General features: G+C 69.7%; 118 protein-coding genes (2 of these 118 only partly in view). 92 read left to right on the top strand and 26 right to left on the bottom strand.

Going from position 1 to position 114,624, the window contains the following annotated elements:
• A protein-coding gene (gene rpoC, locus FFG40_RS01965) for a DNA-directed RNA polymerase subunit beta' (RefSeq protein ID WP_027466748.1) crosses the window boundary here: on the top strand, nt 1-516 show its 3' end. Its footprint begins 3,366 nt before the window's first position; the window shows 516 of its 3,882 coding nt (coding positions 3,367-3,882); the start codon falls outside the window, past its left edge; its stop codon occupies nt 514-516.
• 129 nt (nt 517-645) lie between these two features.
• Here the strand turns inward: rpoC and FFG40_RS01960 are convergent, their stop codons facing one another.
• Entirely contained in the window at nt 646-1,041 is a 396-nt protein-coding gene (locus FFG40_RS01960; RefSeq protein WP_071245506.1) for a VOC family protein, read from the bottom strand.
• Between the two features lie 401 nt (nt 1,042-1,442).
• Here FFG40_RS01960 and FFG40_RS01955 point away from each other — a divergent pair, with 401 nt between their 5' ends.
• The 43 genes from FFG40_RS01955 (at nt 1,443) to map (ending at nt 36,272) form a co-directional block, all read left to right on the top strand.
• Nucleotides 1,443-3,110: a GspE/PulE family protein gene (locus tag FFG40_RS01955; protein WP_111234628.1), complete on the top strand. Its 1,668-nt coding sequence runs from the start codon at nt 1,443-1,445 to the stop codon at nt 3,108-3,110.
• Between the two features lie 20 nt (nt 3,111-3,130).
• Entirely contained in the window at nt 3,131-4,729 is a 1,599-nt protein-coding gene (locus tag FFG40_RS01950) for a type IV pilus twitching motility protein PilT (RefSeq protein WP_313900815.1), read from the top strand.
• Entirely contained in the window at nt 4,729-5,961 is a 1,233-nt protein-coding gene (locus FFG40_RS01945) for a type II secretion system F family protein (protein WP_138802062.1), read from the top strand. Before FFG40_RS01950 ends, FFG40_RS01945 begins: the two co-directional genes overlap by 1 nt.
• A 184-nt stretch (nt 5,962-6,145) precedes the next feature.
• Nucleotides 6,146-6,613, top strand: a complete 468-nt coding sequence (locus tag FFG40_RS01940) for a type II secretion system protein (RefSeq protein WP_138802061.1) — start codon at nt 6,146-6,148, stop codon at nt 6,611-6,613.
• Between the two features lie 74 nt (nt 6,614-6,687).
• Nucleotides 6,688-8,025: a prepilin-type N-terminal cleavage/methylation domain-containing protein gene (locus FFG40_RS01935; protein ID WP_138802060.1), complete on the top strand. Its 1,338-nt coding sequence runs from the start codon at nt 6,688-6,690 to the stop codon at nt 8,023-8,025.
• The gene (locus FFG40_RS01930; RefSeq protein WP_138802059.1) at nt 8,025-8,687 is read left to right on the top strand and encodes a type II secretion system protein J; all 663 of its coding nucleotides are present in this window, start codon (nt 8,025-8,027) and stop codon (nt 8,685-8,687) included. Before FFG40_RS01935 ends, FFG40_RS01930 begins: the two co-directional genes overlap by 1 nt.
• Nucleotides 8,684-10,579, top strand: a complete 1,896-nt coding sequence (locus FFG40_RS01925) for a hypothetical protein (RefSeq protein ID WP_143882740.1) — start codon at nt 8,684-8,686, stop codon at nt 10,577-10,579. The genes FFG40_RS01930 and FFG40_RS01925 overlap by 4 nt, the downstream gene beginning before the upstream one ends.
• Before the next feature lie 20 nt (nt 10,580-10,599).
• Entirely contained in the window at nt 10,600-11,439 is an 840-nt protein-coding gene (locus tag FFG40_RS01920; protein ID WP_138802057.1) for an A24 family peptidase, read from the top strand.
• A 59-nt stretch (nt 11,440-11,498) separates the two neighbouring features.
• Complete coding sequence (pilM, locus tag FFG40_RS01915; RefSeq protein ID WP_111123209.1) at nt 11,499-12,551, top strand: type IV pilus assembly protein PilM; 1,053 nt, start codon at nt 11,499-11,501, stop codon at nt 12,549-12,551.
• Entirely contained in the window at nt 12,548-13,324 is a 777-nt protein-coding gene (locus FFG40_RS01910) for a hypothetical protein (protein ID WP_111123210.1), read from the top strand. Before pilM ends, FFG40_RS01910 begins: the two co-directional genes overlap by 4 nt.
• Nucleotide 13,325: 1 nt before the next feature.
• Entirely contained in the window at nt 13,326-14,018 is a 693-nt protein-coding gene (locus tag FFG40_RS01905; RefSeq protein ID WP_138802056.1) for a hypothetical protein, read from the top strand.
• A gap of 226 nt (nt 14,019-14,244) precedes the next feature.
• On the top strand, nt 14,245-14,775 hold the full coding sequence (locus FFG40_RS01900; protein WP_138802055.1) for a hypothetical protein: 531 nt from the start codon (nt 14,245-14,247) through the stop codon (nt 14,773-14,775).
• Between the two features lie 27 nt (nt 14,776-14,802).
• On the top strand, nt 14,803-15,315 hold the full coding sequence (locus FFG40_RS01895; RefSeq protein ID WP_138802054.1) for a DUF6121 family protein: 513 nt from the start codon (nt 14,803-14,805) through the stop codon (nt 15,313-15,315).
• A gap of 37 nt (nt 15,316-15,352) precedes the next feature.
• A complete protein-coding gene (locus FFG40_RS01890; protein ID WP_138802053.1) occupies nt 15,353-16,525 on the top strand; it encodes a hypothetical protein in 1,173 nt (390 codons plus the stop codon).
• A gap of 228 nt (nt 16,526-16,753) precedes the next feature.
• The gene (gene rpsL / locus FFG40_RS01885) at nt 16,754-17,122 is read left to right on the top strand and encodes a 30S ribosomal protein S12 (RefSeq protein WP_017885540.1); all 369 of its coding nucleotides are present in this window, start codon (nt 16,754-16,756) and stop codon (nt 17,120-17,122) included.
• Between the two features lie 5 nt (nt 17,123-17,127).
• Nucleotides 17,128-17,598 carry a 30S ribosomal protein S7 gene (gene rpsG / locus FFG40_RS01880; protein WP_017885539.1) on the top strand — a complete coding sequence of 157 codons (471 nt, stop codon included), beginning with the start codon at nt 17,128-17,130 and terminating at the stop codon, nt 17,596-17,598.
• 87 nt (nt 17,599-17,685) lie between these two features.
• A complete protein-coding gene (fusA, locus tag FFG40_RS01875) occupies nt 17,686-19,803 on the top strand; it encodes an elongation factor G (protein WP_027466735.1) in 2,118 nt (705 codons plus the stop codon).
• Nucleotides 19,804-19,950: 147 nt separating this feature from the next.
• Nucleotides 19,951-21,138: an elongation factor Tu gene (gene tuf, locus FFG40_RS01870; protein ID WP_027466734.1), complete on the top strand. Its 1,188-nt coding sequence runs from the start codon at nt 19,951-19,953 to the stop codon at nt 21,136-21,138.
• 172 nt (nt 21,139-21,310) lie between these two features.
• A complete protein-coding gene (locus FFG40_RS01865) occupies nt 21,311-22,288 on the top strand; it encodes a DNA topoisomerase IB (RefSeq protein ID WP_027466733.1) in 978 nt (325 codons plus the stop codon).
• Between the two features lie 80 nt (nt 22,289-22,368).
• Complete coding sequence (locus FFG40_RS01860; protein ID WP_138802052.1) at nt 22,369-23,196, top strand: DarT ssDNA thymidine ADP-ribosyltransferase family protein; 828 nt, start codon at nt 22,369-22,371, stop codon at nt 23,194-23,196.
• 521 nt (nt 23,197-23,717) lie between these two features.
• Nucleotides 23,718-24,026, top strand: coding sequence for a 30S ribosomal protein S10 (gene rpsJ / locus FFG40_RS01855; protein ID WP_017885534.1), 309 nt, complete (start codon nt 23,718-23,720; stop codon nt 24,024-24,026).
• A 12-nt stretch (nt 24,027-24,038) separates the two neighbouring features.
• Nucleotides 24,039-24,695: a 50S ribosomal protein L3 gene (gene rplC, locus FFG40_RS01850; protein WP_027466731.1), complete on the top strand. Its 657-nt coding sequence runs from the start codon at nt 24,039-24,041 to the stop codon at nt 24,693-24,695.
• 2 nt (nt 24,696-24,697) lie between these two features.
• Nucleotides 24,698-25,357, top strand: coding sequence for a 50S ribosomal protein L4 (gene rplD / locus FFG40_RS01845; protein ID WP_027466730.1), 660 nt, complete (start codon nt 24,698-24,700; stop codon nt 25,355-25,357).
• Nucleotides 25,354-25,653, top strand: a complete 300-nt coding sequence (gene rplW, locus FFG40_RS01840) for a 50S ribosomal protein L23 (RefSeq protein WP_027466729.1) — start codon at nt 25,354-25,356, stop codon at nt 25,651-25,653. The genes rplD and rplW overlap by 4 nt, the downstream gene beginning before the upstream one ends.
• Before the next feature lie 18 nt (nt 25,654-25,671).
• Nucleotides 25,672-26,511 (top strand): 50S ribosomal protein L2, encoded by an 840-nt coding sequence (rplB, locus tag FFG40_RS01835; RefSeq protein WP_027466728.1) that lies wholly within the window; start codon nt 25,672-25,674, stop codon nt 26,509-26,511.
• Nucleotides 26,512-26,522: 11 nt separating this feature from the next.
• Nucleotides 26,523-26,804, top strand: a complete 282-nt coding sequence (gene rpsS, locus FFG40_RS01830; RefSeq protein ID WP_017885529.1) for a 30S ribosomal protein S19 — start codon at nt 26,523-26,525, stop codon at nt 26,802-26,804.
• 25 nt (nt 26,805-26,829) lie between these two features.
• Nucleotides 26,830-27,222 (top strand): 50S ribosomal protein L22, encoded by a 393-nt coding sequence (rplV, locus tag FFG40_RS01825; RefSeq protein ID WP_035809257.1) that lies wholly within the window; start codon nt 26,830-26,832, stop codon nt 27,220-27,222.
• Nucleotides 27,222-28,034 (top strand): 30S ribosomal protein S3, encoded by an 813-nt coding sequence (gene rpsC / locus FFG40_RS01820; RefSeq protein ID WP_017885527.1) that lies wholly within the window; start codon nt 27,222-27,224, stop codon nt 28,032-28,034. The genes rplV and rpsC overlap by 1 nt, the downstream gene beginning before the upstream one ends.
• Before the next feature lie 2 nt (nt 28,035-28,036).
• Nucleotides 28,037-28,456: a 50S ribosomal protein L16 gene (gene rplP, locus FFG40_RS01815; RefSeq protein WP_017885526.1), complete on the top strand. Its 420-nt coding sequence runs from the start codon at nt 28,037-28,039 to the stop codon at nt 28,454-28,456.
• Nucleotides 28,456-28,776 (top strand): 50S ribosomal protein L29, encoded by a 321-nt coding sequence (gene rpmC / locus FFG40_RS01810; protein ID WP_017885525.1) that lies wholly within the window; start codon nt 28,456-28,458, stop codon nt 28,774-28,776. Before rplP ends, rpmC begins: the two co-directional genes overlap by 1 nt.
• The gene (gene rpsQ / locus FFG40_RS01805) at nt 28,776-29,060 is read left to right on the top strand and encodes a 30S ribosomal protein S17 (RefSeq protein ID WP_017885524.1); all 285 of its coding nucleotides are present in this window, start codon (nt 28,776-28,778) and stop codon (nt 29,058-29,060) included. Before rpmC ends, rpsQ begins: the two co-directional genes overlap by 1 nt.
• A gap of 31 nt (nt 29,061-29,091) precedes the next feature.
• The gene (gene rplN, locus FFG40_RS01800) at nt 29,092-29,460 is read left to right on the top strand and encodes a 50S ribosomal protein L14 (protein ID WP_017885523.1); all 369 of its coding nucleotides are present in this window, start codon (nt 29,092-29,094) and stop codon (nt 29,458-29,460) included.
• Nucleotides 29,461-29,463: 3 nt separating this feature from the next.
• A complete protein-coding gene (gene rplX / locus FFG40_RS01795) occupies nt 29,464-29,823 on the top strand; it encodes a 50S ribosomal protein L24 (protein ID WP_017885522.1) in 360 nt (119 codons plus the stop codon).
• Nucleotides 29,823-30,413, top strand: coding sequence for a 50S ribosomal protein L5 (gene rplE / locus FFG40_RS01790; RefSeq protein ID WP_110859500.1), 591 nt, complete (start codon nt 29,823-29,825; stop codon nt 30,411-30,413). The genes rplX and rplE overlap by 1 nt, the downstream gene beginning before the upstream one ends.
• A 153-nt stretch (nt 30,414-30,566) precedes the next feature.
• On the top strand, nt 30,567-30,965 hold the full coding sequence (rpsH, locus tag FFG40_RS01785; RefSeq protein ID WP_017885519.1) for a 30S ribosomal protein S8: 399 nt from the start codon (nt 30,567-30,569) through the stop codon (nt 30,963-30,965).
• A 6-nt stretch (nt 30,966-30,971) separates the two neighbouring features.
• Nucleotides 30,972-31,508 carry a 50S ribosomal protein L6 gene (gene rplF, locus FFG40_RS01780; protein ID WP_138802051.1) on the top strand — a complete coding sequence of 179 codons (537 nt, stop codon included), beginning with the start codon at nt 30,972-30,974 and terminating at the stop codon, nt 31,506-31,508.
• 2 nt (nt 31,509-31,510) lie between these two features.
• The gene (rplR, locus tag FFG40_RS01775) at nt 31,511-31,885 is read left to right on the top strand and encodes a 50S ribosomal protein L18 (protein ID WP_027466725.1); all 375 of its coding nucleotides are present in this window, start codon (nt 31,511-31,513) and stop codon (nt 31,883-31,885) included.
• Complete coding sequence (rpsE, locus tag FFG40_RS01770) at nt 31,882-32,730, top strand: 30S ribosomal protein S5 (RefSeq protein WP_138802050.1); 849 nt, start codon at nt 31,882-31,884, stop codon at nt 32,728-32,730. Before rplR ends, rpsE begins: the two co-directional genes overlap by 4 nt.
• Nucleotides 32,730-32,915, top strand: coding sequence for a 50S ribosomal protein L30 (rpmD, locus tag FFG40_RS01765; RefSeq protein ID WP_017885515.1), 186 nt, complete (start codon nt 32,730-32,732; stop codon nt 32,913-32,915). Before rpsE ends, rpmD begins: the two co-directional genes overlap by 1 nt.
• Nucleotides 32,912-33,376, top strand: coding sequence for a 50S ribosomal protein L15 (gene rplO / locus FFG40_RS01760; RefSeq protein ID WP_017885514.1), 465 nt, complete (start codon nt 32,912-32,914; stop codon nt 33,374-33,376). The genes rpmD and rplO overlap by 4 nt, the downstream gene beginning before the upstream one ends.
• A 147-nt stretch (nt 33,377-33,523) precedes the next feature.
• Nucleotides 33,524-34,846: a preprotein translocase subunit SecY gene (gene secY, locus FFG40_RS01755; RefSeq protein ID WP_027466722.1), complete on the top strand. Its 1,323-nt coding sequence runs from the start codon at nt 33,524-33,526 to the stop codon at nt 34,844-34,846.
• Nucleotides 34,843-35,433 (top strand): adenylate kinase, encoded by a 591-nt coding sequence (locus FFG40_RS01750; RefSeq protein ID WP_138802049.1) that lies wholly within the window; start codon nt 34,843-34,845, stop codon nt 35,431-35,433. Before secY ends, FFG40_RS01750 begins: the two co-directional genes overlap by 4 nt.
• A gap of 59 nt (nt 35,434-35,492) precedes the next feature.
• A complete protein-coding gene (gene map, locus FFG40_RS01745; RefSeq protein ID WP_395876586.1) occupies nt 35,493-36,272 on the top strand; it encodes a type I methionyl aminopeptidase in 780 nt (259 codons plus the stop codon).
• 160 nt (nt 36,273-36,432) lie between these two features.
• On the opposite strand, the gene FFG40_RS01740 is transcribed toward map, so the two are convergent.
• On the bottom strand, nt 36,433-37,725 hold the full coding sequence (locus tag FFG40_RS01740) for an LCP family protein (RefSeq protein WP_138802048.1): 1,293 nt from the start codon (nt 37,723-37,725) through the stop codon (nt 36,433-36,435).
• Nucleotides 37,726-38,019: 294 nt separating this feature from the next.
• On the opposite strand from FFG40_RS01740, the gene infA reads away from it, so the two are divergent.
• The 13 genes from infA to glmM all read left to right on the top strand — a co-directional run bounded on the left by infA (nt 38,020) and on the right by glmM (nt 50,135).
• Entirely contained in the window at nt 38,020-38,241 is a 222-nt protein-coding gene (gene infA, locus FFG40_RS01735; protein WP_017885509.1) for a translation initiation factor IF-1, read from the top strand.
• Between the two features lie 70 nt (nt 38,242-38,311).
• On the top strand, nt 38,312-38,428 hold the full coding sequence (gene rpmJ, locus FFG40_RS01730; protein ID WP_022903266.1) for a 50S ribosomal protein L36: 117 nt from the start codon (nt 38,312-38,314) through the stop codon (nt 38,426-38,428).
• A gap of 186 nt (nt 38,429-38,614) precedes the next feature.
• Nucleotides 38,615-38,989 (top strand): 30S ribosomal protein S13, encoded by a 375-nt coding sequence (gene rpsM, locus FFG40_RS01725; protein WP_017885508.1) that lies wholly within the window; start codon nt 38,615-38,617, stop codon nt 38,987-38,989.
• Between the two features lie 9 nt (nt 38,990-38,998).
• Entirely contained in the window at nt 38,999-39,397 is a 399-nt protein-coding gene (rpsK, locus tag FFG40_RS01720; protein WP_017885507.1) for a 30S ribosomal protein S11, read from the top strand.
• Nucleotides 39,398-39,602: 205 nt separating this feature from the next.
• A complete protein-coding gene (locus FFG40_RS01715) occupies nt 39,603-40,598 on the top strand; it encodes a DNA-directed RNA polymerase subunit alpha (RefSeq protein ID WP_017885506.1) in 996 nt (331 codons plus the stop codon).
• 63 nt (nt 40,599-40,661) lie between these two features.
• Complete coding sequence (gene rplQ / locus FFG40_RS01710) at nt 40,662-41,264, top strand: 50S ribosomal protein L17 (RefSeq protein ID WP_138802047.1); 603 nt, start codon at nt 40,662-40,664, stop codon at nt 41,262-41,264.
• Between the two features lie 140 nt (nt 41,265-41,404).
• Entirely contained in the window at nt 41,405-42,523 is a 1,119-nt protein-coding gene (locus FFG40_RS01705; RefSeq protein ID WP_138802046.1) for an FUSC family protein, read from the top strand.
• 76 nt (nt 42,524-42,599) lie between these two features.
• Nucleotides 42,600-43,508, top strand: coding sequence for a tRNA pseudouridine(38-40) synthase TruA (truA, locus tag FFG40_RS01700; RefSeq protein WP_260678764.1), 909 nt, complete (start codon nt 42,600-42,602; stop codon nt 43,506-43,508).
• Nucleotides 43,505-44,248, top strand: a complete 744-nt coding sequence (locus FFG40_RS01695) for an MBL fold metallo-hydrolase (RefSeq protein ID WP_138802045.1) — start codon at nt 43,505-43,507, stop codon at nt 44,246-44,248. Before truA ends, FFG40_RS01695 begins: the two co-directional genes overlap by 4 nt.
• A 125-nt stretch (nt 44,249-44,373) precedes the next feature.
• The gene (locus FFG40_RS01690) at nt 44,374-47,439 is read left to right on the top strand and encodes an ExeM/NucH family extracellular endonuclease (RefSeq protein WP_138802044.1); all 3,066 of its coding nucleotides are present in this window, start codon (nt 44,374-44,376) and stop codon (nt 47,437-47,439) included.
• A gap of 330 nt (nt 47,440-47,769) precedes the next feature.
• Entirely contained in the window at nt 47,770-48,216 is a 447-nt protein-coding gene (gene rplM / locus FFG40_RS01685) for a 50S ribosomal protein L13 (RefSeq protein WP_027466717.1), read from the top strand.
• 37 nt (nt 48,217-48,253) lie between these two features.
• Nucleotides 48,254-48,739, top strand: coding sequence for a 30S ribosomal protein S9 (gene rpsI / locus FFG40_RS01680; RefSeq protein WP_027466716.1), 486 nt, complete (start codon nt 48,254-48,256; stop codon nt 48,737-48,739).
• A gap of 22 nt (nt 48,740-48,761) precedes the next feature.
• Nucleotides 48,762-50,135: a phosphoglucosamine mutase gene (glmM, locus tag FFG40_RS01675; protein ID WP_138802043.1), complete on the top strand. Its 1,374-nt coding sequence runs from the start codon at nt 48,762-48,764 to the stop codon at nt 50,133-50,135.
• A 90-nt stretch (nt 50,136-50,225) separates the two neighbouring features.
• On the opposite strand, the gene coaA is transcribed toward glmM, so the two are convergent.
• Nucleotides 50,226-51,170, bottom strand: a complete 945-nt coding sequence (coaA, locus tag FFG40_RS01670) for a type I pantothenate kinase (RefSeq protein WP_027466714.1) — start codon at nt 51,168-51,170, stop codon at nt 50,226-50,228.
• A gap of 105 nt (nt 51,171-51,275) precedes the next feature.
• A complete protein-coding gene (locus FFG40_RS01665) occupies nt 51,276-51,761 on the bottom strand; it encodes a glutathione peroxidase (RefSeq protein ID WP_071245463.1) in 486 nt (161 codons plus the stop codon).
• A 70-nt stretch (nt 51,762-51,831) separates the two neighbouring features.
• On the opposite strand from FFG40_RS01665, the gene glmS reads away from it, so the two are divergent.
• The 10 genes from glmS (at nt 51,832) to FFG40_RS01615 (ending at nt 60,434) form a co-directional block, all read left to right on the top strand.
• Entirely contained in the window at nt 51,832-53,679 is a 1,848-nt protein-coding gene (gene glmS, locus FFG40_RS01660; RefSeq protein ID WP_071245461.1) for a glutamine--fructose-6-phosphate transaminase (isomerizing), read from the top strand.
• 8 nt (nt 53,680-53,687) lie between these two features.
• The gene (locus FFG40_RS01655) at nt 53,688-54,083 is read left to right on the top strand and encodes a holo-ACP synthase (protein ID WP_071245460.1); all 396 of its coding nucleotides are present in this window, start codon (nt 53,688-53,690) and stop codon (nt 54,081-54,083) included.
• Nucleotides 54,080-55,183 carry an alanine racemase gene (gene alr / locus FFG40_RS01650; protein WP_071406148.1) on the top strand — a complete coding sequence of 368 codons (1,104 nt, stop codon included), beginning with the start codon at nt 54,080-54,082 and terminating at the stop codon, nt 55,181-55,183. Before FFG40_RS01655 ends, alr (FFG40_RS01650) begins: the two co-directional genes overlap by 4 nt.
• A complete protein-coding gene (gene alr, locus FFG40_RS01645; protein WP_185974062.1) occupies nt 55,180-56,346 on the top strand; it encodes an alanine racemase in 1,167 nt (388 codons plus the stop codon). The genes alr (FFG40_RS01650) and alr (FFG40_RS01645) overlap by 4 nt, the downstream gene beginning before the upstream one ends.
• Nucleotides 56,343-56,852: a tRNA (adenosine(37)-N6)-threonylcarbamoyltransferase complex ATPase subunit type 1 TsaE gene (gene tsaE, locus FFG40_RS01640; protein WP_185974061.1), complete on the top strand. Its 510-nt coding sequence runs from the start codon at nt 56,343-56,345 to the stop codon at nt 56,850-56,852. The genes alr (FFG40_RS01645) and tsaE overlap by 4 nt, the downstream gene beginning before the upstream one ends.
• 92 nt (nt 56,853-56,944) lie before the next feature.
• Complete coding sequence (locus FFG40_RS01635) at nt 56,945-57,307, top strand: GNAT family N-acetyltransferase (RefSeq protein WP_313900810.1); 363 nt, start codon at nt 56,945-56,947, stop codon at nt 57,305-57,307.
• 20 nt (nt 57,308-57,327) lie between these two features.
• Nucleotides 57,328-57,963 carry a tRNA (adenosine(37)-N6)-threonylcarbamoyltransferase complex dimerization subunit type 1 TsaB gene (gene tsaB / locus FFG40_RS01630; protein WP_138802041.1) on the top strand — a complete coding sequence of 212 codons (636 nt, stop codon included), beginning with the start codon at nt 57,328-57,330 and terminating at the stop codon, nt 57,961-57,963.
• On the top strand, nt 57,960-58,505 hold the full coding sequence (gene rimI / locus FFG40_RS01625) for a ribosomal protein S18-alanine N-acetyltransferase (protein ID WP_185974060.1): 546 nt from the start codon (nt 57,960-57,962) through the stop codon (nt 58,503-58,505). Before tsaB ends, rimI begins: the two co-directional genes overlap by 4 nt.
• On the top strand, nt 58,492-59,547 hold the full coding sequence (gene tsaD, locus FFG40_RS01620) for a tRNA (adenosine(37)-N6)-threonylcarbamoyltransferase complex transferase subunit TsaD (protein WP_071245453.1): 1,056 nt from the start codon (nt 58,492-58,494) through the stop codon (nt 59,545-59,547). The genes rimI and tsaD overlap by 14 nt, the downstream gene beginning before the upstream one ends.
• A 125-nt stretch (nt 59,548-59,672) precedes the next feature.
• Nucleotides 59,673-60,434, top strand: coding sequence for a DUF4190 domain-containing protein (locus FFG40_RS01615; RefSeq protein ID WP_138802040.1), 762 nt, complete (start codon nt 59,673-59,675; stop codon nt 60,432-60,434).
• 42 nt (nt 60,435-60,476) lie between these two features.
• Here the strand turns inward: FFG40_RS01615 and FFG40_RS01610 are convergent, their stop codons facing one another.
• A complete protein-coding gene (locus tag FFG40_RS01610) occupies nt 60,477-61,679 on the bottom strand; it encodes a class I SAM-dependent methyltransferase (protein WP_138802039.1) in 1,203 nt (400 codons plus the stop codon).
• Nucleotides 61,680-61,839: 160 nt separating this feature from the next.
• Here FFG40_RS01610 and groES point away from each other — a divergent pair, with 160 nt between their 5' ends.
• Both groES and rarD read left to right on the top strand, forming a co-directional pair.
• Nucleotides 61,840-62,136: a co-chaperone GroES gene (gene groES / locus FFG40_RS01605; protein WP_017885484.1), complete on the top strand. Its 297-nt coding sequence runs from the start codon at nt 61,840-61,842 to the stop codon at nt 62,134-62,136.
• A 165-nt stretch (nt 62,137-62,301) separates the two neighbouring features.
• Nucleotides 62,302-63,264, top strand: coding sequence for an EamA family transporter RarD (rarD, locus tag FFG40_RS01600; protein ID WP_071406138.1), 963 nt, complete (start codon nt 62,302-62,304; stop codon nt 63,262-63,264).
• 102 nt (nt 63,265-63,366) lie between these two features.
• On the opposite strand, the gene FFG40_RS01595 is transcribed toward rarD, so the two are convergent.
• Nucleotides 63,367-64,695, bottom strand: a complete 1,329-nt coding sequence (locus tag FFG40_RS01595) for an ABC transporter substrate-binding protein (protein ID WP_071404636.1) — start codon at nt 64,693-64,695, stop codon at nt 63,367-63,369.
• Nucleotides 64,696-64,957: 262 nt separating this feature from the next.
• Between FFG40_RS01595 and FFG40_RS01590 the strand changes: the two genes are divergently transcribed.
• The gene (locus FFG40_RS01590) at nt 64,958-65,758 is read left to right on the top strand and encodes an SDR family oxidoreductase (RefSeq protein WP_138802038.1); all 801 of its coding nucleotides are present in this window, start codon (nt 64,958-64,960) and stop codon (nt 65,756-65,758) included.
• A gap of 77 nt (nt 65,759-65,835) precedes the next feature.
• Here FFG40_RS01590 and FFG40_RS01585 read toward each other — a convergent pair whose 3' ends face one another.
• The 3 genes from FFG40_RS01585 to guaB form a co-directional block, all read right to left on the bottom strand.
• Complete coding sequence (locus FFG40_RS01585; RefSeq protein ID WP_071245439.1) at nt 65,836-66,237, bottom strand: VOC family protein; 402 nt, start codon at nt 66,235-66,237, stop codon at nt 65,836-65,838.
• Nucleotides 66,238-66,404: 167 nt separating this feature from the next.
• Entirely contained in the window at nt 66,405-67,301 is an 897-nt protein-coding gene (locus FFG40_RS01580) for a hypothetical protein (protein ID WP_138802037.1), read from the bottom strand.
• Between the two features lie 206 nt (nt 67,302-67,507).
• A complete protein-coding gene (gene guaB, locus FFG40_RS01575; RefSeq protein ID WP_138802036.1) occupies nt 67,508-69,010 on the bottom strand; it encodes an IMP dehydrogenase in 1,503 nt (500 codons plus the stop codon).
• Between the two features lie 326 nt (nt 69,011-69,336).
• Between guaB and FFG40_RS01570 the strand changes: the two genes are divergently transcribed.
• The 7 genes from FFG40_RS01570 to FFG40_RS01540 all read left to right on the top strand — a co-directional run bounded on the left by FFG40_RS01570 (nt 69,337) and on the right by FFG40_RS01540 (nt 77,121).
• The gene (locus FFG40_RS01570; protein ID WP_138803386.1) at nt 69,337-70,647 is read left to right on the top strand and encodes a branched-chain amino acid ABC transporter permease; all 1,311 of its coding nucleotides are present in this window, start codon (nt 69,337-69,339) and stop codon (nt 70,645-70,647) included.
• A gap of 12 nt (nt 70,648-70,659) precedes the next feature.
• A complete protein-coding gene (locus FFG40_RS01565) occupies nt 70,660-71,646 on the top strand; it encodes a branched-chain amino acid ABC transporter permease (protein WP_027466698.1) in 987 nt (328 codons plus the stop codon).
• Entirely contained in the window at nt 71,639-72,529 is an 891-nt protein-coding gene (locus tag FFG40_RS01560; protein ID WP_138802035.1) for an ABC transporter ATP-binding protein, read from the top strand. The genes FFG40_RS01565 and FFG40_RS01560 overlap by 8 nt, the downstream gene beginning before the upstream one ends.
• Nucleotides 72,526-73,332 carry an ABC transporter ATP-binding protein gene (locus tag FFG40_RS01555; RefSeq protein ID WP_027466696.1) on the top strand — a complete coding sequence of 269 codons (807 nt, stop codon included), beginning with the start codon at nt 72,526-72,528 and terminating at the stop codon, nt 73,330-73,332. Before FFG40_RS01560 ends, FFG40_RS01555 begins: the two co-directional genes overlap by 4 nt.
• Nucleotides 73,333-73,655: 323 nt before the next feature.
• Entirely contained in the window at nt 73,656-73,847 is a 192-nt protein-coding gene (locus tag FFG40_RS01550) for a hypothetical protein (protein WP_027466695.1), read from the top strand.
• A gap of 206 nt (nt 73,848-74,053) precedes the next feature.
• A complete protein-coding gene (locus FFG40_RS01545; RefSeq protein WP_138802034.1) occupies nt 74,054-75,172 on the top strand; it encodes a GuaB3 family IMP dehydrogenase-related protein in 1,119 nt (372 codons plus the stop codon).
• 62 nt (nt 75,173-75,234) lie between these two features.
• Nucleotides 75,235-77,121 (top strand): glycerol-3-phosphate dehydrogenase/oxidase, encoded by a 1,887-nt coding sequence (locus tag FFG40_RS01540; protein ID WP_071245430.1) that lies wholly within the window; start codon nt 75,235-75,237, stop codon nt 77,119-77,121.
• Nucleotides 77,122-77,346: 225 nt separating this feature from the next.
• Here FFG40_RS01540 and FFG40_RS01535 read toward each other — a convergent pair whose 3' ends face one another.
• Nucleotides 77,347-77,850 (bottom strand): hypothetical protein, encoded by a 504-nt coding sequence (locus FFG40_RS01535; protein ID WP_138802033.1) that lies wholly within the window; start codon nt 77,848-77,850, stop codon nt 77,347-77,349.
• 75 nt (nt 77,851-77,925) lie between these two features.
• Here FFG40_RS01535 and FFG40_RS01530 point away from each other — a divergent pair, with 75 nt between their 5' ends.
• The 5 genes from FFG40_RS01530 to guaA are packed head-to-tail and all read left to right on the top strand — an operon-like array spanning nt 77,926 to nt 82,727.
• Nucleotides 77,926-78,456: a cation:proton antiporter regulatory subunit gene (locus FFG40_RS01530; protein WP_017885470.1), complete on the top strand. Its 531-nt coding sequence runs from the start codon at nt 77,926-77,928 to the stop codon at nt 78,454-78,456.
• Nucleotides 78,457-78,459: 3 nt separating this feature from the next.
• Complete coding sequence (locus FFG40_RS01525; protein WP_138802032.1) at nt 78,460-79,911, top strand: cation:proton antiporter; 1,452 nt, start codon at nt 78,460-78,462, stop codon at nt 79,909-79,911.
• Between the two features lie 5 nt (nt 79,912-79,916).
• A complete protein-coding gene (locus tag FFG40_RS01520) occupies nt 79,917-80,693 on the top strand; it encodes an SURF1 family cytochrome oxidase biogenesis protein (RefSeq protein WP_138802031.1) in 777 nt (258 codons plus the stop codon).
• Between the two features lie 10 nt (nt 80,694-80,703).
• Entirely contained in the window at nt 80,704-81,150 is a 447-nt protein-coding gene (locus tag FFG40_RS01515) for a DUF3817 domain-containing protein (RefSeq protein ID WP_027466691.1), read from the top strand.
• Nucleotides 81,147-82,727 carry a glutamine-hydrolyzing GMP synthase gene (guaA, locus tag FFG40_RS01510; RefSeq protein WP_138802030.1) on the top strand — a complete coding sequence of 527 codons (1,581 nt, stop codon included), beginning with the start codon at nt 81,147-81,149 and terminating at the stop codon, nt 82,725-82,727. The genes FFG40_RS01515 and guaA overlap by 4 nt, the downstream gene beginning before the upstream one ends.
• A gap of 343 nt (nt 82,728-83,070) precedes the next feature.
• Here guaA and FFG40_RS01505 read toward each other — a convergent pair whose 3' ends face one another.
• Together FFG40_RS01505 and FFG40_RS01500 are read right to left on the bottom strand one after the other, a co-directional pair.
• Nucleotides 83,071-83,943 carry a Bax inhibitor-1/YccA family protein gene (locus FFG40_RS01505; protein WP_138802029.1) on the bottom strand — a complete coding sequence of 291 codons (873 nt, stop codon included), beginning with the start codon at nt 83,941-83,943 and terminating at the stop codon, nt 83,071-83,073.
• A gap of 31 nt (nt 83,944-83,974) precedes the next feature.
• Nucleotides 83,975-84,988, bottom strand: coding sequence for a DUF817 domain-containing protein (locus tag FFG40_RS01500; RefSeq protein ID WP_138802028.1), 1,014 nt, complete (start codon nt 84,986-84,988; stop codon nt 83,975-83,977).
• Between the two features lie 106 nt (nt 84,989-85,094).
• Here FFG40_RS01500 and FFG40_RS01495 point away from each other — a divergent pair, with 106 nt between their 5' ends.
• From FFG40_RS01495 to FFG40_RS01470, 6 genes are all read left to right on the top strand, one after another.
• A complete protein-coding gene (locus tag FFG40_RS01495) occupies nt 85,095-86,105 on the top strand; it encodes a glycerophosphodiester phosphodiesterase family protein (protein WP_138802027.1) in 1,011 nt (336 codons plus the stop codon).
• A gap of 12 nt (nt 86,106-86,117) precedes the next feature.
• Nucleotides 86,118-88,562 carry an ATP-dependent helicase gene (locus tag FFG40_RS01490; RefSeq protein ID WP_138802026.1) on the top strand — a complete coding sequence of 815 codons (2,445 nt, stop codon included), beginning with the start codon at nt 86,118-86,120 and terminating at the stop codon, nt 88,560-88,562.
• A 99-nt stretch (nt 88,563-88,661) separates the two neighbouring features.
• Nucleotides 88,662-90,641, top strand: coding sequence for a LamG-like jellyroll fold domain-containing protein (locus tag FFG40_RS01485; RefSeq protein ID WP_138802025.1), 1,980 nt, complete (start codon nt 88,662-88,664; stop codon nt 90,639-90,641).
• A gap of 141 nt (nt 90,642-90,782) precedes the next feature.
• Nucleotides 90,783-92,207 carry an aminotransferase class V-fold PLP-dependent enzyme gene (locus FFG40_RS01480; protein ID WP_138802024.1) on the top strand — a complete coding sequence of 475 codons (1,425 nt, stop codon included), beginning with the start codon at nt 90,783-90,785 and terminating at the stop codon, nt 92,205-92,207.
• A complete protein-coding gene (locus tag FFG40_RS01475) occupies nt 92,204-93,622 on the top strand; it encodes a lysine N(6)-hydroxylase/L-ornithine N(5)-oxygenase family protein (RefSeq protein ID WP_138802023.1) in 1,419 nt (472 codons plus the stop codon). The genes FFG40_RS01480 and FFG40_RS01475 overlap by 4 nt, the downstream gene beginning before the upstream one ends.
• A complete protein-coding gene (locus FFG40_RS01470; RefSeq protein WP_260678762.1) occupies nt 93,619-96,096 on the top strand; it encodes a GNAT family N-acetyltransferase in 2,478 nt (825 codons plus the stop codon). Before FFG40_RS01475 ends, FFG40_RS01470 begins: the two co-directional genes overlap by 4 nt.
• Nucleotides 96,097-96,132: 36 nt before the next feature.
• Here FFG40_RS01470 and FFG40_RS01465 read toward each other — a convergent pair whose 3' ends face one another.
• From FFG40_RS01465 to FFG40_RS01415, 10 genes are all read right to left on the bottom strand, one after another.
• On the bottom strand, nt 96,133-96,771 hold the full coding sequence (locus FFG40_RS01465) for a pyridoxal 5'-phosphate synthase (RefSeq protein ID WP_138802022.1): 639 nt from the start codon (nt 96,769-96,771) through the stop codon (nt 96,133-96,135).
• 72 nt (nt 96,772-96,843) lie between these two features.
• Nucleotides 96,844-97,953: a hypothetical protein gene (locus FFG40_RS01460; protein WP_138802021.1), complete on the bottom strand. Its 1,110-nt coding sequence runs from the start codon at nt 97,951-97,953 to the stop codon at nt 96,844-96,846.
• Nucleotides 97,954-97,975: 22 nt separating this feature from the next.
• Nucleotides 97,976-102,346 carry an FtsK/SpoIIIE domain-containing protein gene (locus FFG40_RS01455; protein WP_138802020.1) on the bottom strand — a complete coding sequence of 1,457 codons (4,371 nt, stop codon included), beginning with the start codon at nt 102,344-102,346 and terminating at the stop codon, nt 97,976-97,978.
• Nucleotides 102,347-102,536: 190 nt separating this feature from the next.
• Complete coding sequence (locus FFG40_RS01450; protein ID WP_138802019.1) at nt 102,537-103,277, bottom strand: hypothetical protein; 741 nt, start codon at nt 103,275-103,277, stop codon at nt 102,537-102,539.
• Nucleotides 103,278-103,321: 44 nt separating this feature from the next.
• Nucleotides 103,322-103,864, bottom strand: coding sequence for a hypothetical protein (locus tag FFG40_RS01445; RefSeq protein WP_138802018.1), 543 nt, complete (start codon nt 103,862-103,864; stop codon nt 103,322-103,324).
• A gap of 54 nt (nt 103,865-103,918) precedes the next feature.
• Nucleotides 103,919-104,461: a hypothetical protein gene (locus FFG40_RS01440; protein ID WP_138802017.1), complete on the bottom strand. Its 543-nt coding sequence runs from the start codon at nt 104,459-104,461 to the stop codon at nt 103,919-103,921.
• A complete protein-coding gene (locus FFG40_RS01435) occupies nt 104,461-105,057 on the bottom strand; it encodes a hypothetical protein (protein ID WP_138802016.1) in 597 nt (198 codons plus the stop codon). Before FFG40_RS01435 ends, FFG40_RS01440 begins: the two co-directional genes overlap by 1 nt.
• 642 nt (nt 105,058-105,699) lie before the next feature.
• The gene (locus FFG40_RS01425; RefSeq protein WP_395876584.1) at nt 105,700-106,896 is read right to left on the bottom strand and encodes a putative T7SS-secreted protein; all 1,197 of its coding nucleotides are present in this window, start codon (nt 106,894-106,896) and stop codon (nt 105,700-105,702) included.
• A gap of 8 nt (nt 106,897-106,904) precedes the next feature.
• A complete protein-coding gene (locus FFG40_RS01420; RefSeq protein WP_138802014.1) occupies nt 106,905-107,231 on the bottom strand; it encodes a hypothetical protein in 327 nt (108 codons plus the stop codon).
• Nucleotides 107,232-107,287: 56 nt separating this feature from the next.
• The gene (locus tag FFG40_RS01415; protein ID WP_111089241.1) at nt 107,288-107,581 is read right to left on the bottom strand and encodes a WXG100 family type VII secretion target; all 294 of its coding nucleotides are present in this window, start codon (nt 107,579-107,581) and stop codon (nt 107,288-107,290) included.
• A 120-nt stretch (nt 107,582-107,701) separates the two neighbouring features.
• On the opposite strand from FFG40_RS01415, the gene FFG40_RS01410 reads away from it, so the two are divergent.
• Complete coding sequence (locus FFG40_RS01410; protein WP_138802013.1) at nt 107,702-108,211, top strand: FHA domain-containing protein; 510 nt, start codon at nt 107,702-107,704, stop codon at nt 108,209-108,211.
• On the opposite strand, the gene FFG40_RS01405 is transcribed toward FFG40_RS01410, so the two are convergent.
• From FFG40_RS01405 to FFG40_RS01390, 4 genes are all read right to left on the bottom strand, one after another.
• The gene (locus tag FFG40_RS01405; protein WP_138802012.1) at nt 108,184-109,083 is read right to left on the bottom strand and encodes an oxygenase MpaB family protein; all 900 of its coding nucleotides are present in this window, start codon (nt 109,081-109,083) and stop codon (nt 108,184-108,186) included. The two genes, FFG40_RS01410 and FFG40_RS01405, sit on opposite strands and share 28 nt — an antisense overlap.
• Nucleotides 109,080-109,445, bottom strand: coding sequence for a hypothetical protein (locus FFG40_RS01400; protein WP_138802011.1), 366 nt, complete (start codon nt 109,443-109,445; stop codon nt 109,080-109,082). The genes FFG40_RS01405 and FFG40_RS01400 overlap by 4 nt, the downstream gene beginning before the upstream one ends.
• A 40-nt stretch (nt 109,446-109,485) precedes the next feature.
• A complete protein-coding gene (locus tag FFG40_RS01395) occupies nt 109,486-109,785 on the bottom strand; it encodes a hypothetical protein (protein WP_035809242.1) in 300 nt (99 codons plus the stop codon).
• A gap of 233 nt (nt 109,786-110,018) precedes the next feature.
• Nucleotides 110,019-111,650: a RecQ family ATP-dependent DNA helicase gene (locus FFG40_RS01390; protein WP_138802010.1), complete on the bottom strand. Its 1,632-nt coding sequence runs from the start codon at nt 111,648-111,650 to the stop codon at nt 110,019-110,021.
• 241 nt (nt 111,651-111,891) lie between these two features.
• Here FFG40_RS01390 and sucC point away from each other — a divergent pair, with 241 nt between their 5' ends.
• The 3 genes from sucC to FFG40_RS16955 all read left to right on the top strand — a co-directional run.
• Nucleotides 111,892-113,061 (top strand): ADP-forming succinate--CoA ligase subunit beta, encoded by a 1,170-nt coding sequence (gene sucC, locus FFG40_RS01385; protein WP_110863167.1) that lies wholly within the window; start codon nt 111,892-111,894, stop codon nt 113,059-113,061.
• 11 nt (nt 113,062-113,072) lie between these two features.
• Complete coding sequence (gene sucD / locus FFG40_RS01380; RefSeq protein ID WP_071250213.1) at nt 113,073-113,960, top strand: succinate--CoA ligase subunit alpha; 888 nt, start codon at nt 113,073-113,075, stop codon at nt 113,958-113,960.
• Nucleotides 113,961-114,101: 141 nt separating this feature from the next.
• Nucleotides 114,102-114,624, top strand: the 5' portion of a protein-coding gene (locus tag FFG40_RS16955; RefSeq protein ID WP_185974059.1) for a DUF6350 family protein. The gene runs 1,526 nt beyond the window's last position; only the first 523 of its 2,049 coding nucleotides appear in the window; its start codon is at nt 114,102-114,104; the stop codon falls past the right edge of the window.

Genomic DNA, 114,624 nt, shown 5'->3' with positions numbered 1-114,624 from the left:
CCGATCCACGACAAGCACATCGAGGTCATCGTCCGCCAGATGCTCCGCAAGGTCACCGTCGTCGACCACGGCGACACCGACCTGCTGCCGGGTGAGCTCGTCGACCGGTCGCGCTACAACGCGCTGAACCGTGCGGCGCTGCAGGAGGGTCGCAAGACCGCCTCGGCTCGCCAGGAGGTCATGGGCATCACGAAGGCGTCCCTCGCGACCGAGTCGTGGCTGTCCGCCGCTTCCTTCCAGGAGACCACCCGCGTGCTCACGCAGGCGGCCATGGAGGGCAAGCAGGACCACCTCGTCGGCCTCAAGGAGAACGTCATCATCGGTAAGCTCATCCCCGCCGGGACGGGCCTCAGCCGGTACCGTGACGTGGACGTGAACGCGACCGAAGAGGCGAAGGCGGAGCGGTACCCCAACCGCATCTTCGCTGACGACTCGTCGTTCTCGGACGCCGACCTGAGCTTCGTCGACTTCGACAGCTTCTCGTCGGACGACTTCACGCCGGGCACGTACAACTGAGCCTCATGTGATCCCACGAAGGCCCCGTCTCCGCAAGGAGGCGGGGCCTTCGTCGTGTCGTCACCACGTGACGGCCTGGAGGCGCGGTGCGGGGCCGCCACGGGCCTCCCGTCCGCCGTGGGGTCGCGGCTAGAGCGCGCGGCCCGCGCCGTTGTCGCGGCCGGAACCGCGACCGGTCTCGTCGACCAGCGAGAACAGGCTCAGCACGTTGCCGTCGGGGTCGCGGACGTCGAACCAGTCGACGGCCCCGTCGACGCACTCGACGGGGCCGATGTCGATGCCGAGCGCGCCGATGCGTGCGTGCTGCGCCGCGACGTCGTCGACGCCGAAGCGGACACTGACCGGGTTCTCCTCGGCCTGTTCGTCGACGTAGAGCTGGATCCAGATGCCGCCGACCTCGTACTCGGCGACGCCGTCCTCGGGCTCGAGGTCCGGCTCGGTGCGCTCGAAGACGGCGCCGTACCAGAGGCAGGACGCCTCGATGTCGCTGACGGGCAACCCCACGGTCACGCTCGTGATGTCCATGACTCATCATGTGCCCGGGCGGGGGCGCGCGTCGAGAGGGATTCCGCGGTGCCGCGCTGTCCGGCCCGCGTCGGACGGTGGCCTTGTTCCTCCACACCCCCGTGTGACACCGACGTTCTCCACGGACTGCTCAGCGGGACTCCGGGAGCGGTGCGGGGTCCGGGAGGCTGGCGGACATGCACCCTCCGACGACCACCGCGAACCGGCCGAGGCGTCCCCCGGACCGGGGCCGAACCGGTCGTGGACCCCAGTTCTGGGTGCAGCCGGACCCCCTCCGCCCCCTCTTTCTGGGACTGCGGTCGGCGAGGGCCCCAGAAGTAGCGTGGTCGGGCGCCACATCCCTGGTGGCGCATCACCCGACGACGTCTCGCCGTGCGCGAGTCCAAGGAGGCACGGGACTCATGGCGACCCTGTCCGAGATCCTCATCCTGAACGGCGCCCTGCCGATCGAGCACCTCGATGCGATGACGGGTGACGAGGACCTCGACGAGCGCGCCATCCGCGGCCTGGTCGACCAGGGCGTCGTGAGCGAGGCCCAGTTCATCACCGCCCGGGCCGCGTCGAACAACTCCCGCACCGTCCCGCTGAGCGACTACCCCGTCGACGGCACCGCGGTGTCGATCCTGCCGGCCGCCCTGTGCCGTCGCCACGGAGTGCTCGGTGTCGGGTTCGAGGGCGACCTGCTCATCCTCGCGATGGTGAACCCGACGAACGTGCTCGCCATCGACGACGCCCGGACGGCGTCCGGCCGGGCGATCAAGCCGCTGCAGGTCGAGGAGCGCGACCTCGTCGCTGCCCTCGACCGGTACCTGCGCGCCGACGACGAGCTGAACGACCTGACGTCGTCGCTCGAAGAAGAAGCGTCGACGACCTCGAAGGCGCAGGTCGACATCGCCGACGGAGCCCTCGACGACGTCCCGATCGTCCGCTTCGTGAACCTGCTCGTGTCGCAGGCCATCCAGGACCACGCGTCCGACATCCACATCGAGCCCGGCGAGCACGAGGTCCGGATCCGGTACCGCATCGACGGCGTGCTGCACGAGATGGCGCCGGCGCCGAAGAACATCCAGAACGGCGTGATCAGCCGCCTGAAGATCATGAGCGACATCGACATCGCCGAGCGTCGCAAGCCGCAGGACGGCCGCATGTCCGTGCGGCACGGCGGCCGGCAGATCGACCTCCGCGTCGCGACGCTGCCCACCGTGTGGGGCGAGAAGGTCGTCATGCGGATCCTCGACAACACGAACACCTCGCTGACCCTCAAGGACCTCAACCTCCTCGAGCAGAACTTCCAGGCGTACCAGCGGTCCTACTCGAAGCCGTACGGCATGATCCTGGTCACGGGTCCCACCGGTTCGGGCAAGTCGACGACGCTGTACACGACCCTCAACGCCGTGGCGAAGCCCGAGATCAACGTCATCACGGTGGAGGACCCGGTCGAGTACCGGATGGCCGGCATCAACCAGGTGCAGGTCAACCCGAAGGCCGGCCTGACGTTCGCGTCCGCGCTCCGCTCGATCCTCCGGTCCGACCCCGATGTCGTGCTCCTCGGCGAGATCCGCGACCACGAGACCGCGCAGATCGCGATCGAGGCGTCGCTCACCGGGCACCTCGTGCTCTCGACCCTGCACACCAACGACGCGCCGTCGGCCGTGACCCGCCTGACCGAGATGGACATCGAGCCGTTCCTGGTCGGGTCCGCCCTCGACTCCGTCGTCGCCCAGCGACTCGCCCGCCGACTGTGCGACCGGTGCAAGGCGCCCGCCGTGTACGAGATCGAGCAGCTCCAGGCACTCGGGTTCCTGGCCCCCGGCGACGAGATGCCCGCGTTCTTCGCCCCGGTCGGCTGCGCGGTGTGCTCGAACACCGGGTACCGCGGCCGCATCGCCCTGCACGAGGTCATGACCGTGACCGAGGAGATCGAGCGGCTCGCCGTCGGTCGCGCCTCGAGCGCGGAGATCAGCCGCGTCGCCCAGCAGCAGGGCATGCTCACGCTCCGCCAGGACGGCTTCGAGAAGGTCAAGCTCGGCATGACGAGCGTCGACGAGATCCTGCGCGTCGTCGCGTGACCGGGGAACAGGACGAGCAGATGACCGACTCCGTGTACGACATCACCATGCCCGGCGACGAGCCCGTCGCCGGATGGCACCCCGGCACCCCCGGCGCCGAGGTCGGCTCCCGCCGTGCCGCGCGTCTGGCCGCGGCGGCTGCCGCCCCGCCCGAGCAGGTCTACGACCTGACGGACGACTCGGCGGTGTGGCCCGCGCCCACCGGCACGCCGGTGGCCAGCCCGGTTGCCGGGCCCGTGGGTGGTCCGGTCGCTGCGCCCGTGGCACAGTCCGCCACCGCTCCGGCGACGCCGCCCGCCGCGGTGCCGTCCTCGACCGCCATCTACGGGTACGCCGAGCCCGCGACCCAGCAGCTGCCGGCCATCGCCTACAGCGGCGCCCACCACGCCGCACCGGCGGCACCCGCTCCGGTTCCCGCCCCCGCCGCGGCGTCGGCCGGTGACATCGACTTCGCCCGGCACGCGCGTGAGGTCGCCGACCCCGACCTCATCACCGCACTGGCACAGGTCGTCTACCAGGGGGCCTCCGACCTGCACGTCACGGCCGACGCCCCGCCCACCGTCCGCGTCGACGGCTCGCTCCGGCCGGCCGTGCCCGGAGGCGCATGGTCGCGTGGCAAGGTCATCGCGGCACTCAAGACGCTGCTGTCCGTCGAACAGGCCGGGCAGTTCGACCACGACCAGGAACTCGACTTCGCGTACTCGCTGTCGCCGGAGTACCGCTTCCGCGTGAACTACTACCAGCAGCGCGGCAACTGGGGTGCGGCGTTCCGCATCATCCCCACCAGGATCAAGACGCTCAAGCAGCTCGGCATCCCCGCGCACGTCGGTGACTTCGCCGGCCTGCCCCGTGGCCTGGTCCTCGTCACCGGCCCGACCGGCTCGGGCAAGTCGACCACCCTCGCCGCGCTCATCGACCTGGTCAACGAGAGCCGTGCCGACCACATCGTGACGGTCGAGGACCCGATCGAGTTCATGCACGACCACAAGCGGTCGATCATCAACCAGCGCGAGGTCGGCGCCGACACCCACTCCTTCGCCTCGGCGCTCAAGCACGTGCTACGGCAGGACCCCGACGTCATCCTGATCGGTGAGCTCCGCGACCTCGAGACCATCTCCGTCGCGCTCACCGCCGCCGAGACCGGCCACCTGGTGTTCGCCACCCTGCACACGCAGAGCGCACCCGGCACGATCGACCGCGTCATCGACGTCTTCCCGCCGCACCAGCAGGGGCAGATCCGCACCCAGCTCGCGGCCACCCTGCAGGGCGTCGTCTGCCAGACCCTCGTCCCGAAGGCCAACGGCGTCGGTCGGGTCGTCGCGACCGAGATCATGACGATCACCCCGGCCATCGGCAACCTCATCCGCGAGGGCAAGACGTACCAGATCACCTCCGCCATGCAGGCCGGCCGTGACCTCGGCATGCACACCATGGACCAGGACCTCGCCGAACTGGTCAACGTCGGCACCATCTCGCGCAAGGCCGCGATGGAGAAGGTGCACGACGAAGAGGGCTTCGACCGGCTCGTCCAGCGCGTCGAGTCCCCGTCCGACTCCTCGGCCGCCGCGATCGCCGCCAGCGGCATCGACTTCGGCGACAAGTTCTCCGGAGGCTACTGATGTCACTCGCGTTCGACTACCGCGGGCGTGACGGCGCCGGCAAGCTCGTCAAGGGCCGCCTCGACGCCGCGTCCGAAGGGGCCGTCGTCCAGCGCCTCCGGGGGATGGGCGTCTCACCGATCGCCATCACCGAGGCGAAGGCCGGCACCGGGCTGCAGACCGAGATCAAGATCCCCGGGTTCGAGAAGGGCGTCGGGCTCAAGGACCTCGCGATCATGTCGCGGCAGGCCTCGACGATGCTCACCTCGGGGCTCTCGCTCCTGCGGACCCTGACGATCCTGTCCGACCAGACCGAGAACAAGAAGCTCAAGGACATCCTCGGCAAGGTCCGCGACGACGTCGAGCGCGGTGTCTCGTTCTCCGACGCCGTCGCGAAGTACCCGGTCGACTTCCCGCCGATCATGATCAACATGATCCGCGCGGGGGAGACCGGCGGCTTCCTCGACCAGGCCATGGACTCCATCGCGACGAACTTCGAGAAGGAGCACAAGCTCCGCTCGACGATCAAGTCGGCGATGACCTACCCGGTGGTCGTGCTCGTGATGTCACTGGTGGCGGTCGCCATCATGCTCATCTTCATCGTCCCGATCTTCCAGGACATGTTCTCGTCGCTCGGCGGAACGCTCCCGCTGCCGACGCAGATCCTCGTCTCCCTCTCGCACGCCATGCGGTACGTCGCGGTCCCGCTCGCGATCGTCGTCGTGCTGGCGTGGCTCTGGTGGCGGGCGAACAAGAACACCGAACGCGTCCGGGCGTTCATCGATCCGATCACCTTGAAACTGCCGGTCTTCGGCCCGCTGCAGAAGAAGATCGTCATTGCTCGGTTCGCGCGCAACTTCTCGAACATGATCGGCGCGGGTGTTCCCATTCTGCAGGCATTGCGGATCGTCGGGGAAGTGTCGAACAACTTCGTCGTGAAGCGTGCGCTCGACAATGTCGCCGAGGCCGTGCGGAAAGGCGAATCCATCGCGGTTCCGCTCGCCGCACAATCTGTTTTCCCGCCGATGGTGACGCAAATGGTCGCGGTCGGTGAAGACGCCGGTTCCCTCGAGATCATGCTCGAGAAGATCGCGGTGTTCTACGACGCCGAAGTCGAGGCGACCACCGACGCCCTGACCTCGCTGATCGAGCCGCTGCTCATCGCGTTCCTGGGGGTGGTGGTGGGCGGGATGATCATCGCGCTCTACATGCCGATCTTCCAGATCACCAACGTCGTGCAGAACGCTTCCTAGTCATTCCACCCCCATGCGGGGGCATTGTCGATATCGACCCTCCCCCGCACTGGGGGTGTTTTGCGCCCAGCATGGCCCCCGTTCTCGGGATTGGCCGCTCGATGCGTCCCCAATACGCTGATCTGCGGCGGCCGAGCAAGCCCCGAACCCATTTCCCCGACATTCCCCGCAGAATGGAAAAACCATGTACTTCGCTCTCATGGGCAAGCTCGACGCTCGCCGCAAGGGTCTTCTGAAGGACGGCGAGAAGGGCTTCACGCTCATCGAGCTCCTCGTCGTCGTCATCATCATCGGCATCCTCGCCGCGATCGCCATCCCGGTGTACATCAGCGTGCAGAACAACGCGAAGAACTCGGCTGTCAAGTCCGACATCTCCAACGCGAAGACCGCCGTCGTGACCGTGGTCACGCAGTCCGACGCCGGGACGCTTCCCGCTTCGATCAGCGCCGCCCAGTTCGCGGCAGACCCGTACAAGGCTGCGGGAAGTACCGCGGGGACGGACACGACGCTCACCTACACGGTGAACGCCGACAAGTCCGCGTTCTGCATCCAGGGCAAGAGCACGGCAACCGGCAAGACCTTCGGCGCGACGGATGCTTCCGGTGTCGCCGAGGGAACTTGCTCTGCGGGCGTGTTCACGAAGGCATCCTGACCAACGGGGCAAAGGGGGCACCAGGGCGAGTTCGCCCTGGTGCCCCCTTGCCCACCACCAGCAGAAGGGACGACATGATCTCGCGCATCGCCGAGCGACTGCGTTCCGCCCGTGAGGCTGACGACGGCTTCACGATCATCGAGGTGATGGTCGCCATGACGATCTTCGCCCTGATCGCCGCCGGCATCGCCGCCGGCATCACCGCTTCTCTCGTGCTCTCGAAGGACACCCGTGCTCGAGAGGTCGCGTCGACGATCGCGATGGAGGACATCGACGGCCTCCGCGACCTCCCCAGCATCTTCGACATCAAGAGCGGTACCGATTCGCCGAAGGTCGGTAACCAGACGTTCGCCCTCACGCGCAAGGTGTCGTGGACCCGGTCCTCGGGAAGCGCGACGGCCTGCGGCACCGGCGAAGGCGTGCTGTCCTACAAAGCCGTCACCGTCACGGTCAGCTGGAAGACGAGTGCATCGTCGTCCGGCTCGCAGCAGGTCACCATGTCGAGCGCCATCGCTCCGTTGACGAACATCAACTCGGACAGCACGGGTTCGATCCTGATCGGGGTCACGAACGCGAACGGCGTCGGGGTGTCCGGGATCATCCCGACCGTCACCGGCCCGGACGGGGTCACCATGCCCGCAACCGACGCCGAGGGGTGCACCTACGTCTCCGGAGTCGCTCCCGGCACCTACTCGGTGAAGATCGCTCGGAGCGGCTACGTCGACTCGAACCAGCAGGTCAGCCCGTCATCGCAGACGATCACCGTCGCTGCGGGCGCCTCCGGGGCTGCGGCGTTCAGCTTCGACGTGGCAGCGAAGTACACGTTCACGTACACGTCCACGCCGGACGTGGGCGCGATGCTCCCCTCCAACATGCCGACGACGCTCATCAACCCGACCTCCGGCACCACCCAACTGACGAACACCGCCAGCTCGGCGTCGCTGTTCCCGTACGGGAGCTACCGGGTGGTCGCCGGGTCGTACGTCGTCGACGCGTCGGGTACCTCGTCGTCGACCTGTCTCAGCCCGGAGCCGGGGTCCTGGACGACCCCGAATGCGAAGTCGAAGGTCGGGACACCCTCGGAGCCCCTGAACAACAAGGCGACGATCACCGTGCAGATGGGGGCGGTCAAGCTCTCGGGTCTGACGGCGGGCAAGTTCCTGACCGCGAAGACGACGACGCCCGTGAACGGCGACCCGGGCTGCGCCGCAGGGATGACCCTGCAGTTCCCGAAGCTCGCAGCGGGCACTGCGTCGATCGCGTTGCCGTGGGGGACGTGGAAGCTCTACTCCGGGGACACGGCCGGATCCACCACGAACGCCCTCGCCCTCACGAACGAGAACGCCGCGATGGTCACGAACGGCGCCGTCCGGAGCGGTGCCGTGATGGTCGATCCCAGGCCGGTCAGCTGATGCGGGCGATCATCCGTCGTCTCCACTCGGAGCAACGGGGCATCACGCTCGTCGAGCTCCTCGTGGCGATGCTCGTCACGTCACTGCTGCTCACGTTGGTCGGGAGCTTCTTCGTCTCGATGATCAAGGCCCAGCGGACGGTCTCGTCGGTCAACGACAGCACGCGGCAGGGCACGACCTCCATGACGCAGGTGAGCCGGTACCTGCGCGAAGCGTCCCGCGTGCAGTTGACGAAGACGACGAACCTGGCGGCGTTCGAGAGCGCGACGGCCACGAGCATGCGGTTCTACTCCGGCGTCGACCTCTCCACGTCCCGGGCCGGGCTCACCAAGGTCACGATCGACACACAGGGCACGAAGCTCCGCATGCAGCTCCAGCGCGGCGACTGCCCGGCGAACGGGTACTGCACGTTCACCGGCACGACGAAGACCATCGTGCTGGCCGACGTCATCCGGACGAGCGCCGGCACCAGCCCGCTGTTCAGCTACCGGAACGCCGCCGGTGGCGTCGTCACCCCGACAGCCGCAACCCTCGACTCGATCCGATCGGTCGACGTGGCCCTCACGGTCGGATCCGTGACGGGGACGACCGCGAACGACACCACCTTCCAAGCGAACATCAACCTGCGCAACCTCGACTACGGCGCAGCGACGGAGTCATGATGCTCATCCGACTTGTCCGTGCCCTCCGCAGCCGTGACGACGAACGTGGCGTGGCGCTCGCCGCGGTCATCGGCCTCGGCGCGGTGCTCATGATCGTGCTCTCGCTGGTGGTCGCGACCGCGACGAGCGGCGCGACGAAGGCGTCGAACGACGACGACTACAACAAGGCGATGGCCGCGGCGTACGCCGGCCTGTCGGACTACCAGGGACGTCTCGCGGCGGACAACGCGTACGTGAGGTACGGGGTGCGGACCCCGTTCTCGGGCGAGAGCACGTACTCCACCGACACCGCGAACAAGGCCTTCGGGACGACCGTGGGCGGGACCTGGGCGCCGGTCGTGGGGAGCACCGACCAGTTCTACCGGTACGAGGTCGACAACTCCGCCTACGCGAACACCGGCAAGGTCCGTCTCCGTGTCACCGGCAAGGCGGACGACGCGACCCGGACGCTCGTCGTCGACCTGCGCGGTGACGGCTTCGTGAACTACCTCTGGTTCACGAACTACGAGTCGCAGGACCCCGGCCTCACCGGTGAGACCACCACGACGACGAGTGGCGCTGCGACGACGACGCGGTGCACCTCGGCGCACCGCAACGACAGCAACTGGAACTACTACACCAGCTGCGACGCGGTGCAGTTCGGAGCGGGTGACACGCTCGACGGCCCCGTCCGGACGAACGACGTCATCACCGCCTGCGGTGCGACGTTCAACCAGGCCGTGTACGACACCGGAGCAGCCGACTTCTTCTACACGAGCAAGGAGACGAAGGTCGACTCGTCGTGCCGGACCTCGACGAAGTTCAACGGCGGTCTGATCCAGAACAGGGGCACCCTCCCGATGCCGAGCACGAACGCGAACATGAAGCAGGAGGCACGGACGGACATCCCCGACAAGGTCGCGAAGCCCGGCTGCATCTACACCGGGCCGACGTCGATCACCTTCCTGTCCGGCGGCAAGATGCGCGTCGTCTCACCGTGGACGAAGAAGACCCAGCTCTCCGGCGCCGCGAACGGCACGATCACCAGCGGCAGCACGAACGACGCACTCTGTGGATCGGTCTCGGCGCTGACCGGTGCGGGAGCGGTCATCCCGACCCTGCCGTCGAACCTGGTCTTCGTGCAGACGGTCCCGAGCGCCAGCGGAGACCCCAACTACTGGGCGCCCAACACGACACCGCCCCCGGGCGGGACCGTGAACGGGACCGTGAACGCCGGTTCGCCGGTCTACTGCCAGCAGAACGTGAAGGACGCCAGCGGCAAGACCACCTCTGACTACGGGAACGGACTCGGCTACCCGAACAGCAACGAGTTCACCGGCAGCCTCGGTGACTCCGGGTACTACGGATGCCGGAACGGCGACGTCTTCGTGTCGGGTTCGTTCGGAGGGCAGATGACCCTGGCCGCCGAGAACTTCGTCTACGTGACCGGGAGCATCGTCTACCAGAACGGGCGTGGCTCGGACGACATGCTCGGCCTCGTGGGGCAGCGAGCAGTGTCCGTCCACAACCCCATCTCGTGCTCCTCCGGGACGAGCAGCACGTGCTCCACTTCGTCGGGTTCGTCCGCCAACCTCGCCCCGACCCGGAACATCGAGATCGATGCCGCCATCGCGAGCAACCTCGGCACCTTCAACGTGCAGAACAGCGCGTTCGGGTCGAACCTCGGGATCCTGACGATCTACGGTTCGATCGCGCAGCAGTTCCGCGGCTCGGTGCGGACCTCGTACGGTTCGTACCTCACCGGCTACGCGAAGGCGTACGCGTACGACACCAGACTGAAGACCTCGGCCCCGCCGAAGTTCCTGCAGCCCGTGTCGACGACGTACGGCGTGACGACCGAGACCGAGTCGGCCACGGCGTTCCGCGCCGACGGCTCCCCGACGGGGAAGTGACCGTGTCTTCCCTCGCCGCTGTGACGCCCCTCGTCGCCGTGCTGGTCGGTGTGCTCGGCCTCGCGATCGGGTCGTTCCTGAACGTCGTCGTCCACCGGGTGCCCGCGGGCACGTCCGTCGTCGTGCCGGCCAGCTCCTGCCCCGGGTGCGGCCACGAGATCCGTCGCCGCGACAACGTGCCCGTGGTCTCCTGGCTCGTCCTGCGTGCACGGTGTCGCGACTGTGGCGCGCCCATCTCGGCCCGGTACCCGCTCGTCGAAGCCGCCACGGGCCTCCTCTTCGTCGCGGTGACCCTGCTCTCGGTACTCGCATCGTGGTCGACGTTGGCGGCACCGGACGGCGTCCCCGGAACGATCCGCGCTGCGATCCTGCTCGTCGCACTCCTGTACCTGATGGCGATCAGCATCTCGTTGACGCTCATCGACCTCGACACCCACACGTTGCCGAACCGGATCGTGCTGCCGGCCTACATCGTGCTGCCCGTGCTCCTGCTGGCGGCGTCGGCGGTGTCCGGCGACTGGGGTGCCGCGCTCCGGGGGCTCATCGGCCTGGTCGTCCTCGGTGGCACCTACCTCGCGCTCGCGCTGGCCGTGCCCGGCGGGATGGGGCTCGGGGACGTCAAGCTCGCCGGCGTGCTCGGCCTCGTGCTCGCGTACCTCGGATGGGGACCCCTCGCAGTGGGTTCTTTCGCGGCGTTCCTGCTCGGAGGTACCTTCGCAGTCGTCCTCCTGGTCGTGCGCCGGGCGGGCCGTCGCAGCGGGATCCCGTTCGGCCCCTGGATGCTCGCGGGTGCCTGGCTCGGCATCGCCGTCGGTGCCCCCGCCTGGGACGGCTACCTGCGCCTCCTCGGACTCGCCTGACGCCTCGTCGCGCGCTGACCCACCAGACCGACCCGAAGACGGTCACGGAAGGACCACCCATGTCGAAGAGCATCGTGGGCGTCGACATCGGCGCCGCCGCGATCCGTGCTGTCGAGGTCCAGGACGCCGACAAGCCGAGGCCGACGATCCTGCGGTTCGCCGAGGTCCCCGTGCCCCCGGGCGCGACGAAGCAGGGGGAGGTGCTCGAGCCGAACACCGTCGCGGGCGCGCTCCGACAGCTCTGGTCGCTGGGGCGCTTCCGTTCGAAGGACGTCGTGCTCGGCATGGGCAACCAGCGAGTGCTGTCGCGCGACCTGACGGTCCCGAAGGCCCCCATCGCGCAGATCCGCGAATCGTTGCCCTTCCAGGTGCAGGACATGCTCCCGGTGCCCGTGGGAGACGCCATCCTCGACTTCTACCCGACGAGCGAGGAGACGGGCGAGAACGGCCCCACCGTGAGCGGTCTCCTCGTCGCCGCGGTGAAGGACGCCGTGCTCGCCAACATCCGCGCGGTGCAGAACGCGGGCCTCAAGCCGGTCGGCGTCGACCTCATCCCGTTCGCCCTGGCACGCGTGCTGGCGCCGGCGAACCGGTCGGGCACGGTCGCCATCGTCGAGTGCGGCGGCAACACGACGACCGTCGTCATCGTCACCGACGGCGTCCCGAAGTTCGTCCGCATCGTGCCGACCGGTGGTGACGACATCACGCGGCTCCTCGCCGGTCGGTTGACGATCGACGAGGGAGCGGCCGAAGCCGTCAAGCGCCACCTCGGCATGGATCCGGAGCGTGCGCGGACGGGCGACGACGCACTCGCGGTGGCGGCGGTCCGCGAGACGATGGGCGAACTGCTCTCCAGCCTCCGCAACACCGTCAACTACTTCGTCAACACACACCCCGCCGAACCCGTCGGCGAGATCCTGCTCTGCGGTGGTGCAGCTGCGTTGCCCGGCTTCGCCGCAGCGCTCTCGGAGTTCACCCGGACGCCCGTCCGGTTCGGGGCACCGTTCGCCAACGTCGCGCTCGCGAAGTCCATCCGGGTCGAAGACCTGCACGCACACGGGGCATCGATCGCGGTCGCATGGGGACTCGCCGCGGGAGGGAAGGCAGCATGAGCCAGACGACCAGGTCGAAGCCCTCGCGTGCTGGACGGAGCCGCCGCCGTGGAGCGGCGCCCGACCCCGCCCTGCGTGTCGCCGCCGAGACTGCCGAGCGCGTCAAGCGCCAGCGTCGCACCGCCCCCAACGAGATCGTCGTCGGGGGCCGCCCCAGCGTCGACCTCCTGCCCACCGAGGTCCTCGCCGACCGACGCAGTCGCCGTGTCGTCCGTCGGATGTGGGCCGGCGTCGTCCTCGTGGCGATCGTGGTCGGGATCGCGACCGCCGGCGCCAGCCTCCTGTCCAGCCAGGCCCACGACGACCTGACCCACGCGCAGGAGGAGACCCTGTCGCTCCTGCAGCAGCAGGCGAACTACCGCGAGGTCCGGGACACGGAAGCCGGTACCGCGCTGCGTGAAGCCGCGCAGTCGGTCGGTGGGGCCACGGAGATCGCCTGGCAGCCGTACCTCGCTTCGCTGAAGGCGTCGCTCCCCGCGGGCGTCGAGATCACCGGCGTCGCGATCGACTCCGCCACGCCGCTGGAGACCTACGCGCAGGCCGACACCCCGCTCCAGGGGCAGCGTGTCGCGACCCTGACCATCGACGCGCAGAGTCCGACGCTGCCGTCCGTCCCGTCGTGGCTCGATGCCGTCAAGGGGCTCAAGGGCTTCGTCGACGCGACCGCGAACTCGGTCACGCTCGACCCGACGACCGGTACCTACACCGTGAACATGACGATCCACGTCGACCAGGCCGCCTTCGACGGCAAGTACCAGGACAAGGGCGAGTGAGATGACCCGCAACCGACTCAACATGCTCCTCGCCGTCGTGGCGATGGTCGTGGTGGCGCTCGCGGGGTTCTTCCTCGGTGTGCAGCCACATCTCGCACAGGCCGCGAGCGACCGCACCGACCAGGTGACGGTGGACGCGACGAACCGGACGACGGCGGCGGAGCTCGCACGGCTCAAGGAACGGGCAGAGTCCCTCCCGAAGCTCAAGGCGGAGCTCGCCGCGCTCACCGCCTCGGTGCCCTCGAGCGCGAGCATGTCGTCCTTCTACGGCGCGGTCGACAGCGTGGCCGCGAAGGCGGGCGTGAAGGTGTCGGCGATCACGACCTCGGACGCTATTGCATACACCGCACCCGCCGCCGCGACCGACGCGGCGGCCGAAGCCACCGATGGCGCGACCGCCGAACCGACCACCGGTGCGACCGACGAAGCGACGGCACCGCTGACCGATCCCGCGATCTCGGCCGCCAACTTCTCGGCCATCCCCGTCTCGGTGTCGGTCGACGGGTCGTTCGACCAGGCCCTGTCGTTCGTCGGGGGCATGCAGGACGGCGCTCGGCTCTTCCTCGTCACCACGGTGTCCTCCTCCGTCTCGCAGGACTCGACCGACCCCGCCGCGGCGGCTGCGACGACGTGGACGTTCGGTGGCTACGTGTACGTCCTGACCGCCGGGTCGGACACCGCCGCGAAGGGTTGAACCCGCCCCACAGACCGGGGTCGGCAACGCCACGCCGACCCCACTTCCGCGACACCCGTCGTTGTGATTACGATGCACCTGACGCCGTGATCGCGGCTGTTCATCCCCGCTCGAACGGTCGGCTCGAACCGGCCGTTCCTCGTCGTGCCCGGAGTCGCGCGTGTTGGTCGGAATCGTGGAATTCCTGGGTTGGTTTGGTGCCGTAACCGTTCTAGCCGGTTACATCTTGTTCTCCACCGGCAAGATCTCGAACGGTCCGCTCTACCAGCTGTTCAACCTGGTCGGCGGCCTCGCGGTGGCGATCAACGTCGCCGCGCACCACGCCGTCCCCTCGACGATCGTCAACGGGATCTGGGCGATCGTCGCCGTCGTGGTCCTGGTGAAGATGGGCCGAGCGCGTCGCGCGGCGAAGCGCGACGGATCCGTGTCCACCGAGCCGCCGGTCCTGCACGCCGAACCGGCCGCGACCACCGGGGTCCTGCCGGTCATCGGCCCGGCGCTGCGTGACCACGAGCCGGAGGGCACCGTCGAGGCGGACGCCGCCACGGGCCTCCAGTCCGACGACCCGACGGACGCGACGATGCCGGATGCCGCACCCGCCGCAGTGCCGGAGGCGCCCGCCCCCATGACGGAGACCGTCCCGATCATCACGGCGACGATCGCGCTCGCCCTGGTCGCCGCCGCGCAGGAGCAGTCCGACCGGGCGGACCGTCGCGAGCACGCCGACGACACGGGCCACGCCGAACCCGCTCGCTGACCAGCCGGACGGCGATACGATCGGCGTATGTCCCGGTGGTTGATCGCGACGATGACGTCCGTCCTCTTCATCGCGCTCGTGATCGCCGTCACGGGCTTCGAAGCCCTGCTCGCCGACGTCGAGGTCATCTCGCAGCCCGACGCCACCCCGTTCCTCGGGCCCGCGATGGTGGTCGGCGCCGCGGTGGTGGTCTTCCTCGCGACCGTGGCGGGTGCGCGGGACGGCAACCCCGGCGTGACGGCCCTGGTGGCCGCGGCGACGGTCTACCTGGTCATGCTCGGCGTCGGGGCCGTGGGCTACACGCTCGTCCGCTCGGACGCGACGGAGCTCCTCGTCTTCCCCGCGGGGTACGCCCTCGGGCCGTTCGTGGTCGGGTCCGTCGTGGTGGCGCTCCTGTCGGTGCTCGGCGGGATCACGACGGCCCGACACCAGGCGCGGACCGCAGGCGGCTCGGGCGCTGCCGCGACGCGTCCGGACGGGCCTGTCGCGCGCTCCGGGCACGACCGGACGAACGCGGGCGAGGAACCCGCCGGACGGTAGTGTTCGCAGGGCACGACGCACACGCAACGGGGGAACGATGAGCGACCAGCACGCGCAGGATCCGGACCAGCAGGGCGGCTGGGGCGCCGTCCCGCCGGTGGACTCGATCCGTGGCACCGACGGAACGTCCGCTGCAGGAGCCCCCGGATTCCCCGGGATGCCCGGACCGGTGCCGCAGCGTCCTCGCCGGAAGCTCCGCCGTGGTCAGCTCATCGGCATCGTCTCGGGCGGCACCGCGGTCGTCCTGCTGCTCGTCGCCGGGGTCGTCGGGTACTCGATCGGTTCCTCCTCCCACTCTGCTGACCGTCCGGTGCGGGCGTTCCTCGACGACCTGACGGCCGGACGCGTGGCCGACGCCCTCGACGACGCGGGCATCGATCCCGAGAAGACCGACGTGCTTCTCGGCGAAGCCGCCTACGCGAAGGCATCGGACAAGGTCACCGGCTACCGCGTCGCCGCGACGCGGACAGCGGGCGACACCGCGACGGTCCGCGCGTACCTGCGTCAGGGCGGGCAGGACGTCGCCGCGACCTTCACGCTGGACAAGACCGGGACGGACTGGGGCGTGTTCCCGATCTGGGAGCTGCAGGCCCCCGAGCTCGGCTCGGTCGACGTCGCCGTGCGGGGGCCGTCCGGCGCAGCGGTCACCGTCGCCGGCAGCAAGGTGAAGACCGCGAAGGACGGCACCGTGAGCCTCCGCGCGCTGCCCGGGACCTACGACGTCGCCTTCGACGGCGGCAAGTGGACCACGGCCAGTGGGGGATCGGCGAGCGTCAGCGGGTTCGGGCGGTCGACCTCGACCCCGGTGCAGATGACCACGACCCTGACCACCGCCGGGCAGCAGGCCGCCAAGCGAGCGGTGGACGACTGGGTGGACGGCTGCATCGCATCCACCGACGCCGCCCCCGCCGGGTGCAGCTTCTACGCGTACGGGCAGAACCCCGCGTACACGTACTCGAACCAGAAGTGGACACTCGAGACGCGGCCCACCGTCCGGGTCGGCAGCTGGACGACGAACGGCTGGCTGATCACGACGACGGCGCCCGGCCGGGCGAAGTACACGGCCGACATCTCGGGTGCTGCCGGCACCGGAACGGCGTCCGCGGGGCCGCTCAACGTGAACGCGAGCGGGTACGTCACCGGCTTCTCGAGCGACGGAGCCACGTTCCGCTCGGCGGTGGGCAACGGGTCCTCCGACACCGGCTCATGACGGTGTCGGTTCCCGGGGTGACCCGGATTGATTTCGTCCCGTTACGCGGGTAGTCTCTACCGGGTGTGCGCCCTCGGGCGCGCCCGAAAAGTCCGGCGAGCGGGATCGCCCAGCCGGACCACTCCGTCCCCCACTCGAACACCCGCCGTCCGGCGGTGCTCAGCGTGGGACGAGGAAGCCGGCGGAACGCGCCGGCCAGAGAGCACGAGCGAAGAACCAGGAGAACAGTTGCCTACTATTCAGCAGCTGGTTCGCAAGGGTCGTACGCCGAAGGTCACCAAGACCAAGGCGCCCGCCCTGAAGGCGAACCCCCAGCAGCGTGGTGTGTGCACCCGCGTCTACACCACCACCCCCAAGAAGCCGAACTCGGCACTGCGCAAGGTCGCTCGTGTCAAGCTCTCGAACGGCACTGAGGTCACGGCCTACATCCCCGGTGAGGGCCACAACCTCCAGGAGCACTCGATGGTGCTCGTCCGTGGCGGTCGTGTGAAGGACCTCCCGGGTGTGCGGTACAAGATCATCCGTGGCGCCCTGGACACCCAGGCAGTCAAGAACCGTAAGCAGGCTCGTAGCCGCTACGGCGCGAAGAAGGGTTGAGTTAGATGCCTCGTAAGGGTCCCGCCCCCAAGCGTCCCGTCGTCGCCGACCCGGTCTACGGTGCGCCGATCGTCAGCCAGCTCGTCAACAAGATCCTGCTCGACGGCAAGAAGGGCCTCGCCGAGCGCATCGTCTACGGTGCACTCGAGGGCGTTTCCGCCAAGAACCAGCAGGACGCCGTCGTGACGCTGAAGAAGGCGCTCGACAACGTCCGTCCGACCCTCGAGGTCCGCAGCCGCCGCGTCGGTGGCTCGACCTACCAGGTCCCGGTCGAGGTCAAGCCGCACCGCGCGAACACCCTCGCGCTCCGTTGGCTCACCTCGTACGCCAAGGCCCGTCGCGAGAAGACGATGACCGAGCGTCTCATGAACGAGATCCTCGACGCGTCGAACGGTCTCGGTGCCGCGGTCAAGCGCCGCGAGGACACGCACAAGATGGCCGAGTCGAACAAGGCCTTCGCCCACTACCGCTGGTAGTCCCGGCACCGTCCGGACGCCGGTGGTCAAGAACCCCGGCGCCCGGACGGCCGCCAACCTCTCCTACAACTCTTCCGGAGGAACCCTGTGGCACAGGACGTGCTCACCGACCTGAACAAGGTCCGCAACATCGGCATCATGGCGCACATCGATGCCGGCAAGACCACGACGACCGAGCGCATCCTGTTCTACACGGGCATCACGCACAAGATCGGTGAGGTCCACGACGGCGCTGCCACGATGGACTGGATGGCGCAGGAGCAGGAGCGCGGCATCACGATCACGTCGGCCGCGACGACCTGCTTCTGGGACAACAACCAGATCAACATCATCGACACCCCCGGTCACGTGGACTTCACGGTCGAGGTGGAGCGCTCGCTCCGCGTCCTCGACGGTGCGGTCGCCGTCTTCGACGGCAAGGAGGGCGTCGAGCCCCAGTCCGAGACCGTCTGGCGTCAGGCCGACAAGTACGACGTCCCGCGCATCTGCTTCGTCAACAAGATGGACAAGCTGGGCGCCGACTTCTACTACACCGTCGACACCATCGTGAACCGCCTCGGTGCGGAGCCCCTCGTGCTCCAGCTGCCGATCGGTTCCGAGAGCTCGTTCGAAGGCGTCGTCGACCTCGTCCAGATGCGTGCACTCACCTGGCGCGGCGACGCCAAGGGTGACGTCGCGATGGGCGCGAAGTACGAGATCGAAGAGATCCCGGCTGACCTGCAGGACCGTGCCGCCGAGTACCGCGAGAAGCTCATCGAGCGCGTGGCCGAGGCGGACGACGTCCTCATGGAGCGCTACCTCGAGGGCGACACCGACTTCTCGGTCGCCGAGATCAAGGCAGCCATCCGTGCCCTCACGGTGAGCAGCACGCTCTACCCGGTCCTCTGCGGTTCCGCGTTCAAGAACCGTGGTGTCCAGCCGATGCTCGACGCCGTCATCGACTACCTCCCGTCCCCGCTCGACGTGCCGCCGATGATCGGCCACGACGTCAAGGACGAGGAGAAGGAGATCATCCGCAAGCCCGACGCGTCCGAGCCGTTCTCGGCCCTCGCGTTCAAGGTCGCGGTGCACCCGTTCTTCGGTCGTCTGACCTACGTGCGCGTCTACTCCGGCTCGATCGAGTCCGGTGCCCAGGTCATCAACTCGACCAAGGGCAAGAAGGAGCGCATCGGCAAGATCTTCCAGATGCACTCCAACAAGGAGAACCCGGTCGCCAACGTGACCGCTGGCCACATCTACGCGGTCATCGGCCTGAAGGACACCACCACCGGTGACACCCTGTGCGACCCGACCAACCAGGTCGTCCTCGAGTCGATGACGTTCCCGGAGCCGGTCATCGAGGTCGCCATCGAGCCGAACACGAAGGCTGACCAGGAGAAGCTCTCCACGGCCATCCAGAAGCTCGCCGAAGAGGACCCGACGTTCCGCGTCGAGCTCAACGCCGAGACCGGTCAGACGACGATCAAGGGCATGGGCGAGCTCCACCTCGACATCCTCGTCGACCGCATGAAGCGTGAGTTCCACGTCGAGGCGAGCGTCGGCAAGCCCCAGGTGGCCTACCGCGAGACGCTCACCAAGATCGTCGAGCGCTACGACTACACCCACAAGAAGCAGACCGGTGGTTCCGGCCAGTTCGCGAAGGTGCAGATCGCGCTCGAGCCGATGGAGGTCACGAGCGAGAAGGTCTACGAGTTCGTCAACGCGACCTCCGGTGGCCGTGTCCCGCGCGAGTACATCCCGTCGGTCGACGCCGGTATCCAGGACGCCATGCAGGTCGGCATCCTGGCGGGCTACCCGACGGTCGGCGTGAAGGCCATCCTCAAGGACGGCGCGGCGCACGACGTCGACTCGTCCGAGATGGCGTTCAAGATCGCCGGCTCGATCGCCTACAAGGAAGCGGCTCGCAAGGCCGGTCCGGCGATCCTCGAGCCGATCATGGCCGTCGAGGTCCGTACTCCTGAGGAGTACATGGGCGACGTCATCGGTGACCTGAACTCCCGTCGTGGCCAGATCGCCTCGATGGAGGACGCCTCGGGCGTCAAGGTGGTCCGCGCGAGCGTGCCGCTGTCCGAGATGTTCGGCTACGTCGGCGACCTGCGGTCGAAGACCTCTGGTCGTGCGGTCTACTCGATGACCTTCGAGACCTACAGCCAGGTCCCGGCCAAGGTCGCCGAGGAGATCATCGCGAAGAACGCGGGGGAGTAGCGCTCAGCGCTTCTCCACAGGCGGGGGCGCCCGGCGACGGGCCCCTCGCCACCAAGTAAAGTACAGACACACACCGCGCACCAACGGTTCCGAGCCCATCCAGGGCCGGCCGGGGGTGACGCTCCCGAGTCCTGAGGAGGACCCACAGTGGCCAAGGCCAAGTTCGAGCGCACCAAGCCGCACGTCAACATCGGAACCATCGGTCACGTCGACCACGGCAAGACCACGCTCACGGCGGCGATCACCAAGGTTCTGCACGACCAGTACCCGGACCTCAACGAGGCCCGCGACTTCGCGCAGATCGACAACGCTCCCGAGGAGCGCCAGCGCGGCATCACGATCAACATCTCGCACGTCGAGTACCAGACCGAGAAGCGTCACTACGCGCACGTCGACGCCCCCGGTCACGCCGACTACGTGAAGAACATGATCACGGGTGCGGCACAGATGGACGGCGCGATCCTCGTGGTCGCCGCCACCGACGGCCCGATGCCCCAGACGCGTGAGCACGTGCTGCTCGCCCGCCAGGTCGGCGTCCCCTACATCGTCGTCGCACTGAACAAGTCCGACATGGTGGACGACGAGGAGATCCTGGAGCTCGTCGAGCTCGAGGTCCGTGAGCTCCTCGGCTCGCAGCAGTTCGACGAGGACGCCCCCGTCGTGCAGGTCTCGGCGCTCAAGGCGCTCGAGGGCGACGAGAAGTGGGTCAAGTCGGTCCAGGACCTCATGGCCCAGGTCGACGAGCACGTGCCGGACCCGGTGCGCGCCACCGACCAGCCGTTCCTGATGCCGATCGAGGACGTCTTCACGATCACCGGTCGTGGCACGGTCGTCACCGGTCGCGTCGAGCGTGGCACGCTCAACCTGAACGCCGAGGTCGAGATCGTCGGCATCCGCGCGACGCAGAAGACCACCGTCACGGGCATCGAGATGTTCCGCAAGCTGCTCGACCAGGCGGTCGCCGGTGACAACACCGGTCTGCTCATCCGTGGCCTCAAGCGCGAGGACGTGGAGCGCGGCCAGGTCGTCGTGAAGCCGGGTTCGGTCACGCCGCACACCGAGTTCCAGGCGAACGCGTACATCCTGACCAAGGACGAGGGTGGGCGTCACAACCCGTTCTACGCGAACTACCGCCCGCAGTTCTACTTCCGCACCACGGACGTCACTGGCGTCATCACGCTGCCCGAGGGCACCGAGATGGTCATGCCCGGTGACACCGTCGCCATGACGGTCGAGCTGATCCAGCCGATCGCCATGGAAGAGGGCCTCCGTTTCGCCATCCGTGAGGGTGGTCGTACGGTCGGTGCCGGTACGGTCGAGAAGATCATCAAGTAACTCCGGTTCCTTGCGACAGCGGGGTCGGGCCTTCGGGCCCGGCCCCGCTTCGTCGTGTTCGGCCCCTGGCGCGCGTACAGGGCGCCGGACAGGAGGACCGGGGCGGGGCCCGCCACGGTCCTCCAGACCGCCCCGTGACCCGTCACAGGCGTCACGGAGTTGGCTCGACGTCGTGACACGCCTCCGCAGATCCGCGACCTCTGGTCGCGGCTACCACCGCGTCCGTTCCGGACGCGGTTTCTCGTTCCGCGACCCCGACGGCAACACCGTGACGGACCCGGACGAGCGCCGTCGGCTCGAGGAGTTCGTGATCCCGCCGGCGTGGGACGACGTCTGGATCTCGCCGTACGAGAACGGCCACATCCTGGCGACGGGCACGGACGGCGCGGGACGTCGCCAGTACATGTACCACCCGTCCTGGCGCGAACGGATGGACCGGATCAAGTACGACCGTGCGCTGGCACTGGCCGAGTCGTTGCCGGTCGCCCGCCGCGGCGTCACGCAGGACCTCCGTCGCCCCGAGCCGGACCGCCGCCGTGCGCTGGCCGCAGCGTTCCGGATGCTCGACCAGGGGTCCCTCCGGGTCGGGTCCGAGCGGTACGCCACCGAGCACGGCAGTCGGGGCCTGTCCACGCTGCTCTGCGCGCACGCGCACGTGTCGGGCGACGACATCGAGCTCGACTTCCCCGGCAAGAGCGGGCAGGAGTGGTCGTCGTCGATCCACGACCACGACCTGGCGCGGGTGATCGCCGGCATGAAGCGTCGCGGGCCCAACGCGCGGTTGCTCTCGTTCCGCGAGCGCCGTGGGGCGGAGTGGGAGCCGCTCTCCGCCGAGGACATCAACGCCTACGTGAAGGAACGTGCGGGCGACGAGTTCACCGCGAAGGACTTCCGGACGTTGCACGGGACGGTCGCGGCCGCGGTCGACCTGGCGAAGACCGGACCGCAGTCGTCCCAGGCGAAGCGGAAGAAGGCCGTCTCGCACGCGGTGAAGGCCGCCAGCGACGAGCTCGGCAACACCCCGACGGTGTGCCGACAGAGCTACATCGACCCCCGGTTGCTCGACGCGTACGACCACGGGGAGACCATCGACCCGAACCGCCTGGCGTCCGCCGAGGCCGAGGTCCGGGCACTGCTCTACCGACAATGACCCGGGGGCCGTCCGGATGACGTAGCGTTGGTCGACGTGCCGGACCACCCCCACACGGCACGGAAGGACCCACAACAGTCGTGACCGACGAGTGCATCCACGGATTCCCCACCGAGCTCTGCGACATCTGCGCACCCCGGCAGCGCGAGGCGTCGGAGATTCCAGCCACCCCGGCCCCCCGCCGGACCCGCATCACCACCAATCTGCGCGTCGACCCGCCGGCCTCCGGCCCCGGGACGTCGCTCCGGTCGCCGACGTCGCTCCGCTCGTCGTCCGCCGACCTGCCCGAGGCACGTGAGTTCGCAGCGCTCCGCGCCCACCACGTCACCCACATCGACAACCTCGACGGCATCGTCGGTGCCGGCGCGATCCTGGCGTCCGACCAGGCCGAGCCGGTCGTGGACGTCAGTTCCGCCGAGACCCGCGCCGCCCGTGCCGAGGCCGAGGCGCCCGACGGCTCCTCGATCGCCGGCCACGTGCCGTTCACGCTGTCGCCGGACGCCACCCGCTGGGACGAGCTCCGCACGGGCGCCGAGGGCGAGCGCTGGTCGGACGCCGCCCGCCGTACCCGGGCGATCGACTACGTCGTGCTCGTCGTGCCGGTCTCGGCGTTCGGTGCCTCGGTGATCGTCGCCGACCAGGACGCCGACGCCGACGACGTCCGGTTCGCCGTCGGCCCGGACGCCGGCACGAACCTGATCCGCCGCACCGACTTCACGGACCCGGAGATGCACGGCCTCGAGCTGCTCGCCGGTCCGAGTGTCCCGTTCACGTCGGTCGCGGTCATCGGCGTGCCGAACGACAAGGCCCGGCAGACCGTCCGCGCCGTGCTCGCCGACCACGGTGGACACGCTCCGCGAGTGGCCGTCTTCCCGCCGTGGTTCGTGCCCCCGGTGACCGCCGAGTGACGGTCTCCTGACCCGTCTCGACGCACCCTCCGGACCCCGTCCGGAGGGTGCGTCGCGTTGCGGGGCCGAGCCGGGCCTCCAGGCCGTCCGATCCGCGTGGATCCGGGGAACCGAGCCGGCGGGACACGCCCGGCAATTCGCGACACGCCCGGGTTGCACGTGGGGCGGGGCTATGCGAGACTTGTCCGGTTCCGAATTCCCCGTGGGTGTACGCCCACAGGATCACTGCTCTGGCAGTGCACAACCCCCTTGTTCAGCAGGGCTGGGTTGGGCCGCAGGCAGCAGAACACGACTCCCCGAGATGTGACGGACGCGGTGTACCACTGCTGCGCCCGGAGCGCGAGGCAGTCGATTGCCCACGCTGGACGGCCACGGTCGCCCGCGAGGTTGACAGGTGAACAGCGGTCATCCCCAGTGGATGCGGCCGGTTGGTTCAGGAAAACAGCACGGTCCGCAGGAATGCGGAACCGAGCGGCGTCAGGCGGCCAGAGGGTGCGCGGCGCAGAGAGGACAAGAGACACATGGCGGGACAGAAGATCCGCATCCGGCTCAAGTCGTATGACCACGAGGTCATCGACACGTCGGCCCGGAAGATCGTCGACACGGTGACCCGTGCCGGTGCAACCGTGGTCGGCCCGGTGCCGCTCCCCACCGAGAAGAACGTGATCGCAGTGATCCGTTCCCCTCACAAGTACAAGGACTCGCGCGAGCACTTCGAGAAGCGCACGCACAAGCGGGTCATCGACATCGTCGACCCGACGCCGAAGGCCGTGGACTCGCTCATGCGACTCGACCTGCCGGCAGACGTCAACATCGAGATCAAGCTGTAAGGGGGCTGACCAATGGCGAACTCAACCAAGACCGTCAAGGGCCTCCTCGGCAAGAAGCTCGGCATGACGCAGGTGTGGGACGAGAACAACAAGTTCATCCCCGTCACCGTGATCGAGGTCGGCCCGAACGTGGTCACCCAGATCCGCAACGCTGAGCGCGACGGCTACGAGGCGATCCAGATCGCCGCCGGTGCCATCGACCCGCGCAAGGTCAACAAGCCGGCCGCTGGCCACTTCGAGGCCGCTGGCGTGACCCCGCGTCGCACCCTCACCGAGATCCGTACCAACGACTCCGCTGAGTACACGCTCGGCCAGGAGCTCACCGTGGACGGCACGTTCACGGCGGGCCAGAAGGTCGACGTCGTCGGTACCTCCAAGGGCAAGGGCTTCGCCGGTGTCATGAAGCGTCACGGCTTCCACGGCGTCGGTGCCTCGCACGGTGCGCACCGCAACCACCGCAAGCCCGGCTCGATCGGTGCTTCCTCGACCCCGTCGCGCGTCTTCAAGGGCATGCGCATGGCCGGTCGTATGGGTGGCGACCGCGTGACCGTCCTCAACCTCACGGTGCACGCCGTCGACGCCGAGAAGGGTCTGCTGCTCGTCAAGGGCGCCGTCCCCGGTGCTCGTGGCCGCTCCGTCTTCGTCCGCACCGCCGTGAAGGGTAAGTGATCATGGCCACCACGACCGCAACCACGATCGACGTCCTCGACGCATCGGGTGCCAAGTCCGGCACCGTCGAGCTCCCCGCAGCTCTCTTCGACGTCGAGACCAACGTCCCGCTGATCCACCAGGTCGTCACCGCGCAGCTCGCAGCCGCGCGTCAGGGCACCCACAAGACCAAGAACCGCGGCGAAGTCCGCGGTGCCGGTCGCAAGCCGTTCAAGCAGAAGGGCACCGGTCGCGCCCGTCAGGGTTCCGTCCGTGCTCCGGAGCACACCGGCGGTGGCGTCGTCCACGGACCGACCCCGCGTGACTACTCGCAGCGCACCCCGAAGAAGATGATCGCCGCTGCTCTGCTCGGCTCGCTCTCGGACCGCGCCCGCGGTGGCCGCATCTCCGCTGTGGAGGGCTTCGTCGCGGCTGAACTGCCGTCGACCAAGACCGCCCGCACGCTCCTCGAGAAGGTCGCGCCCGTCAAGAACGTGCTCGTCGTGCTCGAGACGGACGACGAGCTGACGCTCAAGTCGATCCGCAACCTGTCGAACGTCCACGCGCTCTCGTACGGCCAGCTCAACGCCTACGACGTGCTGCGTTCGGACGCCGTCGTCTTCAGCAAGAGCGCCCTCGACGCCTTCATCGCGTCGAAGACCGCGAAGGAGATCACCGCATGAGCGGCTTCAACAAGGACCCGCGCGACGTCATCATCTCGCCGGTCGTCTCGGAGAAGAGCTACGCGCTCATCGACCAGGGCAAGTACACGTTCATCGTGGACCCCCGCTCGAACAAGACCGAGATCAAGCTCGCCATCGAGAAGATCTTCGACGTCAAGGTCGCGAGCATCAACACGCTGAACCGCCCGGGCAAGACCCGTCGCACCAAGTTCGGTCTCGGCAAGCGCAAGGACACCAAGCGCGCCATCGTGACGCTCAAGTCCGGTTCGATCGACATCTTCACGGCTGTCGGCTGAGGACCAGAGGGATAAATCATGGCTATTCGTAACTACAAGCCGACGACCCCCGGTCGTCGCGGCTCGTCGGTCGCAGACTTCGCTGAGATCACCCGTTCGACTCCGGAGAAGTCCCTGCTTCGTCCGCTGCCGAAGACCGGTGGTCGCAACAGCTCCGGCCGTATCACCACGCGTCACATCGGTGGTGGCCACAAGCGCCAGTACCGCGTGATCGACTTCCGTCGCTCCGACAAGGACGGCGTCGACGCCAAGGTCGCTCACATCGAGTACGACCCCAACCGCACTGCGCGCATCGCGCTCCTGCACTACGTGGACGGCACGAAGCGGTACATCATCGCGCCGAACAAGCTCAAGCAGGGCGACGTCATCGAGCAGGGCCCCGGCGCCGACATCAAGCCCGGCAACAACCTGCCGCTGCGCAACATCCCCGTGGGTACCGTCGTGCACGCCATCGAGCTCCGCCCCGGTGGCGGCGCCAAGATGGCTCGCTCCGCCGGCGCCTCGGTCCGCCTCGTCGCCAAGGACGGCCCCTACGCGCAGCTCCGTCTGCCGTCGGGTGAGGTCCGCAACGTCGACGCACGCTGCCGCGCCACCATCGGCGAGGTCGGCAACGCCGAGCAGTCGAACATCAACTGGGGCAAGGCCGGCCGCATGCGCTGGAAGGGCGTCCGCCCGACCGTCCGTGGTGTCGCCATGAACCCGGTCGACCACCCGCACGGTGGTGGTGAGGGCAAGACCTCCGGTGGTCGTCACCCGGTCAGCCCCTGGGGTCAGTCCGAGGGCCGTACGCGCAAGCCGAACAAGCCGAGCGACAAGCTCATCGTCCGTCGCCGTAACGCCGGCAAGAAGCGCAAGTAGGAGTTCAGAAGATGCCACGCAGTCTGAAGAAGGGCCCCTTCGTCGACGAGCACCTGCTCCGCAAGGTCGTCACGCAGAACGAGGCCAACACCAAGAACGTGATCCGCACGTGGTCGCGTCGGTCGATGATCGTCCCGAACATGCTCGGGCACACCATCGCCGTCCACGACGGCCGCAAGCACATCCCGGTGTTCGTCACCGAGTCGATGGTCGGTCACAAGCTCGGCGAGTTCGCGCCGACCCGCACCTTCCGTGGTCACGTGAAGGACGACAAGAAGGGCCGTCGCCGCTGAGGCGGCGACGCAGAGGAGGAACGAAATGGTGGAGTCGATCGCACGCGTGCGACACATCCGCGTCACGCCTCAGAAGGCCCGTCGCGTCATCGAGCTGATCCGCGGCAAGCAGGCCCACGAGGCCCTCGCCATCCTGAAGTTCGCCCCCCAGGGCGCTTCGGAGCCCGTGTACAAGCTGGTCGCCTCGGCGATCGCGAACGCACGGGTCAAGGCGGACTCGACGAACAGCTTCCTCGACGAGCGCGACCTCTACGTGAGCCGCGTCTTCGTCGACGAGGGCACGACCCTGAAGCGGTTCCAGCCGCGCGCCCAGGGCCGCGCCTTCCGCATCAACAAGCGCACCAGCCACATCACGGTCGTCCTCGCGACGCCCGACGAGGCCGAGGTTGCCGCGACGAGCAAGAAGGCGAGCAAGTAATGGGCCAGAAGGTCAACCCGTACGGCTTCCGTCTCGGGATCACGACGGACCACGTCTCGCACTGGTTCACCGACAGCAAGAAGGCCGGTCAGCGCTACGCCGACTACGTGGCCGAGGACATCAAGGTGCGCGAGTACCTGAAGAAGACCCTCGACCGCGCCGGTGTCGCACGCATCGAGCTCGAGCGCACCCGTGACCGTGTCCGCGTGGACATCCACACGGCTCGTCCGGGCATCGTCATCGGCCGCCGCGGCGCCGAGGCGGAGCGCGTTCGCGGTGAGCTCGAGAAGCTCACCAAGAAGCAGATCCAGCTGAACATCCTCGAGGTCAAGAACCCCGAGACCGAGGCCCAGCTCGTCGCGCAGGGCATCGCCGAGCAGCTCTCCGCTCGTGTCGCGTTCCGTCGCGCCATGCGCAAGGGCCTGCAGGGTGCACAGCGCGCCGGCGCCAAGGGTGTCCGCATCCAGGTGTCGGGCCGTCTCGGCGGCGCCGAGATGTCCCGTTCGGAGTTCTACCGCGAAGGCCGTGTGCCGCTGCACACCCTCCGCGCGAACATCGACTACGGCTTCTACGAGGCCCGGACCACGTTCGGCCGCATCGGCGTGAAGGTCTGGATCTACAAGGGCGACATCACGAACAAGGAGCTCGCTCGCGAGCAGGCGAACCAGCGTTCGTCGCGCCCCGAGCGTCGTGGCGGCCCGCGCGGTGAGCGTGGCGACCGTGGCGGCGACCGTCGTGGCGGCGACCGCGGTGACCGTCGCCCGCAGCAGGCCCCGCAGGACGCGCCGGCCGGCGCAGGAGTTGAGGCGTAACCATGCTTATTCCCCGTCGAGTCAAGCACCGCAAGCAGCACCACCCGAAGCGTTCGGGTCAGGCAACCGGTGGTACCAAGGTCAGCTTCGGCGACTACGGCATCCAGGCCCTCACCCCGGCGTACGTGACCAACCGTCAGATCGAGTCCGCTCGTATCGCCATGACGCGTCACATCAAGCGTGGTGGCAAGGTCTGGATCAACATCTACCCGGACCGTCCGCTGACCAAGAAGCCCGCCGAGACCCGCATGGGTTCCGGTAAGGGTTCGCCCGAGTGGTGGGTCGCGAACGTGAAGCCGGGCCGGGTGCTCTTCGAGCTCTCCGGCGTCAGCGAGGAGATCGCCCGTGAGGCGTTGACTCGTGCAATCCACAAGCTGCCCCTCAAGGCACGCATCATCAAGCGCGAGGAGGGCGACGCATAATGGCGATCGGTTCCAAGGAGCTCCGTCCGACGGAGCTCGACACGTTCGAGAACGAGCGTCTCGCTGACGAGCTGAAGAAGGCCAAGGAGGAACTCTTCAACCTCCGCTTCCAGTCGGCCACCGGCCAGCTGGAGAGCCACGGTCGTCTCCGTGCCGTCAAGCGCGACATCGCCCGCATCTACACCGTCCTCCGCGAGCGCGAGCTCGGCATCCGTGCCACTCCCGCGCCCGTCGAGACCGCCCCCAAGGCCAAGAAGACGACGAAGAAGGCTGACAAGCCGGCCGAGTCGACCGAGGCCGAGACCGCCGAGGAGAAGTAATGGCGAACGAAGAGAAGAACTCCGCCGCCCTCACTCGCGGCTACCGCAAGACGCGTCGCGGCTACGTGACGAGCGACAAGATGGACAAGACCATCGTGGTCGAGGTCGAGGACCGCGTGAAGCACGCGCTCTACGGCAAGATCATCCGTCGCACGTCCAAGGTGAAGGCCCACGACGAGCTCGGCACCGCTGGTGTCGGCGACCTCGTCGTGATCAGCGAGACCCGTCCCCTCAGCGCGTCCAAGCGCTGGCGCCTGGTCGAGATCCTCGAGAAGGCCAAGTAGGCCTCGGCCTGCTTCGGAATAGGAGACAGCAGTGATTCAGCAGGAATCCCGCCTGAAGGTCGCCGACAACACGGGTGCCAAGGAGATCTTGACCATCCGCGTGCTCGGTGGCTCGGGTCGTCGCTACGCCGGCCTCGGTGACGTCATCGTCGCCACGGTGAAGGACGCCATCCCCGGCGGCAACGTGAAGAAGGGTGACGTCGTCAAGGCGGTCATCGTTCGCACCAAGAAGGAGACCCGTCGTCAGGACGGCTCCTACATCAAGTTCGACGAGAACGCGGCAGTGATCCTCAAGGCCGACGGCGACCCGCGCGGTACGCGCATCTTCGGTCCGGTCGGTCGCGAGCTCCGTGACAAGAAGTTCATGAAGATCATCTCGCTCGCGCCGGAGGTGCTGTAAGCCATGGCGAACATCAAGAAGGGTGACCTCGTCCAGGTCATCACGGGCGCGACGCAGGAGCGTGGCGGCGACCGTGGCAAGCAGGGCAAGGTCATCGAGGTCCTCAAGGACAAGAACCGCGTCGTCGTCGAGGGCGTGAACTTCGTCACGAAGCACGTCCGCGTCGGTCAGACGCAGCGTGGTTCGAAGACCGGTGGCATCGAGCAGCACGAAGCCTCGATCCACGTCTCGAACGTCGCACTCGTCGACCCGAAGACGAAGAAGCCGACGCGTGTCGGCTTCCGCACCGAAGAGGTGGAGAAGGACGGCGTCAAGAAGACCGTCCGTGTCCGCTACGCGAAGAAGTCTGGTGAGAAGCTCTGATGACTGACACGACTGCTGCGCCCGCTGGCAAGATCCAGCCGCGCCTCAAGCAGAAGTACCTGGCCGAGATCAAGTCGGCCCTCACCGAGCAGTTCGGTTACGCGAACGTCAACCAGGTCCCCGGCCTGGTCAAGGTCGTCGTGAACACCGGTGTCGGCGAGGCCGCTCGTGACTCCAAGATCATCGAGGGGGCCATCAAGGACCTCACGGCGATCACGGGTCAGAAGCCCCAGGTCAACATCGCCCGCAAGTCCATCGCACAGTTCAAGCTGCGCGAGGGCCAGGCCATCGGCGCGCACGTCACCCTCCGCGGTGACCGCGCGTGGGAGTTCCTCGACCGCCTGGTGACGCTCGCACTGCCCCGCATCCGCGACTTCCGCGGTCTCAGCGACAAGCAGTTCGACGGCAACGGCAACTACACGTTCGGTCTCACGGAGCAGTCCGTGTTCCACGAGATCGACCAGGACCGCATCGACCGTGTCCGCGGCTTCGACATCACTGTCGTGACCACCGCGAAGACGGACGACGAGGGACGCGCGCTGCTCCGCCAGCTCGGCTTCCCGTTCCGCTCCAACGAGCAGACGGTCTAAACTACTTCGGGCGGTGCGGGCCGGAGGATTCACGTCCTCCGGCCCGCACGCACGAACACACCGATCTCGGGGAACCGCCCCGGGATCACTCGATCGCTCAGGTCGGCATTCGTGGAACGGGTGTCGAAACCAGGCGAGAAATGGACGAACATCATGACGATGACCGATCCGGTCGCAGACATGCTGACCAGATTGCGGAACGCGAACTCCGCGCACCACGACGCAGTCGCGCTCCCGAGCTCCAAGCTCAAGAAGAACATCGCCGACATCCTCAAGCGTGAGGGCTACATCAGCGAGTGGAAGGTGGAGGACGCCCGAGTCGGGCAGACCCTCACCATCGACCTGAAGTACGGCCCCGAGCGCGAGCGTTCGATCGCCGGCATCAAGCGCGTCTCGAAGCCGGGCCTCCGGGTCTACGCGAAGTCGACGGAGATCCCCCAGGTCCTCGGTGGCCTCGGCGTGGCGATCCTCTCGACCTCCTCCGGCCTCCTGACCGACCGCGAAGCCGAGCAGAAGGGCGTGGGTGGGGAAGTCCTCGCCTACGTGTGGTGATCGACAATGTCACGAATCGGACGTCTCCCCATCGACATCCCCGCCGGCGTCACCGTCTCCGTTGACGGTCAGAACGTGGCGGTCAAGGGCCCGAAGGGCGAGCTCGCGCTCGTCATCGCGGAGCCCATCCAGGCCAAGGTCGAGGAGAACCAGGTCCTCGTCACCCGTCCGGACGACGAGCGCGAGTCGCGTGCGCTCCACGGACTGACCCGGACCCTCATCGCCAACAACATCATCGGCGTGACCCAGGGATACACCAAGGGCCTCGAGGTCGTCGGCACCGGTTACCGTGTCGCGGCCAAGGGCTCGAACCTCGAGTTCGCGCTCGGGTACTCCCACTCGATCACGGTCGAGCCGCCGGCGGGCATCAGCTTCGCGGTGGAGGGCAACAACAAGGTCACCGTCGCCGGTATCGACAAGCAGGCTGTCGGCGAGGTCGCCGCGAACATCCGGAAGCTCCGGAAGCCCGAGCCCTACAAGGGCAAGGGTGTCCGTTACGCCGGCGAGAACGTGCGCCGCAAGGCCGGAAAGTCAGGTAAGTGATCATGGGACTCCTCAAGACACGAGGCAAGAGCAAGGCGGCCGCCAAGGCGCGTCGTCACAACCGTCTCCGCAAGAAGATCACCGGCACCGAGGCTCGTCCCCGTCTCGCCGTCACCCGCTCGTCGCGTCACGTGTTCGTGCAGGTCATCGATGACTCGAAGGGTCACACCCTCGCCAGCGCCTCGACGATGGAGGCAGACCTCCGCTCGTTCGACGGCGACAAGACCGCCAAGGCCCGTCGCGTCGGTGAGCTCCTCGCCGAGCGCGCGAAGTCGGCTGGCGTCGAGGCCGTGGTCTTCGACCGCGGTGGCAGCAAGTACGCCGGTCGCGTCGCCGCGATCGCCGATGGTGCCCGTGAAGGAGGGCTGAACCTGTGAGCGACAACGCGAACACCAACGAAGACGCCAAGACCGAGGCCGTCGAGGCCGCGGAGACCGAGGCAGTCGAGACCACGGAGACCACCGAGGCGAGCACGGAGGCCACGGCCACCGAGGCAACCGCCGAGGCGACCACCGAGGGCGCCAAGACCGGCAAGGAGGCGGAGGCACCTGCCGTCGCCGAGCGTCCGGTCGAGACCGCCGCGGGCTCCGCGTCCAACAACCGCGACTCCGCGGACAACCGTGGCCGTCGTGGTGGCGGTCGTGACCGTCAGCAGGGCCGCGACCGCAACAACCGCGGTGGCGACAGCCAGTTCCTCGAGCGCGTGGTGACCATCAACCGCGTCTCGAAGGTCGTCAAGGGTGGTCGTCGCTTCAGCTTCACGGCGCTCGTCGTCGTCGGTGACGGCAACGGCCTCGTGGGCGTCGGCTACGGCAAGGCCAAGGAGGTCCCCACGGCGATCTCCAAGGGTGTCGAAGAGGCGAAGAAGAACTTCTTCCGCGTCCCCCGCGTCGGCAACACGATCCCGCACCCGGTGCAGGGTGAAGCCGCCGCTGGCGTCGTCCTCCTGCGTCCGGCCGGCCCCGGTACCGGTGTCATCGCCGGTGGTCCGGTCCGCGCCGTGCTCGAGTGCGCCGGCATCCACGACGTCCTGAGCAAGTCGCTCGGCTCGTCGAACACCATCAACATCGTGCACGCGACCGTCGAGGCTCTGAAGCAGCTCGAGGAGCCCCGCGCCGTCGCCAGCCGTCGTGGCCTCGACGTCGAGCGGGTCGTCCCGGCCCGTCTGCTCCAGGCCGAGGCCGCAGCCCTGCGTGCCGCGACCGAGAAGGCAGGTGCGTGATGGCGATGCTGAAGATCACGCAGATCAAGTCCGTTATCAGCGAGAAGCAGTACCAGCGCGACACCCTGCGCAGCCTGGGCCTCAAGCGCATCGGCCGTTCGGTCGAGCGTGAGGACAACTCCCAGAACCGCGGGTACATCGCGACGGTGGCGCACCTCGTGAAGGTCGAGGAGGTCGACGCATGAGCGACGAGAAGAACGAGCGCGTGCAGGTGCTGAAGCTGCACCACCTCCGTCCCGCAGAGGGCGCCAAGAAGGACCGCACCCGTGTGGGTCGCGGTGAGGGCTCGAAGGGCAAGACCGCTGGGCGTGGTACCAAGGGCACGAAGGCCCGTTACCAGGTCCGGGTCGGCTTCGAGGGTGGGCAGATGCCGCTGCACATGCGCACCCCGAAGCTCCGCGGGTTCAAGAACCCGTTCCGGGTCGAGTACCAGGTCGTGAACCTGGACAAGATCTCGGAGCTCTACCCCGACGGTGGCGACGTCACCGTTGCGGGCCTGGTCGCCAAGGGCGCCGTCCGCAAGAACGAGAAGGTCAAGGTTCTCGGTCAGGGTGACATCACCGTGAAGATCACGGTTGCGGTCGACAAGGTCTCGGCGTCCGCCGCCGAGAAGATCGTGGCTGCTGGCGGCACCGTCTCCCAGTAACCCCCGTCGGCGGCCCGTGCGTTTGCGCACGGGCCGCCGTTACGGTTTCCTTGACAGTGGCCGGCATCCGCCGGCCAGGTCGGCCCTGCCGACCGAAACCGGTCCGGCCGCGATCGACGGCCCCGGTCCCACAAGTTCGGAGTCATCGTGTTCAGAGCGGTCGCGCGCATCATGCGCACCCCTGATCTTCGCAAGAAGATCGGCTTCACCCTCGCGATCATCGCGCTGTTCCGTCTCGGGTCGTACATCCCGGCACCGTTCGTCGACTACGCCGCCGTGCAGAGCTGTCTCGCCAGCGCGTCGTCCTCCGGCGGTCTCTACGACCTCATCAACCTCTTCTCCGGCGGCGCGCTGCTGAAGCTCTCGGTCTTCGCGCTCGGCATCATGCCGTACATCACGTCGTCGATCATCGTGCAGCTCCTGCGTGTGGTCATCCCGCACTTCGACACCCTCTACAAGGAGGGCCAGTCGGGCCAGGCGAAGCTGACGCAGTACACGCGCTACCTCACGATCGCGCTCGGTGTCCTGCAGTCCACGACGCTGATCACGGTCGCTCGCTCCGGCGCCCTGTTCGGCACCAACGCCTCCGCGTCCTGCACCTCGATCATCTCGAACGACAGCTGGTACGCCATCATGCTGATGGTCGTCACGCTGACCGCCGGCACCGGCCTCATCATGTGGATGGGCGAGCTCGTCACCGAGCGCGGCATCGGCAACGGCATGTCGCTCCTGATCTTCACGTCGATCGCGGCGCAGTTCCCGTCGGCGCTCTGGGCGATCGAGCAGTCGCAGTCGTTCGAGCTCTTCCTGTTCGTGATCCTGGTCGGACTCGTGATCATGATGGCCGTCGTGTTCGTCGAGCAGTCACAGCGGCGGATCCCCGTGCAGTACGCCAAGCGCATGGTCGGGCGGCGGACGTACGGCGGCAACAACACCTACATCCCGATCAAGGTGAACATGGCCGGCGTCGTGCCCGTCATCTTCGCCTCGTCGCTGCTGTACCTGCCGGCTCTGATCGCGCAGTTCAACCAGCCCTCGGACGGCTCCGAGCCGGCCGCGTGGGTGACCTGGATCCAGAACAACCTGACCTCGGGTGACAACTGGTTCTACATGGTCCTGTACTTCCTGCTCATCGTCGGGTTCACGTACTTCTACGTGGCGATCACCTTCAACCCCGAAGAGGTCGCCGACAACATGAAGAAGTACGGCGGGTTCATCCCCGGCATCCGTGCCGGTCGTCCGACCGCCGAGTACCTCGACTACGTCCTCACCCGGGTGACGCTGCCCGGCTCGCTCTACCTCGGTCTCATCGCGCTCATCCCGCTGGCAGCACTGGCGCTGTTCGGCGCGAACCAGAACTTCCCGTTCGGTGGCGCGAGCATCCTCATCATCGTGGGTGTCGGTCTCGAAACCGTGAAGCAGATCGACTCGCAGCTGCAGCAGCGTCACTACGAAGGGCTTCTCCGTTGAGCGCACGTCTCATCATCGTCGGACCTCCCGGAGCCGGGAAGGGCACCCAGGCCGGCCGAATCGCTGACTCCCTCGGGATCCCCGCGATCTCGACCGGGGACATCTTCCGCAAGAACGTGGCAGAGGGCACGCCCCTCGGCGTGCAGGCGAAGGCGATCATGGACGCCGGCGACTACGTGCCGGACTCCCTGACGAACGAGCTCGTGAAGTCCCGCCTGCAGGAGTCCGATGCCGAGCACGGGTTCCTGCTGGACGGGTACCCGCGCACGGTCGGCCAGGTCGAGTACCTCGACGCGCTGCTCGCCGAGCAGGGCACCGGGATCGACGCCGTCGTGCAGCTCGTCGCCGACCAGGACGAGCTCGTCGGCCGCCTGCTCAAGCGTGCCGAGGACCAGGGCCGCAGCGACGACAACGAGGAGACGATCCGTCGTCGTCAGCAGGTGTACGCCGAGCAGACGGCGCCCATCGTGGCGGCGTACGGCGAACGTGGCCTGGTGGTCGACGTCGACGGCCTCGGCGCGATCGACGAGGTCGGCGACCGCATCCAGACGGCACTGGCGGGCCGCGGGCTCTCCGCGACCGTCTGACGAGCGTGGTGCGGTTCAAGAAGCCCTCGATCTACAAGACCCCGGACGAGCTCCGGGCGATGGTCCGGCCGGGTCTGCTGACCGCCGAGGCGCTCGACGCCGTCCGTGCAGCGATACGCCCGGGCATCACCACCGGTGAACTCGACGCGATCGCCGAGCGCACCATCCGTGACGGCGGTGGGATCCCGAACTTCCAGCTCGTGCCCGGCTACCGCCACACGCTGTGCGTGTCCGTGAACGACGAGATCGTGCACGGGATCCCCGGAGAGCGCGTGCTCGCGCCCGGGGACATCGTGTCGGTGGACGCCGGCGCCGAGGTCGACGGCTGGAACGGCGACAGCGCGTTCACGACCGTCGTGCCCGGTGGCGACGCCACGGTCACCGCAGCGCGGCAGACGCTCTGCGACACGACCGAGCGGTCGCTGTGGCACGGCATCGCCGCGCTCGCCCACGCGAAGAACCTGCACGAGGTCGGCTCCGCCGTGGAAGACGCGATCGACGAGACCGGCGCGTGGGGCATCGTCGAGGACTACACCGGTCACGGCATCGGTCGGTCGATGCACGAGGACCCGCCGGTCTTCAACTACCGCGTCCGTGGCGCCGGCCCTGCCGTCAAGCCGGGGCTGGTGGTCGCCATCGAACCGATGGTCACGGCCGGCGCGATCGACAGCTCGACCGACGACGACGACTGGACCGTCCGCACGCTCGACGGCTCGGACGCCGCGCACTGGGAGCACAGCGTCGCGGTGCACGCGGCCGGTGTCTGGGTGCTCACGGCCGCCGACGGCGGCGCTCGGGGCCTGGCCCCGCTGGGTGTGACGCCCGTCCCGATCCCGTAGGACGGGCCTCCGGTCCGGATCCGGTGTCCACGACCGGCGCACCTGCGCGACGCGCGCACCTGCGCGACGCAACGGCCGGGAGGCCCGGCTGACGTCCGACGTGTCGCCCGCCTCGCGCGGACGCACCCGACCAGTGCCGGACGGACCCTGTGGAGTCGCGTCAGTTGCCGACGGAGCAGGTCTCCTCGGAGGCGCTCTGCCCGGTGATCGACGAGGGCAGCGGCGTCGCCGACGTGGTCGGCGTCCGAGTGGCGGTCGCGCTCGGCGTCGCTGACGGCGTGCCGGCGGACGACGAGGTCCCGGTCGAACCCGTTGTGCCGGACGACCCGGTGCCGGTCGATGTCCCGCCGCTCGACGTCCCGCCGCTCGACGGCGACTCCTCGGACGCGCGACCGGTGCTCGAGTCGCTCAGCGAGGACCGGACGTCGTTCTGCAGTGCCACGTTCAGGGTGTGGGCCGTCTCCTGGTCGACGATCACGCGGGCGCTGTCGTCGGGGTCGTCCGCCACCGGGTACTGCACGAAGAGCATGTTGGCGGTGCTCATCCCGCGCAGTGCCGCGGCGAGCTTGACCAGGGTGCCGGTCTGGGCCAGGCCGTCGGACAGCGTCATGTTGGACAGGGCGGCACCGGCCAGCTTGTAGAGCGTGATCGGGTTCGAGAGCGTGCCGTCCGAGGTGACCTTGCGGAGGAGCGCCGACAGGAACACCTGCTGCGAGCTGATGCGGGCGAGGTCGCTGCCGTCGCCGACCCCGTGGCGGGTGCGCAGGAAGGCGAGGGCGTCCGAGCCCTCGAGGGAGTGTGAACCCGTCGTGAGGTGCAGACCGGTGAACGTGTCGTCGATCGGCTCGGCGACGCAGACGTCCACGCCGCCGAGGGCGTTCGACATCTCGATGACGCCGTCGAAGGTGATGAGCCCGGCGTAGGGGATGCTCAGGCCGGTGAGGTTCTCGACCGTGTCCACGACGCAGGAGACACCGCCGTTGCCGAGCGCGGTGTTGAACATCGCCGAGGTGGACGCGGGGTAGGTCGTGCCGGTCGCGGGGTTGGTGCAGGCCGGGATCGGGACCATCAGGTCACGGGGGAAGCTGACCGCGGTGAGCTGCTGGTGGTCCGCCGAGATGTGGATGAGCATCGTGACGTCGTTGCGGGCGCCCTCGACGTCCTCGTCGGAGTCGAACTGGCCGACCCGGGTGTCGCTGCCGATGAGCAGGATGTTCGCCCCGCCCTTGATCGCCGAGATGTCCGCGGTCTTGGCGGTGCTCTGGTCGTCGGTGCTCAGTGCGACGGTCTGCGGGGCGGTGGCGAGCTGCGCCCCGGCGATCGCGGCGACGCTGGTGCCGCTGACGAGCAGGACGGCGACGGTGGCTGCGACGACGGTGACGAGCGTGCCCCAACCCCGGCGACGGGCCTGCTTGCCGTGGCTGGCGAAGGGGCGTCGGGTGGCGTCGGGCACGTGTTCTCCGTTCGGTGGTCCGGCGCGAGCTGCTGGTGCGACGGACGGGGCTGCGGAGCAAAACTACGGTTCGCGCGCAAGTGCGCGCCCGGAGCGCGCCGTCAAACCACTGTGGATCGCTCAGGCACGGCTCCGGAAGCCCCAGACGTGGGGTGTTCCGCGTCCCCACTTGGCAATTGCGGGTTTACCACATAAGATCGATCTTTGGTGTGTCATGCCCTCTCGGGTGTGGCGACCGACCCGCAGACCGGTTCGGGGATCACACCTGTTCCACAACCAAGCGACAGTGAGGCTATGGCCAAGAAAGACGGCGTCATCGAGATCGAAGGCTCGGTGCTCGAAGCTCTGCCCAACGCGATGTTCCGCGTTGAGCTGACGAACGGACACAAGGTCCTCGCGCACATCTCCGGGAAGATGCGCCAGCACTACATCCGCATCCTCCCCGAGGACCGCGTGATCGTGGAGCTGAGCCCGTACGACCTGACCCGCGGCCGGATCGTCTACCGCTACAAGTGATCCGCGAGCTGGAAAGGAACGGCACGGCAATCCTGCCGAGCACGAAGCCAGCGAGCACGAGGAAAGAACCATGAAGGTCAACCCCAGCGTCAAGCCCATCTGCGAACACTGCCGTGTGATTCGCCGCAAGGGCCGCGTCATGGTGATCTGCAAGAGCAACCCGCGTCACAAGCAGCGCCAGGGCTAGTCCCGGGCGCGTGACCGGCGCCGACGGTGTCCCTCGGACACCAGGCTGCTCGAGCACGACCCACAACTGAAGATCGACAACGCAGTACCAGAACCCGGTCGCACGACGGCCGGGGGACACCTCGGGGCGGAGGCCCGAGCACCGGTACTGCGCCACACCTCCATCGACAACAGGAGCAGCCATCACATGGCACGTCTAGCAGGCGTCGACATCCCGCGCGAGAAGCGCGTGGAGATCGCACTCACGTACATCTACGGCGTCGGCCGTACCCGCGCCGTCCAGGCACTGACGGAGACCGGTATCTCCGGTGACATCCGCGTCAAGGACCTGACCGACGACCAGCTCGTCGCCCTCCGTGACTTCATCGAGGGCAACTTCAAGGTCGAGGGTGACCTCCGCCGTGAGGTCGCCGCCGACATCCGCCGCAAGGTCGAGATCGGCAGCTACGAGGGTCTCCGCCACCGTCGTGGTCTCCCGGTGCGCGGTCAGCGCACCAAGACCAACGCTCGTACCCGCAAGGGACCGAAGCGCACCGTGGCAGGCAAGAAGAAGGCTCGATAGGAGACCCCGATGGCTACCCCCAAGACTGCCGCGCGCAAGCCGCGCCGCAAGGAGAAGAAGAACGTCGCTGTGGGCCAGGCCCACATCAAGAGCACGTTCAACAACACGATCGTCAGCATCACCGACCCGTCGGGTGCCGTCCTCAGCTGGGCGTCCTCGGGTGCCGTGGGCTTCAAGGGTTCGCGCAAGTCGACGCCGTTCGCGGCGCAGCTCGCCGCCGAGTCCGCTGCGCGTCAGGCGCAGGAGCACGGCGTCAAGAAGGTCGACGTCTTCGTGAAGGGCCCGGGTTCGGGTCGCGAGACCGCGATCCGCTCCCTCCAGGCCGCTGGCCTCGAGGTCGGCTCGATCAACGACGTCACGCCGCAGGCGCACAACGGGTGCCGCCCGCCCAAGCGCCGTCGCGTCTGACGCGAGGAGCAACCGGCCGCGCCCTGCTCGTCCCCTGACCGGATCCGTTCCGGCGAGGGCGGGCAGGGCCCGCGGCCATTCCTGGTCGTTCGATCGCGCACGTGTGTGCGCGTGATCACAACTCAACAGACCCGTCGGGGCCCATGCGGCCCCGTCGTACCGCCAAGTGTCATATAGCGGACACTTCGCCGAAAGGAATCCCACAGTGCTCATTGCACAGCGCCCCACCCTGACCGAGGAGCCGATCTCCGAGCACCGCTCGCGCTTCGTCATCGAGCCGCTCGAGCCGGGCTTCGGTTACACCCTCGGCAACTCGCTGCGCCGCACGCTCCTCTCCTCGATCCCCGGCGCGGCTGTCACCAGCATCCGCATCGACGGCGTCCTCCACGAGTTCAGCACCGTTCCGGGTGTCAAGGAAGACGTCACCGAGATCATCCTCAACATCAAGAGCCTGGTCGTCTCCAGCGAGCACGACGAGCCCATCACGGCGTACCTGCGGAAGCAGGGTGCCGGTCAGGTCACCGCAGCGGACATCTCCGCTCCGGCCGGCGTCGAGATCCACAACCCGGAACTCGTCATCGCGACCCTGAACGACACCGCGCGCTTCGAGCTCGAGCTCACGATCGAGCGTGGCCGTGGCTACGTCTCGGCGACGCAGAACCGTTCCGAGTTCAGCGAAGCCGGTCAGATCCCGATCGACTCGATCTACTCGCCGGTCCTCAAGGTCACCTACCGCGTCGAGGCGACGCGTGCCGGTGAGCGCACGGACTTCGACCGCCTGGTCGTCGACGTCGAGGCGAAGCCGGCCATCACGCCGCGCGACGCCATCGCGTCGGCCGGTCGCACGCTGGTCGAGCTGTTCGGGCTCGCTCGCGAGCTCAACACGGCGGCCGAGGGCATCGAGATCGGCCCCGCGCCGGTCGACGCCGTGCTCTCGAACGAACTGCAGACCCCGATCGAGGACCTCGACCTGTCGGTCCGCAGCTACAACTGCCTGAAGCGGGAGGGCATCAACACGGTGTCCGAGCTCGTCGCCCTGTCGGAGACGCAGCTCATGAACATCCGCAACTTCGGTCAGAAGTCGGTGGACGAGGTCAAGGACAAGCTCACCGAGCTCGGCCTGTCCCTCAAGGACACCGTCCCCGGATTCGACGGCGCCCACTTCTACAGCGGGTACGACGAGGACGAGTCCAACAACTGACCTCGCGCTCACGCGCAAGCGCGCTGACACCGCGCGCACAACTTTCACCACTGGAGAACTGACATGCCGAAGCCCACCAAGGGCCCCCGCCTCGGTGGCGGTCCCGCCCACGAGCGCCTGCTCCTGAGCAACCTCGCCAACGCCCTCTTCACGCACGGTCGCATCACGACCACCGAGACGAAGGCCAAGCGCCTCCGTCCGGTCGCCGAGCGTCTCATCACGTTCGCGAAGCGCGGCGACCTGCACGCGCGTCGTCGTGTGATCAGCATCCTGCGCGACAAGTCCGTCGTGCACACGCTGTTCACCGAGATCGCACCCCAGGTCGAGGACCGCCAGGGCGGTTACACCCGCATCACGAAGCTCGGCTTCCGCAAGGGCGACAACGCCCCGCTGGCGTCGATCGAGCTCGTCCTCGAGCCCGTCTCGAGCACGCCCGCTCCGGTCAAGCGCAACTCGGCTCCGGCCGCTGCTGCCGCCCCGGTCGACGAGCCCGCCGCTGACGAGACCACCGAGGAGGCCCCGGTCGAGGAGACCGAGACCACCGAGGAGTCCGCACCGGTCGAGACCGAGTCCGAGACCGAGGCTGCTGCCGAGTCCGAGACCGAGGCTGCTGCCGAGGTCGAGGCCGACGCCGCCGAGAAGTCGGACGACGCCGACACCAAGTAGTCCGGTGCCCTCCGGGGCGCTGCACCACCACGAGGAAGCCCCCGCGACCCAGGTCGCGGGGGCTTCCTCGCGTCCGAGGCTGGTCACGCGCACGGACAGCTCGGCGTAACGTCCCCGGCCGGGTGCGAGGGAAGGAAGTCATGGCGTTCCAGCACGTTGCGGGTCTGGGGACGAGGGTCTGGCGGTGGAGCCGGACCTCGGGCACGCAGCCGCGCCTGCTGCACGCCGGCAAGGCCGCCGCCGCCGCCGTGATCGCCTGGTTCGTGGCGCGGCACATCCCGGGCGTCGCGGCCGAGTACCCGTACTACGCACCACTCGGCGCCGTCGTCGCGATGCAGACCACGGTGTTCGCGGGCATCCGGAGCGGTGTGCAGACCCTGGTCGGGATCGCGCTCGGCATCCTCATCGCCGCGTTCACGATGTGGGTCGGCGACCCCGGCTTCCTCGCGATCGCGCTCGCGGTCGGTGTCGGGGTGCTGGTCGGCGGGTTCCGGGTGCTGGGGGAGGGCAGCTCGTGGGTGTCCACCGCGGCGCTCTTCGTGCTGCTCGTCGGTGGCGCGAACGCCGAGGGTTACTCGCTCGGGTACCTCGTGCAGATGGCCGTGGGTGTCGTCGTCGGCCTGCTGGTCAACTTCCTGGTGTTCCCGCCGCTGCACTTCTGGGACGCCGAACACCGCATCGACGCGGTGAACGGCGTGCTGGCGGACCACCTCGACGGGCTGGCAGCCGTGCTCGAGGAGGGCAAGCGCGACGAGAAGGCGTGGGACCACCAGCAGGACCGCCTGGACCGCGCGATCGCGGACGTGCGGTCGCGGGTGGCGATCGCGCACGAGAGCCGCCGGCTCAACCCCCGTGGTGCACTGCGCGGGTCGCGAGCGCGGCTCCAGAAGGACGGCGGACGTTTCCGGGCCCTGGAGCGGGTCGCCTGGTACACGACCGACCTCACCGAGCTCGTGGCACGCTCCGGCCCGGTGTCCGAGGGCGTCGGGCGTCCGGACCCGACATTCGCAACCCCCATCGCCGAGGCCCTGCGGAAGATCGCCAGCACGATCCGCGGCGACTCCCCGGAGGACCAGGCCGAAGAAGCCATCGCGCGACTCGAGGCAGCGCTCGACGCCTCGCGTGAGAACCCCTCCCACGTCGCAGTCACGTCGGCCGCGCTCGTCGCCCTGCGCGGGATCGTCGAGTCCGAGCGACGCGCCACCGACGACCTCGACACCCGGACCGGTCCGTCGGCGTTCGGTCGTCCGCGCGGCTGAGCGGGTGCGGGCGGTCGCCGTCCGACAGATCGAGCGCGGGCCGGGAGGCACGGACCACCCCCGCTACGGTGGTCACGTGGACGAGACGGTCGGCTTCCAGGACCCCGACAGCACGGGCGACGTGCGGCTGCGGCTGGACATCGCGTACGACGGGGCCGCGTTCTCCGGGTGGGCCCGGCAGCCCGGGCTCCGGACCGTGCAGGGCGCCCTCGAGGCCGCACTCGCCACCGTGTTCACCCGCTGGGGCGAACCGCCGTTGCTCACCGTCGCCGGACGCACCGACGCCGGGGTGCACGCCACCGGGCAGGTCGCGCACCTGGACCTGTCGGCGGAGCAGTGGGCAGCGCTCACCGCCAAGCGCGGGACGGGCCGCTCACCGCTCGACGGGCTGCTCAAGCGGGTCAACGGCATCGCGGCACCCGAGGGGGACGTCGTCGTCACCGGTGCCTCGGTGGCGCCCGCCGGGTTCGACGCGCGGTTCTCCCCGCTCTGGCGCCGGTACGAGTACCGGATCGCGGACGCCGACGCCCCACGCGATCCACGTCGTCGTGGGCACACGGTCTGGCACGCGGCGCGGCTCGATCCGGCAGCGATGGAGCGCGGTGCGCTGAGGTTGCTCGGGCTGCACGACTTCGCGACGTTCTGCAAGCCGCGCGAGGGAGCGACGACCATCCGGACGTTGCAGCAGTTCCGCTGGGACCGCGAGCCGGACGGCGTGCTGGTGGCGCGCCTCCAGGCCGACGCCTTCTGCCACTCGATGGTGCGGGCGATGGTCGGCGCGACCATCGCCGTCGGCGAGGGTCGCTTCGGCCCGGACCGCCTCGAGGAACTGCGCGTCGCCGAGGAGCGCACGAGCGCCTTCAAGACCGCGCCCGCGAAGGGGCTGACCCTGACCGAGGTGGGCTACCCGGCGGACGCGGAGCTCGCGGAGCGGGCGGAGCAGACCCGGGCCCGACGGTCGGTGGACGGTACCGTCGAGGGATGAGCCCGCGCGAACCCCGTTCCGTCGTGTCCGTCGCCCCCGGAGTCGTCTTCGTCGAGGGCCCGGTGTCCAACTGGGTGGTGCTGGCGGAGGAGGACGGCGTCGCGCTGATCGACGCCGGGTACCCGGCCGACACCGACCTCGTGCTCGACACCGTGCGCGCCGCCGGACACGACCCCGCCGACCTATGTCGCGTCTACGTGACGCACGGACACGTCGACCACGTCGGCGGCATCCCCGGGATCCTCGAGCGGTACCCCGACGTCGAGGTGCTCGCCCACGCCGACGAGCTCGCCAACGTGCGCGGGCCGGAACGGCAGCAGGTCACGCCGGCGGAGATCGGCGGCCGACTTGCCAGCCCGCGCGTGCTCGCCTGGCTGGCACGGGCGATCCGCTCCGACGCCCTCCGACCCACCACCGTGCCGTCCGCTCGCGCGTTCACCGGTGCGGACTTCGCGGGTCGGGCGATCTCGCCGTTCCCGGCCGTCGGCCACACCGACGGCTCGACCGCGTACCTGCTGCCCGCGGCGGACGCGATCGTCACCGGCGACGCGGTCGTCAGCCGGCACGACACCCAGCCGGGGTCGTGGGCCCCACGCCCGCGGATGATCACACCGTTCTTCACCGCCGACCAGGACCGCGCGCTCGAGTCGGCACGGGCGCTGCCGTTCCCGGCCCTCGTGCTGCCGGGACACGGACCGGCCGTCCGACGTGTGGGCGGGACCTGGATGCCGATCGGCTGATGCCGCGCGATCGGCTGTGCCGCCGAACGCGATCGGCTGGTGCCGCGCGATCGGCTGATGTTGCCGAACGCAATCATTTACCTCGACGCAACCTGAATGTCCCCGCAGGTCGGTAGCGTGCGGGCATGGCCAACACCCTCGGGCACACTCTGCTGTGCGCCACGGCGGCCGCGACGTTCTTCGCGGCCCCACTCGTCACCGTCACCGCAGCGACCGCGAACCCCGAGGGGACCGGCCTCGTCATCGAGGAGGCCTACCTGAAGGCGGGGAGCAAGGGCGCGTTCTACAACGAGAAGTTCGTCGAGATCGGCAACCCGACCGACGCCGCCGTGTCGCTCGACGGGTGGTCGTTGCAGTACCGGTCCGCCACGGGCGCCGGCACGTTCTCGGCCAGTGCGCTCCAGGGCACCGTGCCGGCGAAGGGCACCTTCCTGGTGTCGATGGCGGGCAACGGCGGGGCCAGCCCGGCTGGCGAGGACCTGCCCGCAGCCGACGACACCGCGACGCTCAACCCGTCGGGCACCACCGGCACGCTCGTGCTGTCAGACGCCACCGCACCCCTGGCGCTCGCCGCCGGACCCGTCGCCACCGGCACCGACGGCGTGGTCGACCTGCTCGGCTACGGCGCCTCGAACACGTACGAGTCGGCCGTGCGCACCGTGACCGGGGACAACTCCGTGCCGAACGGCCTGGTCCGCCAGGGCACCACGGACACCGACGTCAACGGTGCGGACTTCACGGTGACGACGACGTTCACCCCGCGGAACGCCGCGGGCGAGACGACGGCACCGACCGAGCCCACGGAACCGACCGACCCGGGTGACGGCGGGACCCCCACGCCCGGCACCCCCGCCGAGACGGTGACCATCGCCCAGCTGCAGGGCACCACGGACACCTCGCCGTACGCCGGCAAGAACGTCACGACCGACGGCGTCGTCACCGCGGTCTACGGCACCGGCGGCTTCAACGGCTACACGATCCAGACCCCGGGCACCGGCGGCGCGATCGACCTCGGCGCCCACACCGCGTCCGACGCCGTGTTCGTCTTCTCGTCCGCCACCGCCGGGCTGGTGCACGAGGGCGACCACGTGCGGGTCACCGGCGCCGTGTCCGAGTACTTCGGCCTGACCGAGCTCACGGTGTCCGGGGCCTCGTCGCTGCAGCAGCTGGACGGCAGCGTCGCGGCACCGCAGCCGGCCGCGGTCGCGTTCCCGTCGTCCGACGCCCAGCGCGAGTCGCTCGAGAGCATGCTCGTCGCTCCCCAGGGGGCGTACACCGTCGCCGACAACTACACGACGAACCAGTACGGCGAGGTCGTGCTCGCCAGCGGCACGAAGCGTCTGATCCAGCCGACGGAGGTCGGCCGACCGGGCAGTGCCGAGGCGAAGGCCGTCGAGGCCGACAACGCCGCGCGCAAGGTCACGCTCGACGACGGTGCGAGCACCAACTTCCTGACCCAGGCGAACCAGGGCATCCCGGTGTCGTGGCTCACCCAGGGCCCGGTCACCGTCGGGGCCGCCGCCACCTTCACCGAGCCGGTCGTCCTGGACTACCGCAACAACGGGTGGAAGTTCCAGCCGACCGCGCCGATCACGGGTGCGACCCCGGCCGCCGAACTGCCGGCGTCGTTCTCGGAGGTGCGCCAGCCGGCACCGAAGGACGTCGGTGGTGAGCTGAAGCTCGCCGGCTTCAACGTCCTCAACTACTTCCCGACCACGGGCGACGAGCTCAGCGGCTGCAAGTACTACACCGACCGTGCCGGGGACCCGGTCACGGTGAACTCGGGCTGCGACGCCCGCGGTGCCGCCGAGCAGGAGGACTTCCTGCGTCAGCAGGTCAAGATCGTCAAGGCGATCAACGGCCTGGACGCCGACGTCGTCTCGCTCGAGGAGATCGAGAACTCCGTCCGCTTCGGTCAGGACCGTGACGCCGCCGTGGCCACCCTGGTCGACGCGCTCAACGCCGCCACCGGCCAGGACACCTGGGCCTACGCGAAGTCCCCGGCTGTCGTGCCCGCGAGCGAGGACGTCATCCGCCTCGCCCTGATCTACAAGAAGGACCGCGTCGAGCCCGTCGGCGAGTCGACGATCCTGCTCGACGACGCGTTCACGAACGCCCGCCAGCCCGTCGCGGACGCGTTCCGCCCGGTCGGCGGCACCGCGGACGACGACTTCCTGGTGATCGCGAACCACTTCAAGTCGAAGGGCTCCGGCACCGGCGAGAACGCCGACCAGGGCGATGGGCAGGGTGCGTCGAACGCCGACCGCGTCGAGCAGGCGAAGGCCCTGGTGACGTTCTCCACCGACATGCAGGAGCAGTACGGCACCGACAAGGTGTTCATGCTCGGCGACTTCAACGCCTACAGCAAGGAGGACCCGGTGGTGGTCCTCGACGAGGCCGGCTACACCGACCTCGGCCCGGCGCTCGACAGCACCGAGTACTCGTACGTGTTCTCCGGCCTGAGCGGCTCGCTCGACCACGTGTTCGCGTCGGAGGCCGCGCTCGAGACGGTCACCGGCGTGGACATCTGGAACATCAACTCGGTCGAGTCGGTGGGCCTGGAGTACAGCCGTTACAACTACAACGCCACGAACCTGTACAACGACGACGTGTACCGGGCGAGCGACCACGACCCGATCCTGGTCGGGTTCGACCTCGACGCCGCGGGCACCGACCCGGGCACGGACCCGACGCCGGTGCCGACCCCGACCCCGACGCCGGTGCCGACTCCGGTGCCGCCGGTCGACGGGATCACCCCGCCGGTTGCTCCGGTGGCGCCGTCTGGGTCGCTGTTGACGGAGGCGAACCGTGGTGGGATCTCCGCCCCGGCGACCGCTCGTGCGGGGGAGACGATCACGGTGACGGTCGGCACGGCGTCGGCCGGTGACACGGTGAACGTGTGGCTGTTCTCGGAGCCGACGTTGATCGGTACGGCGGTGGTGGCTGCTGACGGGACGGTGCGGGTGACGATCCCGGCGGACACGGTGGCTGGGGTGCACCGGTTGGCGGTGACGGCTGCTGACGGGTCGTTGATCGGGTGGACCCCGATCACGATCACCACGGATGGGCAGCTCGCGTTCACGGGCGCTTCCGGCCTCGGTGCCGGTGCGTTGGTGGCGTTCCTGCTGCTCGCGGCGGGTGCGGGTGTGCTGGTCGTGCGTCGCCGACGTCGGACGGTGGCTGCGGAGTAGTCCCCACGCCCCACGGGCGCACTTCGTGAGCAGGAATGGTCGGGTTCGAACAGCGGACCCGACCGTTTCTGCGCACCATGGGTGGTGGGCGCGACCGCGCGACGGACGGGAGGCGCGGTGCGGGGCCGCCCCGCGCCTCCAGGCCGGCAGCGGGACGCGTTTGACCGACGTACCCCGCGTCGGCTAAGCTCTCACCTTGGTCTGTGCGCCCCGCGCGCGGACAGTCAGATGAGCCCTCCAACAGAGGTGTTCCCCGTGCTTCTGCCCGTGGAACTCCCGACCGGAGTGGGATTCACGGACTCCTCACCTCGACACGAAAGCAGCACTCCTGTGACTCGCACGTTCTCACCGAAGCCGGCAGACGTCCAGCACGACTGGATCGTCATCGACGCCACCGACGTCGTCCTCGGCCGTCTAGCCACCCACGCCGCGGCGCTCCTGCGCGGCAAGCACAAGGCCACCTTCGCCCAGCACATGGACATGGGTGACTTCGTCATCATCGTGAACGCCGACAAGGTCGCCCTGACCGGTTCGAAGCTCGCGAAGAAGGTCTACTACCGTCACTCGGGCTACCCGGGCGGCCTGACGGCGACCTCCTACCCGGAGATGCTCGAGAAGCACCCCACCCGCGCCGTCGAGAAGGCGATCCGCGGCATGCTGCCGAAGAACACCCTCGGCCGCGAGCAGCTCAAGAAGCTGAAGGTCTACGCCGGCGCGGAGCACCCGCACGCCGCGCAGCAGCCCAAGCCGTACATCTTCGACCAGGTCGCACAGTAGTTCCGGCCACGACGACTTCAAGGACACGAAAAAACTCATGGCTCAGATCGCTGATTCCCTCGACCAGACCCCGGAGAGCTTCACCACGGAGAGCGCACCCGCCGCTGCCGAGGCTGCTCCCCGTCAGATCCTCAACGTCTCCGGCGGTGCCGTCGGGCGCCGCAAGGAGGCCATCGCGCGCGTCCGGCTCGTCCCGGGCTCCGGCACGTTCGTCGTGAACGGCCGCACGCTCGAGGACTACTTCCCGAACAAGCTGCACCAGCAGCTCATCAACGACCCCTTCAAGGTGCTCGAGCTCCTCGGCTCGTACGACGTCGTCGCCCGCATCACCGGTGGCGGCCCCTCGGGTCAGGCCGGCGCGCTCCGCCTCGCCATCGCCCGCACCCTGAACGAGATCGACCGCGAGAACAACCGCGCGACCCTCAAGAAGGCCGGCTTCCTCACCCGTGACGCCCGCGTCATCGAGCGCAAGAAGGCCGGTCTCAAGAAGGCCCGCAAGGCGTCGCAGTTCTCGAAGCGCTAGTCGTCACCGGCTGAAGATCGCCATGCCGCGTCTGTTCGGTACCGACGGGGTTCGTGGTCTCGCCAACGGCGAGCTGACGGCCGCGCTCGCACTGGGTCTTGCCCAGGCGAGCGCGGCCGTCCTCACACACGGACACCATGCCGACGCCCGCCGGGCGTCGGGTCGACCGCGCCCGCGCGCGGTCCTCGCGCGTGACCCGCGCGTCTCCGGCGAGTTCCTCGGTGCCGCCGTCGCGGCCGGGCTCGCCTCGGCCGGCGTCGACGTGCTCGACGCCGGGGTCATCCCCACCCCCGCCGCGGCGTTCCTCGTCGCGGACATCGACGCCGACTTCGGCGTGATGATCTCCGCATCGCACAACCCCGCTCCCGACAACGGGATCAAGTTCTTCGCCACGGGTGGCCGCAAGCTGCCGGACGAGGTCGAGAACCGCATCGAAGCGGCCATGCACGACCACTCCGCCCCCACCCCCACCGGCATCGACGTCGGGCGCATCTCGCGGTTCGCCGACGCCGAGGACCGCTACGTGGTGCACCTGCTCGGCACACTGCCGCACCGGCTCGACGGCATCCACGTGGTGCTCGACTGCGCCAACGGTGCCGCCGCCGGCGTCTCGCCCGAGGTCTTCGTCAACGCGGGGGCCCGCGTGACGCTCATCGGCGCCGACCCCGACGGCTGGAACATCAACGACGGCGTCGGGTCGACCCACATCGACAACCTCGCCCGCGCGGTGCTCGAGCACGGTGCCGACGTCGGCATCGCGCACGACGGTGACGCGGACCGTTGCCTGGCGGTCGACGCCGCGGGCAACGCGATCGACGGTGACCAGATCATGGCGATCCTCGCGCTGTCCCTGCAGGAGCGCGGCCGCCTGAAGGACGACACCCTCGTCGCGACGGTCATGTCGAACCTCGGGCTGAAGCGCGCCATGGCCGACGCGGGCATCACCGTGATCGAGGCCGGCGTGGGTGACCGCTACGTGCTCGAGAAGATGACCGAGGGCGACTACTCCATCGGTGGCGAGCAGTCCGGCCACATCATCTTCAACGAGTTCGCCACCACGGGCGACGGCATCCTGACCGGGCTGCACCTGGTGGCCGAGATGGCGCGGACGGGGAAGTCGCTGCAGGAGCTCGCCTCGTGCATGACCGTGTTCCCGCAGGTGCTGCTCAACGTCCGGGGCGTCGATCGTCACGGGCTCGCCGACCAGGGCGTGCAGGACGCCATCGCCGCCGCGAGCGAGGCGCTCGGGGACAGCGGCCGTGTGCTGCTCCGTCCGTCGGGCACCGAGCCGGTCGTGCGCGTCATGGTCGAGGCTGCCTCGCAGGACGCTGCCCAGCGCATCGCCGAGGAGCTGGCCGCCGTCGTGCAGGACCGCCTGGCGCTCGACGCCGCGTAGGGGTTTCCTCCGCAAGACACCGGTGTTCGCCGGTCGAACACGCGCAGACCGCGGTTCAGCTCGCGAACACCGGTGTTTTGCGCTGCCCCGTCAGATCTTGCGGAGCAGGACCGAGTTCACCTTGTGGTTCGCGCCCTTCTTCAGCACCAGGGTGGCGCGGGAGCGCGTGGGCAGCACGTTCTCGATCAGGTTCGGCTCGTTGATCGCCCGCCAGACCTCGGTCGCCGTCCGTACCGCGTCCTCACGCGAGAGCGAGGCGAACCGGTGGAAGAACGAGTCGGGGCTCGAGAACGCCTCTTCCTGCAGCGCGAGGAACCGGTCGACGTACCAGGACTCGATGTCCTTCGTCTTCGCGTCCACGTAGATCGTGAAGTCGAACAGGTCGGACAGCGCGAGCCGCCCGTGCACCGGGGGCGCCAGCACGTTGAGGCCCTCGACGATGAGCACGTCGGGCTGCCGGACGACGATCTCGGCATCGGGCACGATGTCGTAGACCAGGTGCGAGTAGTACGGCGCGCGGACCTCGGTCGCCCCGCTCTTCACCTGGCTCACGAAGCGCAGCAGGGAGCGGCGGTCGTACGACTCCGGGAAGCCCTTGCGGTCCATGATCCCGCGTCGCTCCAGCTCGGCGTTCGGGTACAGGAAGCCGTCGGTCGTCACGAGCTCGACCCGAGGGGTGTCCGGCCAGCGCTTCGTCAGCTCGCGCAGCAGACGGGCGACCGTGGACTTGCCGACCGCGACGGAGCCCGCGACGCCGATGACGAACGGCGTGCGGCCGGCGCGTTCCCCGAGGAACCGGCTCGTCTCGGCGTGCAGGTTGCGCGCACCGGCGGCGTAGAGCGTGAGCAGGCGGGACAGGGGCAGGTAGACCTCCTGCACCTCCTGCATGTCCAGCCGGTCGCCGAGACCGCGCAGCTGCACGATCTCGGTCTCGGTGAGCGACAGGTGCTCCTTCGGGGCGAGCTGGGACCACTCGTCACGCGGGATCTCCACGAACGGGGTCGGGTGCGCGACGGCGGTCTCCGAGAACGGCATGGGATCGAGCGTACAGACGCCAGGCCCGGGGCACGTGAGCCGGTCGGCTCACGTGCCCCGGGCCTCCCGTCCAGTGCTCGGTGCGCGCCCGCAGGACGCGACGCGTCAGGCGGGCAGGGCCGCCTCGATGGCGGCGACGACCTCGGGGGCGTCCGGCTTCGTGGTGGGACGGAAGCGCGTCACGGTGCCGTCGGGGGCGACGAGGAACTTCTCGAAGTTCCAGGCGACCCGGCCGGCCTTGCCGTCGGCGTCCGGGGTCTCCTTGAGGGCCTGGTAGAGCGGGTGCGCGCTCTTGCCGTTGACCTTGACCTTCTCGGACATCGGGAACGTCACGCCCCACGTGGTGGAGCAGTACTCGTCGATCGCCTCGGACGAGCCGAGCTCCTGCAGGAACTGGTTGCTCGGGAAGCCCAGCACCGTGAACCCGCGGGGGCCGTACTGCTTCTGCAGGGCCTCGAGCTGCTCGTACTGCGGGGCGAGGCCGCACCGGGAGGCGACGTTCACGACCAGTACGGCCTTGTCGGCGTAGGCGCCGAACGTGGTGTCCTCGCCGTGCAGCGTGGTGATGGCGATGTCGTCGAAGCGTCCCATGGCCGAAACGTTATCCCCACCCCCGGGACTTCGCAGGGTGGGCGTCCAGGCAGACCGTAGGATCGGTTCCATGTGTGGAATCGTCGGCTACGTCGGCAGCAACAGCAGCCAGGACGTCCTCCTCGGTGGCCTCCGTCGCCTCGAGTACCGCGGCTACGACTCGGCGGGCATCGCCGTCGTCGACCCAGCCGGAGACCTCGTGTCGGCCAAGAAGGCCGGCAAGCTCCAGGCCCTGGTCGACGAGCTCGAGTCGTCGCCGATCCCGGACGGCGCGACCGGCATCGGGCACACCCGCTGGGCGACCCACGGTGGCCCGACCGACGGCAACGCCCACCCGCACCTGGCCGACGGCGACAAGCTCGCCCTCATCCACAACGGCATCATCGAGAACTTCTCCGAGCTCCGTGCCGAACTGCAGGCCGAGGGCATCGAGTTCCGCAGCGAGACCGACTCCGAGGTCGCCGCGCACCTGGTCGGACGCGCCTTCCGCGAGACCGGTGACCTGACCGCAGCCATGCAGCAGGCCGTGCAGCGACTCGAGGGGGCCTTCACGCTCCTCGTCGTGCACGCCGACCAGCCCGGCGTCGTCGTCGGTGCCCGTCGCAACTCGCCCCTGGTGGTCGGGCTCGGTGACGGCGAGAACTTCATGGGCTCGGACGTCGCCGCGTTCGTCGCCTACACGCAGCGCGCGCTGTCGATCGGGCAGGACGAGATCGCCACGATCCGCCCCGACGGCGTGGACGTCATCCACTTCGACGGCACCCCGGCCACGCCGAGCGAGTTCGAGGTCAACTGGGACGCCTCCGCCGCCGACAAGGGCGGCTGGAGCTCGTTCATGGCGAAGGAGATCAGCGAGGAGCCCGAGGCCGTCGCGAAGACGATCCTCGGTCGCGTGCACGACGGTGCCGTCACGCTGACCGACCTCGACCCGATCGCCGACCGCCTGGCGACCGTCGACCGCGTCATCGTGATCGCCTGTGGCACCGCCGCCTACGCCGGCATCCTCGGCAAGTACGCCATCGAGCAGTGGGCACGTGTGCCGGTCGAGGTCGAGCTCGCGCACGAGTTCCGGTACCGCGACCCGGTGCTGAACGAGCGCACCCTGGTCGTCTCGATCAGCCAGTCCGGCGAGACCATGGACACGCTCATGGCCGTCAAGTACGCCCGCGAGCAGGGCGCGCAGGTCCTGTCGATCTGCAACACCCAGGGCGCCACGATCCCGCGTGAGTCCGACGCCGTGATCTACACGCACGCCGGACCCGAGGTCGCCGTCGCGTCGACCAAGGCCTTCATCGCCCAGGGCGTCGCGCTGTACCTGCTCGGGCTGCACCTGGCGACGCTGCGCGGCACGCTCACCACCGAGCAGATCGCCGAGCAGGTCGCCGAGCTCGAGGGCCTCGCCCCGAAGCTGCAGCAGACCATCGAGGACGCCGCCGGCATCAAGGACCTGGCCCGCTGGATGGCGGACACCCGGAGCGTGCTGTTCCTCGGTCGCCACGTCGGCTACCCGATCGCACTCGAGGGCGCCCTCAAGCTCAAGGAGCTCGCGTACATCCACGCCGAGGGCTTCGCCGCCGGTGAGCTCAAGCACGGCCCGATCGCCCTGATCGAGCCGGGTCAGATCGTCTTCGTCATCGTGCCGTCGCCGCGCGACCCCCGATCGCTGCACCCGAAGGTCGTCTCGAACATCCAGGAGATCCGCGCCCGCGGCGCCCGGGTGATCGCGATCGCCGAAGAAGGCGACGCCGCGGTGCTGCCCTTCGCCGACGAGGTCCTGCGGATCCCGCTCGCGACCCCGCTGTTCGAGCCGTTGCTCGCCGTGGCACCGCTGCACATGTTCGGCATGGAGCTCGCCGCGGCCAAGGGCCTCGACGTCGACCAGCCACGCAACCTCGCGAAGTCGGTCACCGTCGAGTAGTCGCGACGGTGATCATCGGGATCGGGGTCGACGTGGTCGACCTGGAGCGGTTCGAACGGGTGCTGGAGCGCACACCGGCGATGCGGGCGCGGCTGTTCACGCCGTCCGAGCAGGTCCGTGACGGCGAACCCCGGCCGATCGCGTCCCTCGCCGCACGGTTCGCGGCGAAGGAAGCCCTGATCAAGGCCTTCGGGTCGAGTGCCGGGCTGAGCTGGCAGGACCTCGAGGTCGTGTCCGACGACCAGCGGAACCCGTCGCTCACCCTGCACCAGGGTGCCCGGCAGGTGGCTGACGCGCGTGGCGTGACGAGCGTGCACCTGTCGCTCTCGCATGATGGAGGGATCGCGACCGCGTTCGTGGTCCTGGAAGGAACAGACGTGGTCCTGGAAGGAACGGTCCCGTGAGCGCGTTCACCGGCATCACGGTCGATCGCGGAGCCCTGATCGAGAACTACGCGACCATCGCCGACCGGGTCGCCCCGGCCGGGGTCATCGCGGTGGTCAAGGCGAACGCCTACGGTCACGGTGCCCTCGACGCCGCGCAGGCCTTCGTGGACGCCGGTGCGGAGTGGCTCGGGGTCGCCGACATCGACGAGGCCGTCGCGCTCCGTCAAGGTGGCATCGACGAGGGGGTCCGGATCCTCGCGTGGCTGCACGCCCCCGACGAGGACTTCCGCCGCGCGGCGCAGTTCGACGTCACGCCAGCGGTGTCGAGCGTGGAGCAGCTCTCCGCAGCAGCCGACTCCGACGTCCGCGCCGTGCACCTGTGCGTCGACACGGGCCTGAGCCGCAACGGTGCGGTCGAGTCCGAGTGGGCCGAGCTCTTCGCGACCGCCGGCGCCCTGGCCCGCGGCGGCAACCGCACCCGGGTCGAGGGGCTCATGTCCCACCTGTCGAACGCGTCGCGCACCGACGACCTCGACCAGGACGCCGCACTGCAGCGGGCGCTGGACGGCCTCGCCGCGAACGGCATCGTGCCGGACGTGGTGCACCTCGCCGCGAGTGCCGCGAGCATCGCCGTGCCGGAGACCCGCCACGACCTGTCCCGCGTCGGACTCGCCCTGTACGGACTGAGCCCCTTCGACGGTCGCACCTCGGCCGACCTGGGGCTGCGCCCGGCGATGCGGGTCACCGCCGCCGTGCTCCGCACCGTGCCGGTCGCCGCGGGCGACGGTGTCTCCTACGGCTACACCTGGCGCGCCGAGACGGACACCCGTCTCGCCGTGATCGGCCTCGGCTACGCGGACGGCTTCGACCGCGACTTCGGCAACCGGGTCTCGGTGCGGATCGGCGACCGGACGTTCCCGGTGGTCGGACGCGTCGCGATGAACGCCATGCACGTCGACATCGGCGACGCCGACGTGCAGGTCGGCGACGAAGCGGTGCTGTGGGGCGACCCCGCGAACGGCGACCCCGCCGTCGAGGACTGGGCCGACGCCATCGGCACGATCAACTACGAGGTGGTCGCCCGGATCGGCCGCAGCGTGGAACGGAGGACGACGTGAGCTCCGCACCGCTGCGTCAGGCCCGCATCGACCTCGACGCCTACCGTGCCAACCTCGACCGTGTCCGTGAGTGGATGGACCCGGTCGAGGTGATGGCGATCATGAAGGCCGACGCCTACGGGCACGGCCTCGAGCCGATCGCGCTCGCCGCCGTCGACGCCGGCATCCGCTGGATCGGTGTGCTGACGGTGCCCGCGGCCCTGCGCCTGCGCTCGATCGGCGTCGGCGAGGACGTCCACCTGTTCACCTGGCAGCACGACCCCGACCTGGACTTCCGTGACGCCATCGACTCGGCCGTCGACCTCGGCGTCTCGAACGCCGCCGAGCTGCAGCGCATCATCGACGCCGTCGACCAGCGACCGGCCCGGGTGCACCTCGGCGTCGACTCCGGCCTGCACCGCGACGGCGCGACCCCGGCGGACTGGCCGGCGCTCGTCGAGCTCGCCCGGGACGCCCAGCGGAACGGCCGCATCGAGGTCGTCGCCGCGTACACGCACCTGGCCGAGGCGTCCGACCACGAGGACAGCGCCGCGGTCGCCGTGTTCGACGCCGCGATCGAGATCGCCGAGGACCTGGGGCTCGACGTCCCGATGGAGCACGTCGCCGCGTCGCTCGCGGGGCTGGAGCGCAAGGAGTTCCGCAAGGACATGGTCCGCATGGGCGCGAACCTGTTCGGCATCCCCGGAGCCGACGGCGTCTCGGCGGCCGACCTCGGACTCGAGCCGGTGATGACCCTGACCGCGTCGGTCGCGAAGACGAAGCGCGTCCCCGTCGACACAGGCGTCTCCTACGACTACACGTACCGCACCGCGACCGAGACGACCCTGGCCCTCGTGCCCGTCGGGTACGCCGATGGGGTCCCGCGTCTGGCGCAGGGCCGCATCGAGGTCGCGATCCGCGGAAAGCGCTACCCGATCGCCGGCCGCGTCGCGATGGACCAGTTCCTGGTGGACGTCGGCGAGGACGACGTGCAGACCGGCGACACCGTCGTGCTGTTCGGCACCGGCGAGCACGACGAGATGACCGTGCTCGAGTGGGGCGCGGCGCTCGAGACCATCGGCGAGGAGATCGTCTGCCGGATCGGCAGCCGTGTGCCGCGGTTCTACGAGGGCCACGACATCGAGGGACGGGTCGGGGAGTACCTGCGGGGCGAGCGGCCGTGACCGGGTCGCCGCACGTCCTGCTCGACACCTCCGTCGACGGCACCGAGGCGATGGGGGAGCTCGGGGCCCGGTTGGCCGCGGTGCTGCGCGCCGGGGACCTCGTCGTGCTGACCGGACCACTCGGTGCCGGCAAGACGACCCTGACGCGCGGGCTCGGCGCCGCACTCGGTGCACGCGGCCAGGTGTCCAGCCCGACCTTCGTCCTCGCCCGGACGCACCCGACGACCGCCGGACCCGACCTGGTGCACGTCGACGCCTACCGCTTGTCCGACCCGGTCGAGCTCGACGACCTCGACCTCGACTGGGACGCCGCGATCGTCGTCGTCGAGTGGGGCCGCGGCATGGTCGACGGCATCAGCGACAGCGTGCTCGACGTCGAGATCACCCGTGCCACCGGTGTCGACGACGCGGCCGCTCACGACACGGACCCGGACGACGTGCCCGACGAGCCCCGCCGTGTCGTCGTCACCGCCACCGGCCCGCGCTGGGAAGGCGTGGCCCTCTGACCCTGCAGCCCGTCGACGCGGACGACGTCGAGGCGCTCCGCGCGTTCCTCGTCGGTGCCGACCTGACCCTCGCGGGCCTCGACGAGCCGACGGTGCGGCTCTGGCTCGACCGCGACGACGACGGCAGGGTGGTCGGCAGCACCGGGTTCGAGGCGAGCGCTGACGGCCGGCACGTCCTCGTCCGGAGCGTGGCCGTCGCGCCGCAGCACCGCGGTTCCGGGGCCGGTACACGCCTGGCGCGGTTCGCGATCGAGCGGGCGACCGAGGCCGGTGCCGAGCGTGCGTGGCTGTTCTCGCGTCGCTCCGGTCCGTTCTGGCGGTCGCTCGGCTTCACGCCCGCCGACCGACGTGCACTGGCCGCCGCGCTGCCGGACACCCACCAGGTCCGACTGTTCCGCCGGACCGGGCAGTTGGACCACGAGGTCGCGTGGTCCCGCGGGCTGCCAGTGCGCTGACCGCCGCCTACGATGGACGGGTGCTGCTCGCGATCGACACCTCTGCCGGGACCTCCGTCGCCGTCGTCGACCCGGCCACCGGCCAGGCCCTCGCGACCCGCGACACCGAGGACAGCCGCCGGCATGCCGAGGTGATCGGCCCGTTCCTCGCCGAGACCCTCGCCGAGGCCGGCATCACCGGAGCCGACGTCACCGGCGTCGTCGCCGGCATGGGCCCCGGCCCCTTCACCGGCCTGCGCGTCGGCATCGCCGCCGCCCGCACCTTCGCCGCAGCCCGCGGCGTCCCCGTCCTGCCCCTCGTCAGCCACGACGCCGTCGCCCTCGACCAGCGCGACTCGGGGATCGCCGGGCCGTTCGTCGTCCTCACGGACGCCCGCCGCCGCGAGGTCTACTGGAGCGCCTACGACGCCGACGGCGTCCGCGTGGCCGGCCCCGGACTCGCCAAGCCCGCCGATCTCGACGACGCGATCCGCGCCTCCCGGCCCGGAGCGGTGGGCTGGGACCGCGTGACGGTCGCGTCCATCCCGGCCTGGAGGCTCGGCTCGCTCGCCGCGGACCGGCTCGCGTCCGGTGCGGCGTTCGACCAGGACACGCCCCTGTACCTGCGCGACCCCGACGTCACGGTGCCGGGTGCGCCGAAGCGGGTGAAGCAGTGACCCTGCCGGACGGGCTCCGCCTGCGGCGAGCACACCCGCAGGACCTCGACGACATCATGTGGCTCGAGCACGTCTCGTTCCCGACGGACGCCTGGTCGGCGTCGCAGATGTCCGGCGAGCTGTACTCACCGCACGGGTACTACGTCGTGATCGAGACGGCCGGCGACGCCTCTGCCCCGCTGGTCGTCGGGTACGCCGGGCTCTCGTCGCTCGCGGGGAACCCGGTGGCCGACGTGCAGACCATCGCCGTCGCCGCGGACCAGCGCGGCAAGGGGCTCGGGAGGGTCCTGTTCACGGAGCTGCTCGACGAGGCGCGGCGCCGCGGTGTGCGCGAGGTGTTCCTCGAGGTGCGCGCGGACAACCCCGTGGCGCAGGCGATGTACACGGCGTTCGGGTTCGAGCACATCGCGACCCGACCGCGTTACTACCAACCGGACGGCGTCGACGCCTGGGTGATGCGGGTGGAACTGCCCGGCCCGGACGCCGAGCGGTCGTCGGGCGTCGGACCCATCGGACAGGAGGCCCTCGGTGAGCGCGACTGAACCACTGGTGCTCGGCATCGAGACGAGTTGCGACGAGACCGGCATCGGCATCGTGCGGGGGAGCACCCTGCTCGCGAACGTGATCGCCTCGAGCATGGAGGAGCACGCGCGCTACGGCGGGGTCGTGCCCGAGGTCGCCGCACGGGCCCACCTGGAGGCGATGACCCCGACGCTGCACGAGGCACTCGACCGTGCCGGCGTCACCCTCGACGAACTCGACGCCGTCGCGGTGACCGCCGGGCCGGGCCTGGCCGGGGCGCTCATGGTCGGAGTGGGGGCCGCGAAGGCGCTCGCCGTGGCCACCGGCAAGCCCCTGTACGGCGTGAACCACCTGGTCGGGCACGTCGGCGCCGACGTGCTGCGCGAGGACGGCAGCGAGATCGAGCTGCCGACGATCGCGCTGCTGGTCTCCGGCGGTCACACGTCACTGCTGCTGGTGCGGGACCTGGTCGGCGACGTCGAACTGCTCGGCGAGACGATCGACGACGCGGCGGGCGAGGCGTTCGACAAGGTCGCGCGGCTGCTCGGACTGCCCTACCCCGGCGGCCCGCAGATCGACCGAGCCGCGGCCGACGGCGACCCGACGGCGATCCGGTTCCCTCGGGGACTGACGCTGCCGAAGGACATGGCCGCGCACCGGTACGACTTCTCGTTCTCGGGGCTCAAGACCGCCGTCGCACGGTGGGTCGAGCGCTGCCGCGACGAGGGCCGCGAGGTGCCGGTGGCCGACGTCGCCGCGAGCTTCCGCGAGGCCGTCGTCGACGTCCTGCTGACCAAGGCCCTGAACGCGTGCCGCGACACCGGGGTCGACCGGCTGCTGCTCGGCGGTGGGGTCGTCGCGAACGCCCGACTGCGACAGGTCGCCGAGGAGCGCTGCGCGGCCGCTGGCGTGCGGCTCCGGATCCCGCCGTTCGACCTGTGCACCGACAACGGCGCGATGATCGCCGCCGTCGGCGCCCGACTCGTGGCCGAGGGGCACGCGCCGAGCGACCTCGGCATCGCTGCGGACTCGACCCTGCCGGTGACGACCGTCCAGGTCTGACCCGGTCTGACCAGCTCTGACCCGCTCTGATCAGGTCTGGCCGGCCGCACCCGGTCGGTCGTCGGGAGCCTGTGGGAGGATTCACACGGGCGTCGGAGAGACCGGACGCCCGAGAGGGGTGGACGGTGTCCGATCAGAACGAGTGGCCGAAGCCGGGCGAGACGCCGAACGGCCCAGCGAACGGACAGCCCGATGGCTCGCCGGCCCCGGACGCCCCGCAGGCCCCCGACGCACCGCAGGCTCCGTCGGCCCCGGAAGCGCCCCAGAACCCGTACGGCCAGCAGCAGGACCCGTACGCGGCCCCGCAGCAGCCGAACCCGTACGGCCAGCCGCAGCAGCCCCAGAACCCCTACGGCCAGCAGCAGCAGCCGAACCCGTACGGCCAGCAGCAACAGAACCCGTACTCGGCCCCGCAGCCCCAGTCGAACCCGTACGCGCAGCAGCAGGACCCGTACGCGGCCCCGCAACAGCCGAACGCGTACGGCGCCCCGCAGAACCCGTACGGCCAGCAGCAGAACCCGTACGCGCAGCCGCAGCAGCAGCCCTACGCGTCGAACCCGTACACGTACCAGCCCTACGCGCAGCGCCCGAAGACGAACGTCCTGTCGATCCTGTCGATCGTCTTCGCGTTCGGCGGCATCATCATCTGGCCGATCATCATCCTGACGAGCCCGGCCGGCGCGATCATGGGCCACATCGCCCTCGGCAAGATCAAGCAGACCGGCGAGGGTGGCCGCGGCCTCGCGCTCGCCGGCATCATCGGTGGCTGGATCCTGACGGGCCTGTTCATCCTGATCGTCGCCCTGGTGTGGATCTCGATCGCGAACGCGTCGGACTACTCGGACTACTCCGACTACAGCTCGAACTCCGGCGCCTTCGTCAGCTGACGCAGCCCCCGCGCAACGGGCACCACGAGCGGCCCCCGGCCGTCAGCCGACCGTGTCGGTGAGCCGCTCGCACAGGATCGCCGTGTGGCGTCCCTCCAAGCGGGTGAGCACGAGTGTGGCGCGACCCGATCCGCGCAACCGCAGCCGTTTGCGGAACTGCGCCGGGTCGACGTCGACGCCGCGCTTCTTGATCTCGACGGTGCCGATGCCGTCGGCGGCGAGCCGCGCGGCCAGTCGCTTGACGTCGAGCGGCATCGTGTCGAGCACCCGGAAGCCCTGCGCGAAGGGGGTCGAGGCGGCGCGGTCGGACGTGACGTAGGCGATGCCGTCGGACAGCATGTGCCCGTCGAGGCCCCGTGCGAGGTCGCCGATCAGCCGTGCGCGGATCACGGCGCCGTCGGGCTCGTACAGGTAGGCGCCGAGCGGTCCGACCTCGGCGTCGTCGGCGTCGGCCGCTCCGGTCATCTCGGCGATGCCGTGTGCGCCGATGACGGTGGCGGCGCGGCGGATCCCGGGTCGGGCGAGGGGGCCGAACCACAGGGCGAGCTCCACGACCTCGCGGTCCACGGAGGTCCACTGCGCCTCGGCGGTGTCCGGGATCAGGTCGCGGTCGATGCCCGGTCCGAGCTTCACGCCGGTCGGCGTCGTCGTCGCCGCGGCGAACACGGTGTCGAGCGAGGGCGACCAGTCGTCGGGGTCGGCGAGCCGGCGGGTGTCCGAGTGGCCGGAGGTGCGTCGTGCGGGGTCCATCCACACGCCGTCCACCGAGGACAGGTCGAAGGACGCGGCATCACCGAGCTCCACCCGCGCGTTCGGCCAGACCGCCAGGTTGTGGGTTGCGACGGCCGCGGTCACCTCGTCGCGATCGACGGCGGTGACGTCGAGGTCGAGCGCCGCCATCGCCATCGCGTCCCCGCCGATGCCGCAACCGAGGTCGGCGACACGCGTCAGCCCGGCCGCGGCGAAGCGTCCTGCGTGCTGGGCCGCGACCTGCAGCCGGGTGGCCTGCTCGAGCCCGGCCTCGGTGAAGAGCATGCGGGAGGCGAAGTCGCCGAACTTGCCGCGGGCCTTCAGCCGCAGCTTCGCCTGGGTCAGCACCGCGGCGACCAGTCGGGGATCGTGGCCCTCGGCGCGCAGCCGGGACACCACGCGGACGATCTCGCCGCCGTCGGAGACGCCCGGGGTACGGTCGAGCAGGGCCATCCCGTCGGGGGTCAGCAGTGCGGTGAGTTCGGCGGCGTCCATGCGTCGATCCTCGCAGGTGCTGCGTGTTCTCCGGATGTGCTGGCACTCGGATTGACCGAGTGCCAGAGGCCCCCTAGAGTTGGCGTTGGCACTCTCCTGTGCGAAGTGCCAACCCGGTTTTCATCTGTACCGAGTCCGTACCGAGAAAGAAGAGGTCACCGTGGCCGTCAGCATCAAGCCGCTCGAGGATCGCATCGTCATCCGCCAGGTCGAGGCGGAGCAGACCACCGCTTCCGGTCTGGTCATCCCCGACACCGCGAAGGAGAAGCCCCAGGAGGGCGAGGTCGTCGCCGTGGGTCCGGGTCGCATCGACGACAACGGCAACCGCGTCCCGCTCGACGTCGCCGTGGGTGACAAGGTCATCTACTCCAAGTACGGCGGAACCGAGGTCAAGTACTCGGGCGAGGACCTGCTGGTCCTGTCGGCCCGCGACGTCCTCGCGGTCATCGTTCACTGAGTCGAGTACTCACCTCGGACGCCCCGTCCGGCCTTCGGGCCGACGGGGCGTCCGTGCGTCCGGGGGCGGTCACCCCGGTGCTCCGGTCCTGACCAGCCCGCCATCAGCCCGCCTGGAGGCCCGGTGCGCGTCCCACGGGTCGGCGGTCGTTCCTAGGATGGTTCCGTGAGTGAACCGAGTCCGGCGCGACCCGTCCGCAGCGAGGCATCCGTCGGCGTGGTGCAGGCCATCGTGGCCTACGGGCTCTGGGGGCTGATGCCCCTGCTCTTCGCGGCCATGGCCCCCGCGGCGGCGTTCGAGATCGTGTCGTGGCGGATCGTCTTCGGCCTGGTGTTCTGCGCGGTGGCGATCGCGGTGACCCGGTCGTGGCTCCGCACCCGCACCCTGATGGCCCAGCGCCGTGTGATGCTCGTGATGGGGCTCGCCGCCGTCCTGATCCTGGTCAACTGGACCGTCTACGTCCTCGCGACGACCACCGGCCACACCGTCGAGGCGGCGCTCGGCTACTTCATCAACCCGCTCGTCACGATCGCGCTCGGCGTCGTGGTCCTGCGCGAACGCCTGCGTCCGGCGCAGTGGGCAGCCGTCGGGCTGAGCGTCGTGGCGGTCGTCGTCATCGCGATCGGCTACGGGCAGATGCCGTGGATCTCGCTGGCCCTGGCGTTCTCGTTCGGACTGTACGGCCTGGTGAAGAAGCGCGTCGGCGGCACGGTGGACGCCCTGAGCGGCCTGACGATCGAGACAGTGTGGCTGCTGCCGATCGCGGTCGTGGCGCTGGTGGTGCTCGGTGTGACCGGGCTCGGTGGCGGCGTGACGTTCACGAGCGAGGGCTGGGGGCACGCGGTCATCACCGTGCTGACCGGGCCGGCGACCGCGGTGCCGCTGCTGCTCTTCGCGTCGTCGGCACGGCGGGTGAGCCTGTCGACGCTCGGGCTGACCCAGTACCTGGCGCCCGTGATGCAGCTGCTCGTCGGGGTGCTGGTGCAGCACGAGGAGATGTCGGCCGGGCGCTGGTTCGGCTTCGGCATCGTGTGGCTCGCGCTCGTGGTGCTGACGGCGGACTCGTTCGCCGCCGCGCGGGCGTCCCGTCGCCGGGCACTCGCACCCACCCAGGCCGAGCCGGTCTGACGGACGCACCACGGGCCTCCAGGCCGCCGACGCGAAAGCGACAGTCCCCCACGGAAGTTCCGTGGGGGACTGTCGCTTTCGTGAGCGGTGCTGGGCTGGGCCCTACTTCTTCACCGCACCCTGGATGGCGCTCTGGTAGACGGGCTTGTTGTCGCCGTCGAACTTGTAGATGCCGATGTAGGCGGCCGACGGGTCGTTGTTCTCGTCGAACGGACCGATGCCGGACGGGCCGGTGTAGTGGATGTCCTTGCCGTCGTCCAGGAGCGTCTTGCACTCCTTGAACGTCGCGCACTCGGTGCCGCCGTCAGCACCCGACACCGCAGCCATGTTGGCCTGGATCGTGCCGGAGTCGGTGCCCTTGCCCTTCACCGCGGCGAGGGCGGCGAGGACGGTGGCGTCGTAGGACTCCGCCGCGTACGAGTAGTCGGCGAGCGTCTTGCCCGACGAGTCCTTGTAGAACGCAGCGAGCTGCTTCTTGAAGTCGTCCTTCGGCGAGGCACCGGGGATGGTGCCCTGGGCGCCGGTCAGGGTGCCCTTGTCGAAGTCCTTCGAGTAGTCCGCCGTGTTGCCGTCGGACATGTAGATCTTCGCTTCGTTGCCCTGCGAGACGAGCTCCGGGATGATCGACTTCGTCTCGTCGAAGGCGAGGACGACGATCGCGTCGGGCTTCGCGGCCAGGGCCGCGGTCACCTCGGACGAGAACGTGGTCTGGCCGGGCGGGAACTCCTGGCCCTCACCCTTGCCGCCGTAGACGACCTGGCCACCCGACGCCTCGACCGCAGCCTGAACGGAGTTGCGGAGGCCGGTGCCGTACGTGTCGTTGAAGACCAGGAAGGCGACCTTCGCGTTGCCGTCACCGGTCACGAGCTGGCCGAGCGCGGAACCCTGCACCGAGTCCGGCGGTGCGGTCCGGTAGTAGTACGAGGAGTAGCCGGAGAGGTCGGTCGCGGTGTTCGCGGGCGAGATCTCGACGATGCAGTTGCTCGTCAGCTGGTCGATGACGTTCAGCGTGACCGACGAGGACTCGGCGCCGATCGCGACCGGCACCTTCGCGTTGACGAGCTTCGTCGCGGCGGAGCTCGACACGGTCATGTCGTTGCTGTCACCGGAGTCGGTCGCCGGGTCGATCGTGACGTCCTTGTCGAGGACGCCGCCCGCGGCGTTGATGTCCTTGACGGCCAGGCCGACACCGGACTCGGCCGGCGGGTTGAGGTAGGCCAGCGAACCGGTCAGGGGCAGGATCGTGCCGATCTTCAGCGCGTCCGTACCGGGGGTGTCCGGGGCCTTGCAGCTGGCGGCGGGATCCTTCTTCGCATCGCTCGACGCCGAGCTCGAGGGGGAAGCACTGCCGGTGGTGGAACACGCGGCGAGGAGGACGGCTGCTGCGCCCGCCAACGCCAGTGCCGCGGTGGCACGGGTGGTTCTGATCATCCGTGGAGCCCTTTCTCTGCGCGGAGGCTGTGCCGCTTCGGGTGAATGCGACGCCTCCACTGGATGTCGAGAAACGTAGGGTCCATGTGTTTCGCCCGTGTGACGGGGCGGTACGCAAAGGTGTTTCGTTACCGAGCCGTGACGTTCCTGTGCGCAGGGACAGGGATCGGCGCAGGAGCGACGGTGGCGGCGTGGCGACCCGACCTGCGCCAGGCGGATGGTCCGGCAGGGCGCCCGGGAGGCCCGGCGTACGTTCCGCCGCATGAGCGACTTCCAGCCCACCAAGGCCATCGTCACCGGCTCCGAATCCGGGATCGGCCGTGCGACCGCCGTCGCGCTCGCCGAAGCCGGCATGGACGTCGGCATCACTTACCTGTCCGAGCCCGACCGTGCCGAGGAGACCGCGGAGGAGGTCCGGAAGACCGGTCGTCAGGCCTTCGTCGAGCAGATCGACGTCTCCGACCTCGCCGGGGCGGCCGCCGTCGTCGACCGCCTCGTCTCGCAGCTGGGCGGCGTCGACGTCTTCGTGGCCGACGCCGGTACCGGCGACAACGCCCCGTTCCTCGAGATGACCCTCGACCAGTGGCGCCACACGGTCTCGACCGACCTCGACGGCGCCTTCGTCACGATGCAGGCCGCCGCGAAGCACATGGTGCAGGCCGGCACCGGCGGCCGGATCATCGGCATCACGAGCGTGCACGAACACCAGCCCCGCTCCGGCTCGAGCGCCTACGACGCCGCCAAGCACGGGCTCGGCGGCCTGCTGAAGACCATGGCGATCGAGCTCGCCGAGCACGGCATCACCGTGAACGCCGTCGCCCCAGGCGAGATCGCCACCCGGATGACCGGCGCCGAGGACGAGGACCCGCACACCATCGACCGCCCCGGTGTCCCGCTCGGCCGTCCCGGCAACGCGTGGGAGATCGCGGCAGCCGTGGCGTTCCTGGCCTCGCGAGCGTCGTCCTACATCACCGGGGTGTCCCTGCCGGTGGACGGCGGGATGCTGCAGATGGGCCCGCACGGCGGCTCGCACATCACGTCGAACGACTGGCGTTCGGCGTAGGAGCTCGGCCGGTGGTCCGGCGCTCTGGCGGTCCGGCCGGTCCGGCGGTCCGGTCAGCAGGCCGGTCGCCGGGCTGGTCAGCTCGGCTGGCCGGCTTCCTCGTCGAGTTCGGCCTGGGACCGCAGGACGCAGAACTCGTTGCCCTCCGGGTCGGCGAAGACCACCCATCCGCCGTCCGGGTGGCGCAGGTCGGCGAGCTCCACGGCACCGATGCCGCGGAGCCGCTCGACCTCTTCGTCGCGGGTGCGGTCGGTGGGGCGCAGGTCGAAGTGGATCCGGTTCTTCACGGTCTTCGCCTCGGGCACCTGGATGAAGAGCACGGTGTGCGACCGGTCGGGTGCCGTGATCTCGCACTCCTCGTGTCCGGGAGCGTTCGGGTCGTCGGGCAGGTCGACGTACCCGAGCACCTGCTTCCACCACTCGGACTGGGCGTAGGCGTCGCGGGAGTCGATCGTGGTGTGTGAGACGGCGCTGACCATGCGGCGACACTACCGCCGGGCAACGCAGCACGCCCCCGGGCGAAGACGCCGTCGTGGTGCTCTGACGCCGCGTTGCTTGCGAGACACCGCCGAATTCGGTGGCGTTTCGGGGACTCGGCGGCGTCCGACCCACACGACGGCGTCGTGCGCTCTCCGCCAGCCGCTGCTCACGAGTCCGGCTGGCGACGTGCGCTGATCGGCGCAGCACGGAACAAGGGGAGCCCGGCAGCCGACAGCACCGCAGCCAGCGCTCGTGCATCCGCGGCCTCCCGCATCGTCCACCGCGCGAACCCGCGTACCTCCGGCAGTCGACGGAGGGTGTCCTCACGGGTCTTCTCGTCCCAGAGGGCTCGGGGGACGTCGTACTTCAGGCGACCGTCGAACTCCCCGATCACGCCTGCGTCGGGCCACCAGAAGTCCGTTCTGAACCTGCCGCGCGGCGTCGCGAACTCGTGCTGCAACTCCGGGGCAGGAACCCCGAGGAGATGAGCGGTGACGCGGCTGATCGACTCCCCCGGGGATTCGGCCCGCGCATCCGCGAAGGCGACGGCCGCAGCGGCCTGTCGGCATCCACGCACGCGTCCGAGGGCTTCGACTGCGCTGGCGAGTACTTCACGACGGAGCAGGTCGAACCGGAGCACGTGGTCGAGGACGACGACGGCGTGGGTGAACGACTGCCGCCGTGCGATGTCGAGGACCGTCCGCTCGAGGGACGTCGTCGGGATACCGTCGACCACGACGCGCTCGCCGTTCCGGATCCGCCCGGTGTGACGAACGACGCCCCGACCGGTGTGCGTCTTGTCGAGCCGGACGTCGATCACGTGCAACCGCCAGTCGGCAGCGTCGAAGTCGGGCAACCCCCAGAGCGCAGCGGCCGAGGTCCCCGAGACGACGCAGTCGGACTCCAGGGACCCGTACCGTGCGCGGACGAACAGGCGCCGGCGTTCCAGGAGTGAAAGCGCCTCCCACTCGGGGCGTTCGACGGCGGCGCCGTGGAACAGACGCACCGGTTCGTGCAGGGCCGACGGGACACGGACCAGGACGGTCTGGGCGATCGCGTTCATGCCCGCAGCTTGGAACGCGGCCACGGCGCGCGGCGACGCGCACGTCGGACCGGTGGAGAGCCTCCAGGCCGTTGTCGGCTGTGGAGGAGTCACAAGACGCCGTCGTCTCCGCACCACGCCCGGAAAGCGTTGAGACGCCGCCGAATTCGGCGGCGTCTCAACGACACGACGGCGTCTTCCGGACCAGACTCGGCCCGGACCAGCACTCAGCTGCGGTAGTTGGGTGCCTCGACGACCATCTGGACGTCGTGCGGGTGGGACTCCTTGAGCCCCGCCGCGGTGATGCGGACGAACTTGCCACGGGCCTTCAGCTCGGGGATCGTGCGACCGCCGACGTAGAACATCGACTGGCGCAGCCCGCCGGTGAGCTGGTAGACGACGTTGCCGACCGAGCCGCGGTAGGGCACCTGGCCCTCGATGCCCTCGGGGATGAGCTTGTCGTCGTTCGGCACGTCCGCCTGGAAGTAGCGGTCCTTCGAGTACGAGGTCTTCTTGCCACGGGTCTGCAGGGCCCCGAGGGACCCCATGCCGCGGTAGGCCTTGAACTGCTTGCCGTTCACGAACACCAGGTCACCGGGGGACTCGTCGGTGCCGGCCAGCAGCGAGCCGAGCATGACGGTGTCGGCACCGGCCACCAGGGCCTTCGCGATGTCGCCCGAGTACTGCAGGCCACCGTCGGCGATGATCGGCACACCGGCTTCGCGTGCGGCGAGGGAGGCCTCGTACACGGCGGTCACCTGCGGCACGCCCACACCGGCGACGACGCGCGTGGTGCAGATGGAGCCCGGGCCGACACCGACCTTGACGGCGTCCACACCGGCGTCGATGAGCGCCTGGGCGCCCGCGCGGGTGGCGACGTTGCCGCCGATGACGTCGATCGCGTCGAACGTCGGGTCGGCCTTGAGGCGGCGGACCATGTCGAGCACGCCTTCGCTCTCGCCGTTGGCGGTGTCGACGACGAGCACGTCGACGCCGGCGTCACGCAGGGCCTCGGCACGCTGCCACGCGTCGCCGAAGAAGCCGATCGCGGCACCGACGCGGAGCCGGCCCTCGTCGTCCTTCGTGGCGTCCGGGTACTGCTCGCTCTTGTCGAAGTCCTTGACGGTGATGAGGCCGCGGAGCTTGCCCTCGGCGTCGACCAGCGGCAGCTTCTCGATCTTGTGCTGCGCGAAGATGGCGATCGCCTCTTCGGGGTCGATGCCCTCCATCGCGGTGATCAGCGGGGCCTTCGTCATGACGTCGCGCACGTACGTGGTGGCCTGCTCGAACGTGGCCACGAAGCGCATGTCGCGGTTCGTGATGATGCCGACGAGGGTGCCGTCCTGCTCGACGACCGGCAGGCCGGAGACACGGAACTGGCCGCAGAGCGCGTCGACCTCGGCCACGGTGGCGTCCGGGGTGGTGGTCACCGGGTTGGTGATCATGCCCGACTCGGAGCGCTTGACCTTGTCGACGTAGGCAGCCTGGTCCTCGATGGACAGGTTGCGGTGCAGGATCCCGATGCCGCCCTGGCGCGCCATGGCGATGGCCATGCGGGCTTCGGTGACGGTGTCCATCGCGGCGGAGAGCAGCGGGACGGTGACGGAGATCCGCTTGGTGAGCCGGGACGCCGTGGACGCCTCGCTCGGGATGACGTCGGTGTGCCCGGGCAGCAGCATGACGTCGTCGTACGTGAGTCCGATGAATCCGAACGGATCCGGCTGGTCCATGGGTCCCCTTCGTGGGCGAGTGAAGTGTCGAGACACCGGGAACACGACGACGGGTTCCGGATAGGACATGGTAACGCGAGCGGCTGTCGCCGCATTCCGCCTGGAGGCACGGATCGCGCCCGCCTCGGAGCATTCCTCCACAACGTCACAGTTCGGGTACGAATCACACAGGGAACGTGTTGGAAACACGGGTGTCACAAAATCCCCATAGGTTCCTCGTCATCCGAACGAGAGGCTCTTCCGTGGGATCCATCACTCCTCCGGGACGGGCGCAGCCGCGCCTGTTCCGCCTCCGCCACGCACGACGACGACCGGTCCTGGCGGCCGTGCTCGTCGCCGCGTTCCTGGCGACCTTCCTGATCGACTGGGCGGTCACCCTGCCGGCCTTCAGCGCCACCTCGGCACCGGCCACCAGCCAGGCGTGCACCGTCAGCCCCGACAACGGGTGCATCCAGGGCACGATCACCGACTCCGAGCGTGAACCGGCCGAGGGCGTCGACGTCGACGTGACCGGCCCGAGCGGTTTCGACCAGACGGCCACGACCAACGGCGACGGCCGCTGGTCGGTCAGCGTCGACACGGCCGGCGAGTACACGGTGAGCGTCGACCAGGGCACCCTGCCGAAGGGCCAGTACCTGACGAACGCCGCCGACGCCGAGCGCAAGGTGCAGGCCACCCTGAACGCCAACGTCGGCCAGATCTTCCAGCTGTCCGACCAGAAGGGCGCCACGACCTCGGCGGACTCGTCGGGTGTGAGCATCCAGCGGGCCTGGCAGCAGTTCGCCTCCGGGCTCCGGCTCGGGCTGCTCATCGCCCTGGCGTCCATCGGGCTCTCGCTCATCTACGGCACGACGGGGCTGTCGAGCTTCTCGCACGGTGAGCAGGTCACCCTCGGCGGTCTGCTGGCGTACGTGTTCGCCAACCAGCTCGGCTGGAACATCTGGGTCACCGGCATCGTCGTCACGCTGTTGTGCGCGGCGACCGGGTACCTGCAGGACGCCGCGATCTGGCGGCCACTCCGGCGCCGGCGCATCAGCCTGACGCAGCTCATGATCGTGACGATCGGTCTCTCGATCGCGGCCCAGTACGCGTTCCAGTACTTCTTCGGTGCCTCGACGGTCCGCATCCAGCAGGGCAACCCGGAGACCGTCCGGTTCGCCGGCGTCACCCTCACGGTGCAGTCCTACGTCGCCATGGGGATCGCCCTCGTGGTCCTGGTGGCGACCGGGCTCTTCCTGGCGAAGACGCGCTTCGGCCGGGCGACCCGCGCCGTGTCCGACAACCCGGCGCTCGCCGCGGCCTCCGGCATCGACGTCGACCGGGTGATCCGCTTCGTGTGGACGCTCGCCGCCGGCCTCGCGGGGCTCTCCGGCGTGATGCTCGGACTCGTCCTGAACGGCGTGAACTGGCAGACCGGGCTCCAGCTGCTCCTGCTCATGTTCGCCTCGGTCACGCTCGGTGGCCTCGGCACCGCGTACGGCGCCCTGGTCGGCTCGATGATCATCGGCGTCGTCGTGGAGCTCACGAACCTGGTGCTCCCCGGTGACTTCAAGTACGCCACCGCCCTCGTCATCCTCATCCTCATCCTGCTGTTCCGGCCGCAGGGCATCTTCGGCCGCGCCGAGCGGATCGGCTAAGGGAGCACGCGCATGGACTACATCCTCAACCTGCTGTCCTCGCTCACCCAGGAGGCACTCGCCCCGACGACGGCCGCGTTCGCCCTGGCCGCGATCGGCCTGAACGTGCACTTCGGGCTCACCGGCCTCGTGAACATGGGCCAGGCGGCGTTCCTGCTGCTCGGCGCCTACGGCTTCGCGATCTCGATCACGAACGGACTGCCGTTCGTGATGGCGGTCCTCATCGCCCTGCTCGTCGCGATCGTGTTCGCGATCATCCTCGGCATCCCGACCCTGCGGTTGCGCGGCGACTACCTGGCGATCGTCACGATCTCCGGCGCCGAGATCATCCGCATGGTGGGCCGCTCGAGCCTGCTCACCTCGACCACGGGCGGCTCGAACGGCATCACCGGGTCGAGTTACCGCGACCCGTTCACCGCCCTCAGCCCGCTGCCCGACGGCACCACCACGATCCTGTGGTTCACGTACGCGAACAACGGCGTCAACGGCTGGTGGATCCGCATCGCGGCGTGGGCCATGGTCGCCCTGTTCACCCTGGTGCTCTTCCTGCTCATGCGCAGCCCGTGGGGCCGCGTGGTGAAGGCCATCCGCGAGGACGAGGACGCCGTCCGCTCGCTCGGCAAGAACGTCTACTCGTACAAGATGCAGGCGCTCGTGTTCGGTGGGGCGCTCGGTGCGATCGCGGGCATCATCTACGTGCTGCCGAGTTCGGTGCAACCGGACGCCATGGGCCGCTCGATGACGTTCTTCATCTGGACGGCGCTCATCCTCGGTGGTGCGGCGACGGTGTTCGGACCGGTGCTCGGAGCCGTGCTCTTCTTCGTCGTCCGGCTCTTCATCCGCACGCTGGCCGGCGACTTCATCCCCGACTCGATCATGAACGCGCAGCAGGCCGAGCAGTTCTCGTACGTGCTCGTCGGCGTCGCGCTCATGCTGCTCATCGTGTTCCGTCCACAGGGGTTGCTCGGCAACAAGAAGGAGCTGACGTTCAGTGTCTGAGACCTACGGCCACGCCAAGGCCGACCCGATCCTCACCGTCGACGACGTCACCCGCCGCTTCGGGGGCATGACCGCCGTGGACGTCGACCACCTCGAGGTCCAGCGCGGCTCCATCACGGCCCTGATCGGCCCGAACGGCGCCGGCAAGACCACGTTCTTCAACCTGCTCACCGGGTTCGACAAGCCGAGCCCGGGTGCGAAGACGCAGTTCAACGGTGCCACGCTGCAGAAGACGAGCGCGACGCACATCGCGAACAAGGGCATGGTCCGCACCTTCCAGCTGACCAAGGCGCTGTCCCGGCTCACCGTGATGCAGAACATGCTGCTCGGTGCCCGCGACCAGCCCGGCGAGAACTTCTTCGCCGCCCTGGTCAAGCCGGTGTGGGCGAAGCGGGAGCGCGAGATCACGGCCAAGGCCGAGGACCTCCTCGCCCGGTTCAAGCTCGACACGAAGGCGGACGACTACGCCGGCTCGCTGTCCGGCGGGCAGCGCAAGCTGCTCGAGATGGCCCGGGCGCTGATGTCCGACCCGACGATGATCATGCTCGACGAGCCGATGGCCGGCGTGAACCCCGCGCTCACCCAGTCGCTCCTCGGGCACATCCAGTCCCTGCGCGACGACGGCATGACCGTGCTCTTCGTCGAGCACGACATGCACATGGTCCGGCACATCTCGGACTGGGTGGTCGTGATGGCCGAGGGCAAGGTCGTCGCCGAGGGCCCGGCGGACACGGTGATGGACGACCAGGCCGTGATCGACGCCTACCTCGGTGCGCACCACGACACCGACCTGGGTGACGACTCGCTCCTCACCGAGGAGACCTTCGAGGAACTGGCGGAGGAAGTCGCCGAAGAGGACGCAGCAGAGGAGACGACCCGATGACGGACGCAACGGACCCCACGAACGCGAGCAGTGCCTCCAGTCCGTCCCCGGCGGCCACGCTGGAACGCGAGCCGGTGCTCAGCGCGAAGAACCTCGTCGCCGGCTACCTGCCGGGCGTGAACATCCTGAACGGCTGCGACCTGGACTGCTACCCGGGTGAGCTCATCGGCATCATCGGGCCGAACGGTGCGGGCAAGTCGACGCTCCTCAAGGCGCTGTTCGGGCTGGTGTCCATCCGCGAGGGTTCGGTGACCCTGCAGGGCGATGACATCACGAACCTCAAGGCGAACAAGCTCGTGCAGGCCGGTGTCGGCTTCGTGCCGCAGACGAACAACGTGTTCCCCTCGCTGTCGATCGAGGAGAACCTGCAGATGGGGCTGTACCTGCGGCCCCGGAAGTTCGCCGAGCGGCTCGAGGTCATCTACGACCTGTTCCCGGTCCTCGCGCAGCGGCGCAACCAGCGGGCCGGATCGCTCTCGGGTGGTGAGCGGCAGTCCGTCGCGATGGCCCGTGCGCTGATGATGGACCCGAAGGTGCTGCTGCTCGACGAGCCGAGCGCCGGACTGTCCCCCGTGCGTCAGGACGAGACGTTCCTGCGGACCCGCCGGATCAACAAGGCCGGTGTGTCGATCATCATGGTGGAGCAGAACGCGCGACGCTGTCTGCAGATCTGCGATCGTGGGTACGTGCTCGACCAGGGGAAGAACGCGTACTCGGGCACCGGGAAGGAACTCGCTGACGACCCCAAGGTCATCGAGCTCTACCTGGGGACGCTCGCCAAGGACGTCGACGCACAGCGCTAGCGCTGTCGTCGGCTACGGGTACCGCTGTGGGGGTGGTATCCGTGACGGGTGGGGCCGTGCGTGGTCGCTTCGCGCCGCACGGCCCCGCTCCTGTACCCGGCCGGGAGGCACGGCTCGCCCCGCGTCGCATGACTGTGGTCGCATGACGCCGTCGTGTTCCGTTGACGCCGCGGTCCCGTCGAGACGCCTCGAAATTCGGCGGTGTCTCGTGGGCGTGGCGGTGTCCTGCGCTGACGACGGCGTCTTCCGTTGATGACGGCGTCGCCCGTCGTACCCGGCCCGGAGGCGCGGCTCGCCCCGCGCGGGTCGGTATCGTTCCGCGGGTGCGCACCTCCGGTCCCCTCGTGCTCGACGCCCTCGTCTGGCTCGTGTTCATCGCGCTCTTCGTCGGGGCGGCGTTGCTCGTCAAGGTCGCGGCCGTGCTGCTCGTCGTCCTCGTGGTGCTCGCGCTCCTGCTCGGCTTCGTGCTGCGGGCGCTCCGGAAGCGCCGACGGGCGCCGCGGCGCCCGCGCTGACGACTCCGCGGTGTCGGCTGCGTGATGACGGCTCCGCACTGTCGGCTGCGTGGTGCGAGGTTCCGCACGTCGTGCGACCCTCGCGACCTCGCACCGGAAACGGAACCTCGCACCGTACGCGGCAGCCCTCGCACGGTGCGAGGGCGCCCGGCGCCCGCACCGTCCGGCCCGTGCACGCCGCAGAGCCCGCCCGGTAGGCTGTCCGAGTGAGCGAAGTCGAGATCGGTGCAGGCAAGCGCGGACGTCGGGCGTACGCGTTCGACGACATCGCGGTGGTCCCCTCCAGGCGGACGCGTGACCCGCGCGACGTCAGCGTGCAGTGGTCGATCGACGCGTTCACGTTCGCGTCGCCGATCCTGTCCGCGCCGATGGACTCCGTGTCCTCGCCGGCGACGGTCATCCAGATGGGCAAGCTCGGCATCCTCGGTGTGCTCGACCTCGAAGGTCTGTGGACCCGCTACGAGGACCCGAGCCCGTACTACGACGAGATCAAGTCGCTCACCGACGGCAACGTCACGAAGCGCATGCAGGAGATCTACTCCGAGCCGATCAAGGCCGAGCTGATCACCGCACGCCTGGCCGAGATCCGTGCAGCCGGGGTCCCGGTCGCCGGTTCGCTCAGCCCGCAGCGCACCCAGGAGTTCTCGAAGACGGTCGTCGACGCCGGTGTCGACCTGTTCGTCATCCGCGGCACCACGGTCTCGGCCGAGCACGTCTCCCAGACCGAGGAACCCCTCAACCTCAAGAAGTTCATCTACGAGCTCGACGTCCCGGTGATCGTGGGCGGTGCCTCGACGTACACGTCGGCGCTGCACCTCATGCGCACCGGCGCCGCCGGCGTGCTCGTCGGCTTCGGTGGCGGCGCTGCGTCGACCACCCGCGCCGCGCTCGGCATCCACGCCCCGATGGCCACCGCCGTCGCGGACGTCGCCGGTGCCCGTCGTGACTACCTCGACGAGTCGGGCGGCCGATACGTGCACGTCATCGCCGACGGCGGGCTCGACACGGCGGGCGACATCGTCAAGGCCATCGCCGTGGGCGCCGACGCCGTCATGCTCGGCACCGCACTGGCCCGTGCGACCGAGGCCCCGGGTGGTGGCTACCACTGGGGTGCCGAGGCACACCACCCCGAGCTGCCCCGCGGCCGCCGGGTCGAGGTGGGCACGATCGCCCCGCTCGAGAACGTCCTGAACGGCCCGACGCCGACCCACGACGGCCGCGCGAACCTCGTCGGTGCCCTGCGCCGCTCGATGGCCACGACCGGATACTCCGACGCCAAGGAGTTCCAGCGAGTAGAAGTGGTCGTGGCGCCGTACCACCAGTGACGGTGGCACCCGGGCACGACCCCGGGTGACGCCACGGCGCCGACCGTGACCCGGAGGCGACGATGGCCAAGTCCAGCACGACGAAGCAGACCAGCACGGCCGGACGTCCGCGTGACGTCGCGCCCGGCGTGGGGTTCGACCCCGCGGCGAAGCTCGGCCCGGACGAACGTGCCGCCGCGATCGAGACGCTGAAGACCAAGGAGCTCGACGTCCTGGTCGTCGGCGGCGGGATCGTCGGTGCGGGCAGTGCGCTCGACGCCGTGACCCGCGGCCTGAGCGTCGGCATCGTCGAGGCCCGCGACTGGGGCTCGGGGACGTCGAGCCGCTCGTCCAAGCTCGTGCACGGCGGCATCCGCTACCTGGAGCAGCTCAACTTCGCGCTCGTCCGAGAGGCCCTCATCGAACGCGGCCTGCTGCTCCAGCGCATCGCCCCGCACCTGGTGAAGCCCGTGCGCTTCCTCTACCCGCTCAACCACCGGGTGTGGGAGCGCTTCTACATCGGCATCGGCATGGCGATGTACGACGTGTTCAGCTGGTCCGGCGGCCGTCCGCCCGGCGTCCCGCACCACCGGCACCTCAGCCGGAAGCAGGTGCTCAGGAACATGCCCGGGCTCAAGAAGGACGCCTTCGTCGGCGGCATGACGTACTACGACGCCCAGGTCGACGACGCCCGCTACGTCGCGTCGCTCGTGCGCACCGCGGCCTCGTACGGCGCCGAGGCAGCGAGTCGTGTCCGCATCGAGGGGTTCATCAAGGTCGGAGAGCGCGTGGTCGGCGCGCAGGCCCACGACATCCAGACCGGCGAACGGTTCGAGATCCGCGCGAAGCAGGTCGTCAACGCCACCGGGGTCTGGACCGACGACACCCAGGCGATGATCGGCACCCGCGGCCAGTTCAAGGTGCGGGCGTCGAAGGGCGTCCACCTCGTGATCCCCCGGGACCGGTTCCAGTCGAACACGGGCATGATCCTGCGCACCGAGAAGAGCGTGCTCTTCGTCATCCCGTGGGGCCGGCACTGGCTCGTCGGCACGACCGACACCGACTGGTACCTCGACAAGGCGCACCCGGCAGCGACCGCGGCGGACATCGACTACATCCTCGAGCACGTCAACAAGGTGCTCGCCGTCCCGCTCACCCGCGAGGACGTCGAGGGCGTCTACGCCGGACTCCGCCCGCTCCTGGCGGGGGAGTCCGACCAGACCTCGCAGCTCAGCCGGGAGCACGTCGTCGCGCACACCGTCCCGGGCCTCGTCGTGGTCGCCGGCGGCAAGTGGACCACCTACCGGGTGATGGGCAAGGACGCCATCGACGAGGCCGTCGCGGCCATGGACGGCAGGATCCCGGAGTCGACGACCGAGGACATCCCGCTCCTCGGCGCCGAAGGGTACCCGGCCGCGTGGAACCGACGCGCCCGCACCGCACGGAGCTTCAACGTGCACAAGGTCCGCATCGAGCACCTGCTCAACCGGTACGGCACCCTCGCGACCGAGGTGCTGCAGCTCGTCGAGCAGGACCCGGCGCTCGCCGAGCCGCTGCCGGGGGCCGACGACTACATCGGCGCCGAGGTCGTCTACGCCGCCTCGCACGAGGGCGCCCTGCACCTGGAGGACGTCCTCGCCCGCCGCACCCGCATCTCCATCGAGGCGTGGGACCGCGGCGAATCAGCAGCGCCCGTCGCCGCGAAGCTCATGGCGGACGTGCTCGGCTGGGACCAGGAGACGACCGAGCACGAGGTCGCGAACTACCTGAAGCGCGTCGCCGCCGAACGGGAGTCGCAGCTGCAGCCCGACGACGAGAGTGCGGACCGCGTGCGGCTCGAGGCCCCGGACATCGCGTTCGGCTTCGACGAGGACGACGTGGTCGTGGGCGGCGGTCGCTCGGACGGCGCCGAGGGCGCGAAGGCGTCCGACGAGCAGGTCGTCGGCGAGAAGACGAGCGAGCCGGAGTAGCGAGGCCAGCAGACGCCGTCGTGTCACCGGAAAGCCGGCGTCTGCGGGTCGGACAAGACGCCGTCGTGTCGTGTTGACGCCGTCTGGTCGTCGAGACGCCGCCGGATCCGGCGGCGTCTCGGTGCCGACGAGGCGTCTGGACAAGACGACGGCGTCTTGCGGGGTCCACCCGCGCCTCCAGACCGGAAGGACGGAAGACCGGACTGGAGGCCCGTGGTGCGTCCGTCAGACGGCGCGCGCCCGCAGGGCAGCGCGGCGCACGTGCACCGACTGGCCCACCACGAGCACCACCGGGATCGCGATCAGCGCGACGAGGCTCGTCACGTACAGCACGCCCGACCAGATCGTGTGGTCACCGCCGCCGACCCCGTAGGCGTCCGCGACGTCCATGCCGAGGGCGATCGCCGCCACGAACGACATCGGCGTCCCCATCACCACGACGGCGAGCAGCACCGCCGCGATGACGTGCGCCGGTGCCCGGGTGATGAGCAGCAGCACCGACAGCCCCGCGGCGAACAGGACGCCGACGACGGCGATCCCGACGACGGTCGCGACGTCTGCCCCGACCGGGAAGCCCTGCTGCGTGAGCTCGGCGTGGATCTCGGCCAGGGTCGCACCGGGGACCGCTGCGAGCGGGTCCAGCACCAGTGCGTTCACCGCCAGCAGCGCCGCGTACAGCGTCACGACCAGCACCCCGACGACGGCCACGGCGATCCGTGTTCTCCCCATCCACAGAACAGTAGTGAGCGGAATGCGCGGGCGGTCCTGGTGGTTATCATCGGGGTACTCGAAAAGGGAGCCATCATGGTCGACGTCCATCGCGTCAAACTCCCCGGAGTCGGCGTGCTGCACAGCTTCTACACCGACGACGGTGGCAAGTGCGGTGTCATCACGCACCGGTCGGGGCACTCCGACCTCATCTCGTTCGCCGACGTCTCGGACGGCGCGGACAAGTCGGAAAAGGTCTCGCTGCGTCTCAGCGAGGACGAAGCGCACACGCTCGCCGAACTGCTCGGCGGCACCCGGATCACCGAGGGCCTCGACAAGCTCGACGAGATCCCGGGGCTCTCCATCGACTGGTTCTCCGTCGACTACGACGACGCCATCGCGGGCAAGCCCCTCGGCGACCTGCACGACTCGGGCTTCATCGGCCTGACCGTCGTTGCCGTGGTCCGTGGCGACAGCGCCAACCCGGCGCCCTCGTCGGACTTCGTCGTCTTCCCCGGAGACACGATCGTCGTCGCCGGTTCCCCCGAGAAGGTCGCCAAGGCGTTCTCCTTCTACCGCAGCGGAGAGCTTGCGGCCGCCTCGGCCGAGGCCCCGCGGAAGAGCTAGCGCATGCACCTGGGTGGTGAGCTGCTCACCATCGGTGTGCTCTTCGTCATCGCCTACGTCCTGGGCCGGCTCGGCAAGACCATCGGTCTGCCGGCCATCCCGATCTACATGGTGGTCGGACTCGTCGCGAGTCCGAACACGCCGTGGTTCGGGCTGAGCGTCGAGTCCCACACGATCGAGCTCATCGCGACGTTCGGGCTCATCCTGCTGCTGTTCAACCTCGGGCTCGAGTTCGACCAAGAGGAGTTCTACGGCAACGCCGGCAAGCTCCTGGTGTCGGGCGGCACCTACGTCGTCATCAACATGGGCGTGGGGTTCGCCTTCGGGTTCTCGCTCGGCTGGGGTACCCGTGAAGCCCTGATCATCGCGGGCATGACGGCGACGTCCTCGAGCGCCATCGTGACGAAGCTCCTCATCGAGCTCCGGCGCCTGGCGAACGACGAGACCCCGATGATCCTCGGCGTCACCGTGATCGAGGACGTCTTCATCGCCGTCTACCTGGCGATCGTCTCCGTCGTGCTGTCCGGCGACACCAACGTCTGGGCCGTCGTCGGCAAGCTGGCACTCGCGTTCGGGTTCCTCATCGTGATGTTCACGCTCGCGCGCTTCGCGGGCAAGTGGGTCTCGAAGATCTTCGCCACCCGTGACGACGAGCTGTTCACGGTGCTGTTCTTCGGACTCGCGGTCATGTTCGGCGGCATCGGCGACCTGCTCGGCGTGACCGACGCCATCGGTGCCTTCGTCATCGGCCTGCTCTGCGGAGCGACCCGGTACCGCGACCGCATCGAACAGCTCGCCCTGCCGATGCGCGACGTCTTCGCCGCGTTCTTCTTCGTCAACTTCGGGCTCGGCCTCGACCTGTCGACCTTCGGCGAGGTGCTCTGGCCCGTCCTCGGCGCCATCGGCATGACGGTCGTGCTCAACGCGGTCGCTGGCCAGATCGTCGCGCGGATGAACGGCTTCAACGTCCAGCAGGGCATCAACACCGCCGTCATCCTGGTGAACCGGGGTGAGTTCGCACTGATCCTCGCGACGCTGTCGGCTGCCGCCGGGCTGGAGGCGCGGATCACCGCCTTCGCGGGCCTCTACGTCCTCTGCATGGCCGTCCTCGGGCCGCTGCTCGCGGTGAACTCGGACCGGATCGGCCGCCTCGTGGTGCGCCCGGGCCGGCTCATCCGCCTGCGCGGACGCCTCGGCGGCCGACGTGCCGTCGCCGCGGCAGCCGCTGCCGAGAGCGCCGAAGCGGCCGAGGTCGAGGCGGACGCCACCGCCGCGGCGCGGAAGGCCGAGCGGGACCGCCAGTTCGCCGAGGAGTTCGCGCTCGTCGAGGCAGCTGGCAGGGACGAGCGAGACAATGAGGGGTCCGAGCCGACGTCCGCCCCCGTGACGTCGCCGGTCGAGATCCCCGCCGAGCGCCCCGAGCGCCCGGTCCGACAGCGCGATCCGGAGTACTGATACAGATGTGGGCCGTTGCCCGACGACCGAGGTGGATCGCGCTGCTGTTGCTGGCGCTCGTGCTGGCGGCGGTGTTCGCCGGGCTGGGCAAGTGGCAGCTGGAGCGGTCGATCGCCAACGGCAAGCCCCTGCCTGCGACCACCGAGACCCGCCGCACGCTCGAGGCGGTCACCACCCCCGAGCGCCCCGTCAGCGAGAGTCTCGCCGGGCAGAAGGTCACCGTCACCGGCGCCTTCGTCGCCGACGACACCACCGTCCTGACCGGCCGCACCGGGGGTGGGAAGTACCAGACCGTCGGTCACCTGGTGGACTCGGATGGTGGGGCGAGCCTCCCGGTCGTCATCGGATGGTCCGACCAGCGGGCGGCCGCCGTCGCCGGGGGCGAGCGCCTGGCGGACGGGCAGACGCTCACGATCCAGGGCCGCTACTACCCGGCCGAGTCGCCCGACCAGGATGCCTACAAGAAGGGCGAGTACTCCGCGGTCGCCCCCGCCCGGTTCGTGAACACCTGGCAGGCCTTCGACGACCGCATGTACCTCGGGTACGTCGTCGCCGACGGCTCCACCGCGACGGCCGCCGACCTCGGTACCATCGCCGACCGTGCACCGTCGCGCGAGGTCCAGTTCGACTGGCTCAACCTGTTCTACGCGATCGAGTGGGTCGTCTTCGCCGGCTTCGCCGTGTTCCTCTGGTACCGGTTCGTGAAGGACGCCTGGGAGCGCGAGCAGGAAGAGGAGCGCGAGGCAGCGCTCGCCACCGAAGCCGACGCGCTCCAACGGTAGGATTGCCGGCATGGCCCTGACCGTCCGAACCCGTGACATCCCCAAGATCCCGGGGGCGGTGAAGTGGTACCGCGTCTCGGCGTACATCACCGGTGTGCTGCTGCTCGCCCTGGTGGTCGAGGTCATCATCAAGTACACGCCACTGCAGCTCGAGATGCAGCTCGGCAACGGTCCGTTCTTCGTGCCCAACGGCACGGCGGGCGAGACCCCGGGCACGTTCAACCTGTCGATCGCGATCCTCATCGCCCACGGCTGGCTGTACGTGCTCTACCTCTTCACGGACTTCCGTCTGTGGAGCATCATGCGCTGGAGGCCGTCGCGCTTCCTGCTCATCGCCCTCGGGGGCATCATCCCGTTCATGTCCTTCGTGGTCGAACACCGCATGCAGCAGCAGGCCATGGACACCTACCACGAGCTGATCGCTGCCCAGCAGCGTGAGAAGGAGGCCGCTCGGTGAGCGAGACCGAACAGCGTCCCGTCCTCGTCGTCGACTTCGGGGCCCAGTACGCGCAGCTCATCGCGCGTCGGGTCCGTGAAGCGAACGTCTACAGCGAGATCGTGCCGCACTCCATCACCGCGGACGAGATCCGCGCCAAGGACCCGGCGGCAATCGTGCTGTCCGGTGGTCCGTCGTCCGTGTACGAAGAAGGCGCGCCGTCCCTCGACGGTGACATCCTCGACCTCGGCGTCCCCGTGCTCGGCATCTGCTACGGCTTCCAGGCCATGGCGACCGCCCTCGGTGGCGAGGTCGCGAACACCGGTCTGCGCGAGTACGGCGCCACCGACGTGACCCTCGCCCCCGGCGCCAGCACCCTGCTCGGCGACCAGCCGGCGGACCAGGTGACGTGGATGTCGCACGGCGACTCCGTGGCCAAGGCACCGGCCGGCTTCGAGGTGCTCGCCTCGAGCGCGTCGACGCCCGTCGCGGCGTTCGCGTCCGACGAGCGCAAGCTCTACGGCGTGCAGTGGCACCCCGAGGTCAAGCACTCCGTGTACGGCCAGGCCGTGCTCGAGAACTTCCTGCACCGTGCCGCGGGGCTGCCCGGCGACTGGAACTCCAGCAACGTCATCGAGGAGCAGGTCGCCCGCATCCGCGAGCAGGTCGGTTCCGCACGGGTCATCGCCGGGCTCTCCGGTGGTGTCGACTCCGCCGTCGCCGCAGCCCTGGTGCACAAGGCCGTCGGCGACCAGCTGACCTGCGTCTTCGTCGACCACGGACTCCTCCGGGCCGACGAGCGCAAGCAGGTCGAAGAGGACTACGTCGCCTCCACCGGCGTCCGGCTCATCACGATCGACGCCGAGCAGCAGTTCCTCGACGCCCTCGCCGGCGTGAGCGACCCCGAGCAGAAGCGCAAGATCATCGGGCGCGAGTTCATCCGCACGTTCGAGGGCGCGGCCGAGGCACTCGTGCTCGAGGCGCAGGCTTCCGACTCTGATGCCGAGGTCAAGTTCCTCGTGCAGGGCACGCTCTACCCCGACGTCGTCGAGTCCGGCGGCGGAGCGGGCACCGCGAACATCAAGTCGCACCACAACGTCGGCGGCCTGCCCGAGGACATGACGTTCGAGCTCGTCGAGCCCCTGCGCACCCTGTTCAAGGACGAGGTCCGTGCGGTCGGCCGTGAGCTCGGGCTGCCCGAGGTCATCGTCGGTCGCCAGCCGTTCCCCGGCCCGGGCCTCGGCATCCGCATCGTCGGCGAGGTCACGAAGGAGCGGCTCGAACTGCTCCGCGCGGCCGACAAGATCGCCCGCGAAGAGCTGACCGCGGCCGGCCTCGACCAGGAGATCTGGCAGTGCCCGGTCGTGCTGCTCGCCGACGTCCGCTCCGTGGGCGTGCAGGGCGACGGCCGGACCTACGGGCACCCGATCGTGCTCCGTCCGGTCTCGTCCGAGGACGCCATGACCGCCGACTGGACGCGTCTGCCGTACGACACCCTCGCGAAGATCTCGAACCGCATCACGAACGAGGTGCCCGACGTCAACCGGGTCGTGCTCGACGTCACGTCGAAGCCGCCGGGGACGATCGAGTGGGAGTAGGGCTCCCCTGAGCAACGGAAGGCCCGGCACGCGTCACGCATGCCGGGCCTTCGTGCGTCCCGGGGTGGCGCTGCCGGGGCCGTTGAGTGGTCGCAACACCCCGCGGGCCCGGTGCCGAGTGGTCAGGAAGTGTCGACTGGCCCTTGCCCGGACGACACTTCGTGACCACTCGGCGGGCGACCGGCGGGGTGTTGTGACCACTCGGACCGCCGGCGCTGGGACCGCCGCTCGGGCCGCCACCGCCCCGCCCCGCACCCGCCACCGCCCCCTCTGTCGTCGACCACCGGCCCGGGAACGACGAAGGGCCCCGGCAGCGCCGGGGCCCTTCGCGTGTGCGGTGGTACTAGTTGCGCGAGCTGCTCGCGATGATGGCGAGGATGCGCAGGATCTCGAGGTACAGCCAGACGAGCGTCACGATGAGGCCGAACGCCGCGGTCCAGGCGTAGATGCGGGGTGCGCCGCGCTCGACACCGGTCTTGATCTGGTCGAAGTCGAGGATCAGCGAGTACGCCGCCATGACGACCACGAAGATGCCGATGAGCACACCGAGCGGGATGCCGAAGAGCGTCACGCCCATCAGGCCGAACGCGCTCTGCGTCACGCCGGTCCACATCAGGACCAGGTTCACGAGGGAGAACGCCATGTACCCGACCATCGCGATCAGGAAGAAGCGCGTGGCCTTCGGGGTCGCGCGGACCTTGCCCGAGCGGAACAGGAGCAGGGTGACGAAGAACACGCCGAGGGTGCCGAACACGGCCTGCGCCACGATGCCGTCTGCCTGGGGGAACGCGGTCTGGAAGTAGTTCGAGATACCGCCGACGAACAGCCCCTCGAAGAACGCGTACGTCAGGATCAGACCCGGCGACGGCTTCTTCTTGAAGGTGTTGACGAGCGCCAGGACGAACCCGACGAGCGCGCCGACGATCCAGACGACCGGCGGCAGGTTCCAACCGGCCACCGCGCCGACGACGAGCACGCCGAACGCGAGCAGCGTCTTGACGATGGTGTCTTCGTACGACATGCGGTCGGTGTCCACCGGGGACGCAGTCGGGCGGTCGTACATGTACTGCAGCTGCTCGGGGGTCATGCCGCCCTGGGCCTGCTGCGGGGTCTGTCCCCAGCCGGCCTGCTGCTGACCAGCACCGCGCCCGCCCCAGGTGTTTGCCCCCTGTGCGTTGAAGGCGGGGGACTGGTCGAAACCGGGCTTGAAGGCCATGGTGTCCTCTTCCTAGGAGATTCGAGTCCTCTCAGCCTAGGGGCGCTCGGTCGCGGAAGGCTGAGGATTCGCGGCGAGCGGACGCGGGCCCAACGGGCCCCGACGAGGGAAGCCTAGGGTCGCCCGCTGCACGCGCGCCCCGAGGACGTCGAGAGTCCGCCGTCGAGCCCGCCGAGCCGGTGGAGCCCACCCGTCCGGACGGCGGCGCCGGGTAGAGCCAGGTGACGAGCGCGACCGAGATCGTCATGAGCAGGAACCACGCCACGATCTTCGTCGGTGCCACCGGCTGCCACACCGCCAGCTGCGCCGGGTAGCTCCACGCCCCGGCCCAGGTCGCGACGTTCTCGGCCGCCCAGATGAACACCGCGACGAGTCCCATCGCGACGAGCACGGGCATCCGCAGCGTCGCCCGGTGGATCCGGACGTGCATGGTCGTGCGGACGAAGAGCAGCAGCACGAGCGCGAGCAGCAGGTACCGGGCGTCGGCGACGAAGTGGTGGCCGAAGAAGTTCAGGTAGATCCCGCCCGCCACGACCGCCAGCAGCCACTGCCGCGGGTACCGGTCGAACCGCAGGTCGAACAGTCGGTAGACCCTGACCATGTACGACCCGACGGCGCCGTACATGAACCCCGAGAACAGCGGCACCCCGGCGACGACGAACAGCCCTCCGGGTTCGTAGCTCCACGAGCCCATGTGGGTCTTGAACACCTCCATCGCGGTGCCGACGACGTGGAACAGCAGCACGACCCGGAGTTCGCGCACGGTCTCGAGCCCGAACACGAGCATGCCGACCTGCAGCAGCACGGCCGCGATCGTCAGGACGTCGTTCCGCATCGCCGCCGGCACGGTCAGGTGCACCACGGCCATGGTCGCGAGCAGCAGCGCCCCGAACGCGCACGCCCAGGCCTGTTTCGCGCCGAACACCAGGAACTCGGTGACGAACACCCGGACGGGCCGGTGCGGTTGGTGCCCGGCGTCGAGCAGACGGCGAGCGGCCCGGTCGATCCGGGCCTCGACGGCGGTGGAGAGCGAGCGGACGGTCATGCGGTGATGCTCGGTGCCGTCCCTGGGAACGACGGCCCCCGGAGCCACGGGTGTGTCCTGCGACACAGGCGCCCCGCTGGTCACCCGCGGCAAGTAGGGTCGCGCCATGACCCTCGTGATCGCCCACCGTGGTGCGTCCGGCTACCGCCCCGAGCACTCGCGGAGCGCGTACGAGCTCGCGATCGAACTCGGCGCCGACGCGATCGAACCGGACCTGGTGCCCACGAGGGACGGCGTCCTGGTGCTCCGGCACGAGAGCGAGGTCTCGGGCACGACGGACGTCGCCGACCGCCCTGAGTTCCGGCACCTGCGCACGACGAAGACCGTCGACGGCCAGACCCTGACGGGCTGGTTCACCGAGGACTTCACGTGGGCCGAGCTGCAGACGCTCCGTACCCGCGAGCGCCTGCCGGTGCTGCGCCCGGGATCCGCCGAGCACGACGGTGCGCAGCCGATCCTGCGGCTCGTCGAACTACTCGCGATCCTCGACGCCGCGCCCCGCCCGGTCGGGCTCGTCGCCGAGGTCAAGCACGCCGCGTCCTTCGACCGCGCCGGGTTCCCGATGGGTGAACTCGTCGACGCCGCGCTCGGCCAGGCCGGGTGGCGGCGGGACGAGCGGCTCACGGTGGAGAGCTTCGAGAAGGGCGTGCTGCGCGACCTGCGCGAGCGGGGGACCGGTGGTCGACTCGTGTACCTCCAGGAGGCCCGTGGCAGCGCCGCGGACGAGGTCGCGTCCCACGGATCGCTCGCCCCCACCTACGCCGCCGAGCGCTCCGAGGACGCGCTCGCGTCGTTCGCGACCGAGTTCCACGGCATCAGCGTCGACCTCGGCACCCTGATGGCCGGCGTCGACAGCGTCGCGCTCGACGACCCGACGCCGGTGCGCAGCGCGATCGTCGACCGCGCTCACGCCGCCGGGCTCGCCGTGTACACGTGGACCCTCCGGCCGGAGAACCGGTTCCTGCCGTCGCCGCTGCGCCGTGGTGGCGACGTCGCGGCGTTCGGCGACTGGGAGCGGTGGTTCACGTCCGTGATCCGCACCGGACTCGACGGGGTGTTCGCCGACCACCCCGACCTGGCGGTGCTCGCCCGGTCCGCTGTCGGGGGTCCCGCCTAGACTGTCCCGGACATGACGATCGTGCTCGACCCCTTCGAATCGACGCCCGAACCGGGCGCCGGTGCCCGCGCGTACGAAGACCCGTTCACCGCGGGCCTGAACCCCCAGCAGAAGGAAGCCGTCGAGTACCGCGGCGAGTCCCTGCTGATCGTGGCCGGTGCCGGTTCCGGCAAGACGAGCGTGCTCACCCGCCGCATCGCGCTGCTGCTCGCCAACCGCGAAGCCTGGCCGTCGCAGATCCTGGCGATCACGTTCACGAACAAGGCCGCGGCCGAGATGCGCGAGCGTGTCCGGGCCCTGGTCGGTGGCGAGGCCGAGGGGATGTGGATCTCCACGTTCCACTCGGCGTGCGTGCGCATCCTGCGACGCGAAGCCGAGCGGTTCGGGTTCCCGCAGTCGTTCACGATCTACGACTCCGCCGACTCCAAGGCGCTGCTGAAGCGGATCATCAAGGAGCTCGAGGCCGACTCCCTCGGGCTGACCGTCGGCGCCGCGGCGTCGAAGATCTCGAAGCTCAAGAACGAGCTGCAGGACATCGACACCTACGCGCGCAACATCAACGTGAACGACCCGCAAGAGGTCATGTTCACCGAGGTGTTCCGGCGCTACACGAACGAACTCCGCCGGGCGAACGCGTTCGACTTCGACGACCTCATCGGCCAGACGGTGTTCCTGTTCCGCGCCTTCCCGGACGTCGCCGCCCTGTACCAGCGCCGCTTCCGCTACATCCTGGTCGACGAGTACCAGGACACGAACCACGCCCAGTACGCCCTGATCCGTGAGCTCACCCGCCCGGTGCCGGTCGAACAGGTCGACAAGCTCGAGGACTCCGGCCAGCACGTCGCCCGGATGCGGGAGACCGACGGGTCGATCGCCCCCGCGTCCCTGACGGTGGTCGGCGACTCCGACCAGTCGATCTACGCGTTCCGCGGGGCGGACATCCGCAACATCGTCGAGTTCGAGCGGGACTTCCCGAACTCCAAGACGATCCTGCTCGAGCAGAACTACCGCTCGACGCAGAACATCCTCGACGCGGCGAACGCGGTCATCGCGAACAACTTCGACCGTCAGGCGAAGAGCCTGTTCACCGACGTCGGTGCCGGCGAGAAGATCGTCGGCTTCACCGGGTACACCGGCCACGACGAGGCGCAGTTCGTCGCCGACGAGATCCAGCGCCTGCGTGAAGACGGCATGGACTACCGCGACATGGCGGTGTTCTACCGGACCAACTCGCAGACTCGTGCGCTGGAGGAGATCTTCATCCGTGCGGCGATCCCGTACCGGGTGCTCGGCGGCACGAAGTTCTACGAGCGCGCCGAGATCAAGGACGCCATGGCGTACCTGATCACCGTCGCCAACCCGGCCGACCCGATGGCCCTGCGCCGCATCCTCAACGTGCCCAAGCGCGGCATCGGCTCGGTCACCGAGACCACGCTGCAGCGCTACGCCGACGAGCACGAGACCACGATGCGCGACGCCCTGCGGCACGCGGGTGAGCTCGGGTTCGGGCCGAAGGTGCGGAACGCCATCACCGAGTTCGCGGCACTGCTCGACTCCGTGTCCGAGAAGGCCCCGACGCAGCCGGTGGTCGACACCCTGACGCAGCTGCTCGACGGCTCCGGGCTGCTCGACAACCTGCGGAAGTCGCCCGACGCGCAGGACGCCGCCCGTGCCGACAACATCGACGAGCTCGTGGCCGTGACGCGTGAGTTCCAGAAGAACAACCCCGAGGGCACGCTGTCGGACTTCCTGACCGAGGTCTCGCTGGTCGCCGCGGCGGACGAGCTCGACGACTCCTCGGGCACGGTGTCGCTGATGACGCTGCACACCGCGAAGGGCCTGGAGTACGACGCGGTGTTCCTGACCGGCGTCGAGGAAGACCTGCTCCCGCACCGGATGTCCGCCAACGAACCCGGCGGGCCGTCGGAAGAGCGCCGGCTGTTCTACGTGGGCATCACCCGCGCCAAGAAGGTCCTGTTCCTGTCCCTCGCGATGACCCGTGCCCAGTTCGGCGACGTGAACGTGGCGATGCCCTCGCGCTTCCTGCAGGAGATCCCCGAGGGGCTCATCGAGTGGAAGCAGTCCCCGGGCATGGCGAACAGCCGTGGTGGCACGCAGCCCCGCGCCCTGAACGCCAAGCGCGACGGCGGCTTCGGTGGCGGCGGCGGCGGTGGCTACCGCGGTGGTGGTGGCTGGGGCGGCGGCTCGTACGACCGCGCAGCGGCGGCCTCGAAGACCCGCCCGAAGACCGAGTGGGCGAACCGGGTGTCCGGGCAGGTGCGCGACAACGGCGACATGGAACTCGTCGCCGGCGACCGCATCAAGCACGTCGACTTCGGCGAGGGCACGGTGTCCGCGGTGACGGGTCAGGGTGCCAAGCGCATCGCCGAGATCGCGTTCGACTCCGCGGGCCGCAAGAAGCTCCTCATCAAGATCGCCCCGATCGAGAAGCTGTAGGAGCCCTCACCGGTCCACACCGAACCGGCAGTCGCAGCCCGTCTGGAGTTCACGGAACGGACCCGGGGCGTTCCCCCGCGGTCCGTACCGTGCGGTGCTGTGCAGAACAGCCCTGACGATCGCGACGACGCCGACGACCACGCCGGAGACCGCAGCAAGCGCATCCCGGTCTCCCGCCGGGGCTTCCTGGTCGGGTCCGGACTCGCCGGTGCGGCCGGTCTCGTGGCGTCGAACGGGTTCGGCAGTGCCCCGGCCGTCGCCGAGGCACTGTCCGCGGCACCCGCAGTCGCCCCGGCGGCGCTCGGCGGATCGGCCGTGGCTGCTCAGTCGGCGGTGGCGCGCGGGCACACCGGACGGTGGCGCCCGGACACGACCTCGCCACGCTTCACCGTCGCAGTGATGCCGGACACGCAGTACATGTTCGACGGCGCCGCGGTCGACCCGGCACCGATGCGCGCCTCGCTCGAGTACGTCGTCCGCGAGCAGGCCCGGCACAACACGGTGTTCCTCGTCCACCTCGGCGACCTGACGCAGAACGGTGCGGCGTCTGAGATGCGTGCGTCCGGCGCGGTCTTCGACGTGCTCGACCGTGCCGGTGCGCCCTACAGCGTGCTCGCCGGCAACCACGACGTCGACTCGTCGACCGACGACCAGCGCGGCCGCACCCCGTACCTCGACGTGTTCGGCCCGCAGCGGTTCCGGAAGGCCCCGGGCTGGATCGGTTCGAGCCCCGACGGCTACAACACCGCCCACCGGTTCACCGCGGCCGGCCGTGAGTGGGTCGTCCTGGCGCTCGACTGGCGGACGAGCGCGAGCGGGCTCGCCTGGGCCAGCTCCGTGCTCGCGGCCCGGCCGCACGCCCCGGTCATCCTCGCGACGCACGCCCTCGTCGACTCGGACGCCGGCGGTGGAGCGGCGTTCGACCCCTACGGCCAGCAGCTCTGGGACTCCTTCATCTCGAAGCACGACCAGGTGTTCCTGACGCTCAACGGGCACTACTGGGGTCCGGGCCGCACGACGGCGAAGAACGCCGTCGGGCACGACGTCGCCCTGCACCTGACCAACTACCAGAACCGCTACTACGGCGGGGCGGCCATGATCCGGCTGTACCACGTCGACCTCGAGCGGAACGTCATCGACGTCGAGACACTGTCGCCGTTCCTGCTCGCCGGTGGGCTCGGCGAGACGAACGAGCTCGCGGCCCAGGAGATCAGCCTCAGCGGTGACGTCGACCGCTTCACCATGGCGGTGGACTTCGACGCACGCTTCGCGGGGTTCGCGCCGGTCGCACCACGGGCCTCCCGGCCGGCGGCACGCATGCTGGTGCCGGGGACGCTGGCGTACTGGCGGTTCGACGGCAACCCGGACGGGGCGGCGCTCGCGCCGACGACGCGGGTGCGCGACCAGAGCGGGCGGGGGAACGACCTGGTGGTCGCTCGGCGGACCGGTGCCGTCGCGGGGGCGCTGCGCTGGACGGCGGCGCACCATCCCGACCAGCCGGGCGCCGGCGGCCTCGCGCTGCAGGGCGGCAAGACCGGCGGGGACCACCTGCAGACCGTCGACACGGCTCCGCTCAACCGGACCCGGTTCCCTCACGGCTACACGGTCGAGGCGTTCTTCGCGCTGCCGACCACGTTCGACCCGAGCGCGAACGGGTTCAGCGCCCTGCTGTCGCAGTACTCGAGCGCCGGCCAGGTGGGGAAGGCGACCGGAGCCGACGGTGACCCGGACGAACCCGCCGTGACCCTGAGCCTGTCGGGGGACCGCGAACTGCAGTGGTGCGTGTACCCGGCGAGCCAGGACGGGTCACTGACGAACTGGGGGCACGAGTTGCCGCTCGGGGCCTGGTGGCACGTGGCCGTGGTGAACGACGGGACGCACACCGTGCTGTACGTCGACGGGTGCCCGGTCGTCCGCAACCCGTCCACCCCGAACCACGGTCTGAGCACGATCGGCAAGCCGTGGCTGCTCGGTGGCTACCGCTACGGCGGCAAGCTCGACCAGGTGTTCGTCGGGTCGATCGGCGACGTGCGCGTCGTCGGCCGGGCGCTGCAGCCGAGCGAGTTCATGAACGCCTGACGCCCGCAGGCGGACGCCTGACCCGCGCGGTGGGCGGGCGCCCGGGCCGTCCGGCAGACGGGCGTCTGACACGCCCGGCCGTTCGGCGCGCCCCTCGTTCGGGTGGCACGATCTCGCTTTGTGAGGTTAGCCTTACCTAACGTGACACCTCCCATCGAACTCCTGACCACCGCCACCGCCGAGCGCTACCGCTCCGCCGTGACGTCCACGGTGGACCGTCTGGCCGACCGCTTCGCCGCCGCCGACCGTCCGACCACCGACACCGCTCCCGAGGTCCTCCGGGCCCGGGTGCAGGACGTCGACCTCGACGCCGAACCCCTCGGGACGGACCGCGCGCTCGCCGAACTCGACGAGCTGTTCGTCCGTGAGGCCGTCTGGTTCCACGACCCGGCGTACCTTGCGCACCTGAACTGCCCGGTCGCGCTGCCCGCGGTCGCCGCCGAGTCGGTCCTGGCCGCCGTGAACCCGTCGGTCGACACCTGGGACCAGTCCCGGATCGGCACCGAGATCGAGCGGCACGTCGTCGCCTGGCTCGCCGGTCGGATCGGGTTCGCCGCGGGTGACGGCATCTTCACCTCGGGCGGCTCGCAGTCGAACCTGCAGGCCCTGCTGCTGGCGCGCGAGGCCCTGGGCGCCAGCGGCACCGTGTTCACGACCGCGGAGACCCACTTCAGCATCGCGAAGTCGGCGCGGCTGCTCGGGCTCGAGGCCGTGGTCGCCGTCGCCACCGACCACGCCGGCCGGATGGTGCCCGCCGCCCTCGCGGAGGCGATCGCCGCCGCCCGTGCAGCCGGGCAGACGCCGATGGCCGTCGTCGCCACCGCCGGCACCACCGACCGCGGGGTGATCGACCCGCTCGAGCCGATCGCGGACGTCTGTGACCTCGAGGGAGTCTGGCTGCACGTCGACGCCGCGTACGGCTGCGGGCTGCTCGTGTCCCCGACCCGCCGGCACCTGCTCGACGGCGTCGAACGGGCCCGGAGCGTGACCGCCGACCTGCACAAGTCGTTCTTCCAGCCGGTGTCGTCGAGCGCCCTGCTCGTGCAGCGCCCGGAGGACCTGCGCCGCACCGCCTGGTACGCCGACTACCTGAACCCCGAGGACGCCGCCGAGCCGAACCAGGTCGACAAGTCGCTGCAGACCACCCGCCGGTTCGACGCACTGAAGCTCTGGGCCACCCTGCGGGCGACGGGTGCCGACGCGATCGGGGCCGCGTTCGACGCCGTCATCGACCTCGCCGTGGTCACCCACCGGATCGTCGAGGAGCACCCCGACCTGGTGCTCGTCGCGCCGACGCAGCTCAGCACGGTGCTGTTCCGCTGGCAGCCCGCCGGCATGACGGACGAGGCCGCCGACGCGCTGGTCGCCCCGATCCGCTCGGCCCTGCTCGCCGAGGGCCGGGTGCTGATCGCCAAGACGGTCATCGACGGCCGGCCGTGCAACAAGCTCACGCTGCTCAACCCCGAGACCACCCCGGAGCAGATGCGCGCGTCGCTGGAGCACGTCGTCGCGACGGCCGCCCGGGTGCGCGCCGCCACCACCGAGACCGAGGGAGCGACCCGATGACCGCCCACCGCACCGCCGCCGACCCCACCACTGCCGACCGCACCGCCGCCGACCCCACCGTGCACGACGTCGTCGGCGTCGGCATCGGCCCGTTCAACCTCGGCCTCGCCTGCCTGACCGACCCGATCGCCGACCTCGACGCGGTGTTCCTCGACGCCGCCGACGGCTTCGCCTGGCACCACGGCATGATGCTCGACGACGCCACGATCCAGGTGCCGTTCCTCGCCGACCTGGTGACGATGGCCGACCCGACCTCGCCGTTCTCGTTCCTCGCCTGGCTCAAGGAGACCGGGCGCCTGTACCCGTTCTACATCCGCGAGGACTTCCACCCCCTGCGCAGCGAGTACGACGCCTACTGCCGCTGGGCCGCCGACCGGCTCGACACCCTGCGGTGGGGCCGCCGGGTGACCGCCGTCGAGCACGACCCGGTCACCGACACGTTCACGGTGCACGCCGAGACCGATCAGGGTCCCGAGACGTACCGCGCACACCACGTCGTCGTGGGCATCGGCACCGAGCCGTCCGTCCCCGCCCCGCTGCGCGGGATCGGCGGGCCGGCGATCCACTCCGCCGGGTTCCTGCCGAACCGCGACGCCCTGCGCGATGCCGGGTCCATCGCCGTCGTCGGCAGCGGGCAGTCCGCCGCCGAGGTCTACCGCGAACTGCTCGAGGACATCCGGCAGGACGGCTACCGGCTCGACTGGATCACACGTTCGCCCCGGTTCTTCCCGATGGAGGACACCAAGCTCACCCTCGAGATGACGAGCCCGGAGTACACGGACCACTTCCACGGGCTGCCCGAAGCCGTCCGCGATCGCCTGGGGCGGGAACAGCGTGGCCTGTACAAGGGCATCAGCGCGGACCTGGTCGACGACCTGTACGACCAGCTCTACCGGATCAGCGCGCGCGGCCCGGTCCCGACGACGCTCCGGACCGAGACGAGCGTCGTCGACGCCGCCTGGCTCGCCGACCGCGGCACGTACCGGCTGACGCTCCGCCACGAGCAGCTCGACCAGACGTACGAGCACGAGGTCGAGCAGCTGGTGCTGGCCACCGGGTACACCCCGCGGATCCCGCGGTTCCTCGACCCGGTCGAGCACCTCGTCGCCCGCGACTCCCGCGGTCGCCTGGCGGTCGCCCGCGACCACCACGTCGACACCCTGGGTGGACGCATCTGGGTACAGAACGCCGAGGAGCACACGCACGGCCTGACCGCGCCCGACCTCGGCATGGGTGCGTGGCGGAACGCGTCGATCATCCGGTCCGTCACGGGTCGCCCCGTGTACGGCCTGGAGGCCCGGATCGCCTTCCAGGAGTTCGGCCTGCCCGCCTCGGAGCCGTCCACCGCCCACCCCGGCGCCGCGGAGCGCGCGCCGGCCCGGCGCGCGTCCGAACGGGCGGAGGTGTCCGCATGAGCGCCGTCGTCGACAGCACCGGTGTGGCGCGCGCCGGTTCGGTGGGCGCTGGTGTGGTGGGCACTGCGACCGTCGGCGCGCACGGGGCGACCGCGCCTGTGGGAGCCGAGCCGGGCCTCCTGACCGTCGAGCCCGTGGACCCGGAACGCGACGCCGCCGTCGTGCAGTCGTGGCTCGCCCACCCCGCGTCGTCGTGGTGGGAGATGGGCGACCTCGACGTGGACGGCGTGCGCGCCTACCTGGTCGGCGTCCACGCGGACCCCGCGCAGGCAGCGTGGCTCGGCCGCCGGAACGGCGAACCGTGCTTCCTGGCGGAGACCTACGACCCCTCCGCCGTCCTGCTCACCGACGTGTGGGCGGCCGAACCCGGCGACGTCGGCATGCACCTGCTCGTCGCGCCGGTGCCCGCCGAGGGTCGTGTCCACGGACTGACCAGCGCGGTGATGCGTGCCGTCGTCGAGCACTGCCGGGACGCCCTCGGCGCGCGCCGGGTCGTCGTCGAGCCCGACGTGCGGAACACCGCCGTGCAGGCGAAGAACGCCGAGGTCGGGTTCCGCGCCCTGCGGCAGGTGGACGTCGACGGCAAACGGGCCCTGCTGTCGGTGCTCGACATCGACCGGATCGGCGTCCCCGACGACGACGGGCCGGCCGCACACCTGCGGCCCGAGCACCTGGAACCCGCCGAACGGCACCTCGTCGCGAAGGCGATCGCCGAGTTCGCCCACGAACGGCTGATCGCACCCGTGCCGGACGGGGACGGGTGGCGGCTCGACGCGGGGGAGTCGACCTACCGGTTCCGGGCGCGGCAGCACGTGCTCGAGCACTGGTCGATGGACGAGGCCTCGCTGACGCGGACCCGTGCGGGGGCGCCGGTGCCGCTCAGCGCGCAGGAGCTCGTGCTCGAGCTGCGAGCGGTGCTCGGGATCCCCGACGAGTTGCTCGGCACGTACCTGGAGGAGATCGCGTCGACGCTGGCGAGTGCCTCGGCGAAGCACCGGCGGGGCGGATCGTCGGCCGGGCAGTTGGCACGGGGGCGAGGCGGGGCCGGGTCGGCCGGTTCTGCCGGATCGGCCGGTGCGGCCGGTTCGGCCGGGTCCGTCGAGGACGTCGAGGACGTCGTCGCGTCGTTCCAGGACGTCGAGGCGGCGATGACCGAGGGGCACCCGGCGTTCGTCGCCGCCAACGGCCGGATCGGGTTCGGGCTCGACGAGTACCGGGCGTTCGCGCCGGAGTCCGGCGGCCGGTTCCGGTACCGGTGGCTCGCTGCCCGACGCGAGCACACGCACCTGGCGCTCGCCGCCGACCGGACCGAGCAGGCGCACTGGGAGGCAGAGCTGTCACCGACTGTCGTGGCCGGGTTCCGTGCGACGCTGGAGCGTCGCGGGCTCGACCCCGACGACTACGTGTGGCTGCCCGTGCACCCGTGGCAGTGGCAGCACCGGATCGCCGTGACCTTCGCGCCCGACCTGGGCCGACAGGACCTGGTCGACCTGGGCGAGGGACCCGACGAGTACCAGCCGCAGCAGTCCATCCGCACCGCGTTCAACCGCACCGAGCCGGCACGCTCGTACGTGAAGACCGCGCTCGCCGTGCAGAACATGGGGTTCCTGCGGGGCATGTCGCCCGCGTACATGCGGAACACCCCGGCCGTGAACGACTGGGTCGAGTCGATCGTCTCCGCCGACCCCACGCTCGCCGCCGCCGGGTTCTCGGTGCTCCGGGAGCACGCTGCCATCGGCTACACGGGGGACGCCTACCACCGGGTCGACGTGTCCTCGCCGCAGCGCAAGATGCTCGCGGCCCTGTGGCGGGAGAGCCCGCTGCCACGGGTGACGGACGGCGAGCGGCTGCTGACGATGGCGGCGCTGCTGCACCGGGACGCCGCGGGGAACGCCGTGGTCTCGGCGCTGATCGAGGCCTCCGGTCTGCCCGCCGACGTCTGGGTCCGGCGCTGGCTCGACGCCTACCTGCTGCCCGTCGTGCACTGCCTGACCGTGCACGACCTGGTCTTCATGCCGCACGGCGAGAACCTGGTGCTCGTCGTGCGCGACGGCGTCGTGGTCCGTGCCGTGATGAAGGACATCGGCGAGGAGGCCGCGGTGCTCGGTCGGCACGACGACCGCCCGGTCCCCGCCGACATCGACCGGATCGTGCACCCGGTGTCCGACGACGAGGCCGCGCTCGCGGTCTTCACCGACGTGTTCGACGGGGTGCTCCGGTTCGTCGCCGCGATCCTCGACGACGACGCGGTGCTGCCGGAGTCCCGCTTCTGGCAGGTCGTGGGGGAGTGCATCGACGCCCACGCCGCCGCGCACCCGCACCGCCGTCGTCCCCTGGACCTGCGGGTGCCGACGTTCGAGCACTCGTGCCTGAACCGGTTGCAGCTGCGGAACACCCTGTCGATGGTGGACCTGGCGGACCAGTCGGCGTCGCTCATCCGGGCGGGGGCGATGGTGAACCCGATCGGGCGGTAGAGGGGCGGCGGCTCTCACGAACCGGAGCCGTACCGACTACGGCTGCAGGCGGGTGGCCGTCCAGGTGCCCTCGGCGAGTGCGTACTGCAGTCGTCGGTGCATCCGGTCGCGGCTGCCGTGCCAGAACTCCACGATGTCGGGCTCGAGACGCCAGGCAACCCACCGTGCAGGCCGGGGGACGTCGTCGCCGGAGTCGTCGAGCAGGTCGTTCGCGTCGTCGATCAGGTCCTGCAGCGTCCGCGGCTCGAGCACGGCCGACTGGTCCGCGATGGCCGTCGCCGCGCGTGACTTCGGGGAGCGGTCCGCGAACAGGGCGTCGGACTCGGCGTCCGACAGCCGGACGACATGGCCCTCGAACCGGAGCTGCTGCATCGTCTCGCGCCAGTACGCCTGCAGGGCTGCGTGCGGGTTCTCGGCGAGCTGCCGCCCCTTCGGACTGTCCTCCGACGTGCCGAAGACCAGTCCGTCCGCCTCGATGCGCTTCACGTCGACGGTGCGAGCGGACACACGGCCGTCGGCCCCGGCCGTGGCGAGGGTCATCGACAACGGCTCGGAGACCTGTCGGTCCTTCGCCGCGGACAGCCAGTCGCGAGCGAGGTCGAGCGGAGAAGCTGGCGGGCTGTCGAACTCGGGCAGGTGCAGGGAGTCGTCACCGGAGAGCGGGGCAGAGGACATGTACCCACCCAACCGCTCGCAGCGGCTCGGTGTTCGAGAAGAGGCCGTCCGCCTGCGTCGACCTCGGCCTGGTCAGGAGGCCGCCGACGGCAGCGTCCGGGTGATGCGGAGATGTCCGACCGCACTGACGAGGACGGTCCAGACGGATCCGTCCACCAGGCCCGAGAACGTGACGGTTCGACCCTGGTCGTCGTCGCTGCCGGTCGGGACACGTCCGTGATCCGGCCAGAACATGACGGACAGCGCCTCGTCTGGGATCAGCGCGAGCCGACGGAGGTGCTGCCAGAGTGCGCTCACCTGGTCCTGGCGCGTGGACGTCTCGAGTCCGCTCGGGCGGAACTCCGTCGGTGGCAGGTCGGCCACGCGGGTGTCGTGCACCACCTCGAACGGCGCTCCGGGACGCTCGACGTACCGCCGACGGAACACCCGGATGCCGATCGTGCCGTTCGGTTCGACCGCGACGTCGACGAGGTCGGCCCAGCGGGTGTCCTCGTCGTCCCACCCCACCGCTCGGGTGATCCGGTGCGTGCTCGGCTGGTACCTGCCGGCCAGTACCGTGCCGGCGAGCACTTCCGCTTCCCCCCACTCGGCCGGAGTCAGGGCGTCACCGAGCGTCGCCCGCACGGCGGTCCACCGTTGCGGTGCCGACCACGAGGCCGGCTGCGCGCGACCGAGGAGGCGATCGATCAGGGAAGGCCGTCCGTCGATGGAGCGGGTCGGAGCAAGCGTCGTCGAGGTGGCGATCGTCTCGGTGTCGTCGACGGCATCTGGTCGCGCGACCAGCGGCTTCACTCCGACGAACGCCCGCTGTGCCTCCACCGTGCCGAGGCGTTCGTCGGCCGGGGCGAACACGTCGACCAGGTCGTCGAGGCGTGGACGACGACCGCGGCGGTGTCGGTACGCACGCAGGCCACCACCCTGCTGGCGTGCCATCCCGCTCGGCCACACGTCGACGCGAGCCCCCTGCACGCCCAGGAGCCAGCAGTCTCGGTCGAGTGCCGCGCGCACCAGGCTCAGCGCCTCGAAGGCGTCGTCGGCCGTGGCCGAGTGTTCGACGCCCAGCAGCGACACCGTCACGGTGGAGTGCACCTGGTGGTCGGGGTTCGTCAGGTCCATCTCCACCGTGACGGTCGCCGGGGCGCTGGTGCCGTTCCGGTACGCGATCCGGTCGTACGTCGTCATCGCCGCTTGCCGTGTCCACGTGTCACGGCGTCGGGACCTGCACCGACACGAGCTCACCGTTGCCGAGGTGCACGATCGCGGAACCGACCTGGACGCGCTCGACGATGCTGCTCCGCGGCAGGCGCATGCCGAGCAGGTCGCCCTCGGTGATCGCCTGGGGGCTCAGCAGCGCTCCCGAACGGTTGCGCTTCATGTCGACCTGCCAGCCGGTGAACCCGACACCGAACTCGGCGGTCAGTCCGGCTGCGACGATCGCCTGACCGTTGTCGGCCGCACGCTTGACGAACCCCTGCAGCCAGCTCTTCGCCGGGGCGTCCTTGACGAGCTCGGCGTCGTCGATCACCAGGACGCGTCGACCGGGCTGCCCGTCGAACAGGGGTGCGAGGTCGTCCTCGGTCAGATCGGCACCCTCGTGCGCCGCCAGGACACCCGGTTCCGCGGCCAGCGCACGGAGCGGGGACTGCCGCGGGGTCACGAGCACGACCTCGCCACCCTCGCGCAGGACCGAACGGGTCATCGAGAGCAGGACGGCGCTGCGTCCGGACTTCGCGGGTCCACCGACGACGAACGAACCGGCCGCGGCCAGGTCAGGCCCGATGGCGGTGAGGTCGTCGCCGCCGATGCCGACCAGACCGAACAGGCCGGCGTCGTCGTCGCGCATCTCCCACGCGCGCTCGAACGGCACCGGGCCGGACAGCTGGTCGACGCGGAAGGGACGTCGGCTGCGTTCGACGGCCCGATCGCGTTCCGTCGCGAAGGTGGCGAGGGCCGTGATGGCGGCGGCCTGCGACTGCCCGGTGCCGGCTGCGGCGAGCAGCGCGATCTGTGTCTCCGTCGCGGACTCGGAGGCGAACGCGCGTCCGTCGGGGACCTGCTCGGGGAGCTTCCGCGGGTTGAGTGACGCCAGCCCGTAGTCGCCCCGGTCCGACAGCCGGAGGACGAGCTTGTCCTCCACCAGGGTGGCCATCCGACTCGAGAGCAGCTGTCGGTCTCCGGTGACGACCAGGTGGATGCCGACGCTGGCACCTTCGCGGAGCAACGTCATCACCTGGTCGGTCGGAGCGCCGTGGTCGAGCTCGCCGAGTGAGCCGACGAAGCCCTCCCAGCGGTCGAGCATGAAGACGATGTGCGGCAGACGTTCCGCCGGCACGACGGCCGCGGCACGCTGCTCGACGATGCTGGCGAAACCGCCGTCAGCCAGCACCTGCTGGCGACGGGCGAGCTCCTGGGCCAGCTTGGTCAGCAGCCGCTGGGCTCGTTCGGTCTGGACACGCTGGACGACGGCGCCGGCGTGCGGGAGTGCCTGGATCGGCAGCAGCGCGCCGTTGCCGCAGTCGAGCGCGTACACGTGTACGTCGGCCGCCGAGGTGTTCCGGGCGATGGCTGCCGCCAGGGTCCGGAGCACCTGCGACCGGCCGCTCCGCGGGGCACCCACGACGTAGAGGTGCCCGTCGGAGTCGAGGTCGAGGCTGCGCACCCGCTGCGCCTGCTCACCGGGGAAGTCCTGCAGCGCGAACGGCAGCGGCCCGACCCGGGCATCGGTGGCGGTGCTGTCGTCGAGTTCCCACGCGCGGTCGTTGAGGTCGGTGAAGAGCAGCGTCTCGGGCAGGGCATCGAGCCAGGGACGGTACGGAGCCGGACCGCCGAGCTCCGCCGCGGCCTCGGTCACGGCGCCGACGAGCTCCTGCAGGTCGGTTCGCTCGTCGGTGTGCTGCACCTCGGACTTCGGTGGTGTGGGCGGTGCGGTACCGAGCGCCGACCACGAGACCGCACCGGCCCAGACCTGCTTGCGCTGGGTCGACTGTCCGGGGCGACGGCCACCGACGCGACCCGACTGGAACGGCAGCAGGGCCCCGGCGCCCAGACGGATGTACCCGCGGCCGGGGGTGCTCTTCTGGATCTGGGCCGCGTCCCCGGCGTCGATCACGTCGGTGCTCTCGCTCGAGTCGGTGACCCGCAGCGCGATCCGCAGGTTCGTGTTCGCGCGGATGTCGTTCGAGACGACACCGGTCGGACGCTGCGTGGCGAGGATCAGGTGGATGCCGAGGGACCGACCGCGCTGGGCGATGTTCACCAGGCCGGTCACGAAGTCGGGCAGCTCCCGCACCAGGCTCGCGAACTCGTCGATGACGATGAGCAGCCGCGGCATCGGCGGCAGCGGTTCACCACGACCGAGGCGGTCGAGGTAGTCCTCGATGTCCTTCGCTGCCGCATCGGCCAACAGGTGCTCGCGACGACGGAGTTCGGCACCCAGGGACTCGAGCGCTCGCTCCACCAGGTGCGTGTCGAGGTCGGTCACCATGCCGACGGTGTGTGGCAGCGGTGCGAAGTCGCGGAAGGCAGCGCCGCCCTTGTAGTCGATGAGGACGAAGTTCATGCCCTCTGGAGTGTTCGTGGCCGCGAGCGATGCGACGATCGTCTGCAGGAGCTCGGACTTGCCCGAACCCGTCGTGCCGGCGACGAGGCCGTGGGGGCCGTCCTTCCGCAGGTCGAACGCGAACGGACCGTCGAGGCTCTCGCCCACGACGACCTCGGTGGTGCGTGGGCGCACCGACCACTTCCCGGTGATCGCCCGGGCCGTCGGTGGTTCGAGCAGCATGACGTCGAGCAACCGCGACGACGTGGGCAGTCCGCCGGCGTCGCTCTCGTCATCGGCGTCGACCATCGGCGCCACTGCTCGGGCGACCGTCTCGAACCAGCCGTCCGGGATCCGGTCGGGCCGCACGTCGGTGACCGTCGCCTGGCGCTGCGCAGCCACCCGGATGCGTTCCGGACCGACGGTGACCACGACGGAGCACTCCTCGGGCAGCAGCCGTGCCTCTTCCTCGATGCAGATCGCCCGGACGCCGACCGCCGGCCCTTCCTTGAGGATGCGGATCAGACCGGGCAGCGCTCGGAGCCGCCGGGCACCGTCGAGCACGACGACGACGTCCGGACCGGGGATCCCGCGCATGTTCGACTCACGCATCGCCCGCTGTCGCGCATCGATCAGCTGACCGACCTCGGCCACACGGGCACCGAGCGTCTCGGCGTCGTTGCCGATCGCGATCACGGCGTCCTGCCCGAAACCCGGCCGGGCCTGCGGGATCCACCGCAACCACGCCCACTCATCGGCCGACCGGGCGTCCGTCAGCACGACGAACTGCGTGTCGCGCGGACTCTGGAGCACCGCGAGCTGCGCCACGAACCACGACGTCAGGTGTCGTGTGTGCTCGTCTCGGCCCGCGACGCCGACGACGCCCTGCACGCCGAGGTCGACGATCACCGGCACGTCCTCGGCCAGCTTGTCGACCGCGCGACGGTGCTCGAGCGCCGACGGGTCCTCGAGCACGACGCCGGACGGGACGTCAGCGGTCCCGACGCGGAGGGTCAGGTAGTCGGGATCGGTCCGGCGGCGCTCCCACAGGCGAGCGCGACGCCGCAACGCGACGTCGAGCACGGTCGCGGGGTCCGGTGCGCTCGTCCGCAGCTCGCGCTGGTACCGGACCACTGCCTCCAGGGCGTCCGCCTCGACCGCCTTCTTGGTCTCTTCGTACTCGGCAACGCGCTGCTTGTGGGTCTTCTTGCCGTTCCGGCGGTCCCACCAGGCATTGCCGAACATGATGATCGGCGACATCAGACCGAACGCGAGGTACGCGACGTTGTGGAAGATCGAGATCATCACGGCGGCCATGCCGAGCGGCGCGAGCGCCGCGATGATCGGGATGGACCGACGTGACTGCTGCGCCGGCACGGCCGGCAGCTTGAACACGGACGGGTGGTCCTCGGGCAGGAGCCGCGGCGGCCGCGTGTAGTCGAGCGAGCCGCCACCGGCGGTCAGGGTGATCGCCGCTCGGTCGGCGTCCGGCACCGCGACCGACAGCAGGGTGTCGCCGATCGTGACGATGCTGCCCGGCTCGACCGGGGTCTCGTCGTCGACCTCGGTGCGGTCCACCAGCACCGTGGAGCCTTCGGTCGGCGTGATCGTGAACCGACGGTTGAGGTCGAGCCGCAGGATCGCGGCGTACTCCGGTGCGCTCCGGTCCGGCAGGGGCACCGTCGCATCGGGCGCCGAACCGACGTGTGCGATGCCCGCATCGAGCACCACCACGGTGCCGGCACCCGGTCCGCCGACGATCCGCACGCTCGGCAGGTCACCGGGCAAGGGCAGGACCGGAGCCGGGGCCCCGAACGTCAGCCGAGCGCCCTCGAGCAGCACACCGTCACCGATGCGTGCGTGCGGGGTGGTCGGGACGGAGTCGACTGCGACGTCGACGATCGACGTGGCCCCTTGCCCGAGCCGCTTGGCGACGACCTCGACGATCTCGCCGAGCAGGGTGTCCTCGTCGCACTCCACCACGAAGTCGGCGGAGGCGCTCGACGGAAGGTGGCTCGCGGTGAACGTCAGGCGCACGTGTGGCGCCCCGCACCGGAGATCGTGGTCGTCGTGGTCGCAGCGCGGTGGTCGGACGAGGCCCCCCGCAGCGTCATGCTGCCGCTCATGGCCTGATTCTCGCAGGTTCCCCGGTCCGGCAGGCGCGGTCCGGTCGTTCCTGTGGACACCGGGTGCGGTCTGGAGGCGCGGTGGAAAAATCGGGGTCGGGTCACGTCGTGCGCTTCTCGGGGATCAACCGCGACCACAGCGGGCTGGTGGCGAACTGGGCGATCAAGACCAGTGAAACGACGAACAGCACGTTGACGGTCAGCGGGAACCAGCCAGGGCGTGTCTCCGTGATTCCGAACGACTGCAGGAACAGGTACGAGATCTCTGCAAGTCCAGCACCGCGTCCGCGGATACTCGTCGGCATGGCGAGAGGGTGCGGCGTGATGGTGACACTGAGGAACGCCAGCGTGATGCCCAGGACCCCGACAGCCAGGGACAGTGTCCGGACGCGCTTGCGCGGGTTCTCGCCGAACTCTCGGACGGCCTTGTTGACGAGATCGAGGGTGAATGCGATCCCCAGGGCCACGGCCGCCGCGGACACGACCGCGAGCACACCGAAGCTCGCGAAGACTATGCCGAGTCCGGGGGCTATCAGCACCGCGTCGACGGCGACGGCCAAGCGGCTCGGCGCGGGGATGAGGGCAAAGTCGAGCGCGAGCACGATCAGGGCGTGGCCGGCGACGATGGTGCACGCTGCTCGGAGGAACTGCCGACGCGTTGGCCGGCCGCCGAAGAGCAGCAGGACGAAGAAACAGAGTCCGATGGCGCCGCAGACGAAGGCGAGGATGATGGAAGCGGGCCACCGTGGAGCGTCGCCGCGGAACGCCATCCACGCCGCCACAGCGCTCCAACTGACCGCGGCCACCGTCCAGAACCACCGCAATCGCGCGGGCTGTGACATCGGTCGCTCGGTCAGTGCAGTGAGACGGTCGACATACACGGGGATCAGACCGCCTTGAGGGATCGGGCGAGTTGCTCGACATCGGGCTGGACCGGCTCGAGGCACTCCGGCGGGAGTTCGACACGGAGTTGGACGGACAGGCGGTCGCACCGGAACCCAGCGACATGACCGACGACGTCCTGACCGCGCTGGAGTTCGGCGCGCCACCCCTCGATACCTGGAGCGATGAGTGCCGGTGATGCGAGGCCGACCATGACGTCGCTGCTGTCCCGTGGACCGACGAGGCGGCGGAGATGCGCGGTCAGGTCCGGCTCGGCCGGTTCCCACCGGACGCGGACCAAGAGGACCTCGGCCGGGAGCGCTGCCCGATGGATGAAGTACTGCTCGTTCGGTCGGGTCGCCTGTGCCACTGAACCGAAGAGCGTCTGGAGGAACATCTGCTTCGGATGCGGGCTGAAGACCTTGCGCGGCAGAATGTCCCGCACCGTCGGTTGCGCCCACTTCATGATCTTCTTGGCGGGGGCATCGCCGAGGTCGTTCGGCACCGGCAGCCACACCCCGTCGACTCCCCGGGCTACGATCTCCAATTCAGTCGCCCCCTGCCTGTTCGATTTGCTCCTGACCACGGCGAGGGGAGTTCATCAGCTCACCCGGCGAATGCGCTGGATGAGATCAGCGACTGCCCCCTGCATGGCGAGCAACGCGCGGCCGTCGACATCCACCTTGACCTGCACACCGAGGTCGTCGAGCGGGAACGCTGCAATGTAGCCGTGCTCGGAGTGATCGCGAGTGATCGAGGTGCGAAGTCCACTGGTTCCCAACGGGGACAGCCACTCCGATGGAGTGCCGAGTGTGGTCTGCTTCAAGTCCGGCGTTGCGAGCTCGAGGAGCGTCTGCCGCGGGGAGTTTCCCAACCTCACCCACCGCAGCCGAACCGGCAGGAACTGGTCCGGAAGAGTTGCCCGGAGGACGTAGGCTCGCTCGTTGGGGCTGGTCATGGCAGCAGCGGCGGCGAGCGAAGCCTGTATCGGGAACTGTTGTGGATCCTGCCCGAAGAGCCGCTTCGGGAGGACTGACCGGGCAGCAGATGCAGCCCACTTGGCGATCTTCCGGTCAGAAGCGTTCTGGAAGTCGTTCGGAACGACGATCCAGTCCTCTTCTGCTCCGGGTACGTCGAGGTTCATCAACGGTGTCCTGACTCGACTTGTTGAGTGATGGTGATGGCATCGATCAAACGGACCATTGCGTCGGTGCGGCGCACGAGCACATCGAAGTTCGGATTGTCGCCGACCACCGTGACGACCATGTCCCGCTGTCGGAACGCAAATGCCAGGGACCCGAACAGTTCTCGGTCTTGGCCGAGCGCGCGGAATCGTAAAGCTCGTACCCCGGCGCCGAGCGAAGCTGCTCGATGTGGTTCGACGATCGGTGGCTCGAGAGTTTCGCGGGGCTCTCCCTGAACGAGTTCCGCAAGATCGAAAGTCTCATCATCCGTTTCACGGGCGAATCGGATCCGAACGATCGTCGGCGGTTCGAGAGCATCAGGGAGGTGAACGGCCACGATCTCATCTTCGAGGAGTGAATCCGCAAGCGTCTGCAGCGTCTGCACGAGCCATGACGCGAGCACCTCGTCGCCGTGGAGATCCTCGGGGAGTTCGCTCGCCCAGGCCTGGACCCGCTCGGCAGTTAGTAAATTGTCTTCACGTTCGGCGAACAACCAGCCCGGTTCGAGCAGATCGACCGTGACTGAGAGGGCGGACGGTTCAATCATCGTGCTCACCTGGAGATGCTTGCATGACCGCACCCCCATCGTCGATCCACCGGAAGGTCGTGAGTAACGCTCGGAAGAGTTCCACAAGTGAGGAGTTGACGCGAGTTTCCGCTGCGTGCAGGTCTGGCCCGGTCGGTGCCTGATCAGTCAGCACGGTGAACACGAGCGCCAGGAGGAAGTCATCCCGCTGTGGAACGGCGAGGAGGACTGAGGTGGAGCTCAACACGCGAGCGGACCCGCGCGGCAGGGCTGGCGGCTGATCAAGGGGGGTCAGGACAGCCACGGATCCTGCAACTGAGAGGACTTCGGCACCTGCTCCGAGGCTTCGAGCGAGCAAGACGTCCTCGGCCGAATGGTTCACTGCTTCGGCAAGTGCTGCACGAGCGACCGTTATCGATGCCGCGATGGACGTACCGGGCACTGGCCCCGATGTCATGAAGGTGTCGAGCACGCTATGAGAGGTGTCTGGTGCGTAGGCGGCCTCGAAGAGGCTTCCGACTTCTGCCCTCCAGTTGTCCCCGGGGCGGGAAGCAAAGGAGCGATCCGCCTGACGCAACATCTCGTCGGGGGTCCCAGCGGAAAGATGGATCCAGCCTGCGGGCAGAGCCAGAGCATACGAAGCAGGTATCCCCATGTCGCGACGTTCGCTATTCACCAGCGCGAGCCGATTGGCATCGTCGCCCAACGATCGACCTTCTGCCAGGCCGGGATGTAGTCCTTCGCCCAGCCGAAGCCGTCAGCAGCCACACCTGTCCAACCGAGACCGATCCCGGTGGTGAGCACCGTGTTCAGTCGGGCAACCGCCTCCGGACTCTGACCGACCGCGCCCACCTGTGAGCGACGGATCCACTGCACCATGTGGGCAAGCTCTTCGTCACCGGCGGCAAGGAATCGGTACTTGTTGTAAATGCCTTCCCGAGCGATACGCGTGTAGCTCCGTGACACCCGGGTGAAGGCGGCTGTTTCGCTCATCCCGTCCGCGACGATCGATTGCACTCGCGATTGTGCAACGGCGTTGACGGCTACTCGTCCGCTGGAAACGGCGAGCTTGCCTGCGCCGAAGGTCACGAGACCGAAGGCGTCAAGCGCCACATCTCCCCAGGACCCGGTTCCGGCGGCGGCCTTCGTCACGTCAGCCGCGGTGCCGAAGATCATCACTCCGAGCGCCAGCGCGCCGAGCCAAGATGTCAACGGGAACAGGAGCGCCGCGATCGCGAGCACGGTTCCGGCGAACTGCGCGATCTTGACGACGACCGAGATCCACTCGTCGTTGTCCTTCATCCACTGCTTGAAGTCGTCCCAGCCGCTGTCGTTCAGGCCGTCGTCGACGCTGTCGTCGATTCTTGCAATGGCCCGCTGCGCGGCAGCATCGAGCCCTTCCACGGCGGCACGCAAGGTGCTCGCAGCTCGGGTCGCGTCCGCGCGGGCCCCGTCGGCCCGCGACCGCTGCGTGTCCGCGAGCGTCTGGTACTCCGTCTGCTGATCCGGATCGGTGGCGCTGTTCGCGAGGTCCTGGTAGCGGTCCTGGGAGCGGCTGGAGGACTGCACTTCGGATTCGCTTTGATCGTGCAGTCGAGTGGCACTGGATGCCTCGTCGAGCGCCGAAGTGAGTGCCGTCGCGTACTCGGACAGTGCATCCCCGGTGCCTGAGTAGCGGCCTTCGGCGCGCCCGAGCTTGTCGGCGAGGTCGCCTGCCTTCTTCAGGAAAGCGGTGACCGCTTTGCTCTCCGAATCCGAGCCGTCCAGTCGCTTGAGGGTGCTGGCCGCGTCGCTGATCGCGGTTGCGATCTGGTGGTAGCGCTGCGCCATGTCCTGAACGGCAACCGGATCGCCCGTAGGGCCCCCCACGAGCGCGCTCACTTCTCGCTCGCAATCGACTTGACGAGTTCCGATTCGGTGTCGTCGAAGGCGCCATCGACGTTCAGGGCGAGCTTCGCGAGCTTCTCGATGGAGTCGCTGAGTTCGCGTCGGTGACTGTCCCACCCCGAGGAGAACGACCGGATGCGGCTTGCGAGCGCGGCATGCCCAACGGCGTCCGCCGCGTCACCCGAGTGCTGGTCCGCGTGGTCGAACTCGTTCTTCACCGCGTTGAGGTCGCTCCAGAGCGACTGCATCTTCGCGCCCTGGTAGCGCAGAGTTCCGCCTGCCAATGTCTTCCTCTTCCCCCGGTGCCACGTGGTCATGCTGAGAGCGGTGGCCGACGCCCGAAGACGCCGGCCACCACCGTTCCGAGTCGGTCTCAGCCGATGCTGGACGCGAGCTGCTCGTCGGTCGACTCGAGGGTGTTCGCCGCGCTCTCGAGGAACCCGGCCATGCCGTCGATGGCCTGGATCGTCTGCGTCGCGCCGGAGTTGAACTCCGAGTACGTCGAGTCGAAGGCCTTCGAGGACTTGTCGGTGACGTACCCCGACGAGACGAGGTTGTCGATCTGGCTCTTGAGCTGGCTCAGCTGGTCCTCGATGGCCTTCTGGCCGTTGCGAAGCTGCGAAGCCTGGTTGCGAAGATCGTCGTAGGTGACGTTGACATTGGCCATGGCGCATGCCCTCCCGATGCGTATGTGAAGTACCGGGCGACCCCCGGCGCGGTTCGACCATACTTGATCGCGTTGCATCTCGCACCACTTCTGAACAATCACCAGAACGAGGGGTACACGGTGGCTCGACGCCGGAAGGACGACGACACTCCGAAGCGCCCGGCGGTCACGCGTGCCGACGTCGAGCGCGACCGGCAGGCCGGGTACCTGTCCCGCGCCTGGGTGCTGCCCTCGGCTCCGGTGTCGGACGACGAGCCGGACGCGGTCGTCCGGACGGAGCAGCCGCTGCCGACGATCGGCATCGTGCCGCGACTCGTGCTCGAGGTCGCGCCGGGCACCGTCGTGCCGCTCGACCAGCCGGTCGTCGTGGGGCGACGCGTCCCGACCGCGCCGGGACGACGAGCCGTGCTGCTCGACGACCCGGGGAAATCGGTGTCGCGCGAGCACGCCGCGATGCGGCCGACGGGGGACGGCGGCCTGGTGGTCGAGGACCTCGGGTCGTCGAACGGCACGGTGGTCGTCCGCGCATCCGGTGCGCAGGAACCCAGCGTGGGCGGCGCACAGGTCATCGCCCGGCCCGGTGACGTCGTGATGGTGGGGGACTACGCCGTGCGGGTACTCGCAGGCTGACCAGCACCAGCACCAGCACCAGCACCAGCACCAGCCCCGGCCGTCGCGTACCGCCCCGCGGTCCGCCGCATCGCCCGCAGCAGCAACGGCCCCGGCAGTCGCAGCAGCGCCCCCGGCACCAGCGCCCGCACCCCGGCCACCACCCGCACGGTGCGCCGGAAACGCCGTTCCTCCCGCGGCCCCCAGGCGAAGCCGTACGCCGTGCGCACCCGTTTCGGCAGCATCCCCACGGTCACGATGCGGACGAGGGGCATCGCCGCCCGCACCCACAGCGGCGCGAACCGCGGGTGCAGCAGGTCGCGGACGACCCCGCGGGCGTCGTCGGTGACCTCGAGCCCCTCCAGTGTCCGCTGCCAGTACCGGTCGAACGCCGCCACCGAGGTCGGCCAACGCTCCGGCGGCACCCGCAGCGCGGTCGCGATCGGGGCGTAGGCGGCGAGGACCTGCTCGGCGCGGGCCGCGGAGACGCGTGTGCCGAACAGGTCGTGCGCCCGCCGGGCGGAGTCGAACAGGGTCGCGGCCACCCAGAGTTGCCGATCGACGTCGTCGGCGCCGGCGACGGGCCGGTGCGCACGGTTGACGAAGCCGGCCGCGGTCGCCGAGTCGGTCTCCGTGCCGATGACGACGGCGTAGACGAACATCAGGGTGTGGGCGAGCCGCTGCTGGGGGCGCCGGGCGAAGTCCGAGTGCCGTCGGACACCGGCCGCGACGACGGGGTCGGCGATCTGCAGCAGGATGGCGCGGCCGCCCGCGGCCACGGGGGTGCTGTCGGCGAGGAACCGACGCAGGTCACGGTCGTCGACGCGCCCAGCAGGCGGACGGGAGGCACGGTGCGGGTCGTGTGTCGCGCCTCCAGGCCGTGGGGTGGTCACTCGGCACCGCGTCGGCGTCGCGCCCGCAGGACGGGCCGCAGGTCCACGGCGATCGCCGCCAGGAGCGCGACTGCGCCGACGACCAGGGCGACCAGTGCGGACGAGGCGTCGACCGGTGCGTCACCGGTCAAGGCGAGGAGCGTCGCGACGAGCCAGATCGCGGGGAGCGGCCAGAGGCGGGTCGGTGATCCGGTGACGACCGCAGCGACGACGCCGACGACCAGGAGCGGGACCCAGCGGCCACCGGGCTCCGAGCGGGCGGCGAGGTGTGCCGCGGCCGCGACCAGGAGCATCGCCGCGACGGCCAGCAGCCGCGCTGCCGAGGGCATGCTGCGGACGCTGGCACGGACTCGTCGGAACACGGCCCGATGCTACCGAGCCGTGTTCCGGGGGAGCCTGGGCTCAGAGCGGCTTCGTGCCGAGGTCGTTGCCGAGGTCGGCGCGGTCCTCGTCCTGCTCGTTCTCGTGCTCCCACAGGTCGGGCGAACCCTCGCGCGGGGAGCCACCGGTCGGACCGTCGTCGGATCCGTCACCGGGCTGCGGCTCGACCGTCTCGCCGGCGACCGCGTCGTTCGTCACCGTCTCGAGGGACTCCTCGGCCTCGTCCACCTCGTACGGGCCGACGTGCTCACGGTCGATGTCGTCGTCGCGACGCTGCTGGGACTCGAAGTCGTCGACGGGGCTGATGCCGGGGTCGCTCATGGTGGTTCCTTTCCGTTGCGGGCTTCCTGCCTACCCGCCGGCGCTTGGCGGCCGTCCGGTTTCGTGTCGTGTTCACCCGGGCGTCACCTGCCGGTCACACCGCCACGGCAGCATCGCCGATGCTCGGGGGAGTGGAGCGCGGTCGCCGACGGGTGGTCGAGCGACCGCGCCTTCCCCGCCCGGGTCGTCCGGGCCGGTGCGCTGACCGCCTGCGCTTTCGTCCCTGGTTTCGGTCAGACGCGTTCGAGCAGGTCGCGTTGCTCGACGTCGGCGAGTGCGAGGGTGCGGTAGCCGGCGGACTCGAAGAACACCGTGATGCGGTCCTCTTCCGTGCTCATCACCACGCCCGTGCCCCACTCGGCGTGCTCGACGCGCGCATCCGGCGGCCACGCTTCGTCGTTCGCACCGTCGGCGACGTGGGCGGAGGCCTCGCGAGCCGTGCCGGACGAGCAGGTGTCGCAGTTCCCGCACGGCTCCGGCAGCTCGTCGCCGAAGTAGCCGAGCAGGAACTGCCGGCGGCACCCGGTCGTCTCGGCGAGCTGGCGCATCATGGCGATTCGGGACTCCTCGACCCGTTCCCGTTCGGCGGCACGGTCGGCTGTCGCACGTGCCGCACGGTCGGCGTCCTGCGGGCCGTCCGGCACCCGGGAGACACCGTCGACGTCGTCGCGCAGGGCGCCGGCGTCGAGCAGGGCGTTGAGTGCTCGACCGGCGGTGCGGGCCGACAGTCCAGCGGCCTCCACCAGTGCGGAGCGGGCGATCGAGCCGGTCGCCGGGACGGCGTCGAACACGGCCCGGACCGAGGCGGGTCGCGGCGAGCCGGACGCGAAGAACGTGCGCAGGCCGAAGTCCTCGGCGCGGTAGTGCAGGGTGGCGCCGGCCGGTTCGGCGTCCCGCCCGGCCCGCCCGATCTCCTGGTAGTAGGCGTCGATCGACTCGGGGACGTCGGCGTGCACGACGTACCGGACGTCGGGCTTGTCGATGCCCATGCCGAAGGCACTCGTCGCGACCACCACGTCGACGTCGCCGTCCAGGAACCCGGTGTGCACGGCCTCGCGCTCCGCCACCCGCATGCCGGCGTGGTACGGCTGCGCGCGGCGACCACGGGCGGCGAGGGCGTCGGCGTACTCCGTGGTCGCGGCGCGGGTGGCGACGTAGACGACCGTGGGTCCGTCGAGCTCGGCGACCTGGTCGACCACGGCCTGGCGCTTCTCGGCGTCCTCGGCGTGCCGGACCACCTCGAGCCGGATGCCGGGACGGTCGAACCCCGAGGCGAGCACGAACGGGTCGCGCATGCCGAGCCGCTCGACGATGTCGTCGCGGACCGGAGCGGAACCCGTCGCGGTCAGGGCGAGCACCGGCGGGCGGCCCAGGCGCTCCGCGACCTCGCCGAGCGCCAGGTAGTCCGGTCGGAAGTCGTGACCCCACGACGAGATGCAGTGCGCCTCGTCGACGGCGACCAGCGCGACCCCGGCATCGCGGAGGCGCTCGAGCACGTCGTCCTTCACCAGCTGTTCGGGGGCGAGGAACACGTAGCCGACCTCGCCCGCGGCGACGGCGTCCCACGCATCGGCGACGTCCCGTGCCTTCTTCGTGGCGTTCAGGGCGACGGGTCGGGGCGCGTCGGGATGGTGCTCGAGCCCGACCACCTGGTCCTCCTGCAGCGCGACGAGCGGGGAGACGACCACGACGAGGCCGTCCAGTCCGAGGCCGGCGACCTGGTAGATCGCGGACTTGCCCGATCCGGTGGGCATGACCGCCAGGGCGTCACGGCGTTCGAGCACGGCGTCGATGACCGACTCCTGGTCGGGGCGGAGCTTCCAGCCGAAGACCTCGGTGGCACGGGTACGGAGTTCGGGTTGCACCGATCCACACTGCCGAGCGCGAGCTCGGGCCGGTCCCAGCGGTGCGCGCAGCGGCTCATGCGCTCCCGGTGCCCGGTCCTGATCGGCGGGTACCCGGCTGTGTCCGACGTGCACCGGCCGTCCACCGAGCAGCGCTAGGCTGCGTGGCGGCCGTTGTCTCGACATCGAGCGACCCTCGATGTGGAGTGCGCGACCGGGAAACCGATGCCGATCGCACGAACCGTGCGGGAAGAAGAACAGCGTGGATCTTTTCGAGTATCAGGCCAGGGACCTCTTCGAGTCCTACGGCGTCCCCGTGTTGCAGGGGATCATCGCCGACACCCCCGAGCAGGCGAAGGCGGCGGCCGAGAAGATCGGTGGCGTCGTGGTCGTCAAGGCGCAGGTGAAGGTCGGCGGTCGCGGCAAGGCCGGTGGCGTGAAGGTCGCGAAGACCCCGGACGAGGCGTTCGAGCACGCGCAGGCCATCCTCGGCCTCGACATCAAGGGCCACACCGTCCAGCGCGTCATGGTCGCCCAGGGTGCGGACATCGCCGAGGAGTTCTACTTCTCCGTGCTGCTCGACCGGGCCAACCGCTCCTACCTCTCGCTCACCAGCGTCGAGGGCGGGATGGAGATCGAGCAGCTCGCCGTCGAGAAGCCCGAGGCGCTCGCCCGGGTCGAGGTCGACCCGCTGACGGGCATCGACAAGGCCGCCGCGCTCGAGATCGCCGCGCAGGCGAACTTCCCATCGGAGCTGCAGGACGCCGTCGCCGACGTCTTCGTCAAGCTCTACGACGTCTACAAGGGCGAGGATGCGACCCTCGTCGAGGTGAACCCCCTCGTCCGCACCGGCGACGGCCAGATCCTGGCACTCGACGGCAAGGTCTCGCTCGACGAGAACGCCGACTTCCGCCACGAGGGCCACAAGGACCTCGAGGACACCGCCAGCGAGGACCCGCTCGAGGCCAAGGCGAAGGCCCACGGGCTGAACTACGTCAAGCTCGATGGCCAGGTCGGCGTCATCGGCAACGGTGCGGGGCTCGTCATGTCGACGCTCGACGTCGTCGCCTACGCCGGTGAGCGCCACGGCGGCGTGAAGCCCGCCAACTTCCTCGACATCGGCGGCGGCGCCTCGGCCGAGGTCATGGCCAACGGCCTCGACGTCATCCTCGGCGACCCGCAGGTGAAGAGCGTTTTCGTGAACGTCTTCGGCGGCATCACCGCCTGCGACGCCGTCGCGAACGGCATCGTCGCCGCGCTCGGCATCCTCGGCGACGCGGCCACCAAGCCGCTCGTCGTGCGCCTCGACGGCAACAACGTGGAAGAGGGTCGCCGGATCCTGGCGGAGGCAGCGCACCCGCTCGTCACCGTCGCCGCGACCATGGACGATGCGGCCGAGAAGGCCGCCGAACTCGCCGCCGCAGCGGCCTGAAGGGACTGACCATGTCGATCTTCCTCAACAAGGACTCCAAGGTCATCGTCCAGGGCATCACCGGTGGCGAGGGCACGAAGCACACCGCGCTGATGCTCAAGGCCGGCACGAACGTCGTCGGCGGTGTCAACGCCCGCAAGGCCGGCACCACCGTCACCCACGGCGACGTGTCGTTGCCGGTCTTCGGCTCGGTACGCGAGGCCATCGACACCACCGGTGCCGACGTCTCGATCGTCTTCGTCCCGCCGGCCTTCGCGAAGGACGCTGTGACCGAGGCCATCGACGCCGAGATCCCGCTCGTCGTCGTCATCACCGAGGGCATCCCCGTGCAGGACTCGGCCGAGTTCTGGGCGCACGCCAAGGCGAAGGGCGGGACGACCCGGATCATCGGGCCGAACTGCCCCGGCATCATCACCCCGGGGGAGTCCCTCGTCGGCATCACCCCGGCGACGATCACCGGCAAGGGCCCGATCGGGCTCGTCTCGAAGTCCGGCACCCTGACCTACCAGATGATGTACGAGCTCCGAGACCTGGGCTTCTCGACCGCCATCGGCATCGGCGGCGACCCGGTCATCGGCACCACGCACATCGACGCGCTCGCCGCGTTCGAGGCCGACCCCGAGACCGAGGCCATCGTCATGATCGGCGAGATCGGTGGCGACGCGGAAGAGCGTGCCGCCGAGTTCATCAAGGCGCACGTCACCAAGCCGGTCGTCGGCTACGTCGCGGGCTTCACCGCTCCCGAGGGCAAGACGATGGGCCACGCCGGCGCGATCGTGTCCGGTTCGGCCGGTACCGCCGAGGCGAAGAAGCAGGCGCTCGAGGCCGCCGGCGTCAAGGTCGGCAAGACGCCGTCCGAGACCGCCGCGCTGCTGCGCGAGGTCGTCGCCGCTCGCTAGCGGTTCGTCCGTTCCGCACAACACCGGTGTTCGTCGGTTGAACCGCGTCCTGCGCGTGTTCGTCCTGCGAACACCGGTGTTTTGCGTCGGCAGCCGCGCGGCTCCGGGGCGGCCGCGCGAGGGGCACGTATCCTCGCTGCGATGAACCGCCTGGGAACCGCTCTGCTCGCCGCGATCGAGGCGGTCGTGACGGTCGGCGTCGGCATCGGGATCGCCCTCGTGCCCCTGACGCTGCTCTGGGGGTTCGAGTACGGCCTGCAGATCGACTGGGACGTGTTCTGGAAGGCCACCGGCAGCGTGTGGCTCGTCGGACACGGCGTCGACGTCTCGTTCCTGCTCGGGTCCGCACTCGCCAAGAGCACCGGGGTCAGTGGCGCCGCCGACCCCATCCAGGTCACCCTGGCGGCCCTCGGGTTCGCGGTCGTGACGGCCTGGCTCGGCGCCCGCGCCGGACGGCGGTTCGCGGAGACCGAGCACCGCACCACCGGGCTGCTGGTCGGGACCGCCGTCGTCGCGCTCCTCGGTCTGGCCGTCGCGCTGTCGTCGACCTCCGCCGCCACCCGCCCCACGCTCTGGCAGGCCGTGGTGCTGCCGGCACTCTGGTTCGGGATCCCCGCACTCGCCGCCTCCGAGGTCTGCCGTCGTCGCCGTGACCTGCCGGCCG

Source organism: Curtobacterium sp. KBS0715 (genome assembly GCF_005938005.2).
In the GTDB taxonomy this organism is placed as follows: domain Bacteria; phylum Actinomycetota; class Actinomycetes; order Actinomycetales; family Microbacteriaceae; genus Curtobacterium; species Curtobacterium flaccumfaciens.
The sequence above is the reverse complement of the archived record's forward strand: the minus strand, read 5'-3'. Positions and strand labels throughout refer to the sequence as shown.

Bases quoted from the DNA above. Each gene is read 5' to 3' on its own strand.
- FFG40_RS01960 (WP_071245506.1), bottom strand. From the start codon at position 1,041: ATGGACATCACGAGCGTGACCGTGGGGTTGCCCGTCAGCGACATCGAG.
- FFG40_RS01520 (WP_138802031.1), top strand. From the start codon at position 79,917: ATGTGGGCCGTTGCCCGACGACCGAGGTGGATCGCGCTGCTGTTGCTG.
- FFG40_RS01450 (WP_138802019.1), bottom strand. From the start codon at position 103,277: ATGTCACAGCCCGCGCGATTGCGGTGGTTCTGGACGGTGGCCGCGGTC.
- FFG40_RS01420 (WP_138802014.1), bottom strand. From the start codon at position 107,231: ATGACCACGTGGCACCGGGGGAAGAGGAAGACATTGGCAGGCGGAACT.
- rplF (WP_138802051.1), top strand. From the start codon at position 30,972: ATGTCACGAATCGGACGTCTCCCCATCGACATCCCCGCCGGCGTCACC.
- FFG40_RS01525 (WP_138802032.1), top strand. From the start codon at position 78,460: ATGCACCTGGGTGGTGAGCTGCTCACCATCGGTGTGCTCTTCGTCATC.
- rpsM (WP_017885508.1), top strand. From the start codon at position 38,615: ATGGCACGTCTAGCAGGCGTCGACATCCCGCGCGAGAAGCGCGTGGAG.
- FFG40_RS01940 (WP_138802061.1), top strand. From the start codon at position 6,146: ATGTACTTCGCTCTCATGGGCAAGCTCGACGCTCGCCGCAAGGGTCTT.
- rpsI (WP_027466716.1), top strand. From the start codon at position 48,254: ATGGCTCAGATCGCTGATTCCCTCGACCAGACCCCGGAGAGCTTCACC.
- FFG40_RS01530 (WP_017885470.1), top strand. From the start codon at position 77,926: ATGGTCGACGTCCATCGCGTCAAACTCCCCGGAGTCGGCGTGCTGCAC.
- infA (WP_017885509.1), top strand. From the start codon at position 38,020: ATGGCCAAGAAAGACGGCGTCATCGAGATCGAAGGCTCGGTGCTCGAA.
- rplE (WP_110859500.1), top strand. From the start codon at position 29,823: ATGACTGACACGACTGCTGCGCCCGCTGGCAAGATCCAGCCGCGCCTC.
- FFG40_RS01890 (WP_138802053.1), top strand. From the start codon at position 15,353: ATGAGCGACCAGCACGCGCAGGATCCGGACCAGCAGGGCGGCTGGGGC.
- rplB (WP_027466728.1), top strand. From the start codon at position 25,672: ATGGCTATTCGTAACTACAAGCCGACGACCCCCGGTCGTCGCGGCTCG.
- glmM (WP_138802043.1), top strand. From the start codon at position 48,762: ATGCCGCGTCTGTTCGGTACCGACGGGGTTCGTGGTCTCGCCAACGGC.
- rpmJ (WP_022903266.1), top strand. From the start codon at position 38,312: ATGAAGGTCAACCCCAGCGTCAAGCCCATCTGCGAACACTGCCGTGTG.
- sucD (WP_071250213.1), top strand. From the start codon at position 113,073: ATGTCGATCTTCCTCAACAAGGACTCCAAGGTCATCGTCCAGGGCATC.
- guaB (WP_138802036.1), bottom strand. From the start codon at position 69,010: ATGGACCAGCCGGATCCGTTCGGATTCATCGGACTCACGTACGACGAC.
- FFG40_RS01925 (WP_143882740.1), top strand. From the start codon at position 8,684: ATGATGCTCATCCGACTTGTCCGTGCCCTCCGCAGCCGTGACGACGAA.
- FFG40_RS01695 (WP_138802045.1), top strand. From the start codon at position 43,505: ATGAGCCCGCGCGAACCCCGTTCCGTCGTGTCCGTCGCCCCCGGAGTC.
- FFG40_RS01665 (WP_071245463.1), bottom strand. From the start codon at position 51,761: ATGGGACGCTTCGACGACATCGCCATCACCACGCTGCACGGCGAGGAC.
- FFG40_RS01440 (WP_138802017.1), bottom strand. From the start codon at position 104,461: ATGAACCTCGACGTACCCGGAGCAGAAGAGGACTGGATCGTCGTTCCG.
- glmS (WP_071245461.1), top strand. From the start codon at position 51,832: ATGTGTGGAATCGTCGGCTACGTCGGCAGCAACAGCAGCCAGGACGTC.
- FFG40_RS01500 (WP_138802028.1), bottom strand. From the start codon at position 84,988: ATGACCGTCCGCTCGCTCTCCACCGCCGTCGAGGCCCGGATCGACCGG.
- rplX (WP_017885522.1), top strand. From the start codon at position 29,464: ATGGCGAACATCAAGAAGGGTGACCTCGTCCAGGTCATCACGGGCGCG.
- rpmD (WP_017885515.1), top strand. From the start codon at position 32,730: ATGGCGATGCTGAAGATCACGCAGATCAAGTCCGTTATCAGCGAGAAG.
- FFG40_RS01465 (WP_138802022.1), bottom strand. From the start codon at position 96,771: ATGTCCTCTGCCCCGCTCTCCGGTGACGACTCCCTGCACCTGCCCGAG.
- pilM (WP_111123209.1), top strand. From the start codon at position 11,499: ATGTCGAAGAGCATCGTGGGCGTCGACATCGGCGCCGCCGCGATCCGT.
- FFG40_RS01930 (WP_138802059.1), top strand. From the start codon at position 8,025: ATGCGGGCGATCATCCGTCGTCTCCACTCGGAGCAACGGGGCATCACG.
- FFG40_RS01490 (WP_138802026.1), top strand. From the start codon at position 86,118: ATGACGATCGTGCTCGACCCCTTCGAATCGACGCCCGAACCGGGCGCC.
- rplP (WP_017885526.1), top strand. From the start codon at position 28,037: ATGCTTATTCCCCGTCGAGTCAAGCACCGCAAGCAGCACCACCCGAAG.
- rpsH (WP_017885519.1), top strand. From the start codon at position 30,567: ATGACGATGACCGATCCGGTCGCAGACATGCTGACCAGATTGCGGAAC.
- FFG40_RS01565 (WP_027466698.1), top strand. From the start codon at position 70,660: ATGGACTACATCCTCAACCTGCTGTCCTCGCTCACCCAGGAGGCACTC.
- FFG40_RS01540 (WP_071245430.1), top strand. From the start codon at position 75,235: ATGGCCAAGTCCAGCACGACGAAGCAGACCAGCACGGCCGGACGTCCG.
- rpsK (WP_017885507.1), top strand. From the start codon at position 38,999: ATGGCTACCCCCAAGACTGCCGCGCGCAAGCCGCGCCGCAAGGAGAAG.
- rplO (WP_017885514.1), top strand. From the start codon at position 32,912: ATGAGCGACGAGAAGAACGAGCGCGTGCAGGTGCTGAAGCTGCACCAC.
- FFG40_RS01690 (WP_138802044.1), top strand. From the start codon at position 44,374: ATGGCCAACACCCTCGGGCACACTCTGCTGTGCGCCACGGCGGCCGCG.
- FFG40_RS01705 (WP_138802046.1), top strand. From the start codon at position 41,405: ATGGCGTTCCAGCACGTTGCGGGTCTGGGGACGAGGGTCTGGCGGTGG.
- FFG40_RS01580 (WP_138802037.1), bottom strand. From the start codon at position 67,301: ATGAACGCGATCGCCCAGACCGTCCTGGTCCGTGTCCCGTCGGCCCTG.
- FFG40_RS01470 (WP_260678762.1), top strand. From the start codon at position 93,619: ATGAGCGCCGTCGTCGACAGCACCGGTGTGGCGCGCGCCGGTTCGGTG.
- FFG40_RS01515 (WP_027466691.1), top strand. From the start codon at position 80,704: ATGGCCCTGACCGTCCGAACCCGTGACATCCCCAAGATCCCGGGGGCG.
- FFG40_RS01415 (WP_111089241.1), bottom strand. From the start codon at position 107,581: ATGGCCAATGTCAACGTCACCTACGACGATCTTCGCAACCAGGCTTCG.
- FFG40_RS01910 (WP_111123210.1), top strand. From the start codon at position 12,548: ATGAGCCAGACGACCAGGTCGAAGCCCTCGCGTGCTGGACGGAGCCGC.
- FFG40_RS01595 (WP_071404636.1), bottom strand. From the start codon at position 64,695: ATGATCAGAACCACCCGTGCCACCGCGGCACTGGCGTTGGCGGGCGCA.
- rplW (WP_027466729.1), top strand. From the start codon at position 25,354: ATGAGCGGCTTCAACAAGGACCCGCGCGACGTCATCATCTCGCCGGTC.
- rplD (WP_027466730.1), top strand. From the start codon at position 24,698: ATGGCCACCACGACCGCAACCACGATCGACGTCCTCGACGCATCGGGT.
- rplQ (WP_138802047.1), top strand. From the start codon at position 40,662: ATGCCGAAGCCCACCAAGGGCCCCCGCCTCGGTGGCGGTCCCGCCCAC.
- rpsC (WP_017885527.1), top strand. From the start codon at position 27,222: ATGGGCCAGAAGGTCAACCCGTACGGCTTCCGTCTCGGGATCACGACG.
- FFG40_RS01535 (WP_138802033.1), bottom strand. From the start codon at position 77,850: ATGGGGAGAACACGGATCGCCGTGGCCGTCGTCGGGGTGCTGGTCGTG.
- coaA (WP_027466714.1), bottom strand. From the start codon at position 51,170: ATGCCGTTCTCGGAGACCGCCGTCGCGCACCCGACCCCGTTCGTGGAG.
- FFG40_RS01555 (WP_027466696.1), top strand. From the start codon at position 72,526: ATGACGGACGCAACGGACCCCACGAACGCGAGCAGTGCCTCCAGTCCG.
- FFG40_RS01950 (WP_313900815.1), top strand. From the start codon at position 3,131: ATGACCGACTCCGTGTACGACATCACCATGCCCGGCGACGAGCCCGTC.
- FFG40_RS01395 (WP_035809242.1), bottom strand. From the start codon at position 109,785: ATGAGCGACCCCGGCATCAGCCCCGTCGACGACTTCGAGTCCCAGCAG.
- rplR (WP_027466725.1), top strand. From the start codon at position 31,511: ATGGGACTCCTCAAGACACGAGGCAAGAGCAAGGCGGCCGCCAAGGCG.
- FFG40_RS01460 (WP_138802021.1), bottom strand. From the start codon at position 97,953: ATGACGACGTACGACCGGATCGCGTACCGGAACGGCACCAGCGCCCCG.
- FFG40_RS01475 (WP_138802023.1), top strand. From the start codon at position 92,204: ATGACCGCCCACCGCACCGCCGCCGACCCCACCACTGCCGACCGCACC.
- FFG40_RS01895 (WP_138802054.1), top strand. From the start codon at position 14,803: ATGTCCCGGTGGTTGATCGCGACGATGACGTCCGTCCTCTTCATCGCG.
- rpsS (WP_017885529.1), top strand. From the start codon at position 26,523: ATGCCACGCAGTCTGAAGAAGGGCCCCTTCGTCGACGAGCACCTGCTC.
- FFG40_RS01905 (WP_138802056.1), top strand. From the start codon at position 13,326: ATGACCCGCAACCGACTCAACATGCTCCTCGCCGTCGTGGCGATGGTC.
- rpsQ (WP_017885524.1), top strand. From the start codon at position 28,776: ATGGCGAACGAAGAGAAGAACTCCGCCGCCCTCACTCGCGGCTACCGC.
- FFG40_RS01935 (WP_138802060.1), top strand. From the start codon at position 6,688: ATGATCTCGCGCATCGCCGAGCGACTGCGTTCCGCCCGTGAGGCTGAC.
- FFG40_RS01585 (WP_071245439.1), bottom strand. From the start codon at position 66,237: ATGGTCAGCGCCGTCTCACACACCACGATCGACTCCCGCGACGCCTAC.
- FFG40_RS01495 (WP_138802027.1), top strand. From the start codon at position 85,095: ATGACCCTCGTGATCGCCCACCGTGGTGCGTCCGGCTACCGCCCCGAG.
- FFG40_RS01955 (WP_111234628.1), top strand. From the start codon at position 1,443: ATGGCGACCCTGTCCGAGATCCTCATCCTGAACGGCGCCCTGCCGATC.
- rplC (WP_027466731.1), top strand. From the start codon at position 24,039: ATGGCGAACTCAACCAAGACCGTCAAGGGCCTCCTCGGCAAGAAGCTC.
- rpsJ (WP_017885534.1), top strand. From the start codon at position 23,718: ATGGCGGGACAGAAGATCCGCATCCGGCTCAAGTCGTATGACCACGAG.
- FFG40_RS01590 (WP_138802038.1), top strand. From the start codon at position 64,958: ATGAGCGACTTCCAGCCCACCAAGGCCATCGTCACCGGCTCCGAATCC.
- map (WP_395876586.1), top strand. From the start codon at position 35,493: ATGGTCCGGCCGGGTCTGCTGACCGCCGAGGCGCTCGACGCCGTCCGT.
- rplV (WP_035809257.1), top strand. From the start codon at position 26,830: ATGGTGGAGTCGATCGCACGCGTGCGACACATCCGCGTCACGCCTCAG.
- FFG40_RS01610 (WP_138802039.1), bottom strand. From the start codon at position 61,679: ATGGACGCCGCCGAACTCACCGCACTGCTGACCCCCGACGGGATGGCC.
- FFG40_RS01945 (WP_138802062.1), top strand. From the start codon at position 4,729: ATGTCACTCGCGTTCGACTACCGCGGGCGTGACGGCGCCGGCAAGCTC.
- rpmC (WP_017885525.1), top strand. From the start codon at position 28,456: ATGGCGATCGGTTCCAAGGAGCTCCGTCCGACGGAGCTCGACACGTTC.
- rpsG (WP_017885539.1), top strand. From the start codon at position 17,128: ATGCCTCGTAAGGGTCCCGCCCCCAAGCGTCCCGTCGTCGCCGACCCG.
- FFG40_RS01505 (WP_138802029.1), bottom strand. From the start codon at position 83,943: ATGGCCTTCAAGCCCGGTTTCGACCAGTCCCCCGCCTTCAACGCACAG.